The following is a 115,343-nucleotide window of genomic DNA, read 5'->3' as shown; positions in this document are numbered from 1 at the left end:
ATGCCGGCGTCGGCGCCGCGCACTTTGGCTTTCAGTTCCTTCGGCGGGCGGTCGTAGGGTGGCGGGCCGTCCGGGACGAAACTCATCGTCCGCGCCAGCACCTCGCCGGTCAGCATGTGGACGGTGCAGCGCGAGCCGTTCATTAACGCGTGCTTCTCGCGCTCCACCTGGTTGACCTCCTCCCGCGCCTGTTCCTGCTGCACTTGCGCCGCCTTGAGCGACAGCGATATCTTGGCGACCGCGCGCAGCGAGGGCCCCACCGCTGTCGCCATCTTGTGGAACAAGGGTTCCTGCTCCGTCGTCAATATCACTTCGCGCTTGCGCACCCGTGTCGCCAGGGTCAGGTAATTGCGCACCTCCTGCTGGCCGGTGATGGCGTCCATTTCGACCTTGCACTGCTCGGCGTCGCGCAGCGCCTGCGCGACCTTGGGCAGCAGCTCCGCGATCCTCTTGTCGAACTTCGCCATGTCCGGCACCAGCGTGTAGATCAGCATCTCGCTTTGCTTGCGCGGGCCGGCGTGGATGATCTCTATCTTGCGGGCGGCGATCGCGCAGCCCTCGGCCACCTTGATGATCACTTCGTCGGCCATGATCTCGCAGTTGCTTGCCTCGCCAATCACCACCCGCGTGCCGGAGATGATGCAGCTCTCGGCACGCGCCAGCGTCACCTCGCCATGTTTGGTCTGCAGCACCGCGCCGGACGCCACGCCCTTGACCCGGATCGCTCCCTCCGCGTTGCTGACGGTGCCGCCCATCAGATTGCGGCCCAGGACAATGTCGCCGCCGCGCGAACTGATATTGCCGAAGACATTGCCGTGGATAGTGATATTGCCGCCGTCGACCGAGCGCTGCTCCTGCACGTCGCCGAACTCCTCGTACTCGCCGGTCAGCTGCAGATTGCCGGTGGTGCGCGCGCTCACGCCTTCACGGCTGATGATCTTGGGGCCGATCGAGATGCGCTTGGTGCCCGGCTCCACGCTCAGGAAACCCTCGACCGCCGACACCAGGTACTCGCCGTCGCGCAGGTTCTCGATGACGGTGCCGGCGCCGGCCACGGAGGTCAGTTCGATGTCGCGCGGCTCCGGCGGCTCCAGCACGACGCCGGACAGTTCGAAGCCGCGCGCACCCGGTGTGCGCGGCACCTTGCGCAGCAGCTTGACGTTGGGTTTGACCTGCGGGAAGCGGTTCTGGAAAGTCTGCAGATCGAGCTTGCCGTCCGGCGTCTCGCGCGGCGCGTTGCTGCGATGGATATCGCGCGACACTTCCACGATGGTAGCGTCACGTCCCGGCACGGCGTTGAGCCGGCGCGCGACGATGATGCGCGCCAGGCGCCCGCTGATGATGACGTCGCGCACGGCCGGCGCATCGATACCGAAGCGTATGCCCTTGCCCCACATGTCGGCGACGAATTCGTCGAACTTCAGACGCGCCGGTTGCGGCGGCATGTCGGCAACCTCGAAGAACACCGGCTCGAAATAGTATTCCGCCTCGCCGCCGATGGTCTTGACGGTCTTGTACAGGGCCCGGCGCACGGCGTGAAACGGCTCGATGCTGTCGGCGAAGCGCAGGAGCGGTTTGCCCGCCATGGCGGCCGGCAGCTCGGGGCCGCAGTTGTACAGCATTCTGATGAAGACGGCGTAGTCGAGGCCTGCAAAGTAGGCGCCGCCGAGAAAAACCTGGCTGACCGCCGCGACACACGATGCCGCAGTGGCGTCGGCATCGAAATACACGCCGTCATCGCGCTTGACGATCGCCGCGGGCAAATCACCTTCCGCAGTTTGTTCCAGCGTCGTTGCGTCGTCTGACACGTTAGTCCCCACAAAGATGTACGTCGGAGCCGGCGCCCCTTCACTTTTTAATGTTATTTGTAGATTAGCATGAACGCACGGCATTGTGCGTGCACATTAGGGTATGCACAACGCGGTATCCGATGCGGTTGGCAGAGGCACTGTGCGCATGCGCGCGATGCGGCCACTAATCGGCCGGTGCGCGCGCACGCGGGTCGAGGTGCCAGTCGAGCGAGCCGGCGCTGTCGCAGAACAGCATCTCGCCGCCGCTCGGCGTGCCGCGCAGGCGCTGCTTGATCTCCTTGGGCGGCAGCAGCGTCAAGGACGCGCCGTCGGCCGCGAAAGGCATGGTGCGCACCGTGGTCTCGCCGCTGACCATATGCAGGCCGCAGCGCGCCACGCCGGCCGCAGCCACCTTCTGGTCGATCACGCGGGCCCGCCGGTCGCGCAACAGCGTTTGCTGCGTCTGGGCGGCCTGGACCTCCTTCTTCAACTGCTCGATGGCCTGGATCTCGGTCGCCACGGCGCCGGCGATCTTGCGCAGGAACTGGCCCTGCTCGGCCGTCAAGGTCAGCTCCTGCGTGCGCAGCTTGACCGCCAGCGCCAGGTAGCGGCGCACGTCGGGCAGCGCGGCGATGCGCGCGGCTTCCTGCTCGGCGTCCAGGATGGTCTGCGCGAAGTCGGCCAGGCGCGCATCGAGTTCGGCGATCTCCTCGTCGAAGCGCTTGACGTCGCGCACCAGCACATGGATGACCATCTCGGTGCGGCGACGCGGCCCGGCGCTTTCGATTTCGACATTGCGGCCGGCCACCGCGCAGCCCTCGGCCACCGAGATCGATACCTCGTCGGCGACGATCTCGCAATTGGACGCTTCGTCGATCTTGACGCTGCTGCCCGAGATGACGCAGTTCTCCGCGCGCGCGATCGTGATCGCGCCGCCGCTGGTGTGGATCACCGAATTCGATGCCACGCCGTCGATGCTGATCGAACCCAGTGCGTTCTGCACACTGCCGCTGACCAGGTTCTTGTCCAGCACCACGACGCCGCCGCGCGAATGGATATTGCCGTAGACGTTGCCGTGCACCGTGATGTCGCCACCGGTGACGTCGCGCTGCTCCTGCACGTCGCCGTATTCCTCATAAGCGCCGGCCAGTTCCAGGTTGCCGGTGGTGCGTCCGCTCACGCCTTCCAGGCTGACGATTTTGTCGGTGATGGAAATGCGGTTCGACTTCGAATCCACGCTCAGGAAACCCTCGCGCGTGGACACCAGGTATTCGCCGTCCTCCAGGGTCTGCGCCTCGGTGCCGTCGCCGGCATAAAAGCGCAAGGTCAGATCCTGCGGCGGCTCCGGCGCCGTCATGCGTCCGGACAGGTCGAAGCCCGGCTCGCCCGGCACCGACGGCACCTTTTTCAGCAGCCTGGCGTTGGCTTTGATTTGCGGGAAGCGGTTCTGAAAACTCTGCAGGTCGATGCGGCCGTCGGCGCGCGCCTTGGGGGCGTCGCTGCGGTGCAGATCGGACGACACTTCCATCACGGTCGCGTTCTGGCCGGGCTCCGGTTCCAGATCGGTGGCGAAGGTGATGCGGTCGGGCTTTGACGCCGCCATCGCCGACGCCACCGCCGCCACATCGATACCGAACTGTATGCCCTTGCCCCACATGTCGGCGACAAATTCATCCACGTCCAGGCGGGTCTGTCGTTCCGGGATCACGGTGCCGTCGGGCAGCACTTCCTCGTCCAGGAACAGCGGCTCAAAGTAGTATTCGGCGTAGCCGTGGCCCATCTTGGGATTTTTGTAGAGGGGCACGCGCAATGGGTCCATCAGGCGCACGTCGTCGCACAAGCGCACCGCCTGGGCCGCGCCCAGATCGGGGCCGACACCGTACAGCGCCTTGATCATCACCGGATAATTGAGACCGGCCAAATAGAAGCCGGAGCGGAACACCTGATTAACCGCGGCGATCAGCGCCGGTCGCGGCAGGCCAACGTCGATATAAATGCCGTCGGTTCTGCGGACCAAGCCGATAGGCAGGCCGGCGTCGGGAGCCGATGGCTCGTCAACGGGAAAGGGCGCTGCGGAAGCAACGTCTTGAACCACGATTTTCCTCCAGGCGTCACGCGGCCGAAGGGCATTGCGTGTAATTAATTAATATTACACCCAGACAAAGGAAAAGATAGCAATATTCGACGCTAACGCGATGGAAATGTGATGTTATTGTTACAGATCAATAATGATTTGATATTTAACCCGCCGAATTGCCGCTTAACGGCGCGGCGGATTGGCGTAAATATCCTGGCCCACTTCGTTGATCTGGCGACGCAGATCGCGGCGCTCATCCGGCGTCAGGCGGCCAACGCGGCGGTTCATCTCGGCGTTGCGGCTGGCTTCCTGCATCGCGCGGCGCTGTTCTTCGGCACGGGCCTCATAGCTGTTGCGCGGATCGACCTGGCGCTGCTGGTCGGCCTGGCGCGGATCGGCCTGGCGCTGATTCTGGACCTGCTGAGGCCGATTTTCCTCGCGGCGTGGTCCGTCGCCGGGATCGGCATAGGCCAACCCCGCCCCCATCAGACCGCAGCACAGCAATAAAGAACCCATGGAGGATCGAACGCAAAAAGATGCGCTTGCTGCCGCGTGTATTTTTTTGTGATCGATGAACATGATGTTCCTAAAAGGCTTAATCCGTGCTTGAAGTGTATGATGCTTTAACCGAGCGGGTAAGACCAATTGGGTAAAGTTTGTAACACTTTGTAATGGGTCGTCACAGACGTTTTCGCCAAACGGATATGACGTTACCATAGCGACATCAATAAGACAATTCTGACAGAGCAAATGACTAGCACAACGACTGAATCCGGCAACACCTCGGCCAACCAGCACGGCCACCAGGCCAAGATCATGGTGGTGGACGACGACGTTCGTCTGCGCGATTTGCTGCGGCGCTACTTGACCGAACAAGGTTTCAACGTCTTTACCGCCGAAAGCGCGACAGCCATGAACAAGCTGTGGCTGCGCGAGCGCTACGACCTGCTGGTGCTGGACCTGATGCTGCCCGGCGAAGACGGCCTGTCGATCTGCCGCCGCCTGCGCGGCGCCGGCGACCAGACGCCGATCATCATGCTGACCGCCAAGGGCGAGGACGTCGACCGCATCGTCGGCCTCGAAATGGGCGCCGACGATTACCTGCCCAAGCCCTTCAACCCGCGCGAACTGGTGGCGCGCATCGGCGCCGTGCTGCGCCGCCGCGGTCCGGACGAGATTCCCGGCGCGCCGTCGGAAACGCCGCAATCGTTCGAGTTCGGCCAGTTCGTTCTGGACCTGGGCACGCGCACGCTGAAGAAAAACGGCGAGACCGTGCCGCTGACCACCGGCGAGTTTTCGGTACTAAAAGTATTCGCCCGCCACGCGCGCCAGCCGCTGTCGCGCGAGAAGCTGATGGAACTGGCGCGCGGCCGCGAATACGAGGTGTTCGACCGCAGTCTGGACGTGCAGATCTCGCGCCTGCGTAAGCTGATCGAGCCCGATCCATCGAGCCCGCTGTACATCCAGACCGTCTGGGGCCTGGGCTATGTGTTCATCCCGGAGGGGCAGCCGCGCTAAGTCGCGACAACCGCGAAGATGCGCATGAAGTCTCTTTCGAAGTTCCGTTTCGCTTTTCGGCTGGCCAGCATGAAAAGCGGCCTTTTCTGGCGCACCTTCTTCCTGCTCGGCGCCTTGACGACGACCAGCATGACCGCGTGGGTCGGCATGATCAGCGTGGTGCAGCACGAGCCGCAGGTGCAGCAGATCTCCGCGCAGGTGATCTCGGTGGTCACCATCACCCACGCCGCCCTCACCCACTCCGCGCCTGAACTGCGGCGCGAGCTGCTGTTCGACCTGGTGTCCAACGAAGGTATCCGGGTGTTCCCGCTGGAGGAGGACGACAAGGTCGAGCCGCCGCCCAAGAACGCGCTGATGCCGGACATCCAAAAGCTGGTCAAGGCCAAACTGGGTGCGGACACGCGCTTTTCGGCCAAGGTGAATGGCGTCTCGGGCTTCTGGGTCAGCTTCCACATCGACGACGACCAATACTGGCTGATGCTCGAACGTGAACGCATACGCGGCCTGACCGGCATCCAGTGGCTGGGCTGGGCCAGCGTGGTGTCGGTGGTGTCGCTGCTGGGCGCGGCCTTCATTTCCAGCCTGATCAACCTGCCGCTGCGCCGCCTGACCAAGGCTACCCGCGCTTTCGCGCAGGGCAAGCGGCCGGACCCGCTGCCGGAAAGCGGCCCGGCCGAAATTATGGAGGCCAACCGCAGCTTCAACCAGATGGTCGACCAGCTGCAGCAGGTTGAATCCGACCGCGCCGTCATCCTGGCCGGTATTTCGCACGACCTGCGCACGCCGCTGGCGCGCATGCAGCTCGAGGTGGAGATGGCCAATCTGTCGAACGAGGCGCGGGAAGGCATCCAGTCCGACATCGGCCAGATGGACGCCATCATCGGCCAATTCCTCGATTACGCCAAACCGACCGAGGCGTCGAGCTTCACCAACGTCGATATCAGCGAACTGCTGGCCGACACCGCGCACGAAGCCGAGCGTTTGCAGGACGTGCGCGTGACCACCGACATCGCCGCCGACGCCCATGTGATGGGCAACAGCACGGACCTGAAACGGGTGTTCGACAACCTGGTCGAAAACGCCCGCCGCTACGGCAAAACACCGGACACCGATGTCACCGCGATCGATATCCGGTGCGCCGTCAAGGGCTCGGGCGCGTCCCGCCGCGTCGTCATCGAGGTGTCGGACCATGGCTGCGGTGTGCCGGACGACCAGATCGAACAACTGCTCAAACCCTTCACACGGCTCGACGCCGCGCGCGGCCAGGCCAATGGCGCCGGCTTGGGACTGGCCATCGTCGACCGCGTGCTGCTGCGCCACGGCGCCGAGCTCACGCTGAGCAACCGCGAAGGCGGCGGCCTGGAAATCCAGATCGCCATGAAGGCCGTCTGATGCCGGGCAGCCCGATAGGTCTACGATTTTTTGCCGGCGCGATGGTGCCGGCGCTGCTGCTAGCGCTGACCACCGGCGCCGGCGCGGCGCCAAAGCAGCGTGTCGAGCAACGCATCGAACAGCGCATCGAGCAGCGCGAGCCAAGCGCCGAGGAACGCGACTCGTTCGATGAATTTTTCCGCGCTCGCAATGCGGCGCAACCGCAGCGGCCCTGGGGTGCGGCGCCGTTGTTCGCGCCCGCGTTCGAGGTCGAGCGCCAGCGCGGCAAGCCATGGAACGTGATCGCCCGTGTCGATTCCGCGCCACGCCGGTCGGCGCCGGATCTGTGCCGGCAAATCCGCTCCAGCTTTATCTACGACGCGGCCAAGCCCAAGGGCGAGCGCTGGACCGACGCGGCCGAGGCGCCGCAATGGTACGTATGGCTGGCGCAACCCAACATCCCATGCCAGGCGGCCAGATATACGGTATTGATGGATCAGGCCGTGCCGCCGGCCGATGCGGTGGCATTGCTGAGGCAGCACCGCGAGCTGCTGATACGCGCCCGGCTACTGTTCGCAGGCAACTCCCAGTGCGCACGGCAACGCGCCCTCACCTTCCGGCTGGCCGCGCTGAAGCCGGCGGCCGCGACGGCGGGGGCGCCGCTGATGTTCGGCCTGGTGTTTGAAAGCGACCGCGACACGGTCGCCACGGTCGCCGTACGCAAGCACCGTGGCGAATACGTCGCCTGGAACGTCAGCTGCTCCGGTTGATCGGATGCTCGCGCGATTCGAGCAACTTGGTGAGCAGCAATTCGGTCGAACCGTAACCGTACAGCGAGTCGGCCTCCAGACCCGGCGTATCGTAGGGCACTGATTCTTCCCGTTCGGAACGACTCGGATCGTTGTCGGAATACGTCACGCGCCAGGCGCGCTTGAGGGCGTCGGCGCGGCGCAGGAATTGTGGCATTGGCCACTGCGCCGGATTCCAGTCCGGGGCTTCGCCAAGCACGCGCCAGTGACCACTGGCCAGCGCCATGTCACCCACGCGCAGCACCTTGACGGCGTCCTGCGGCTGCAGGGTAAGAAGCTCTTCGATCGCCGGCAACCTGTCGAGTTTGGGCCCAAACAGATAGGCCAGCATGATTTTGCTGCCGGGCGATAGCCGCGCGACCAGGCCCCAACCGTAGCCACCGTCGAGCAACGGCACCGCAAACCAGCTTCCTTCATGATACGACTGCCTCATTCCACTCCTTTCGCTAGCACGAACCAGCAAAGTGGCGCCGAAATGCACTGACGAACAGGACATACCGCCGCCTCCACATATGCTGTGACTGCTTCATTGGCGCCGTGCGGCGCAAATCAGCAGTCTATCGGCGCGGCGCAAAACGCGTCGCACGCCACCGCACGCGAGCGCACACTTACGCGCAGGCGTATCGACAGCTGTGATACACTTCCGGCTCGCTAGGGGTCCTGGACATATTGTTCCGGGTGAGAGATACCCTTCGTACCTGATCTGGATAATGCCAGCGAAGGAAAGCGCAAAGTAGTTCTCCCCTCCTTTGATGGCTCTCCTCGCGGCTTCCAGCCGAGAACAAGTAGAGAGCAGACATGTCCACACCAAAATTCGCAGTTTCCGTCATCGCCCTGGCGGTGTTCCATGCATTTTCCGGCGCCGCCGTTGCCGCCGACTCGACAGCCGGGGCAGCCGACGCCGCCGCCGAGCAGTCGATGCCGGAAGTCATCGTCAGCGCCACCAAGACGCGCGCCAACACCGCCTCGGTCGCAGGCTTCGGCAACGCCCCGCTGCTGGAAACGCCGGCCTCGGTCAGCGTGCTGACGGCACAACAGATGCTCGACCTGCAAATCCGCTCGACCACCGACGCCGCCAGGTTCGACGCCAGCCTGAGCGACTCGTACAACGCCGTCGGTTACGCCGAGCAATTCTCTATCCGTGGCTTCAAGCTCGACAACGCGTCCAGCTACCGCAAGGATGGCATGGCGATCCCCGGCGACACCCAGATCCCGCTGGAAAACAAGGAACGCCTGGAAGTGCTCAAGGGCCTGTCCGGCTTGGAGGCCGGGGTCTCGGCGCCGGGCGGCATCATCAATTACGTCACCAAGCGCCCGACCGATACGCCGCTGCGCACCGTCGTGCTGGAAGCGCGTGAGCGCGGCACCTTGTACGGCGCCGTCGATGTCGGGGGGCGTTTCGAGGATGATCGTTTCGGCTACCGCGTCAACGTCGCCGGCGAGCGCCTGCGCTCCTACATCAAGGGCGCGGACGGCAACCGCAAGTTCGTCTCCGCCGCCTTCGACTGGCGCATCTCGCCACAGGCGCTGCTGCAGATCGACGCCGACTACCAGCGCAAGTCCCAACTGACCGCGCCGGGCTTCCAGCTGCTGGACAACACCACCTTGCCGGTGGTTGATGCGGACACGATGCTCAACGATCAACCGTGGAGCCGTCCGGTGGAAACGACCACCAGCAACATCGGCGCGCGCTTCGAATACAAGTTCTCGTCCGACTGGAGCACCACGGTCAGCGCCAACCAGCACCACTTCAAGCGCGACGACTACACCGCCTTCCCGTACGGCTGCGGTCCGGACTTCTATCCTGGCTACTGCGGCAACGGCGACTACGACGTCTATAACTACATCAGCCTGGGCGAGAAGAAATCGCCGCTGACGGTGCAGGCGCTGGTACAAGGCCGCTTCGCCACCGGCGCGGTGGCGCATGCGTTCACGGGCGGCGCGTCGTTCCAGAAAAACAGCGAAAAATGGGGCGACTACCTGTACGACTACTCGGGCGTCAGCAATATCTATCACCCGGTCGTCGTGGCGCCGGCGCCGGGCAGTAGCGGCCCGGTATCGGAGCGCCGCCATGGCAACGAACGCTCGCTGTTCGCGCAGGACATCGTCAGTCTGAACGCGCAGCTCAAGCTGCACGCCGGCGCGCGCTACGTGCAGGTCAAACGTGTCCAATACGTTGGGTACAACGACGATGGCGTGCTGCTGCCGGATACGAACACCGACGCCGGATTCTGGCTGCCGAATGTGGCGCTGGTCTACAGCCTGCGTCCCAACGTCTCGCTCTATACATCCTACGCGCAGGGCCTGGAGCTTGGCGGCGTTGCGCCTATGCAGACCAGGAACGAGGGCCAGGCGCTGTCGCCGTCCAAGTCCAGGCAGGTGGAAGTCGGTATCAAAGCCGATATCCGTCCGGACCTGAGCGCCACCGTCGCGCTGTTCGAGATCCGCAAAGGACTGGAATATACCGATGCGGGGAATTTCTTCGTTCGCAATGGCGAAGCGAAGAACCGTGGCCTGGAAATGGCGCTGAACGGCCGCGCCACGCGCGATCTGACGGTGGGCGTGTCTGCCACGGCGCTGAACACCAGGCAAAGCGATACAGGCCTGGCTAGCCTGGACGGCAAGCGCGTGACCAACGTCGCCGCTTTCAAATCGTCGGTGTATGCGGACTATGCGGTGCCGCAAATCGAAGGTCTGGCGCTGAACGCGAACTGGCAGTACTCGGGCAAGAAGGCTTTCGATCCTGAGAACCAGGTGTTCGTGCCAAGCTACCATGTGCTGAATTTGGGAGCGTCGTATGCCACGCGCATCGCAGGCGTTTCGACGATCTTGCGCGCCAGCGTGAACAACGCGCTGGACAAGTTCTACTGGCGCGATGTGACGCAGGATCTGGGCGGGTATTTGATGCCGGGAGCGTCGCGCACGTTCCGCGTATCGGCGCAGTTCGACCTGTAACGCGTGATTGGCGGGGCGGTTCGGCGATGGCGGATTACAGGGCCGTCTCCAGCAACCGCTCCACCTGCGCCAACCGCTGTACAAGATCGCCGGACACCAGCACATACGGTATCGCGCGTGACGCCAGCTCCTCCATCAACAGACGGTTGATGGTCACACTGACTTCTTCGCACTCGCGCTGCAAGCCATCGGCAACCCACGGAATATCCGGCGCGGTCACCAACGTCAGCGCATAGTCGCGACTATGCCCATCGGCAAGCCGCGCCAGCTGGTCGTCAATACCGCCGAAATAATGACGGCTATAGACCGCCGTCATCAACGGCGCGGTGTCGCAGAACAGATACCCGCACGCGTCCCGCGCCGCAGCGTCCTCACGTTCACGCTGTGTGCTGGCGATGTGAAACTGGTCCTGCGCCACCGGCACCCGTCCCTGCACATCGACGAATTCACGCAGATACTCCGGCACCCAGACAGTCCGATAGCGCTGCGCCAGCGCGGCCGCCAAAGTGGTTTTGCCGGAGGAAGCCGTGCCCAGTATCGCCACGCGCCGTGGCAACGCCGCCGATGTCATTCCAGTACCAGCCTGCGGCCGCCGGTCTCGTCGCCTTTGCCGTCACCGCCGCTGCCGCTGCCGATGCCGGCCGACTGCTGCCAGGTGCGCAGGCCGACCACCGCCATGCCGACGAAGACCGCGTACAAAATCGCCGTCAGTATCAGGTGCTTATGCAGATAAAGTCCGACATACAGCACATCGACAACGATCCAGACATGCCAGTTCTCGACCTTCTTCCGCGACAGCAGCAATTGTCCGACCAGGCTGCCGGCCGTCAGGAAACCATCGGAACGCGGCACGTCGGTATCGGTGTACGTCTTGAGAAACCACGCCAGCAACACAAAGGCGGCCAGCCATGCCGCCACGGCGATCCAGCGGCCGCGCGCGTCGAGCGCGGTGACCGCGAGCTTTTCGTGGCGATCGTCACCGTGCAGCCACTGATACCAGCCGTAGAACGAGACGGTGATAAACACCAGTTGCAGTCCCATGTCGCCGTACAGCCGCGAGCCATAGAACACCAGGCCATAAGTGGCCGACGAAATGATCGCGAACAGCCAGGCCCAATGGCTCTGGCGGATGTTGAGCCACACCGTGGCCACCGACAGCATGAACGACACCAGTTCCAATGGGGTCGTGGCGAATCCCACCAGGTGCAGCGGCAAATTCAGGTACCCCAACAGAACCGATAATTCGTACATTATTTCTTCGCCGGATATTTGATGGTCATCTCTTTGAGCAGATTGTCGGCATGATCGACTTCGCTCATCACCCACAGCATATACCGGATATCCAAATGGATAGCGCGGGTGATGGCAGGGTCGAAGTACCAGTCCTTGGTGATCGATTCATAGGTCGAATCGAAATTCAGGCCAATCAGCTCGCCCCTGCGGTTCATCACCGCCGAGCCGGAGTTGCCGCCGGTGGTGTCGGCGCTGCTCAAAAAGTCCACCGGCACGGTGCCGAGGATGGCGTCCTTGAAGCGTCCATAGCGCTTGGCTTTGATGGCGTCGAGCTCCTTTTGCGGCGCGATGAACGGATCTTTGCCGGTATGCTTTTCAACGATGCCTTCAACGGTGGTGAACGGCCCCTTGCTGATGCCGTCGCGCGGCGAATACGGCGCCACGGTGCCATAGGTCACGCGCAAGGTGCCATTCGCATCCGGATACACCGGCTTGCCCTGCGATTTCTTCCACGCGATGACGGCTTCCATGTAGCGCGGGATCACGCGTTCCAGATTGCCGTCCAAGTCCTTGCGGCGTTCCTTGAGCGACTGCGCCGCGTCGTCCAGCTTTGACGCCAGTTGCATGAACGGGTCGTCCGACGCCTTGACGGCGGCGGCATCCTTGCCGATCCACGCCAGCCGCGTGGCGGTGTCGCCAAGGCCAGTCGTCGCATACAACGCCGGCACCGCCTCGGGCGCCGGCAGCATCGCGTCCAGGCCCGCCACGTGCATCGACTTCGGCAGCTTGGCGTAACGCCGCAGCGCCGCGACGAAACGCGCTTGATCCACCTCGGCCACATACGACTGCTCCAGGCGATTCAGCCGCGCCTTGATGAAGGCGGCGTCGCGTTGCTGGAATCCGGTTTCGCGTTCGGCGTCCGGCTTTGCGCTTTCCAACCCCAGGCGATACAGCGTATTGGCGCTTTTCAGCAGTTCGCCGGTGGTGGCGACGCTGTAGCCGAATTCCTCGTCGGCCAGCGCGATATCGGCCGCGATCACCGCGTCCAGCTCGGACAGCAGCGTTTTCGACACGTCTTTCTGCGCGGCGTACCAGGTACGGAATTCGGCATCCTGCGCGTCCTTGACAGCGGCGATGTCCTTGCGCGCGAAGCCGTCCATCAGGCCCTGCGATTTCTTCATCACGTTGTTCAGACTCTTGGCGACGCTGGCGTAGCGCACTTCCGCCGCCGGGTTGCCCTTGGTGGCGGCGGCGATGACATCCAGATCGGCATGGATCTCGGCGACACGCGCCGGGTAGCCGACGTCGCGCGCCGCGCGGATTTCCGACGGCAGCTTATAGCGGCTGGTGCGGCCCGGGTAACCGGCCAGCAGCACCGGATCGCCGTTCTTCAGCCCCTCGGCCGACAGCACCAGGAAGTCCTTCGATTGATATGGCACGTTGTCCGGCGACGGATCGGCCGGGCGGCCGTCCTTGCCCACGTAGGCGCGCAGGAAGGCGAAGTCGCCGGTATGGCGCGGCCACTCGTAGTTATCGACGTCGCCGCCGTAGTTGCCGATCATGTCGGGCGGCGCGTAGACCAGGCGCACGTCGCGTATCATCATCTGGCGAATGCGGTAGTATTCCAGCCCGCGATGGAAGGCCGGCACCGAGCAGCGGTAGCTCTTGTCGGTTTCGCATTCGGCGATCAACGCCTTGACGGCTTTCTCCACCGCCTCGTGGCGCTGCTTGCCGCTCATCGAAGAGGTCACGTCCTCGAGCACGCGCGCGGTGACGTTTTCCACCTTGTCTGTCACATAGACCAGCGAATTCGGGCCGCCCGGCAGCTCCTGCACGCGGGTCTTGGCAAGGAAGCCATCGACGATGTAATTGTGTTCGGGCGTGGCGTTGCGCTGGATGGCGCCATAGGCGCAGTGGTGGTTGGTGACCACCAGGCCGGCGTCGGAAACGAACGACGCCGAGCAGCCGGGCAGCGCGACAATGGCGCTCATCGGATGTTTGGAGAGGTCGGCCAGTTTTTCGGCCGGGATGGTGATGCCGATGCGTTGTAGTTCGGATTTCAGCTGTGGCAATTGGTATGGCTGCCACTGCCCTTCGTCGGCGTGAGCCACCGCCGCGCCGAGGATAGCGGCCGGCAGCACTAGATATTTTAACAAGATAAAAGCCCCTGATTGAGTTCCAGCGGCAGTATATTCCTTATGCGGAGGGCTGAAAACGCTTTTTGCGCATTCCGCCGCCGCTAAGCCGCGCCGTCTTCGCCCGCCAGGTCGAAGCCCAGCGTCAAGGTGCAGCCGCCGCCGGGCGCGTACTCGCTCACCTCGAAGCTGCCGCCCAGTGCCGCCACGCGCTGTGCCATGCCGATCAAACCGAAGGACTCGCTCTTGCCCCGTTGATGGGGCGCGATACCGATGCCGTTGTCGGCCACGCTGAAGACCAGGCGCCCGCCGCGCGCAGCGAGCACGATGTCGACATGGCTGGCGTGCGCATGGCGGCGCACATTGCTCAACGCCTCCTGCATCGCGCGGAAAAGCACGATCGCCAGATCGGAGGGGATCGTCGCAAAGGTCGTCTCATCGGGCAAGGTGAGTGCGCAGCTCATGCCGGTGCGTTTGCGGAATTCGACGGCTTGCCACTCCATGGCCGCCTGCAGGCCCAGATCCAGTACCGCCGGACGCAGTTCGTTCATGATGCCGCGGACGCTACGGATCGTCGTGTCGAGATTCTCCAACACACCATTCACGCGCCGGTGCAGGCGCGCGTGGCGCTGGCCCGTGCGGGCGCTCAGCATCGAGATATCGATACGCAGCGCCAGCATGTTCTGCCCCAGTTCGTCGTGGATGTCGCGGGCGATACGCTTGCGCTCATCCTCCTTGACCGTCTCCAGGTGCTCGGCCAGTTTCCGTAACTGGTCGCGGGATTCCTGCAGCGCCGCCTCCGTACGTTTGCGCTCGGCCACCTCCAGCATCAGCAGCCGGTTCGCTTCGGTCAGTTCGGCGGTGCGCGCCGCCACCCGCCGATCAAGCTCGCGCGACAATTTCAGCAGATCGGCTTCGGCGCGCTGGCGCGCCGTGATATCCGAGAACACGCCGATGAAGTAGCTGATGGCGCCCTCCTCGTCGCGGATCACGGTCAGGGACATGGCCGCAACGTAGGGCGTGCCGTCGCGCCGGCGATTGAACACTTCGCCCTGCCACCTGCCATAGGTGCACAGGCAGCGCATCGCCTCCGCGTGGTAACCCACCGGATGGGCGCCGGACCGGCCCAGGAAGCGCGGATCGCGGCCCAGCGCCTCCTCCACAGGATAGCCGGTCAGCGTGGTGAAGGCGGGATTGACCGAGACGATGCGTTTTTCAATGTCGCACACCATCACGCCCTCGCCCATGCTGTCGATCACCTGGAAGGCGCGTCGGCGCGCCGCCTCGCGGGCGTCGGCGGTACCGATGTCGGTCAGGATCATGCGGCATTTGCGGGCGGCGACATCGAGATTGGCCTCGATATGCACCTGGCGCTGGACGCCGCCGGGCTGCGCCGAGAACAACGGCACCTCGAGCACCGCCCTCTGTCCGCCCACCAGCAGCTCGGCCAGAAACCGGCGCAGGCCGGCCTGCGCTTGCGGCGCCACGTACTGCTCGAACGAGCGGCCATGCAGCTCCTCCCGGCGGCAGCCGAGCAAATCGCCTGCGGCGTGGTTGGCGCGGGTGATGCGCCCCTCGGGGTCCAGCGACACGTAGCCGGCCGGCGCCTGGTCGTACAGCACCGCGTAGTGCTCGCGCGCCCGCTCGGCCAGGTCGCGCTCCGTCTGCACCTCGGCCAGCGCGACGTTCTGCATATCGAGTTCGATCTGGCTCACCTGCAGTTCGTGCCAGCGCTTGAGCGTTTCGCTGTCGGCGTCGGCCGGCGGCGGACGGCCGGTCTTCGATAGCGCGGCGACGGCCTGCTCGGCCACGTAGCGCAACCGGTCGGGATCGAGTTCGGGCCGGTGGCGCTTGTTCATGCGGGCCCCGGCCCTTGCTGCATCGAGCGCAGCTGCGCCTCCAGCAGTTTCGATTCGGTGATGTTGATGAAGGTGACCACCACGCCATCGATCACGTTTTCCACCGTCCGATACGGCATGATGCGCACCGTGTACCAGCCGCCGCTGCGGGTGGGGATCTGCTTTTCGCAGAACACCAGCGTGCGCAGCACCTCCTGCGCGTCGGCCTCCAGCTCCGGGTACAGCAGGTCGTTGACGATGTCGCCCAGCGGCCGCTGGACGTCGCTCGGGATCAGCTTATAGATTTGCGTGGTCTGGTCGGTGAAGCGGCGGATGCGCAGCTTACTGTCCAGGAAAATGGTCGCCACGTCGGTGCTGTTAAGCAGATTTTTCATGTCGCCGTTGACCACCGACAGATCGTCCACCTTCGACTGGAGCTCGGCGTTGACGGTGTAGAGTTCCTCGTTCAGCGACTGCATCTCCTCCTTGGACGTGGTCAGCTCCTCGTTGGTCGATTGCAGCTCCTCGTTGGTCGACTGCAGTTCTTCGTTGGCCGACTTGAGCTCCTCGCGCGACGCCTGCATCTCGTCGCGCACCGCCTGGATCTCCAGGCGCGCCTGCGCCAGTTGCTGCTCGAGCTCCAGCACCTGCGGGTTGGCCGAGCGCGAACGGCGCTTTTCCGGCGGCAGCGGCACCGTGGTGAAGGTCAGCATCAAGGTGCCCGACAACGGGCCCGATTCCGGCATCGCTTCGGCCGTCAGGTCCAGCGCCTGCGACGGTTTTCCCGCCGCGTCGCGCTGTATCAGGCCGCGCACGGCGATCATGCCGTCGCTCTGCGCGGCGCGCTTGAGCAGGTCGGCCAGTTCATGGCGCAGGCCATCGCGCGCCATCGCGTGGATGTTCCAGTTGGCCTTGCCGGCGGCCGGCTCCAGGTAGGCGCCGGTGCGGCCGTGAATGTACAGGATGTCGCCATGGACGTTGAGCAGGACGGCGGCCGGCGTGTGCTTTTTAAGCAGCTGCTGCTCGACCTGGGTTTGGAGGTTTCCGTTCATGGATGGGTTGACAGGCTCGCTGGCAGAAGGGATCGACACGCTGTTGACACGCGTGGGGAAGTAGTTGGCCACGCGGTGGATGGACGCGTCCAGCCGCCGGTAAATGCGGCCAGCGCCGGTCATCGGCGCGAATAGTTCGTTGAAATGGCCGGGGGTGTCGGCGCTGCCGAGCATCAGCAGGCCGCCGGTCTTGAGCGCGTAGTGGAACAGCGGGATCAATTGTTCCTGCAGCTTTGCGGTGAAATAAATCAGCAGGTTGCGGCAGCAAAGGATATCGAGCTTGGTGAACGGCGGATCGGAAATGATGTTCTGGCGCGCGAAGATAATCATGTTGCGCACGTCCTTGCGGATACGATAGCCGCCATTTTCGGCCGGCATGAAGTAGCGCTGCCGCAGGTCGCTCGACACATCGGCCTCGATGGCGGCGTTAAAGATACCCTGGCGCGCGCGGTCGATGGCGTCTTCGTCAAGATCGGTGGCGAAGATCTGCAGCGTGTAGCGCGCTGCGGGCCGCAGCTGTTCGAGCACCTCGTTAAAGGCGATCGCCAGCGAATAGGCCTCCTGCCCGGTGGAGCAGGCGGGCACCCAGGCCTTGAAGGCTGCGCCCTCGGGATGCTCCGCCAGCAGTTGCGGCAGCGCGCTCGCCATCAGGTATTCCCACACCTTGGGATCCCGGAAGAAGTTCGTCACGCCGATCAGCAATTCCTTGAACAGCAATTCGACTTCGGCCGGATTCGCGCCCATGAAGCCGACGTAGGCGCCCAACGAGGCGCACTGGCACAGCTTCATGCGGCGTTCGATGCGGCGCATGACGGTGCTCAGTTTATAGTCCGAGAAATTGGCGCCGGTCTGCTTGAGCAGCAGCAGGAACAACTGCTGCAACGCCTCGCGGTGCGCCGTCGCCTGCAACGGCAACCCGCCATCGTGGCCGCCGCCCCACTCGGCGATATGCGCCGGCATGTCGGATGGCGGCGCGACGATGTCGACCACGTCGGCGCCGATGGCGCTGAGCGGCATCGGATCGAAACGCGCCGCACCGGGCGGCTGCGCCATGGTCAGCCCGCCGTTCTCGCGGATCGCAGCCAATCCCTGGGTGCCGTCCACGCCCATGCCGGAAAGGACGACACCGACCGCGCGCTCGCGGGCATGATGGGACAGCGCGCGGAAGAAACTATCGATCGGCAAGCGAAAGCCGCGCTGCCCGGACGGCGGCAGCACCGCGAACCGGCCATCTTCGAAGCCGAGGTCACGGTCCGGCGGAATCACGTAAACATGGTCCGCTTCCACCGGCATGCGGTCGGCCACCTCGACCACCTTCATTGGCGTGACGCGCTGCAGCAATTCCGGCAGCATGCCTTTGTGGAGCGGGTCCAGGTGCTGCACGACGACATAGGCCAAGCCGCTGGAGGACGGCACCGCGACAAGGAATTCGCAAATCGGATCCAGGCCGCCGGCCGAGGCGCCGATACCCACCACCGGCACCGGCGGTGCGGGCGAACGGGCCTGCGCGCTGTCGGCGGCGGCGATCGGGGAGGCTATGGCGTTGGAAAGCTGGCGTTTCGTCATCGGGGCATTAAACCAACCGTCGGGGCCCGCCGCCTGCTACACGACAAAACGATGCGGGCAGCAGGGAATGTGGCATTTGTCTCCATCTTGCCAGATGATTATACAAAGGTCGCGCCCAAAATCCAAGCGCGCGCGGCCCCGTATGCGCCCTTCCGCCCTGCTACTCGCCTGCTACTCGCCTGCTACTCGCCTGCTACTCGCTTGCAGTATGCCAGCCGCCGCCCAGCGACTGGATCAACGCGATCGCGGTGGTCTGGCGATCGGCCTGCGATTGCACCAGCGCGCGGCGCGCGTTCAGCGCTGTGGTCTGGGCGGTCACCACGTCGGTGTAGCCAACCTGGCCGGCGCGATAGCGATTGAGCATCTGCACCTCGACCTGGTCGGCCGCCTCGGAAGCGATCCTGCGCAGGTCCTGCTGCTGCGCCAGCGCCCTGGTGGCCGACAGCTGGTTCTCGACGTCGGCGAACGCGGTCAGTACGGTCTGGCGGTAACGGGCGATGGCGGCGTCGCGCGCGGCTTCGGCGCCGGCCACGCGCGCCCTGGTGGCGCCGGCGTCGAACAGCGTCTGCGCCGCCGACAGTCCCAGCGACCAAAGGCTGTTGGAGGCGTTGAACAGGCCAGATGCCGCGTTCGAGCCGACGCCATAGGAACCGGTCAGGCTAAGGCTCGGGAAGTACGCCGAGCGCGCGATGCCGATTTGCTCGTTGGAGGCGGCCACCGAGCGCTCCGCCGAAGCGATGTCCGGGCGGCGTTGCAGCAAGGTCGAAGGGACGCCCGTGGGCACGTCCGGTACAGTCACGTTCCATGGCGCCGGCGCCAGCGCGAAGTCGCTCGCGGCCTTACCCAGCAAAACGGCGATCGCGTGTTCGAGCGTGGCGCGTTGCTGCACCAGCGTGACCTGGTCGATGCGGGCGTTGGCCAACTGGGTCTGCGCCTGCAGAAGGTCCGACTTGGTGGTGACGCCGGCGTCGAAACGGTTTTGCGTGATCTGCAGCACCCGCTCATAACCTTCGGTGGTGGCGTCGAGCAGCGCTTTTTCAGCATCCGCCTGGCGCAGCAGGAAGTAGTTGGTGGCCAGCTCGCCCTGCGCCGACAAGCGGGCGGCCGCCAGGTCGGCGGCGCTGGCCTGCAAGCTGGCCTGGGCGCTGTTGGTGCCGGCGCGCAGCCTGCCCCAGATATCGGGCTCCCAGCTGGCGCCGATGTTGGCGCGGTACTGGCTGGCGTTCTGCGTGTTGCCGCCGCCACCGGAGCGGGCGGCGCTGCCGTTCAAATCGACCAAAGGGAACAGCGCGGCGCGCTGCTCGCCGACCAGCGCCCTCGCCTGCGCGTAATTGGCGGCGGCGATGGCGACGTTCTGGTTCGAGACCTCGATGGTCTCGGCCAGCTGGTTCAACAACGGGTCGTTGAACAGCTGCCACCACGGGCCGCGTTCGAGCATGTCGGCCGGCGCGGCGGCGGTCCATCCGGCGGCGGCTTTCTCGGCGTCGGTTGCGGTTTCCTTGAAGGCAGCAGGCGATGGCGTCTCGGGCAGCTTGTAGGCCGGGCCCACGGCGCAGCCGGCGGTGGCCAGCGCCGCCAACACGGCAAGCGCGATCGCCCGGTGGCGCGGCGTTCGGCGAAGGATGGTTGGTGCGTGTTTGCTCATGGTGTGCTCGGCGACGGATCGCTGTGGATTTTACTGAGTTGTTGTTCGGACGGACCGCGGCGGCGCAGCTTGTCCATCAGGATGTAGACCACCGGCGTGGTCAAAAGCGTCAGCAACTGGCTGGCGATGAGGCCACCGATAATGGCCACGCCGAGCGGCCGGCGCAGCTCCGAGCCCTCGCCGAAGCCGATCGCCAGCGGCAGCGCGCCCAGGGCGGCGGCCAGTGTCGTCATCAGGATGGGACGGAAGCGCAGCAGGCAGGCCTCGCGCACCGCTTCGAGCGGCGACAGCCCGCGCGAGCGCTCCGCCTCCAGCGCGAAGTCGATGATCAGGATGGCGTTCTTCTTGACGATGCCGATCAGCAGGAAGATGCCGATCAAGGCGATCGTCGAGAATTCCATCTTGAAGATCAGCAGCGCCAGCACCGCGCCCACACCGGCCGACGGCAAGGTGGTCAACACGGTCACCGGATGGACCAGGCTTTCGTACAGAATGCCAAGCACGATGTAGATCACCACGATGGCCGCCAGGATCAGCAGCGGCAGCGACTTGTTGCTCTCCTGCGCCGACTTGGCCGCGCCGGCGAAGCTGCCGCGCACATTGTTCGGCATGCCGATCTCCGCCTCCGCCTCCGCGATCTCCGCGGTGGCGTCGGACAGGCTGGCGCCGTCGGCCAGGTTGAAGGCGATGGTGGTCGCCAGTTCCCCGTCCTGGTGGTTGATCGACGTCGCCGTCGAGCTCTCGGCGAACTTCGCCAGGGCCGACAGCGGCACCATGGTGGTGGCCGAGGTGCTCAGCGCGGAACCGGACGACGCGTCCCGGACCGCCGGCGCCGCGACATTGGCGGCGGTCGCCGTGCTGGCCGTGCTGGCGGTGCTGGTGGCGCTTCCCGTGCCGGTGGCGGTCGTGCTGGCGGTCGTGCTCGTGGTGGTGGCAGCCGTCGGCGCGCCGCTCGGATTACTGGCGGTGGGCGCCGGCAGACCCTTTGACGGCACGTACACGTCCTTCAGCGATTCCGGACTGCGGCTGTAGTCGCGCGCCACTTCCATGATCACGTGGTACTGGTTCACCTCACCGTAGATGGTCGCCACCTGGCGCTGGCCGAAGCTGTTATACAAGGCGTTGTCGACATCCTTGGCCGACACGCCAAGCCGCGAGGCGCTGTCCTTGTCGATCGTGACAAAGGTTTCGACACCGTTTTCCGCCTGGTCGCTGTCGACATCGACCATCGACTTCTTGGCCTTCATCGCGTCCGCCAGTCTGGTGGCCCATTTCTTCAAATCGGCCTCGTTGTCGCTTTTCAGCGTGTACTGGTTGTTGGCGTTGGCCGAGCGCCCGCCCGAGCGCAAATCCTGCACGGGGCTGAGGAACAGGGTCACGCCGGTCACCTTCGCAAGCTTGGGCCGCAGGCGCGCGATCACGGCGTTGCCCGCCACGGTGCGTTCGTTGGCCGGCTTCAGGTTAATGAACATGAATCCACCGCCGGCGCGCCGTCCACCGGTAAATCCCACCACCGTGGCGACATCGGGATCGTCCTTGATGATGTTGACCAGCTGGCGCAGTTTGCCCTGCATGGCCTGGAACGAGATGCTCTGGTCGGCGCGGATGCCGCCGCTGACCTGTCCCGTATCCTGCTGCGGAAAGCCGCCCTTGGGAATGGCCGCGAAAAGATAGACATTCAGGCCGATCACAAAAACGAGGCTGAGCATCACCAGCCAGACGCTCGACAGCGCCCAGTCGAGGCTATGCTCGTAGCCCTTGAGTATCCTGTCGAAGCCCGCCTCGAAGAAGCGCGCCACGCGGCCAGGCGGTTTGCCATGCTGGTCCGGCTTGAGCAGCCAGGCGCACATCATCGGCGTCGTGGTCAGCGAAATCACCAGCGAAATCATCACCGCCGCCGACAAGGTGATGGCAAACTCCTTGAACAGCGCGCCGAACTGGCCGCCCATGAACAGCAGCGGAATGAACACCGCGATCAGCGAAAGGCTAATCGACAGCACCGTGAAGCCCACCTCGCGCGCGCCGAGAAGCGCCGCCGACAAGCGGTCCATGCCAGCCTCGATGTGGCGCTGGGTATTTTCCAGCACCACGATGGCGTCATCGACGACAAAGCCGGTGGCCACGGTCAGCGCCATCAGCGACAGGTTGTTAAGGCTGAAACCGAGCAGGTACATCACGCCGAAAGTCCCCAGCAACGACACCACCGTCGCCACCGCCGGCACGATGGTCGCGCGCAGGTTGCGCAGGAAGACGCTCACCACCAGCACCACCAGCAGGATCGAGATGATCAGCGTGACCTCGATCTCGTGCAGCGAGGAGCGGATCGAATTGGTGCTGTCGCTGGCGATGGCGATATTGACGTCGGGCGGCATTTGCGCCTGCAACGCCGGCAGCTGCGCGCGCACGCTGTCAACCGTTTCGATCACGTTGGCGCCCGCCTGCGGCCGGATCAGCACCACGATCGCCGGCTGGCCGTTGAACAGGCCCAGATTGTTCACGTCCTCGACGCCGTCGACCACTTCGGCCACGTCCTTGAGGCGGATCGCCGTCTCGTTGCGCCAGCCGACCACCAGGTCCTGGTAGTCCCTGGCGTTGCGCCCGCCGCTGGCGTTGGCCGACTCGGTGTAGATCTGCAGCCGGCGCCCCTGCCCCTGCAGCGAGCCGCGCGGACGGTTGGCGTTGGTGGCCTGGATCGCCGCGCGCACGTCCTCCATCGACAGGCCGTAGCGGTTGAGCGCATACGGATTGAGTTCGACCCGCACCGCCGGCAGCGAACCGCCGCCGAGCTCCACGTCGCCCACGCCGGTCACCTGCGACAGGCGTTGCAGCACGGTGTTGGACACGGCGTCGTAAATCTGCCCCGGCGTGCGCGTTTTGGACGTCAGCGCCAGAATCATCACCGGCGAGCCGGAAGTGTTGGCCTTGCGGTAGGTCGGATTGCTGCGCAACGTGGCGGGCAAATCGACGCGGCTGGCGTTGATGGCCGCCTGCACCTCGCGCGCCACCGCGTCGACATTGCGGTTCAAATCAAACTGCAAGGTGATGTTGGCGGAGCTGGTGCTGGAGCTGGACGTCATTTCATTGACGCCGGCGATCACGCCCAGATGGCGTTCGAGCGGCGTCGAGACGCTGCTGGCCATGGTCGACGGACTGGCGCCTGGAAGGTTGGCATTGACAGTGATGATCGGGAAATCGACCTGCGGCAGCGGCGCCACCGGCAGCACGAAGAACGCGCCGATGCCGGCCAGCGCGATGCCGACCGTCAGCAGGACGGTGGCGATCGGCCGCTTGACGAATGGCGACGACAGGTTCACAGCGCACCACCTTGCGCCGGCGCTGGTTTCGCTGCCGGTGGATTCGGCTTGCCGCCGCCGAAGCGACGCGCCAGGCTATCGAAGCCGAGGTAAATGACCGGCGTCGTGAACAGCGTCAGAAGCTGGCTGACGATCAGGCCACCGAAGATCGCCAGGCCCAGTGGGCGGCGCAATTCGGCGCCCTCGCCCCAGCCGAGCATTAGCGGCACGGCGGCGAACAGCGCTGCGAGGGTCGTCATCAGGATGGGACGGAAGCGCAGCAGCGCGGCCTGGTGGATCGCCTCGCGCGGCGACTTGCCGCCGTCACGTTCGGCGTCGATGGCGAAGTCGATCATCATGATCGCGTTTTTCTTGACGATACCGATCAGCAGAATAATGCCGATGATGCCGATCACGCCGAGGTCCTGGCCGCTGATCAGCAGCGCCAGCAAGGCGCCCACGCCGGCCGACGGTAATGTCGACAGGATCGTCAGCGGGTGCACATAGCTTTCGTACAGCACGCCCAGCACGATGTAGACGCAGACCACCGCCGCCAGGATCAGCCAGAGCTGGTTGGACAACGAGGCCTGGTAGGCGCCGGAAGCGCCGAGGAAGGTCAACGTCACCGACGGCGGGAACTTGATCTCGGCGGCGGCCTGCTTGATGCTGTCGACCGCCGTACCGAGGGAGACATTCGGAGCGGTATCGAAGCCCAGTGTGGTGGCCGGATACTGCGCCACGTGCGTCACCTGCAGCGGCGCCGGACGCTCGCTGATGGTGGCCAGCGCCGACAGCGGCGTGGCCTTGCCGGAACCGGTGCGCAGTTGCAGATTGCCGAGGTCCTGCGGGGTGGTGATGTCGTCGCTTTTCGCTTCCAGGATCACGCGGTACTGGTTGGTCTCGGTGAAAATGGTCGAGACGATGCGCTGGCCGAAGGCGCTGTACAGCGCATCGTCGATCGAGGCGGCGGTGACCGACAGGCGCGAGGCGGTATCGCGGTCGACAGTAATATATGCGGCGTTGGCGCTGGCGCCGACGTCGGAGACCACGTTGCGCAGTTCCTTCTTGGTGCGCATCTGCTCCGCGAGCTTGGTCGCCCACTCGTTGACGCTGGCGTTGTCCGCGCCTTCGATCGACACGCGGAACTGGGTCGGCCCGCTTTCGGCGTCGATGGTCAGATCCTGGGTCGGTTGCAGATACAAGGTCAGGCCGGGGATCGTCGCTACGCGGTTGCGCAGGCGGTCCATGGTCTCCTGCTGGCTGCCGGTGCGATCGCGCTTCAGGTTGATCAGCATGCTGCCGGTATGGAGCATGGTGTTGTTGGCGGCGTCGACGCCGACCACGGAACTGAGCGTGGCCACGTCCGGGTCCTCCAGCACCAGGCGCGCGGCCTGCTGCTGCAGCTCCGCCATCTTGGCATAGGAAACGGCCTTGCCGGTCTCCAGGCGCGCCTGCAACTGGCCCGTGTCCTGGGTCGGGAACAGCCCTTTCGGGATCACGACATACAGCAGCACCGTCAGCAGCAGCGTCGCCAGCGCCACCAACAGCGTCAGGCCGCTGTGTTTCAGCACCCAGATCAGCGCGCGGTCGTAATGGCCGATCACCCAGTCGAAGAAATGCTGGAAGCGAACGGCGAAGCGGCTCGGCTTTTCCTCGCCGTGGCCTTTGAGCCAGCGGGCCGACATCATCGGCACCAGCGTCAGCGACACCACTGCGGAGATCAAAATCGTGATCGCCAGCGCCATCGCAAACTCGCGGAACAGCCGGCCCACCACGTCGCCCATGAACAGCAGCGGGATCAGCACCGCGATCAGCGACACCGTCAGCGAAATGATGGTGAAGCCGATCTGCTTGGCGCCCTTGAGCGAAGCGGCCATCGGCGTCTCGCCCTCCTCGATGTAGCGGGCGATATTCTCGATCATGACGATCGCATCGTCGACCACGAAGCCGGTGGCGATGGTCAGCGCCATCAGCGACAGGTTGTTCAGGCTATACCCGAGCAGATACATGACGCCGCAGGTGCCGATCAGCGAGATCGGCACCGACAGGCTGGCGATCACGGTGGCGCGGATGCTGTGCAGGAAGGCGAAAATCACCAGCACCACCAGCAGCACCGCCAGCACCAGCTCCATGCCGACGTGCTTGACGGAGGCGCGGATGCCGGTGGTGCGGTCGCTCAGCACCTCCAGCTTCATGGCGCCGGGCAGGCCCGCCTCCAGCTCCGGTAAGCGCGCCTTGATGGCGTCGACGGTGGCGATGACGTTGGCGCCCGGCTGGCGCTGCACGTTGAGGATGATGGCCTGCTTGTTGCCGGACCACGCACCCAGTTGCACGTTCTCCGCGCTGTCGACCACCTGCGCCACGTCGGACAGGCGCACCGGGGAGCCGTTCTTGTACGCCAGGATCAGGTTCTGATAGTCGGAGGCCGCCACCAGCTGGTCGTTGGCGTTGATGGTGTAGGCGCGGGTCGGTCCGTCGAAACTGCCTTTGGCGCCATTGGCGTTGGCGGCGGTGATCGCCGTGCGCAGCGTATCGAGACCGAGGCCGTAGGACGCCAGCGCGTTGGTGTCGGCCTGGATCCGCACCGCAGGACGCTGGCCGCCGCTCAGCGTGACCAGGCCGACGCCGGAAACCTGGCTGATTTTCAGCGCCAGGCGCGTGTTGACGATATTCTGCACCTCGGTCAGCGGCATCGTGTCGGAGGTGATCGCCAGGGTCAGCACCGGCGCGTCGGCCGGATTGACCTTGGCGTAGATCGGCGGCGCCGGCAGGTCGGTCGGCAGCAGCGAGGAGCCGGCGTTGATGGCCGCCTGCACTTCCTGCTCGGCCACCTCCAGCGTCTGGCCAAGGCCGAACTGCAGCGTGATAATGGAGACGCCGGCCGCGCTGGTGGAGCTCATGCGCTGCAGGCCGGCCATCTGGCCGAACTGGCGCTCCAGCGGCGCCGTCACGGTCTGGCCCATCACTTCCGGACTGCCGCCCGGGTACAGCGTTTGCACTTGAATGGTCGGAAAATCGACCTGCGGCAGCGCCGACAGCGGCAGGAACTTGAAGCCGACCAGCCCGGCCAGCACGATCGCCAGCATCAGCAGCGAAGTCGCCACCGGCCGCTGGATAAATGGAGCGGATGGACTCATTATTGTGCGGCGCCCTGTTCTTTGCGGTGACGACGTTCGTGGGCCGGAGCCGACGCGCCTTCAGCGGCGGCGGCCGGCGTACCGGCGGCCGCGCCAGCGCCAGCACCTTGTCCGCGGCGACCAGCGCCCGGCAGGGTCACCTTGGCGCCTTCCTTGAGGCGGTCGGCGCCCTCGGTGATCACCTGCTCGCCCGCTTGCAGGCCGCTCGCGATCTGCACCTTGTCGACGGTCGCCTCGCCGCGCGTGATGGTGCGCATGGTGACGCTCTTGTCATCCTTGAGCACCCAGACGAAATCGCCCTTGGTGCCATGGCGCACAGCGTTCACCGGCACCATCACGGCATCCTTGATGGTGCGCAGTTCCAGGCGCACGTTGACGAACTGGCTGGGGAACAGCGTCGACTTGGCGTTGGCGAAGCGCGCCTTGGCCTTGACCGTGCCGGTCTGGGTGTCGACCTGGTTGTCCATCGCCGCGAACTTGCCGCTGTCGAGGGTATTGGTGCGGGTGCGGTCCAGCGCCAGCGCCGGCAAGTCGGCGCCGTCGTTCACACGCTGCATCACGCCCGGCACGCTGTCCTGCGGGATCGAGAATTCGACGTCGATCGGCGACAGCTGGGTAATCACGGCGATGCCGGTGGAATCGCCCGAGCCGACCAGGTTACCGATATCGACCACGCGCAGGCCCACCCGGCCCGTGATCGGCGCGATCACCTTGGTGTAGCCCAGATTGAGCTTGGCGGTGCCCTCGGCGGCGCGGTCGGTCATGACCGTGCCTTCGAGCTGCTTGACCAGCGCGGCCTGCGTATCGACGTCCTGGCGGGCGATCGAATCCTGCTTGAGCAACGTTTGATAGCGTTGCAGCGTCAATTTGGCGTTTTCCAGCTGCGCCTCGTCGCGCTGGCGCTGGCCGCTGGACTGCAGCAGCGCCATTTCAAACTGGCGCGGATCGATTTGCGCCAGTACCTGGCCGGCCTTGACCATCTGGCCTTCCTTGAACAGCACCTTTTGCAAAATGCCCGATACCTGCGGACGAACGGTGGTGGTGGCGGCGGCGGTCACGGTGCCCAGCGCGTCCAGGGTCACCGGAATGTCGGCTTTCTGCGCGGTCGCCACGCCAACCGTGGTCGCTGGGGCACCGCGCCGGGCGCCACCTCCGCCTCCGCCCCCTCCCGGACCGCCGGGACCTCCCGGGCCGCCCGCACCGGGCGCGCCGCCCGCCCCTGGCGCCGGCGCCGGCGGCTGATGGGTCAAATACCAGGCCAGGCCACCCAGCGCCGCCATCACGGCGACCGCAATCACCCCGCCGACGACTTTACTGCGGCGGCTGCGCTTCGGTGGGTTGACGTTCGATGTCGGCTTGGCTTGCGAATCCATTGTTATCCTTTTATATGCTTGCGTGTCCATGGCAAAAACACCATAGGGGTTGATGCGAGGACTCTAGCATATGCACCCTGCCCTGTCAGTCGCCCGCCGCCCCGGGTTACAAACTCGCTACAAAACAGGGAGTTTAGCCACGCGGCGTTCATCACGCTTTACATTTCTTTACGGATTTGACATTTCGGCGACATGCTCGCGCGGCAAACTGGCGCCTTTGAATCCCGGGCAAGGGGACGGCGCGCAACCTTGTGAAGCCGGGCGCCTGTCCGTAGAATGAACCGCATGAACACGACAAACGACCGCATACTGCTGGTGGAGGACGATCCCCGACTGGGCGAGATGCTTACCGAATACCTGAGCCAATCCGGCTTCCGCGTCACGCTGGCGCCCAATGGCCGCTCGGCCGTCAGCCACATCGGCGCCGGGCAGGTCGACGCCGTGGTGCTGGACCTGATGCTGCCCGATATGGATGGGCTGGAGGTCTGCCGCCAGGCGCGCGCGGTGTCGGACGTGCCGGTGCTGATGCTGACCGCGCGCGGCGACGCCATCGACCGTATCGTCGGCCTGGAAATGGGCGCCGACGATTATCTTCCCAAGCCGTTCGAACCGCGCGAACTGCTGGCGCGCCTGCGCGCGATTCTGCGCCGCCGCGTCGACCTGGGTCATCTCGACAGCGCGCCCCGGGGAACTCGCCCCGCGCCGCGCGGCGAGTTCCTGCGCTTCGGCCGGCTGGAGATCGACCCCGACTCGCATTCGGCCAGGATCGACGGCGTACCGTGCGAACTGACCGCCTACCAGTTCGACCTGCTGCTGGTGCTGGCCCGCCACGCAGGCCGCGTGCTTTCGCGCGACAGCCTGATGGAACTGCTCAAGGGCGAACCGATCGAGGCGTTCGACCGTTCCATCGACGTCCACATGTCGCGCATCCGCGCGGCGGTGGAAGACGATCCCAAAAAGCCGCGCCGCATCATTACCGTGCGCGGGGCCGGCTACCTGTTCGCCAAGGTGCAGGATTGATGAAGCGCCTGACCTTCGGCATCGGCATGCCGCGCCTGTATTTCCGCTTTTACGCGGCGATACTGATCATCCTTTTGCTGTTCTCGCTGGCCGTCAAGCAGGTGTGGAGCCGCAGCGGCGGGCCGCTGGAGCGCTCCAACGTCACGCTGTCGCGGGTGATGCAGAACGTGCTGGCGCCGCCGGACGCGCCGCGCGAGCAGCAACAGGCGGCGCTGGAGAACGTGGCCCGGGGTCTGAACGCGCACATGACGCTCTATACCCGCGACTGGAAGCCGCTGGCGGTGGTCGGCGACCAGATTCCCGCGCGCCACTGGCGCCAGCGCGGCATCACGGGCCCGCCGCCCGAATCGTTCGTGCGCCTGCCCGACGGCCGCAAGCTGCTGTCGAGCGAGCCACTCGGCTTCGCCCGGCCCAAGGGGATGCTCAACAATGCGCTGATGCTGCTGGCGGTGGGACTGGGCATCGCCGCCTTTCCGCTGGTGCGCGGGCTGACCAAGCGGCTCGAGCGCCTGCAGCATGGCGTGGACCTGCTGGGCGCGGGCGACCTGAAGGCGCGCGTACAGGTCGAGGGCAAGGACGAGGTGGCGCGGCTGGCGCTCAGCTTCAACCGCGCCGCCGACAAGATCGAGCAGCTGGTCGGCGCGCACAAGACGCTGCTGGCGAACGCCTCGCACGAACTGCGCACGCCGCTCGCGCGCATCCGCCTGGCGCTGGAGCTGATCAAGGACGGCGTCGACGCCAAACGCCGCGCCGGTCTGGAACAGGACATCGCCGAACTCAATGATCTGCTGGACGAAATCCTGCTGGCCAGCCGGCTGGGGGCCGTGGTGGACGACACCGCGCTGGAGGAAATCGACCTGCTGGCGTTGGCAGCGGAGGAATGTGCGCGCTACGACGAGGCGGTGCTGGACGGCGAATCGGCCGTGATGCAGGGCGACGCGCGTCTGCTGCGGCGGTTGCTGCGCAACCTGCTGGAGAATGCGCGCCGGCACGGCAGGCCGCCGGCGAACGTGAGCATCGCCAATGACGGCGACACGGCGAGGCTGACGGTGTGGGATAACGGATCCGGCGTGCCGGAGGCGGAATTCGAGCAGGTGTTCGAGCCGTTTTATCGCCGCCGCAATACACGGGACAATAGCGGCGCGGGATTGGGCTTGGCGTTGGTGCGGCAAATCGCGCGTCGCCATGGTGGCGAGGCGCGTTGCGTGTTGATGGACGATGGCCGCAGCGGTTTTGAGATCACGTTGCCGCTGGCGGCGGGTACCGCATAATCTGCGATCCGCCGACGACGTCAATAAGTTATGGCGACTCGCACAGGCAGTGCGTGATCGCGGTGAACGGCTTGCGCGACGCCGTCAGCTCCGTCAACCAGCTCAAATCCTTGGCGATGCCGTTTGCCGCGCTTGGCGGCAGGCCGGTGCTGGCCGTGACGCCCAGATTCACCTGCTGGGTGATAGCTTTGGCCACCGCCTGCGCGGCCGACCCGCCCAGCATATCGATCACGCGATCGAACTTGCTCGTCTCGCGCTCGATATACACCACGCGATAGTCGCCACCGAGGTTGGCGCGCTTGGCGGCCGACTTCAGCGCGTCGTTGTAGCTGCCCAGCGTATCGACCAAACCGCGCTCTTTTGCCTGGGCGCCGGTCCACACACGCCCCTGCGCCACGGCGTCGATTTTTTCCGGCGTGGTCTTGCGCGCAGTGGCCGCGCGGGTCGTGAACTCGGCGTAGATATGGTTGATGCTGCCCTGGATGACCTGGGCGAAGCGTGGATCGAGCGGACGCAATGGATTGCCCGCGTCGCCCAGCCAGGTCGTCGGCTGGCCGGCGGTATGGATGCCCAGCTTGTCGATCACCTTGTCGGCCGTCGGCAGGATGGCAAACACGCCGATCGAGCCGGTGATGGTGTTGGCGTCGGCGATCACCTCGTCGGACGCCATCGAAATCCAGTAACCGCCGGAAGCGGCCACGTTACCCATAGAGACCACCACCGGCTTGCCGGCGGCGCGCGTCAGTTCCAGCTCGCGGCGTATCAGTTCCGAGGCAAAGGCGCTGCCGCCGGGCGAATCGACGCGCAGCACGATGGCCTTGATGCCGTTGTCCTCGCGCGCCGCGCGTATCAGTTTGGAGGTTGAATCGCCGCCGATGGAGCCCGGACCAGCGCTGCCGTCGCTGATCTCGCCCTGCGCCACGATCACGCCGACGGCGTCGCCGGTCAGCTTGTGCGGCGCGCGCGCCAGGTATTCGTCGAAGCTGACCTGGCGGAAGCTTTTGCCTTCCAGGTCCAATGCGCCGCGCTTGATCATCATCTGGCGGATTTCATCGCGGGTTTTCAGGCCGTCGACCAGCTTGGCCGACTGCGACAGCCTGCCCATGTCGCCATTGACCGCTGCCACCTGGGCCGGCAGGTCGTTAATGGTCTTCATGATCTGGCCCTGCGGCAGCTTGCGCGCCTTTTCGACGTCGTTGGTGTACGACGTCCACAGCGCGTTGTTCAGATACGATTCCGCCTCGGTGGCCGCCTGCGAAGGGCCGTTGGCGACATACGGCTCGCCGAAGCTCTTGTAGGTACCCACGCGCAGCAGGTTGACCGTCACGCCCACTTTATCGAGGGCGTCGCGGTAGTAGTTGCGATAGCGGCCGAAGCCCTCCATCAGCACCATGCCCATCGGGTGCATATACACCTCGTTGGCGTGGGCGGCCAGCAGATATTGGCGCTGGTCGTAGCTGGAAGCCCACGCCACCACCGGTTTGCCGGACGCCTTGAAGCGCTCCAGGCCCGCCGCCACTTCGCGCAGCATGGCCTGGCCGCCGCCTTCCATTTCATCGGTCAGCAGCACGGCGGCGCCGATCGACGGGTCCTTGGCGGCCGTGTCGAGCACCGTCAGCACGTCGCGCAGCTGGATCATCTTCAGCGTTTCGCCACCACGCGCGCTGGTGACCAGCGCCTCGCGCGCACTGACGTTCGACTGTTCGACCAGCTGCCCCTTCAGGTCCAGCACCAGTGTGGTCTTGGGTCCCAGCGGTTTGAAGCCGCCGCCGAAGATGGCATAGGCCAGCACGATCAGCAACGCCAGGAACAGCAGATTCAGGATCGTGCGACGGCCGGCGTCGAGCGCCCGCCAGAAGAAAGCGAAGCCGCTGCGAATGTAGGAAAACGGTGATCGGGCCATTGATACTCCAAGTGATTGCGTAATTTACAAGATCATACTGCATGCGGCCTGCGCTGTCCGGGGACCGAAATAAGGAGCAAGCCTCCAAATACCAGCAAACCGTTCATGATAAGCAATTCCAAGCCCAAACGATAGTTACCAAATAGTAATTTTTGATTGACATCAACGATGTAGCAGAGCACCGGTCCGGCCAGCGCCACCAGCGGCACCCAGCGGTCGCGCACCGCGCGACTGGTCAGGATACCGAAGGCGAACAGGCCGAGCAATGGGCCATAGGTGTAGCCGGTCAGCTTCAGCACAAGCCCCACCATGCTGGCATTGTCTATCCATTTAAACATCAGCACCAGCAACAGGAACAGCGCGCAGAAGCCGAGGTGGACACGGTGACGCCATCGTACTTTGGCCGCCTCCGTCAGGTCGGTGCGGCGCTGCACGCCGAGAATGTCGATGCAAAAGGTTGACGTCAGCGCGGTCATCGCGCCGTCCGCGCTGGGAAACAGCGCAGAGACCAGGCCGATAAAGAAGATCAGCTGCAACGCCGCCGGCATGTGGCCCATGACCACCGCCGGGAAAATCTTGTCGCCGCTGGCTGCCAGTCCCACCGTCGGCGCGTACAGGTACAGCAGCCCGCCGAGGAACATGAACAGCACCAGCACGACCGACAGGATCACCGTCAGCATCAGCATGTTCTTCTGCGAGTCGCGCAAGGTCTTGACGGAGATATTCTTCTGCATGATCTCCTGGTCCATGCCGGTCATCGCCAGCACGATGAAGAAGCCGGCCAGCACCTGCTTCCAGAAATAGCTGGGACTGTCGACCGAGGTGGTGACCACGTTGGTCAGGCCCTGCGCCTGCATGCGTGCCAGGCTTTCGGGCAGGCTCAGGTTCATGTCGTGCAGCAGCCAGCCGACGCAGACCACCAGCCCCAGCACCATGCCGGTGGTTTGCAGCGTATCGGTCCAGACGATGGTTTTGACGCCGCCTTCGTAGGTGTACAGCAGGATCATGCCCAGGATCACCAGTGTGGTCAGCCAGAACGGCACGCCCATGTTGTCGAGGATGGTGATCTGCAGGATGTTGACGACCAGGTAGAGCCTGGCCGACGCGCTCAAGGTGCGCGACAGGATGAAAAACGCGGAGCCGCTCTGATACGAGCGCTGGCCGAGGCGGACGTCCAGGTAGTGATAGATCGAGGTCAGCTTGAGGCGGTAGTACAGCGGCAGCAGGATATAGGCGACGGCGATATAGCCGAGCACGTAGCCGAGTATCACCTGCAGATAGCCGAAACCGTCGCGCCCCACGGCGCCCGGCACGCTGACGAAGGTGACGCCGCTCAGCGTTGTGCCGACCATGCCGAACGCGACCAGCATCCAGTTGCTGCTTTTGTTACCGATGAAGAAGCTGTCGTTGGTGGCGTTGCGGGAAGTGCGCCAGGCAACCCCCAGCAGCACGGCGAAATAGGCGAAAACCAGGCAAAACAGCGTAACGGCAGACATGAGGGTTATCCAGCGGCAAGTATTGAAATCGCCGCCAATATACACCGCCGCCCTCGCCCGCGTGCGGGAGCTTACGCCGGCACGTGATTCACGCCGCTTCCCACGGCTGCGCCCGGGACACGACGGCGTCCGCCGCCAGCAGGGGCTGGAGCACGGTGTCGGCCACGTCGTGCTCGAGGATGAAGTCGCAGATGCCCTGAAGGTGCGCCACGCGAAACGGGGCGCTGGTGCCCAGCTTCTCGTTGGTCGCCAACACCGTGACGCGGGCGCTGGCGGCAACCAGTGCCCGCTTGAATTGGGCGTCGGCCGGATCGAAGGCGCTGACGCCGGTGGACGCCGCGATCGCGCAGGCGCCCAGGAAAAGCCGATCGATGTTCATGCCCGACACCGTGGCGATGGCGGCGGCGTCGACGCTGCCGCCCAGCGCCGGGGCGACCACGCCGCCGACCAGAACCAGGCGCAAATCGGTCCGCTTGAGCACGGCTGCGGCGATGTCGATGGAATTGGTGGCCACCGTCAAGTCGAGACCGTCTTTGAGAAACTCGACGATGAGCAGGTTGGTGCTGCCGCAATCGAGAAAAATCAGCTGCCCCGGCTCGACGGTGGCTGCCGCCGCGCGCGCCAGCGCCGCTTTTTCGCGCTGCGCGGTCCGCTTTCTGACCGCGATCGGCTGCGCGGCCGCCAAGGTGGGCATGGCGCCGCCGTAAATGCGCTGGCACAAGCCCTCGGCCGCCAGGGCTCTGAGGTCGCGCCGGACGGCGTCCTCGGACACCGCGAATTCGGCGGCCAGCAAGGCGGCGGAGACTGTTTGACCGTCGGCCAAACGCTGGGCGATGGCGGCGCGGCGTTCGAGAGGAAGAATAGGATTCATGCACCATGATAACACGCACAAACGTGCACAAACAATCGACAATCGCTGCGCGGCCGGAGGCGCCTCGATGGCTGTCAGGCATAAATCCTTTGCAAAGCTGTCAGAATAAGCGTATCTTCACCATCCACGTTCGTGCACGTTCATGCACGTTTATACATGAAGAGGTTTTAATGGAACAGACTCAGAAACAGAAAATGCTCGCGGGCGACTTCTACACGGCCGCCGATGACGAGATTCAGGCCGATCAGGCCGCCGCGCGCGACTGGATGGAACGCTACAATCGCAGCGTCGGCTTGACGCCCGGGGAGCACCGTCAACTGCTGGCAGAACGTCTTGGCGGTGTTGGCGAAGGCGTGGTCATCCGCCCTCCGTTCCATGTCGACTACGGCTACAACATCAAGGTCGGCAACGGCGTGTTTCTCAATTTTAATTGCGTGATTCTGGACGTGGTGCAAGTCGAGATCGGCGACATGACGCAGATCGGCCCGGGCGTGCAGATCCTCACCGCCGACCATCCGCGCGATCCCGCAGTGCGGGCACAAGGGCTGGAATTCGGACGGCCGATCCGCATCGGCCGCAATGTGTGGATCGGTGCGGGGGCGCTGATCATGCCTGGCGTAACCATCGGCGACGATGCGCTGATCGGCGCCGGCAGCGTCGTCACGCGCGACGTGGCGCCGGGCGACACGGTGATGGGCAATCCGGCGCGTCCCCGTTCCGCTTGAGCCCGGGGAGTATCACATCCTGTCGAGCAGCTGCTGCTCGGCGCGCTCGCTGAGCACCAGCACCAGCTTCAGCCGCGCGCGCGTCATGCCCACGAACAGCTTGCGCAGCACGCGCTCGTCGATCTCGGCGAAGTCGATTTCGGTGAAAATCACGGCCGGCGCCGACTGGCCCTTGAAGCGGTAGACCGACTCGGCCAGCAAGCCCCCTTCCCGGTACTCCGGGTTGCCGAACAGATCGTACGCGCCCGTGAACGACTTCAGCGTATGGGCGTCGCTCAGCTTGTCCAGGTTGAGGATAGCCGACTTTTCGCGTCCGCGAAACGAGGCGATGGCGATATCCTGACGCGCGAAACCTGCGCCCAGGCACAATGTCACGGCCTTGCGGGTTTGCGCCAGCATGGCTTCGGTATCGCCTTCCGGGTACATCAACTCCTCGATATCGGCGCCCTTGAACGGGCTGCCCGCCTCCACCGGCGAAGTGGTCGCGCCGATCGAGGCCAGCATGTCGACGATCTGGCGCGGGCTGCGGTAGTTGGTATTCGAATGCAGCGTGACCCAGCCCGGCAGCGGGACCATCGCGCGGCCGTACAGGTTCTGGTTCGGGTCCTCGAGCCAGATCGCGCGGCCGTCGTCCTTGAGCATGCGCAACAGGATGTCGCGCCAGGCCGGCGAAAAATCCTGGCCTTCGTCGACGATCACCACATCGTAGCGCCACTCGGCGGGCAGCGGCGAGGCGGTCATCCTGGCTTCGATCTCTTCCCACACGCCGGGGGCGCCGTACTCGGGCACCTGGTCCTGCGCGCGCATGAAGGCGTCGCTGAGCATGTGGAAACTGGCGACCTTGCCACCGGGCGGGACGAGGCGTTCGATATGGTCGGCCAGCGGCCGGTTGTAGCACACGTACAGCGGCGACAGCCCGGCATCGATGGCGGCGGCGTATTCGGCCAGCGCCAGCTGGGTCTTGCCGCTGCCGGCGGTGCCCACCACGTGCAGACGGAACGGCGCAAAGTCCAGCCGCCGCGCCCAGGTCGCCAGGCCGCCCGACAGCCGCGCCACCATCTGGGCGGCGTTGCCGATCATCGAACTGGGATCGGGGCGCAGGCTCAGCATATTGCCGAGGAAGCGCGTGACCTTGTCGAATTGATCGTCGGGCTTGGGATCGGTGATCGGCAGGATTTCGCGTATCACTTGCGCCAGCCGGTCCTTGCTGGTGGCGTCGATGATGTGGCGCGGATCGATGCCCGCCAACTGCGGATTGCGCACGATGTAGTCCGGGCAGTACAGCAGGTAGTCGATGGACAGCTCGCTGCCGAAGCGTTCGGTCAAACCCTTGATCGAACGCATGATATGGTTGGCCACCTTGCGCGGCTTGCCCTCGTAGCTGCGGACCAGGCCGTCGGCCGTCTCGTTGAGGAAGCCGGATTTCTGCTCGATCAGCAACATCCGCCCGTTGGGCGCGACGACAATGAAATCGATCTCGCCAAAGGCCGAGAAGCCGTTCTCGACGTTGGTCCAGTGGACGCCGTGATAAATGCGGTAGTGAGCGTTGGCGAGGGTCGATTCGAGATAGGTCAGCGTCTCGATCTCGCGGGCGGCGGTGCCGGTGACGGCCATCTCTTGCCAGCCGGTAGGATGAAGATGGGCCATGAAATAAGGGCGGATCTGCCGTCAATGAAAAAAAACATTGTAAAGCAGATCCGGTGTCTGGTCCGCCCTGGAGTGTCGGCAGGGAATTAGTGGCTGGCGACGCGGACGCGCCTGGCTTGGCCGGCCGCATCCTGGCGCGGATCGAGCCGGTCAAGGCGACCGCTGAGTGCCGTCAGTCCAAAGGCGCCCAACACCACCAGGGCGCCGATCCAGCCGGTGTGCACCAGGCCGGCACGCTCGACGATCACACCGCCGCCCCACGCGCCCGCCGCGATGCCCAGATTGAAGGCGGCAATGTTCAGGCCCGAGGCGACATCCACGGCCTGCGGTGTGAAATGCTCCGCCTGCTGGACAACGTACACCTGCAAACCGGCAACGTTACCGAACGCGAAGGCGCCCCATACCAACACCGTCGCCAGCATCAGCCATTTGAACGGTGCCGCGAACGTGACCACCAGCAGCACGACGGCCAGACCCAGGAAAATGAGCTTGAGCGCGGCGATGGGACCGCGCGCGTCGGCCAGCTTGCCGCCCCAGATATTGCCGACCGCGACCGAGACGCCGTAGACCAGCATCACCAGCCCGACCGCGCCGGCGCTGAAACCGGAGACCTCCTGCAGTATCGGCGCCAGATAGGTGAACGCGGTGAAGGTGCCGCCATAGCCGACTGCGGTCATCGCGTACACCAGCAGCAGACGCGGCTCGCCGAGCACCTTGACCTGTTGCAGCAGCGAGGCTGGCTTGCTGTGCTGGATGGTCGACGGTACGAACAGCAGGCTGCCGATGAAGGCCATCACACCCAGCGCCGAGACGGCAAGGAAGGTCTCGCGCCAGCCGAAATGCTGGCCGATGAAGGTGCCCAGCGGCACACCGGTGACCAGCGCCACGGTCAGGCCGGTGAACATGATGGCGATCGCGCTGGCCGCCTTTTCCTTGGGCACCAGCGAGGTGGCGATGGTCGAGCCGATCGAGAAGAACACGCCGTGCGCCAGGCCGGTCAGGATGCGGGCGATCACCAGCGATTCGTAGCCCGGCGCTTTCCAGGCCAATAGATTGCCGGCAGTGAACAACACCATCAACGATACCAGCAGCGTCTTGCGCGGCAGTTTGCCGGTGAGCGCGGTGAGCACGGGCGCGCCGACCGCGACGCCCAGCGCGTACAGACTGACCAGCAGGCCGGCCGACGGCAGGTTCACGCCCAGATCGGCGGCAATGGTCGGCAAAAGACCGACGATGACAAATTCGGTGGTGCCGATGGCGAACGCGCTGATGGTCAGCGCCAGCAAGGCAAGTGGCATGGCTTTACTCCTGATAAGTGAATGTCATGCATTATCCAGACTCCCGCTGCTGAGAAAAAGGCACAAAAAAGCAGAAGATATTTGCCTCTGGCGCAAATATGGGTCAGTTAGGCATCAGCTCGTGTCCGAATGTCAGACTTGACCCCGTGGGGTGATTTATCATGGCGGGCTGCCGACTTGCTTATCCGTTACGTTATGAATTCAGAAAAACTCGCGCTGTTGCTGACGCGCGAAATGCCTTACGGTAAATATAAGGGGCGCAAGATCGCCGACTTGCCCGGTCATTATCTCGGCTGGTTCGCGCGCGAGGGCTTTCCCTCCGGCGAATTGGGGGCGCTGATCGCGTTGATGTACGAGCTCGACCACAACGATTTGCGCGCCCTGCTCGATCCGCTGCGGCGGTGAAATCGGGTACTTCACAGTTCGCAATAGCTGACATCGGACAATCTGGATTCCGTGTATAAAGTCACTTATCGCTAACAGAGGAGATCACCATGGCGCACCACCCGTACCGCTGTACCTGCTTCATCATTTCGTCCAAAATGCTGCGCCTGCTGGCGGACGAGACGAGCGACGAACACGAACGCTGCCGGCTGCTGGACCAGGCCGAGCTGTCTGCACATTTGCGCGGCCAGCGCTCGGTCGCCATACCGACCACGGCACTCGGCATCACCGCCACCGGCGAAAAACGCCGCACCGTCTACGACGCCAACAACAAGAGCACGCTGCCCGGCAAGCTGGTGCGCGGCGAAGGTTCCAAGGCCGGCGACGACGTCGCGGTCAACCAGGCCTACGACGGCGCCGGCACCACCTACGATTTTCTGTTCGAGGTGTTGAAGCGCAATTCGATCGACGGCAAGGGCGTGCGGCTGGACTCGACCGTCCACTATCAGAAGAATTTCAACAACGCCTTCTGGAACGGCCAACAGATGGTCTACGGTGACGGCGACGGCAAACTGTTTCTCGGCTTTACCGGCGCCATCGACGTCATCGCCCACGAACTGACCCATGGCCTGACACAAAACGCCGTGCCCGGCGGCCTGGTCTACGAGGACCAGAGCGGCGCGCTCAACGAATCCATCTCCGACGTGTTCGGCAGCATGGTCAAGCAGTGGAAGCTCAAGCAGAGCAGCGCGCAGGCGGACTGGCTGATCGGCGCCGGCATCATGGCCCCCACCGTCGGCAAAGCGCTGCGCTCGATGGCCGATCCGGGCAACAAGGAACTTACCTGGTCAGGCGATGACCAACCCAGGACGATGGCCGGCTATATCGAGGACGGCGACGTCCACACCAACTCCGGCATTCCCAACCACGCCTTTTACGCGGCCTGCATCGCGCTCAAGGGCAATTCGTGGGACAAGGCCGGGCCGATCTGGTACAAGTCGCTGGCGTTGCTGACCTCCGACGCCACGTTTGCCGACATGGCCAAGGCGACGATGCAGTCGGCCGAGCTGCTGTATGGCGCCGATTCGAAGGAACAACATGCGGTGCAGGCCGCGTGGAAACTGGTCGGCGTGATTTGAAAGGAAGCACGATGCGGATGACATTGCGATGTACGGGCGGCTTTGCCGGACCGGCCGGGGCGCAAACGCGCACCATCGATCTGGCGCAGCTGCCGCATGAGCAGGCCGAGCAAATGCAGCAGCTGGTGATGGCTTGCGACTTTTTCGCCTTGCCGGAAAAGCTGGTCAAGAGCGAGCCGAAGTCCTGGGACTTCCAGTACGACCTGGAGGTCGATCAGGGCCAGCAGGCCCACACCGTGCGCTACCACCTGGACGCGGCGTCGGAACAGTTGCGGGCCTTGACCGAGAAGATCAACGACGAGGTCGATCCGGACTAGTCGATTTTCAATTCGGGATAGCCGGTCAGCGGATCGTGCTCGCGCGCGAAGCGGCGGTCCGGCAGCAAGGCCAGCAACAGCTCGGCCGTGGTGCGCACCACGCAGCCGGGGCCGACATGGCCGCCGACCACCTGCCCGTGCGGGTCGGACACCGACATGTGCAGGTGGGCGCCGTCCGGCGCGATCGAGCCGGCCAGGGTCAGGATTTCGAGGTCGCCGTGGAGCGCGGTCGCTTGCGGCTGTCCGGCGTAGCGTAGTTGCGCCACGCGCAGGCTGCCGATGCCTTGCAGTACGAACCCGGCCGTGTGACCGCTGGCCAGCAAGGCGCCGACCACTGCGGCGCGCACGTCGTCGCCGGGCTGCAACCGCAGCGGCAAGGTCAGCATCAAGCCACCATGGTCGCAAACTCGCCGCTTTTGATGAGCCGTTGCAGATCGGTGGCGCCGCCGATCAGTACGCCTTTGACGAAGATCATCGGGAAGGTCGGCCACCCGGTCCACATCTTCAACGCCGTGCGCGGGCGCCATTCGGAAAAGTAGTTGCCGTAGCTGAGGTATTTATAAGGGGTGCCGTTGGCGTCGAGGATTTGACGGGCTTTGCGCGGGAAGGGATTGAGTCCCATGCCAACCACCACGACAGTGTTGGCGGCGATGGCGGCCTGGACTTCGGCGACGAGGTCGCGGCGGTAGTCGCTGATACGCTCGCGGATGGCGGGATGAATGTGGGCTTCGTCCAGGATGTTACGGCTCATCGTGTTCCTCGTGATCATGAAAACCGCAAGCGTAGCCGCAACCGGCGCGAAGAGCCAGCCTTTTCGCAAGGGGCCGGTGGCGCGGCCATGCATGCGTTACCGACGCCGCATACATGGCCTCGACGTCCCGTCAGCCCTACAGCGCCAGCTTGGTGACCTTGGTGCCTTCCAGGTTCAGGTTGGCCATCAGCCCGGCGTTGGTCAACACCAGCGCCTGCACCGGGCCGGTCGCCGTGGCGGTGTCGATTTCGCCGTTGGCGCCGACCTTGAGCAGCGCCACCGAACCATCCACACCCGCCGTCCAGCCTTTGCCGGCGCGGAATTTATCCAGCGCTTCCCGGGTCATAAACAACAGCACCACCGCCTTCGACTGCGCGCCGGCCTGGAAGCCGACCGACACCGAGGTCAGACTGTAATAGTCGGCCGTCTGCCCGCCCGTGCGCAGCACGCCGCGACCATACTCGCCGCCCACGACCAGCCCCGCCGCCAGCACGCGCGGGAACACCAGTACGCCATTGGCCTTGCGCACCAGCTCGCGCGAACCCTTGACCTCCTTGTACAGCCGCTCCAGGGTGTCGTAGGAGCCGCGCTCGATTTCCGTCTTGACGGCGGCCGGATCGGACTTGGCGTCGGTGGTGGTGGTGGTGCATCCGCCCAGCGCCAGACCGGCGAAGGCGACGGCGGCCGTGGCGCGCATCAGAAAAGTACGTTTTTGCATAGAAGTCTCCTGTAGAAAATCGAGTGCGCCTGCTTGCCAAAATAGCAGTCCGATTTTGGCACCTTTATTAAAAACGTGCCAACTTCCCGTGTATCTGGTGCGCTACAGCGGTCTACACGCTTTTCTAGCCGCGTGTGCCGAAGGCCAATCGTTTGCCTTCGCGCAACATGGCAGCGAATTCCACCGCCGGCACCGGCTGGCTGAACAGGTAGCCCTGCAGCTGGTCGCAGCCCAGCTCGCGCAGGAAACTCATCTGCTCGACCGTCTCTACGCCCTCGGCGACGATTTCCTGGCGCAGTTGCTGCGCCATCGTCACGATCGCGCGCGCGATGGCGCAATCGTTTTCTTCATACGGCAAGCCGACCACGAACGAGCGGTCGATCTTCAAGGTGCTGATGGGGAATTTCTTCAGGTAGGCCAGGCTCGAATAACCGGTGCCGAAGTCGTCCAGCGCCAGCGACATGCCCATCGCCACCAGCTCGTTCATAATGGCGATGACGTTGTCGGTGCCGCGCACCAGCAGGCTCTCGGTGATTTCCAGATTGATCTGGTCCGGCTGCACGCCGTGGCGCTCCAGCACCGCGGCGATGCGCTGCGGCAGCTGGCTGTCGAACTGCCGCGCCGACAGGTTGACCGCCACCGGCGGCATGATCAGGTTGTCCTCGCGCCAGTCGCGGATCTGGCGGCAGGCCTGCTCCAGCACCCACGTGCCGAGGTCCAGTATCAGCCCGCTCTCCTCGGCCACCGGAATGAACACGCCCGGCGACACCAGCCCGCGCACCGGATGGCGCCAGCGCAGCAGCGCCTCGGCGCCGGCGATGCGTCCGCTGCGCAGACTGACCTTCGGCTGGTAGTACAGCAACAGCTCGTCGTTGACGAGCGCCTGGCGCAGCTCGCTCTCCAGCCGCAAATGCTCCTTGGCGCGCCGGTTCATCTCCTCGCTGTAGAACAGGAAACCGGCCTCGATATTTTGCGCCGCCTTGTTCATGGCGACGTCGGCGTAGCGGATCAAGGTCGGCACGTCGGTGGCGTCCTCGGTGTAGACGGTGATGCCGATATGGGCGCCCACCTGCAGGCTGTGGGCGGCCACCTGGATCGGCGAGGCCAGCGCGGCCAGCAGCTTTTGCGCGACGGTGGCGGCGTGTTCGCGTTTTTCGATGTGCAGCAGCGCCACAGCGAACTTGTGGCCGTCGAGCCGCGCCAGCACGTCCGCCTCGCGCAGCACGGCGCGGAACACGCGGCCGATCTCGCACAGCAGCTCGTTGCCGATGTCGCTACCGAGCGTGTCGCTGATGGCGCCGACGCGGGTGATCTCCACCACCAGCATGGCGCCGTGCTCCTGCGAACGGCGGTTCTCGGTCAGCGCCTGGCCGACCAGCTGCGTCAGCAGGCACAGATTGGGCAGGCCGGTCAGCGCATCGTAATTGGCCATGCGCTGCATGCGCGCCTGCGCGTCCTTGTGCTCGCTAATGTCGGAAAACAGCGAGAACGTGTGGCTGATCCTGCCGCGCCCGTCGCGCACCACGCTGATCGTCACCGATTGCGGGAACAGCTCGCCGTTCTTGCGTTTGCCGATGATCTCGCCGCGCCACGGACCGGCGCCCTGCATCGCCGCGCGCACTTTGGCGCGGAACTCGGCGTCGTGCACACCCGAGCGCAGCAGGTCCGGCGTCTTGCCGATCGACTCTTCCGGCGTATAGCCGGTGATGCGGGTGAAAGCGGAATTGATCGAGACGATGCGCTCGTTGCCGTCGGTGATCAGCACGCCCTGGTCGCTGTCTTCAATAATGCGCGCGTGCAGGTTGATCTTGTCGGCCGCCGTCAGCGCCTCGCCCACGCGCGCCAGCCGCACCAGCATGCCGACCGCTTCGCCGCTGTCGTCGTGGCGCAGAAAGATGTGCATCTTGACGCAGATGACCTCGCCGTTCTTCTTGCGGCGCCGCACCTCGGCGGTGGCGCCCGCCTCGCCGCCGGGTTCGGCGCCGTTCTCGAAACCCAGTTCGGCGATGTTGCCGTCGTCATCATCGGCGTACAGGAACAGCACGTGCTGGCCCAGCGCCTCGTCGGCCGCGTAGCCGAACATTTGCGACGCGCCGGGACTCCAGGCCGTCAGGTAGCCGGTCAGGTCCAGTTCGAGCACCGCGTGGTCATCGGCGTCGACCGACGGCGCCATGGCCGCGCGCGCTTCGGCCAGCGCGGCGTCGAGGCTGGCCAGCGTGAGCGCCAGCGCCTCGCCCTGCTCGCCGCGGGCCCGCTGACTTAGCGCCAGACAGCGCTCGATCGCGTCAAGCATGGGGTTTCCCCGCCTTGCCGGACGCCACCGTCTGCATCCACAGATACGCCTCGGCGGCGACCTGGTTGAAACCGTCCGTGTCCAGTTGCAGCGCGTGCAGCCGTTCGGCCAGCGCGGCGTGATCGTTGCGCTCGGCCGCCTCCACCACGCCGAGCAGGTCGCCCAGACCGCCCTCGTGCGCCAGCAACGCCTGCTGCACGGCCTCGCTCATCGTCAACGGCTTGAGCACCTCCTCCAACGACAGCCCGAACAGCACGCCCAGCAACGAGAACATGCCCACCATGAAGGCTTGCTCCTGCTGCGCCTTGCCCAGGCCCGCGTCCCGCGCCAGCAATTCCATCGCCCGCGCCCGCACTGCCACCCGCGCCAGCAGCATCGGCGAGCGCTGGTCGCTCTCGCGCGACGAGAACAACATCAGGTTGAGCCAGCGACGCAGTTGCGAGCGGCCCAGTATCAGGATCGCCTGCGAAAAACTGGTGACGCGGCGGCCCGTGCCCATGCCCAGGGAGTTGACCAGCCGCAGCAAATGATAGGACAAGGTCGGATCCTGGCGCAGCAACGCTTCGATCTCGTGGGTGTCGGCGTCGGCCGAGACCAGTTGCACCAGTCGCAACGCCAGCGCGCGCGAGGCGACCTGGCTGCCCACCGGCTTGGACGGCGGCGCCAGGAACCATTCGCCCTCGACCCAGGCGACGCCGGGCGGCAAGGTGTCCGCCAGCCTGGCGTCGGCACGGTGCAGCTTTTCGGCCGGCAGCGGCTTCCAGCCGGCCTGGTCGAGCAACAGGCCGAGCTCGTCGCTCAGGCCGGCGCGGTAGAAGCAGTTCATGCTGCCGCCCGCCACCTGGCTCAGCACGGCGACGATGGCGTCCGGCAGCACCGGCGGCTGGTCGGGCTGCTCAAGCACGCCGGCGTCGAACAGCAGCGCGCCGGGGTGACCGTTGCGGTCGGCGAGCGGGTGCAGGAAAACAGGCGGGATGGCAATCAGCGCGGTCATAAATGATTCAGTAACAACAGTCAGTTATGCTGCTATGGTACTCCGAAACAGTTGGCCTCGGTCAACATTGTGACTTCGGGGTGCCGCTTTCGGCCGCCGCTTTCCTGTTCTGCGTCAAACCGATTGCGAATGATGGGGCAAATGGCGCAACAGGCGCTCGAACAAACCCGGCTCGCGCATGCGGGCGATCCACCAATTCAGCGCGGCGCCGTGCTCGCCGCTGCGCCAGGCCAGGTAGAAGGTTTCGGCCGGTTTCGGCTCCTCGACCTGTTTTTCCACCAGCAGGCCGGCGTCGATGGCGGCGCGCGCGCAGGGCTCCGGCAGGAAGCCGAAACCGGTCCCGGCCAGCTGGAACTGCAGTTTGGTCTTCATGTCCGGCACCGTCAAGGTGTCCTGCCCCAGCAGCAGGCCGACCGTGCGCGGCGCCAGTTGGCGCGCCGAATCGGCGACGCTGACGGCCCGGTATTGCTGCAGATGGCTACGGTCGAGCCTGCCGGATATGGCCGCCAGCGGATGCGACGGCGCCACCGCAAAGACGAACTCGACCTTGCCAATCGGCTCGGAGACATAGCCGCCACCCGCCGGACCGTCGCCGGCCACGCCCACCAGCAGGTCGGCGCGGCGGTCCAGCAACGCCTCCCAGGCGCCGGACAGCGTTTCCTTCACCACCCGCAGCCGGGTTTGCTGCGCGACCTCGTAGAAGGCGTTGATGTCTTCCAGGAACATGCACGGCGAGAACATCGAATCCATGCCCACCGCCAGTTCGGTCTCCCAGCCGGACGCCACCCGCCGCACGCGGTGCTCCAGATCCTGCGCCGCCTTGAGCAGGTAACGCCCCTCCTTCAGCAGCTCGACACCGGCCGCCGTCAGCACCACGCGCGGGCCGTTGCGCTCGAACACCTGGACACCCAGGTCGTCCTCCAGTTTGCCGACGGTATAAGAGATGGTCGACGGCACGCGGTGCAACTCCTTGCCGGCGGCAGAGAACGATCCGCGCCGGTCGATGGCATCGACGATTTGCAGCGCTTCGAGGCTTAATCTGAGCATTCGATTTTTTCGATAGTAGAGGGGTAAATTTTCCGTTTTTTAATCCGGAAGCCGAGGTCTATACTGTGATTCATGGATGCGGCGATAGTGAAAGAAAGGCGAATCAGCCATCAAAATTATCGCACATCAGCTGAACACAACCTTGAAAACAATCGAAGAAACGGAGCTCATCATGTTGCAAATTCGTAAAAGTGAAGATCGCGGTCTGGCAAATCACGGCTGGTTGAACTCGCACCACAGTTTCTCGTTCGGCAGCTACCACGATCCGAAACACGTCGGTTTCGGCCCGCTGCTGGTGATCAACGAAGACCGCGTGGAAGCCGGCCAGGGCTTCGGCACCCACGGCCACCGCGACATGGAGATCATCTCCTACGTGCTGAGCGGCGCGCTGGAGCATAAAGACAGCATGGGTACGGGCTCGGTGCTGCACTACGGCGACGTCCAGCGCATGAGCGCCGGCACCGGCGTGCGTCACAGCGAGTTCAACGGTTCGCAGAAAGACCAGGTGCATTTCCTGCAGATCTGGATCCAGCCCAGCCAGGCCGGCATCCCTCCGAGCTACGAGGAAAAGCACTTCACGCCGGAGAGCAAGCAAGGCCAGCTGCGCCTGATCGCTTCGAACGACGGCCGCGAAGGCTCGGTGCTGGTGCATCAGGATGCTTCGATCTACGCGACCATCATGGCCGCCGGCGACAAGCTGAAACACGAGCTGGGCAACGGCCGCACCGCCTACGTCCACGTGATCCGGGGCGACGTGACCGTCAACGGCACCGCCCTCAAAGGCGGCGACGCGCTGAAGATCACCGAGGAAAACCTGGTCACGCTGGACCAGGCGACCGACGCCGAGGTGCTGGTGTTCGATCTGCCAAACTGAGCCGAGAGGCTGGCCTAAAATAAATTTTCGCCAGGTTTGGTATGATGAAGGGCGCGCCGGGTCTGTTCGAACAGCCCGGCGCGCCTTGTTTACTTATTACATCATCAATATTTGAAGAGCATAGCTATGTTGCAGAGCGCGGAAATACCGGCAAAAGACGAATTGGACTATATGACTTCGTGCGCCCTGCCGACGCCCTGGGCACAGTTCACCCTGCACGCGTTTGTCGAAAAAGCCACCGGCAAGGAACATCTGGCCATGGTGCTGGGCGATATCGGTGATGGCGAGCCGGTGCTGGCGCGCGTGCACTCCGAGTGCCTGACCGGCGACGTGCTGTTCTCGCAACGCTGTGATTGCGGCGCCCAGCTGGAAGGCGCGCTCAAGAAGATTGCCGCCGAAGGCCGTGGCGTGCTGCTGTACCTGCGCCAGGAAGGCCGCGGTATCGGCCTGATCAACAAAATCCGCGCCTATCGCCTGCAAGAGGCCGGCGCCGACACGGTCCAGGCCAACGAACAACTCGGCTTCAAACCGGATCAGCGCACCTATGGGCTGGTCAAGCCGATGCTGGCGCAATTCGACGTTAAAAGCTTGCGCCTGATGACCAATAATCCGCGTAAGATTGATGCCATGACCAAGCTTGGCATCGAGGTGGCCGAGCGCGTGCCGCTGCTCGTCAACCGCAATGCGTTCAATCAGCACTATCTGAACACCAAAGCCGCCAAGCTGGGCCACATGATGACGCCTCTGACACCCGCCGCCGTGGAAGATGGCGCGCTCTGAGGTTGACGATAGAATAAGTCTAAGGACTGCATGAAATTTACCGCGCTTGCCACATCCATCGCCTTGACCGGGGCCTGCGCTGGCGCGCTAGCGGCTCCCACCACCGCAGCCGCCGCCAGCGCGGCCACCGCAGCAGTGACCTCCACCGCAACCACGACCGCCCCTACGGCGCCGGCCAAAGGCAAAGTGCCGCCAGCCGTGCCGCCGCAGGTTTCGCCGACAGCGCCAACCTCGCCGACATCGACCGCTGCGCCTGATCCGGCCGATCCGTCCGCGACTGCCACTGCCGCCGCCGATACCGCACCGCTGCCGCCGCCATCGAGCGCGGCCCAGCATTTATATGCGTCGGCCAAGAACGACATCCTGCAAGTGCGCTCGCTGCTCAAGAGCGGCCGCACGCAGTCGTCGGTTGGTTCCGGCTTTTTGATCGGCACCAGCAACCTGGTTGTCACCAACTATCACGTGGTGTCGCAATTCGCACTCGATCCGGACACCTACGTCGGCGAATGGGTCGACACCAGCGGCCAGCGCGGCAATGTCGAACTGCTGGCGGTGGACGTGCTGCACGATTTGGCGGTGCTGCGCGTCAACCGCAACGGCACCGGCTTCTTCAAGATGCCGGACCAGCTGGCGCGCCTGACGCAGGGCCAGTATCTGTACTCGATGGGCAATCCGCTCGATCTGGGCTTCGCCATTTCCGAGGGCGCCTACAACGGCGTGATCGCGCGCAGCTTCTACGACCAGCTGATGTTCACCGGTCCGATCAATTCCGGCATGAGCGGCGGCCCCAGCGTGACGGTCGACGGCTCGGTGGCCGGCGTCAACGTCTCCAAGCGTCTGGATGGCGAGCTGGTCAGCTTCCTGGTGCCGGCCCGCTTCGCCCAGGACCTGCTGCGCAAGGTCGAGCAACAAGGCAAGGCGCCGGCGGACTTCACGTCGGTGGTGGCCGGCCAGCTGCTGAGCCATCAGCGCGCGATGGTCGATCAGCTCCTGTCCAGCCCGCTTAGCCTGAAACCGATGGGACCGTACCAGGTGCCGGTGCGCGAATCCGAGCAGATGCGCTGCTGGGGGCGCTCCAACGTCAAGGCCGACAAGCCGTTCACGGTCGATGACGCCAGTTGCGCGATGGAGTCGGCGATCTTCGTCAGCGGCTCGCTGCAAACGGGCCAGCTCAGCATCCGCCACCAGTTCCTGCGCAGCACCGGCCTCGACAAGCTGCGCTTCGCGCAACTGGCTAGCGCCTCGTTCAAGAACGAACATTTCGGCAGCAACAAGGACACCCGCCTGACGGGTCCCAACTGCACCGAAGACTTCGTCAAGAATAAAAACCTGCCGCTGCGCGCCGTGCTGTGCGTGCGGGCCTATCGCAAGTTCGCCGGCCTGTACGACTTCGCGCTGCTGACGGCCACCACCGACCAAGGCTTGATGAGCCTGCAAAGCCGCCTCGATGCGCGCGGCGTTTCGTATGACAACGGCATGCGCGTGTCGCGGGTGTTCCTCGAATCGCTATCGCTGGCGCCGACCAGCCCGTCGCAAGGCAAAGCCGGCAAGACCGCCAAGCCGGCAAGCGATGTTGCCGTCAAACAGAGCCCGCCACCAGTTAAGCCGGCCACGGGAGGCGCGCAATGATGGCACCCTACTTCGTGGAAATTCTCGCGCGCAACGGCGACGTGCTGCACAGGCACAAGGCCGAGACCTTGCCGATCCGGCTCGGACGCAGCTACGACAACGACGTCATTCTTGACGACGCCCACAGCGCCGCCGCGCACGCCATCGTCAGCCTCGACGCGAACGAGAAATTGGTGCTGCGCGACCTCGGCAGCAAAAACGGCACCTACGCGCGCGGCAAGCGCCAGACCGAAGTCGTGCTTGGCGGCGACACCGTCGTGCGCCTCGGCCACACCCGCTTGCGCATCCGCGCCGCCGATTTCCCGGTGCCGCCGGAAATCGCCGACACCACCATGCACAGCTGGGAAGGCGCGACGCCGGCCACCATCGGCCTGGTGCTGATCGCCGTGTTCAGTTGTCTGGAGACATGGCTGTCCGATGTCGAACCGTTCGCCTTGATCCGTTACCTGCTGGTGCTCGCGTCGAGCCTGGCGGCGGGTTTGCTGTGGAGCGGTGTGTGGGCGCTGGCCAACCGCCTGTTCGGCAGCCACGCGCGCATGGGCCGGCACCTGTTCATCCTGGGCAGCGGTCTTGCGGTGGTGGGCATCTGGCGGGCAGCCAGCAGCGTCATTGCGTATGCGTGGTCGGCCGAAGGATTCACGCGGTATGGCAACCTGGTCACGCTGGCGATCGTCTGCGGCATGCTGTTCTTCCACCTGAAAACCATCAAGCCCCATCTGACGAGACAGTTCGCCACCACCGCCACGGTCATGATGCTGGTCGGCGTAGGCTTGATGCTGATGACCAACCTGCAAGGAACAGGCCGTTTGTCGGACGAACTCTACATGTCGGTATTATTACCGCCGGAAGTCAAGCGCAGCGCCGACCGCAGCGTCGATCAGTTCATGGGCGACGCGGCCAGGCTCAAGGCCGATACGGATGCGGCGCGGGCGCGCGGCGTCAAGGATGGCGCCGACGAACCGGACGACGACGACAGCAGCAGCGAATAGCGATGTCAGCGTGTCGCGTGTGGTTCCGTGGTGAACTTGGTCATCACGGCCAGCCGCGCAACACCTGATCGACCACTCCCTGCAATTGTTCGCGCGTGGCGCCGGCTGCGGCCTGCACCGCCATGCCGTTGGACACTGTCATCACATAGCGCGCCATCTGCCCCGAGCAGCTGTCGGCGGGCAAATCTCCGTCCACCTTGGCGCGCTCGAATCGCTCGCGCAGTTTTTCCTCGCTTGCCGCCCGGCGCTCGATCAGCGAATTACGGATCGGCAGCGCATCGTCGCTGCATGCCAACGCGCCATTGATCACCAGACAGCCGTGCGGCTTGTCGGTCTCGGTCTGCGCATCGGCATTGCCGCGCAAAAAATGTTCGACCACGGCGCGCGCGGTCGATTCTTTGAGCGCCGCGTTAAACAGCGGATCGTGCGTCGCACCATAGCGGTCGAGCGCCATGCGGAACAGGTTTTCCTTGTTGCCGAACACGGCGTAAAGGCTAGGCCGGTTCATGCCCATCGCCTCGGTCAGTTCCGGCAGCGAGCTACCCTCGTAACCCTTCTCCCAGAACACCTTCATCGCTTTGTCCAGCGCGGTTTCAGCATCGAAAGTGCGCGGACGGCCCGTCTTGCGGACTGTGGAAGTATTCTCTTTCATACCAATCGGTTAAAAATTATATTGACAACGTGATCTCCAGCCTTCATTATGAACCGATCAGTAAAAAACTCAAGCATTTTTACTTCTAACCGGGACTATTCCATGCAATCCACTTCCACCGCGCAGGCTTTGCCGCCTGCTGGCGAGGCGTCGGCGTCCGCCGTCACCACCCTGGCCCTCGCCCCCACCCGCGCCGCCTGGCTGGCCGTGCTGTCCGTCGCCGTCGGCTCATTCGCGCTCGTCACCACGGAATTTCTACCCGTCGGCCTGCTGCCTTCGATCGCTGCCGAACTGAAGGTGACCGAAGGCCTGGCCGGCATGATGGTGACCATCCCCGGCCTGGTGGCCGCGTTTGCCGCCATCCTGGTCACCATTGGCGTAGGCAAGACCGACCGCCGCTATGTGATCTGGGCGCTGACGGCCACCCTGATCGTCTCCAATCTGATGGTGGCGCTGTCCGATTCGTTCATCGTGATCCTGATCGGGCGCGCCTTGCTGGGTATTGGCGTCGGCGGCTTCTGGGCCATCGGCGGCGCGCTCGGCAACCGGCTGGTGCCGCCCGAATATGCGACGCGGGCGACGTCGATCATCTTTGCCGGCATCTCGCTCGGCACCGTGGCCGGCGTGCCGGCGGGTGCGCTGATCGGTGAACTGGTCGGCTGGCGCGTGGCCTTCCATGCCGCCGGCGCCGTTGCCGTGCTGGTGCTGCTGTTGCAAATGTGGCTGCTGCCACGCCTGCCGACCACGCAGTCGCTGACGTTCGCGCAATTGCCGGCGCTGCTGCGCGTGAAAAAGGCGCGGTTGGGCATGCTGGCGACGTTGCTGATCTTCATCGGCCAGTTCGCCGCGTATACCTATGTGACGCCGTTCCTCAGCCAGGTCGTCGACCTGAACGCGACCACCATCAGCGCCCTGCTGCTGACGTATGGCGCCGCCGGTTTCGTCGGCAACCTGATCGGCGGCTGGACGGTGGCCCGAAGCGTGCGCATGTCGATGATCGTCACCGGTCTGGTCATGGGCTTGTCGGCGGCGGCGTTGCCGTTGATCGGCACGTCGCTGCTGGGCGCCACGGTCTTGATCGTGATCTGGGGCCTGGCCTTCGGAATGATGCCGATCTCGGTGCAAACGTGGATGTTCCGGGCCGCGCCCGATGCGATGGAAAGCGGCGGCGCGGTGTTCGTCGCCACCGCGCAGATCTCGCTGGCCAGCGGCGCGCTGGTCGGCGGCGTGGCGGTCGATCACCTGGGCATGTCGAGCGCGATGGTGGTTGGCGGAGTATTCGCGGTGGCAATGGCGGCGGTGATTGCCAAGTGGGGCGAGGACGACGGCAAGCCCACGGGCAAACTGCACGCCGTGCACTAACTAGATTCTGCCCCGTTTGAATTCGGCCAGGAAGGCTTTGGTCTCCCTGGCCGACAGCACCTTGATCTCATCACCATGCCACGCGAACAGATACGGCGTGCCGCCCTGGCGGTCGGTCAGCTTGGCGTCCAGCAAAAAGCACGTACCCAGCGGATACAAGGACGTGTCGCTCATCCGCCGCGAGCATTGCACCGCCAGCTCCGGCGAAAACGCCTGTCCGGGCACCGGATGGATCTCGACCGCACTGCCGCGCTGCACCGAGTGCACCGCCACCTGCCGGTAAGCATAAATATCGCGCGCCATGATCATCCTTGCTGAAAAACCGCCATGGTAGCAGATCGTTTTCCGAGAGCATGACAATCAGCACGCACCATTGATCTGATCGAAGGACCGATGAGAAAGCCGGGCGCAGGATGTCGCGAGACGTCCCCGCAGCCTGGCTTTTTTATTCAGTGCCGCTTGAAGGATGTCTTCAAGCTACTACACTGAACATGACTACCTACACTTGGGACGAGGCGAAACGCAGGAGCAACTTGCGCAAGCACGGGCTGGATTTTGCTGATGTGCCCGCTGTGCTGGAGGATGATTGCTACTCAACAGAAGATACGAGCGTCACATACAGCGAACGCCGATACAACGCCATTGGATCTTTCTATAACTGTGTGGTTTCGATTACGTACACGGAGCAAAACGATGAAATACGAATCATCTCTTTTAGACGGGCAAGTCGACGAGAAGTACGAGACTTCATCCGAAGAGCCCGCTAGCTGGATGGATGTGATGCCTCACAACTACGACGATATCGAAATCGACGAGGATTGTCCCGAATATGACCCGCGCTACTTCACCGAGCCAGTCCATCGGTTTAAGGGCCGGGTCATCCCGCCTCGCACTTCGCCCACCGATCCGTTTGATCCAGAGGTGCTGGCGTTCATGAAATCAAAGACCCCGCTGGTGCAGATGGAACCCGACATTCTTGGCGGAATGCCGGTATTTAAGAATACGCTTGTGCCAATCAAACGCATGTTTGACTATCTTCTGGCCGGCAAAACCATGGAAGAATTCCTGCGCGATTTTCCGGGAGTACCGCGAAAAACGGCAGCCGGCGTATTGGAAAATCAGCTCACGTTATATTACGAAGAGATCAGCAACGCGATCGATTCGGCGGCGATGCCTTCTTCGCGGCCCAAGTAACCAAGCTTCTCGTTGGTCTTGGCCTTGACGTTGACCTGGCCGATGTCCAGGCCGAGATCCTCCGCGATGTTGGCGCGCATAGCCTGGATGTGCGGCGCCATCTTCGGACGCTGGGCGATGATCGTGCAATCGACGTTGCCGATGCTGTAGCCGGTGGCCACCACGCGGCGCGCGGCCTCCTTCAGCAAGGTGCGCGAATCGGCGCCCTTGAACTGCACGTCCGTATCCGGAAAATGCTTGCCGATGTCGCCCAGCGCGGCCGCGCCCAGGATCGAATCGGTGATCGCGTGCAGCAGCACGTCGGCGTCCGAATGGCCCAGCAGGCCGACGTGGTGCGGGATGTCGACGCCGCCGATGATCAGCTTTCGGCCTTCCACCAGAGCGTGGCAGTCGTAGCCCTGGCCGATGCGGAACGGGAGTTTGGTCATGATGTGGTTTCCTTGGTTATTCGTCGGCGGCCAGGTACATCTCGGCGATGCGGATATCGGCCGGCAGCGTGACTTTCAAATTTCTTGGATGGCCTTCGACCAGGCGTGGCGACATGCCCAGCATCTCGACGGCGCTGGCGTCGTCGGTGATCGCGTTGGCGTCCGGGGCGCCGCCCAACGCCCGCAGCAGCAGCGCGTAGCTGAACATCTGCGGCGTTTGCGCCAGCCACAGGCCGTCGCGCGGCACGGTGGCGACATCGGCGCCCGCCTTGCGCTTGACCGTATCGACCACCGGCAACGCGAGCAAGCCACCGGCGGCGTAGTCGCCCACGCGCTCTATCAGCCTGGCGATCAGCGCAGGCGTCAGGCCGGGACGCGCGGCGTCGTGCACCATGACCAAGTCCGCGTCCGTGACGATGCCGTCCAGCGCGCGCAAGGCGTTAAGCACCGTGTCCATGCGGGTCGCGCCGCCGCAGCGCAGCACGGTGACGCCATCGAGGTCCGGCGGCAGCACGGCGTCGATCTGGCCGTCCGCCGCGCTGACAACCACATAGGTATGCGCCACCAGATCGCTGGCGCGGAAGGCGTCGACGGCATGGCGCAGCATCGGCTTGCCGCCGACGGTCAGGTATTGTTTGGGGCCATCCGCCGCCATGCGCGCGCCAACGCCGGCGGCGGGCAGCAACGCAAAATAGCGCGGTGAGTGAGTTTGTGCTGTCATCTTTTTTATCTTCTGCGTCTGCGCTGGACGATTTCACGGATTTCGCCGTTACAGGTATTCGCCAGCCGCGCGTATTCTGCGGGGGTGTCGATTTTAGCCTGCTCCACCTTACCTTTGTCGAATTCGGCCTGAATAAAGGGCATCCACTGGCTGTTGATCTCGTGCTGCAGCGCCGATTGCGCGGTGCCGGACGGCGCGTACAGAGGCTTGCCTTCGAAGCGGCGGTTCAGCGCATCACGCACCACTTTTTCGACCCGCGCCAGATTGTCCATATACGCTTTCAGGTGCCGCTGCTCGTGCTCGAGGATCGTGTTGTAGCCGCAGCTGCCGGGGACGAACTCGTTGCCGACGTAAATGAGCACCGGCGAGTAGTTCAACTTGATCTCAACGCGCGGCGCCACGCATTCATAGCCACTGACCTTGTCCTGCAGGATAGGCCCGCCCATCGTCGCGGCGTACTGCGCGCGGGTGACCGTCAGCCCGAGTGTCTCGCTGCGGCCGTCGATACTGCCGGTCTTCAAAGTCAGCGCGCGGTACGGCAGCTGGTTGTTGATTGTGAAGCCATTGCTCTTGGTCGACAGCACCGAGATGGTTTTGCTGATCGTGTCCTCGCAGCGGATCTGGAACGGTGTGCGTTCGGCGGCCGATGCTGTACCGGCCGTGCCGACGCCGCAGCATAACCAGATCAGCGCCGCCAGCCTCATGACGTCAGTCCAGCTTCCAGTCGCCCGCCCGCAGCTTGTCGAGCCAGAACGCGCCTATGATGGTTTTGACGTCGGTGACTTTACCTTCGCGTACCCATTGCAGCAGTTCGTCGATGGTGGCGGTGAACAGTTCGAGGAATTCCCCGTCGTCGAGCTTTTGCTCGCCCAGGGTCAGGCCGCGCGCCAGGTACAAGTCAAGATGCTCGTCCGAATAGGCGATGGCGTTGTGGATCTTGCTGACGAATTGCCAGTCGGTGGCGGTGTAGCCGGTTTCTTCTTCCAGCTCGCGTTTGGCGCTGGCCAGCGGATCTTCGCCCGGATCGATTTTCCCGGCCGGGAATTCGATGAAGACGTCGTGCAGCGGATAGCGGTACTGGCGCTCGAGCAGCACCTTGCCGTCGTCGAGCAGCGGCAGGATCACGACCGCGCCGGGATGCAGGATGTATTCGCGGCCGGTGCGCTTGCCGTCGGGGAGTTCAATGGTGTCGCGTTGGACTTTGAGGAAATGGCCGTCGTAGACCAATTCACCGTCGATGCGGGTTTCTGTCAGTGTCGACATGTCGGCTCCTTGAGTGAAGCCGCTAGTGTATCAGTCGTGACGCTTGCGCAGGTAGCGCGCGATGAATCCGGGGAAGCCGAAAACGAGGAACAGACAGCCGGAGATCGCGTAGAACTCCCAGGTCTGGGGGAAGCGGTTGCCGATGTGGCCTTCCAGGGCGAAGCCGATGGAACCAACGACAAGATACAGCGCCACCATCTCGGCCAGGCGCACGATCAGCGGCTTGCGCCGCCACGTGGCTGGAATCGCGGCGAATACCTTGTCGTTGAAAAAAGGCAGGTTGGCGGCCGCGATGGCTATCGCGATCACCAACCAGCTTGCGACGGATACATCCATCAGGTGGCGAGGGTCGCTTGCATGGCCTTCACGCACATCGCCAGCAGCGGGCCTGGCAGAATGCCCAGAACCACGATGGCCAGGCCGTTCAGGCTCAGGACAAACTTCATGTCGCCGTGGGCGACGATAGGCGCCGTATCGGTCGGCTCGTCGAACCACATCAGTTTAACGATGCGCAGGTAGTAGAACGCGCCGATCAGCGAGAACATCACCGCGACCACGGTCAGCCAGATCTGGCCCGTACCCAGCACGGCGCTCAGCACCGAGAACTTGGCGGCAAAGCCCATCATCGGCGGCACGCCGGCCAGCGAGAACATCAAGATCGTCATGACGACCGCGAACCAGCCACTGCGCTTGCTCAGGCCTTTGAAGTCGTTCAGCGTTTCGGCTTCGAAGCCGGAACGCGACAACAGCATCAGCAGGCCAAAGCTGCCGACGGTGGTCAGCACGTAGGTCAGGATGTAGTACATCGACGCGCTGTAAGCGGCGGCGATGCCGGTGCGGTCGGTGGTGCCGACCACGCCAGCCAGCAGGCCAAGCAGCACGAAGCCGATTTGCGCGATGGTCGAATAAGCCAGCATGCGCTTCAGGTTCGTCTGGGCGATAGCGGTCAGGTTACCGATCGCCAGCGACAGCACGGCCAGCACCATCAGCATCTGCTGCCAGTCGAACGCCATCGGCAGCAAACCTTCCACCAGCAGGCGGATGCAGATTGCGAAGGTGGCAATCTTCGGTGCGCCGCCCAGCAGCAGGGTCACTGCGGTTGGCGAACCTTCGTAGACGTCCGGTACCCACATGTGGAACGGCACGGCGCCCAGTTTGAACGCCAGGCCAGCCACCAGGAAGACGATACCGAACACCAGGATCGCCGGCTTGATGGTGCCCGCTGCAACGGCGGCGGCCACTTTGCTGATTTCCAGCGTGCCGGTTGCGCCGTACAGCATCGAGATGCCGTACAACAGGAAACCGGATGCCAGCGCGCCGAGGATGAAGTACTTCATCGCCGCTTCGGTGGCCTTGTGGTTGTCACGGCGCAGTGCGACCAGCGCGTACAGCGACAGCGACATCAGTTCGACGCCCAGGTAGATCGTCAGGAAATTCGAGCCCGAGATCATGACCATCTGCCCCAGCATGGCGAACAGCGCCAGGACGTAGAACTCGCCGCCCAGGTTACCGCTCATCATGCCGCGCTGCGTGACGTACTGGCGCGAATACACCAGGGTCAGGGCCACGGCCACATAGGTGGCCAGCTTGAGCAGATTGGCCATCGGATCGTTGACGTACATGCCGTTAAAGGTGTACGCGGTGGTGCCGGCGTTGAAGTCGGCGAAGGTGATGCCGGCCAAAATCGCCAGTATCGCCAGCGACAGCACGTAGGTGATCGACCGCTTGGACTCGGACAGGAACATGTCCACCAGCAGGAGTAGCGAGGCGCCAATGATCAACGTCACCTCGGCGTACGCCGGTGCGATGTTGAACGCCTCTTGTGGAATAGGTGTAGTCATTTATGCGTTTCCGTTTTTCTTAAGGCAGCTTGCTTTTTGCGACATGCGTCAGCAGGTCGGCGACCGAGGTTTGCATCGTATCGGTGAACGGCGCAGGGTACAGACCCATGACCAGCACAGCGATCGCCAGAACACCCAGCATGAAGAACTCGCGACCGTTGACGTCGACCAGCGCGGCCACATGGTGGTTGGTCACTTTACCGAAGATGACGCGCTTGGCCATCCACAGCGAGTACGCGGCGCCGAAGATCAGCGCGGTCGCGGCCAGCAAACCGATCCAGAAGTTGTACTGCACGGCGCCCAGGATCACCATGAACTCGCCGACAAAGCCGGAGGTCGCGGGCAGGCCGCAGTTAGCCATCGAGAAGAAGATGAACAGCGCGGCGAACTTCGGCATCTTGTTGACGACACCACCGTAGTCGGCGATCTGACGCGAGTGGGCCTGGTCATACAGCACGCCGATACACAGGAACATCGCGCCGGAGATGAAGCCGTGCGAGATCATTTGCACGATCGCGCCCTGCACGCCGATGGCGTTGAAGATGAAGAAGCCCAAGGTGACAAAGCCCATGTGCGCGATCGACGAGTAGGCGACCAGCTTTTTCATGTCCTTCTGCACCAGTGCTACCAGGCCGACGTAGATCACGGCGATCAGCGACAGCGTGATCACAAAGCCCGACAGGTAGTGCGATGCGTCCGGGGTGATCGGCAGCGAGAAGCGCAGGAAACCGTAGGCGCCCAGCTTCAACATGATCGCGGCCAGCACGGCGGAACCGCCGGTTGGCGCTTCGACGTGGACGTCCGGCAGCCAGGTGTGGACCGGGAACATCGGAACCTTGACGGCGAAGGCCATGAAGAAGGCGATGAAGATGAAGATCTGCTCTCGCATCGTCAACGGCGTCAGGTGCCAGGTCAGGATGTCGAAGGTGCCCGTTACGCGGTACAGGTAGATGATCGCGACCAACGTCAGCAAGGAGCCGAAGAAGGTGTAGAGGAAGAACTTGAACGATGCGTACACGCGGTTCTCGCCACCCCACACGCCGATGATGATGTACATCGGGATCAGGGTCGCTTCAAAGAAGAAGTAGAACAGCAAGCCGTCCATCGCGCAGAACACGCCGATCATCAGGCCGGACAGGATCAGGAAGGCGCCCATGTATTGCGCAACGCGCTTCTGGATCACCTGCCAGGCAGAGATCACGACGATCACGGTGATGAATGCCGTCAGCGGCACGAACCACAGCGACAGGCCGTCGATGCCCAGCGAGTAGTAGATGTTGAACGTCTCGATCCACGGCGACTTCTCGACGAACTGCATGCCGTGGGCGGCGTTGTTGAAGTTGGTGATCAACGGGATCGTCGCGGCGAAGCTGACGATCGCGCCGATCAGCGAACCGACGCGTACCAGCGCCGCGTTGGTGTCACGGCCGACGGCCAGGACGATCAGGCCGAAGACAATCGGAAGCCAGATCGCCAGGCTCAGGTACGGAGGTAAGGTAGATATAGTTGACTGCATCATGGTTATCGTTATCTCTTTGCGTATCAGCTAATTAAGCGTGCCAAAACGGCAGGAAGTAGACCAGGAACCCCAGAATGCCCAGGATCATGACGAAAGCGTAGTGGTAGATGTAACCCGTCTGCCCCAAACGCGTCAGCTTCGAGAACCAGTTCACAACTTTGGCGCTGCCGTTGACCAGCAGGCCGTCGATCAGGGTCTTGTCGCCGACGTTCCACAGGCCGTTACCCAGCAGGCGCGCGCCGCCGGCGAACACCACTTCGTTGAACTTGTCCATGTAGTACTTGTTGTCCAACAGGGTGTGGATCGCCTTGCCGTTGGCGTAGAACCATGCCGGTACGCGTGGATTGATCATGTAGCAGTAGTACGCGGTAGCGACGCCGGCGATCGCCAGCCACAGTGGCAGCGACGTCAGGGAGTGGATCGCCATGGCCAGCGGACCGTGGAACTCTTCGCCCAGGATTTCCATCGCCTTGTGGTTTTCACCGATGAAGATGACATCCTTGAAGAAGCCACCGTGCAGCATCGGCTCGATCGTGAAATAACCGATCAGCACCGACGGGATGGCCAGCATCACCAGCGGGAACCAGACCACGAATGGCGATTCATGCGGCTTCTGACCCGGCTCCAGGCCGTGGTGTGCGTGGTCGTCCTCTTCCTCTTCGTGGTGCGCGTCCGAATCGTGGCCGTGTGCGGCCGGATCGGCGCCATGGGCGGCTTTAGGCGCATGCGCATCGTGTGCGTGGTGCGCATCGTGGTGACCATGGGCGTGGGCCTGGCCGAAACGCTCCTTGCCGTGGAAGACCAGGAAGTACATACGGAACGAGTAGAACGCGGTCACGAACACACCTGCCAGCACGGCGAAGTTGGCGAAGCCCGAACCCCAGATCGTGGTCTCGTGCACCGCTTCGATGATCGAATCCTTCGAGTAGAAGCCGGAGAAGAACGGGGTACCGATCAGCGCCAGGGAACCGAGCAAGGACGTGATCCAGGTGATCGGCATGTACTTGCGCAGGCCACCCATGTTACGAATATCTTGATCGTGGTGCATGCCGATGATGACCGAGCCGGCGCCAAGGAACAGCAGCGCCTTGAAGAACGCGTGGGTCATCAGGTGGAACACGGCCACCGAGTACGCCGACGAGCCCAGTGCCACGGTCATGTAGCCCAACTGCGACAGGGTCGAGTAAGCGACCACGCGCTTGATGTCGTTCTGGATGATGCCCAGGAAGCCCATGAACAGCGCGGTGATCGAGCCGATGACCAGGATGAACGACAGCGCGGTGTCCGACAGTTCGAACAGCGGCGACATGCGCGACACCATGAAGATACCGGCGGTAACCATCGTCGCGGCGTGGATCAGTGCCGAAATCGGGGTTGGGCCTTCCATCGAGTCGGGCAGCCAGACGTGCAGCGGGAACTGCGCCGATTTACCCATCGCGCCGATGAACAGGCAGATACAGGCGACGGTCAGCAGCATCCAGTCGGTGCCCGGCAGCGTCAGGAGCGCCAGCGCTTCCTTCTTGGCGAAGACTTCCTGGTAGTTCATGGTGCCGGCGTAGGCCAGCAGCAGGCCGATACCGAGGATGAAGCCGAAGTCGCCCACGCGGTTGACCAGGAACGCCTTCATGTTGGCCACGATCGCCGTTGGGCGGGTGTACCAGAAGCCGATCAGCAGGTACGAGACCAGACCCACCGCTTCCCAGCCGAAGAACAGCTGCAGGAAGTTATTGGCCATGACCAGCATCAGCATCGAGAACGTGAACAGCGAGATGTAGGCGAAGAAGCGGTTATAGCCCTCGTCTTCCGCCATGTAGCCGATGGTGTAGATGTGCACCATCAGCGACACGAAGGTCACCACGCACATCATCATCGCCGACAGCGAATCGATCTGGAAGCCGACTTCGAACTTCACGCCCGCCACCGTCATCCAGTGGTAGATGGTGCCGTTGAAGGTTGCGCCGTTGAGCACATCGTTCAGCGTCATCACCGACAGCACGAGCGCGACGAACACGCCCAGGATGGTGGCCGTATGCGAAGTCTTGCGCCCTACGACATTGCCAAAAAATTTGGTTCCTAACAAACCCGCAATCGCAGCGCCGGCCAGCGGCGCCAGAGGTACGGCTAGTAGGAGGTTAGGGTTAAGAAGAGTACCCGCCATGATGAACCTTAATCGTTATTTTCGAGATTAGAACTAAAGCCGCGGGATTAACCCTTCAGCCTATCCAGGTCTTCCACATTGATGGTGTCCAGATTACGGAACATCACCACCAGAATCGCGAGGCCGATCGCCGATTCGGCGGCCGCCACGGTCAGGATGAAGAAAACGAAGATCTGCCCGGCCGCGTCGCCCAGGTAGTGGGAGAACGCGATGAAGTTCATGTTCACCGCCAGCAGCATCAATTCGATGGCCATCAGCAGAATAATGATGTTCTTGCGATTCAAGAAAATACCCACGATCGAGATCGCGAACAGTATCGCGCCAAGAACGAGGTAGTGAGCTAGCGACAAAGTCATGGTGTCTCCTTTACTTCCGCCGAACCGGCGACTGGTGCCACGTCGGCGCCGCGCGTGGTGACCGCGTCGATCTTGACGATCTTCAGACGGTCGTTGCGCTTGACGCGGACCGCATCGGCCGGGTCGAAATGTTTGGTGTCCTTACGCTTGCGCAGGGTCAGCGCCACTGCCGCGACAATCGCGACCAGCAGGATCGCCGCTGCGATTTCAAAGCCGTAGACATATTTGGTGAAGATCAGGATACCGAGTTCCTTGGTGCCGCCGATGTTGCCGGCGCTAACAGCCTGCTGGTCGAACGACAGGAAGGAGCGCCACAGCACGGCGGCCATTTCCAGCACGATGATGACGCCGACGAACGACGCGATCGGCAGGTAGCCCCAGAAGTTTTCCCGCATCTTGTCGGTGTCGATGTCGAGCATCATGACCACGAACAGGAACAGCACCATGACGGCGCCGACGTAGACCAGCACCAGCACGATGGCCAGGAACTCGGCTTCGAGCAGCATCCAGATGCCGGCGGCCGAGAAGAACGCCAGCACCAGGAACAGCGCTGCGTGCACCGGATTGCGGGCCGTGATAACGCGCGTCGCAGCCAATATCATGATGGCTGAGAAGGCGTAGAACAAAGCAGTTTTAAATTCCATAACTAACCCAAGAGACGTACAGTTTATTGATCAACACGCTGCGACCTGCCCTGCCCCCACAACCGGCCGGGAAACAAGACAGGTCGTCGATCAGCGGTAAGGAGCGTCCGCTGCGCGGGCTTCGGCGATCTGGTTTTCGTAGCGATCACCGACGGCCAGCAGCATCTCTTTGGTGTAGTACAAATCACCGCGCTTCTCGCCGTGGTACTCCAGCACGTGCGTCTCGACGATCGAATCGACCGGGCAGGACTCTTCGCAGAAACCGCAGAAGATGCACTTGGTCAGATCGATGTCGTAACGGGTGGTGCGGCGCGAACCGTCGTCACGCTGTTCCGACTCGATGGTGATGGCCATCGCCGGGCACACCGCTTCGCACAATTTGCAAGCGATGCAGCGTTCTTCGCCGTTCGGATAGCGGCGCAGCGCGTGCAGGCCGCGGAAGCGTGGCGACATAGGCGTCTTCTCTTCCGGGTACTGCACGGTGATTTTGCGCGAGAACATGTACTTGCCCGTCAGCGCCATCCCTTTGATCAATTCGGCCAGCATGAAGCTGCCGAAAAAGTCTTTTAATCGTTCCATTTTCTCTTATCCTTACTTCCAGATATTCCAGGATGTCTGCATCCAGCCGGCCACGAACACCAGGTACACCAGCGTCAGAGGAATGAACACCTTCCAGCCCAGACGCATGATCTGGTCATAGCGGTAGCGTGGGAAGGTACCGCGCACCCAGATGAAGACCGACACCAGGAAGAACGCCTTGGCGAACAGCCAGAAGAAACCACCGAAACCGCCCCAGAATTCGAGGAAGGCAAACGGCGCCGACCAGCCACCCAGGAACATGATCGAACCGATGGTCGCGATCAGGATCATGTTGGCGTATTCGGCCAGCATGAACATCGCGTAGGCCATGCCCGAGTACTCGACCATGTGACCGGCGACGATCTCCGACTCACCCTCGACCACGTCGAACGGATGGCGGTTCGCTTCGGCCAGGCCGGAGGTCAGGTAGACCACGAACAGCGGCAGCAACGGCAGCCAGTTCCACGACAGGATGTTCAGACCCTGGTCGGCCATCATGCCGCGCTGCTGCATGGCGACGATGTCGCCGAAGTTCAGCGAGCCGGAAACCATCAGGATCACGACGAACACGAAGCCCATCGGGATTTCGTAGGAAATCATCTGCGCCGAGGCGCGCATCGCGCCCATGAACGAGTACTTCGAGTTCGAGGCCCAACCGGCGATGATGATGCCGTAGACTTCCATCGAAGTGATCGCCATCAGCAGCAGCAAGGCGGCGTTGACGTTGGCCAGCACCGCTTGCGGACCGAATGGCACCACCGACCATGCGGCCAGCGCCGGCATGATGGTCATGATCGGACCGATGACGAACAGGCCAGGATTGGCCTTGGCCGGCATGATGATCTCTTTGAACAGCAGCTTGAGCGCATCGGCGATCGGCTGCAGCAGGCCCATGGGACCGACGCGGTTCGGGCCGACGCGGATTTGAATCCAGCCGATGAACTTACGTTCCCACAGCGTCAGATAGGCGACAAGGCCCATCAGCGGCAGCAGCACCACAACGATTTTGATCATCGTCCAGACGATCGGCCACACCGGCGCGATCGGGCTGGTGGCGCCCAGGTCATACAATGTAGTGACGAATTCAGGCAGAGCCATTATTTACCCTCTCCTGCTTTTTCAACGGTGATCGGACCGAACATGCCACCCAGTGCGGCGGTCGAAGCGTGGGCCGCGGCGACGCGCACGGCGTTCGCTGGCAGGCTTGCATCGACGGCTGCGACCAGAATCGCGCTGCCCGAACCTTGCGTGACCTTGACGCTGTCGCCGGCGGCGACGCCCAGCTGCTGCGCCAGCGCGGTCGACAGGTGCGCTTTTGGCGCAGCCGAATCGGCCATCTTCTGCAGCGACTCGGCGCGGCGCACCACGGCGTCGGCGAAGTAGATCGGCACGTCGGCGATACGTTCGGTACCGGTGGTCGCGATCGAACCGGCGAAGTTCGACGCCACGATGGTTTGCTTGCTGATGTTATTCAGCCTGGCCGAGAAGTCACCCGAGCCAACCACTTCGTCGCGGATCGCTTCCGAGGTGTCGTAGTCGAAGCCGCTCAGGCCGAGGATGTTACCCAGCACGCGCAGCACTTTCCACGCAGGGCGGGTTTCCAGCAGCGGCTTGACGGTGCCGTTGAAGCTTTGCGCACGGCCTTCGCAGTTGACGAAGGTGCCCGAGGTTTCGCTGAATGGCGACACCGGCAGCAGCACGTCGGCGTAGTCCAGGCCATGCTTGTAGGCGGACATGACGACGACCATCTCGGCTTTTTTCAGCGCGGCGACGGCGGCTTGCGGATTGTAGGCATCCAGTTCCGGCTCGACGTTCAGCAACACGTACGCTTGCTTGGCTTCGGTGAAGGCAGGAGCCGTGGCGCCGTTGGCGTTGACCAGGTAGGCGCCAACGGTGTTGGCGGCTTCGGTCAGGTAGCCCAGCTTGGCGCCGGTCTGCTCGGCGATCCATTGCGCGGCGGCGTGCAGCGCGGCGGCTTGCGGGTGCTGAACTGCCGCGTTACCCAGGAAGACGCCCTTGTTTTCGCCCGATACCAGCGAAGCTGCGATCGCGGTTGCGGCGTCCGACGCTTCAATGCCTTCGAAGCCGGCTGGCGCCGACACTTCCTTGGCCTTGGCGACAGCCACCACCACCTGCGACAGCGCGGACAACCACTCCGACGGCGCGGCGATGATCTTGTTCGCCACTTTCATCAGCAGGTCGTCGTCGGTCGCGTTCAGGATCGACAGCTTGGCGCCGTTCTTGACGGACGAGCGCAGGCGCGTCGCCAGCAACGGATGATCCTTGCGCAGGAAGGAGCCGATCACGAAGGCGCGGTTCAAGGCGCCGAATTCGGTGATGCTCATGCCCAGCCAAGGCGTCACGTCGCCCAGCGAGAAATCGCTGTGGCGCAGGCGCGTGTCAACGCTGTCCGAGCCCAGGGCGCGGGTCAGCTTTTGCAGCAGATGCAGTTCTTCCAAGGTCGAATGCGGGGTCGCCAGCGAGGCGATCGCCTTGTCACCGTGTTCGTGCTTGATGTTTTTCAGGCCGTGCGCCACGTATTCCAGCGCGGTCTGCCAGCTCACTTCTTTCCATTCGCCGCCCTGCTTCAGCATCGGCTGGGTCAAACGGTCGTCGGTGTTCAGGCCTTCGTAGGAGAAGCGGTCCTTGTCCGAGATCCAGCATTCGTTGACAGCGTCGTTCTCCAGTGGCAGCACGCGCATGACCTTGCCGTTCTTGACCTGGACGATCAGGTTCGAACCGAGGCCGTCGTGCATCGACACCGATTTGCGGCGCGACAGTTCCCAGCTACGGGCGCTGTAACGGAACGGCTTCGACGTCAGCGCGCCGACCGGGCACAGGTCGATCATATTGCCGGACATTTCCGAGTTGACGGTCTGGCCGACGAACGCGGTGATTTCCGAGTGTTCGCCGCGGCCGATCATGCCCAGCTCCATGACGCCGGCCACTTCCTGGCCAAAACGTACGCAGCGGGTGCACTGGATGCAGCGCGCCATCTCTTGCATCGAGACCAGCGGACCGGCATCCTTCGGCACGACCACGCGCTTGTCTTCCTCGTAGCGCGAATCGCCCTTGCCGTAACCGACAGCCAGATCCTGCAATTGGCATTCGCCGCCCTGATCGCAGATCGGGCAGTCGAGCGGGTGGTTAATGAGCAGGAATTCCATCACGGACTTCTGTGCCTGCACGGCCTTGTCCGACGCGGAGCGCACGATCATGCCGGCCGAAACCGGCGTAGCGCATGCTGGCAAAGGCTTAGGCGCCTTCTCCACTTCGACGAGACACATACGGCAGTTCGCAGCGATCGACAATTTCTTGTGATAGCAGAAGTGCGGAATGTAGGTTCCCAATTTGTTGGCGGCGTCCATCACCATGCTACCAGCAGGGACTTCGACTTTTTTGCCGTCTATTTCGATTTCAACCATGGTGATCGTTACCTGACGCAGCTTAGATGTAAGCGGGCACTAAGCAATGCTTGTGCTCGACGTGATATTCAAATTCTTCGCGGAATTGCTTGATGAACGCGCGCATCGGCATGGCCGCCGCGTCGCCCAGCGCGCAAATGGTGCGGCCCTGGATGTTGTCGCAGATCGAGTTCAGCACATCCAGATCCGACGCACGGCCCTGGCCGTTTTCGATGCGGTGGATCATGCGGTACATCCAACCCGTGCCTTCGCGGCAAGGGGTGCACTGGCCGCACGACTCTTCAAAGTAGAAGTACGCCAGGCGTTCCATCGCCTTGACCATGCAACGGGTCTCGTCCATGACGATGACCGCGCCCGAACCGAGCATCGAACCCGCCTTGGCGATCGAGTCGTAGTCCAGGTCGGTGTTCATCATCAGTTCGCCACGGATCACCGGCGCCGACGAGCCGCCAGGGATCACGGCCTTGATCTTCTTGCCGCCGCGCATGCCGCCTGCCAGTTCCAGCAGTTTGGCGAACGGCGTGCCCAGCGGGACTTCGTAGTTGCCCGGCAGTTCAACGTCGCCCGAGATCGAGAAGATCTTCGAACCGCCGTTGTTCGGACGACCCATGCCGAGGTACTTTTCCGGGCCCATGTTCAAGATGAACGGGACGGCGGCAAAGGTCTCGGTGTTGTTGATGGTCGTCGGCTTGCCGTACAGGCCGAACGAGGCCGGGAAAGGCGGCTTGAAGCGCGGCTGGCCCTTCTTGCCCTCCAGCGACTCCAGCAACGCGGTTTCTTCGCCGCAGATGTAGGCGCCATAACCGTGGTGCGCGTGCAGCTGGAAGCTGAACTCGCTGCCCATGATCTTGTCACCCAGGAAGCCGGCGGCGCGCGCCTCTTCCAGCGCGTCCTCGAACTGCGTGTAAACCTCGAAGATCTCGCCGTGGATGTAGTTGTAGCCGACCGTGATGCCCATGGCATACGCGCCGATGGCCATGCCCTCGATCAGTGCATGCGGGTTGTAACGCATGATGTCGCGGTCCTTGAACGTGCCTGGCTCGCCTTCATCCGAGTTACATACCAGATACTTCTGGCCCGGGAACTGACGCGGCATGAAGCTCCACTTCAGGCCGGTCGGGAAACCCGCGCCGCCACGGCCGCGCAACGACGACGCTTTCAGGTCGGCGATGATTTGTTCCGGGGTGATTTTCTCTTCGAGGATCTTGCGCAATGCGCTGTAGCCGCCGCGCTTGACGTAATCTTCCAGGTGCCAGTTCTTGCCGTCCAGGCCGGCCAGAATGACAGGGTCGATGTGACGATTGTGGAGTGACGTCATTTCGTAGTGTTCCCGCTTAGTTCCTCGACGAGACCGTCGATTTTGTCGTTCGACATGAAGCTGCACATGCGATGGTTATTCACCAGCATGACCGGTGCGTCGCCGCAGGCGCCCATGCACTCACCTTCCATCAAGGTGAACTTGCCGTCGGCGGTGGTGTCGCGGTAGTCGATGCCCAGCTTTTGCTTCAGGTGGTGCGCGGCGCGCTCCCCGCCCGACAGCGCGCATGGCAGGTTGGTGCACACGGTGATCTTGTGCGTACCGACCGGCTTCAGGTTGTACATATTGTAGAAAGTGGCGACTTCCTGCACGGCGATCGCCGGCATCTGGATGTAGTCGGCCAGTTCCCGCATGGTTTCCGGCGAGATCCAGCCCAGTTCAACCTGGGCGTGGGCCAGCGCGGCCATCACGGCCGACTGGCGCTGGTCGGCCGGGTACTTGGCCAATTCGCGATCGATTTTTTTTAAGCACTGCTCTGATAACAACATACTTTTACCTTTTAGCGGTCAATACTGCCGAACACGATGTCTTGCGTACCGATGATGGTCACGGCGTCGGCAATCATGTGTCCACGCGCCATTTCGTCCAGCGCCTGCAGGTGGGCGTAATCGGGTGCGCGCAGTTTCATACGGTATGGCTTGTTGGCGCCGTCCGACAACAGATAGATGCCGAACTCGCCCTTTGGATGCTCCACCGCGCTGTACGCTTCGCCCGGCGGCACGTGGAAGCCCTCGGTGAACAGCTTGAAGTGGTGAATCAGCGATTCCATGTTGGTCTTCATGTCGACGCGGCCCGGAGGCGCGACTTTATGATTGCTGGTGATGACCGGACCTGGATTATTGCGCAGCCATTCTACGCACTGTTTGATGATCTTGTTGGACTGGCGCAATTCCTCAACGCGGACCAGGTAACGGTCGTAGCAGTCGCCGTTGGTGCCGATTGGAATGTCGAAGTCCATCAGGTCGTACACTTCGTACGGCTGGTGCTTGCGCAGATCCCATTGGATGCCCGAACCGCGCAACATGGCGCCGGTAAAGCCCATCGCCAGTGCATCTTCCGGCGCGACCACGCCGATGCCGACCGTACGCTGTTTCCAGATACGGTTATCGGTCAACAACGTCTCGTATTCGTCCACGTACGTCGGGAAACGGCGCGTGAAGTCTTCGATGAAGTCCAGCAGCGAGCCCTGACGGTTCTCGTTCAGGTTGGCGATCGCCTTGTCCGAACGGATGATCGACGGCTTATGCTGCGGCATCGAATCCGGCAGGTCGCGGTACACGCCGCCCGGACGGTAGTAGGCCGCGTGCATGCGCGCCCCCGACACCGCTTCGTAGCAGTCGAACAGATCTTCACGGTCGCGGAACGCGTACAGGAACGGACCCATCGCGCCGACGTCCAGCGCGTGGGCGCCCAGCCACATCAGATGGTTCAGGATGCGGGTGATCTCGTCGAACATCACGCGTATATATTGGGCGCGCAGCGGAACTTCAAGACCCAGCAGCTTCTCGATGGCCATCACGTAGGCGTGCTCGTTGCACATCATCGAGACGTAGTCCAGACGGTCCATGTACGGCACCGACTGCAGGTAGGTCTTCTGCTCCGCCAGCTTCTCGGTGCCACGGTGCAGCAGGCCGATGTGCGGGTCGGCGCGTTGAATCACTTCGCCGTCCAGCTCCAGCACCAGGCGCAGCACGCCGTGCGCGGCCGGGTGTTGCGGACCGAAGTTCAGGGTGTAGTTCTTAATTTCAGCCATTTTTTACTTCCCGTAATTTTCTTCGCGGATCACGCGCGGCACGTTTTCACGCGGCTCGATGGTGACCGGCTGGTAGATCACGCGCTTCTGCTCGGGGTCGTAGCGCATTTCGACATAGCCCGACACCGGGAAGTCCTTGCGGAACGGATGGCCGATGAAGCCGTAGTCGGTCAGGATGCGGCGCAAGTCGTTGTGGCCTTCGAACAGAATGCCGAACATGTCGAATGCTTCGCGCTCGTACCAGTTGACGGCGCGCCACAGCGGCACCAGCGACGGCAGCAGCGGCATTTCGTCGTCGGCGGCAAACGCGCGCACGCGAACACGCCAGTTGTGCTGGATCGACAGCAAGTGCACGACGACGGCGAAACGCAGACCGTCCCAGGCGCCATCGCCATAGTTAAGGTAGTCGACGCCGGCCAGGTCGATCAGTTGCTCGAAACCGAGCGACTTGTCGTCGCGCAGCGTTTGCATCACGCCGTAGTAATCGGCCGCCTTGACGGTGATGGTCACCTCGCCCAGCGCGACGGCAATACTAACGCGATCGCCCAGGGCAGTGCCGAGGGCGGTTTGCAGTTGTTCTAATTGTGTAGTCATCTTCTGAAGCGGCCTCGTTTAGCGTGCGATCGTGTTGGTGCGCTTGATCTTGTTTTGCAGCTGCATGATGCCGTACAGCAGAGCCTCGGCCGTCGGCGGACAGCCCGGCACGTAGACATCCACCGGCACGATGCGGTCGCAACCGCGCACCACGGAGTACGAGTAGTGGTAGTAGCCGCCGCCGTTGGCGCACGAGCCCATCGAGATGACCCAGCGCGGTTCCGGCATCTGGTCGTAGACCTTGCGCAGCGCCGGCGCCATCTTGTTGCACAGCGTGCCGGCCACGATCATCACGTCGGACTGACGTGGCGATGGACGGAACACCACGCCGAAGCGGTCCATGTCGTAACGGGCAGCGCCCACGTGCATCATTTCAACCGCGCAGCATGCCAGACCGAACGTCATCGGGAACATCGAACCCGTGCGCGCCCAGTTGATCAGCTTGTCGGCCGAGGTGGTGATGAAACCTTCGTTTAATACGCCTTCAATAGCCATGGCTTATTCCCAATCAAGGGCACCTTTCTTCCAGATATACCAAAAACCGACAACGAACTCGGCGATGAAACTCATCATCACCAGGAATCCGTTCCAGCCCAGTTCGCGTACGGAGACGCCCCATGGGAAGAAGAATGCCGTTTCCAGATCGAACAAAATAAAGAGGATAGCGACGAGGTAGTAACGCACGTCGAATTTCATGCGCGCATCTTCGAACGCTTCGAAGCCGCATTCATACGGGGAGAGTTTTGCCGCGTCGGGCTTGTTAGGACCGAGCACATGGCCCAACACCTGGGGGAGGATACCTACGCCGAGACCGACGAGAATAAACAACAGAACGGGGAGATAATTTTCGAGGTTCACGATTGATAAGCTTAAATTGAACGATCGGTTAGGGACTGCGAGGACTTGCGATGTTCTGCGGTGCTCTCTTAACGTGCGCCCCAATCGTACAACTTAGACCAGGATCGAACGACACATCCTCGTAAAAAAGCCAGCTCAGGTACACACTACTCCCTTGCTGGCCTCTATATTTTTTGGTGCCGACGACGAGACTCGAACTCGTACAGCTTTCGCCACTACCCCCTCAAGATAGCGTGTCTACCAATTTCACCACGTCGGCATAAGGCCGCTATTCTACTGTGTTTTCCCGCCTTTGTTAATGCGTATTGCGGTAAAACAAAGCGAAATGCGATAAATCTTTACTTCTTTGCGCACCCGATTGATTTTCCGGCCAGGGCACCGGAGACACTTCTATAACTACTGTAACTTTTGCCAAAACAACGAGCAAATGTCGCGCGGCGGATGCTGCGCCGCGCCATGCCGAACGTCATTATATTACTTTGGGATAGATCCTGCAGGACCCGCCGGCGCCGGGACGGCCGGGGCAGGCGCGGCCGGCGTTGCCGGTGCGGTCGCCGGGGCGGTCGGGATCGCTGCCGCGCCGGTCGCCGGGGCCGGAGCTGGCGCCGCTGGCAAGGCTTTATCCATCACACCGCCGCTAACGGTGCTGTGACCCTGGGCCGAGATGTAGGCCAGCGCCAGGGTGGCGCTGAAGAAGATCGCGGCGGCAACGCCGGTCGACTTCGACATAAAGTTCGACGAACCGGTCGCGCCGAACAGGCTGCCCGAGGCGCCGGAGCCGAAAGCGGCGCCCATGTCGGCGCCTTTACCGTGCTGCAGCAAGACCAGGCCGATAATAGCGATGGCCGAAACGACTTGCACGATGACTACCAGGTTGAAGAAGCTGCTCATGTTATTCCATTCAAAGATTAAATAGTTTTGTATCGTTTTGTTTCACACCTGTTTATATATCGCTAACAGGCTTTTTTACCATCGCGTGATTGCCGCTGGATTTACTCATGCGGCAGTTACGCAACACATTGACAGTGTGTTTACACGGCGTGGATGATTCCGAGGAAATCCGTCGCCTTCAATGCAGCACCGCCAATCAGGCCGCCGTCGATATCGGGCTGCGCCATTAATTCTTTCGCATTTTCGGGCTTCATGCTGCCGCCGTACAGGATTTGCACCGAGGCGGCCGCTTCGGCGTTCTTCTGCTCCAGACGCGCGCGCAGGAAACGGTGCGCATCCTGCGCGATTTGCGGCGTGGCGGTCTTGCCGGTGCCGATCGCCCAGACCGGCTCGTACGCCAGCACGACCTTGGTCAGCTCGGCTGCCGGAATCACGTCCAGCGCCGCTTGCAACTGGCCGCAAATGACGGCCTCGGTGGTGCCGGCCTCGCGCTGTTCCAGCGTTTCGCCGAAGCAAATAACCGGCGTCAGGCCGGCCGCCAGCGCGGCCATCGCCTTCTGAGCGACCAGCTCACTACTTTCGTTGTGATAAGCGCGGCGCTCGGAATGGCCGCACAACACGTAGGTGGAGGCGAAATCGACCAGCATGCTTGCCGCCACTTCACCAGTATAGGCGCCGCTGGCGTGGACCGACAGGTCCTGGCCGCCCCAGGCGACCGGGGAGCCTTGCAGTTCGGCCTGGCATTGGGCCAGATAAGGGGCTGGCACGCAGACCGCGCAATCGGCGCGCGCGACGCCGTCAGCCTTCAGGCCGGCGACGACGCCGGACAACAATGCCGTGTTGGCGGCGCGGTTGCCGTTCATTTTCCAATTGCCGATGACGAGTTTGCGTCGCATAGTAGCCTAAAATTCAATAACCCGCTATTTTAACGCGAGCCCGGGGGCGGGTCAAACCACCCGACGGCCGGCCACCGGCTTTCATAGCAGAAATACCACGTCAAAGTGTTAGATTACCTGCAACATGATCTTGCCGACATGGCTGCTGCTCTCCATCAGCGCATGCGCGGCGGCGGCTTGCTCCAGCGGAAATACCGTATGGATCACCGGCTTGATTTTCCCGGCCGCCATGATCGGCCACACCTTTTTCAGCAAGTTCTTGGCGATCGCGCCCTTGAACTCGACCGACCGGGGACGCAGGGTCGAACCGGTGATCGTCAGGCGCCGGCGCAACACCTGGCCCAGATCGACGGTGGCCTTGCCGCCGCCCAAGGTCGCGATCAGCGCGATACGGCCGTCGTCGGCCAGCGCGGCGATCTCGCGCGGCACGTAATCGCCGCCGACCATGTCGAGGATCACGTCCACGCCACGGTCGTTGGTCAGCGATTTGACCACTTCAACGAAGTCTTCGGTTTTGTAGTTGATGCCGCGCTCGGCGCCGAGCTTGACGCAGGCGGCGGTCTTGTCGTCGCTGCCGGCGGTGGCGAACACGCGGTGTCCCATGGCCGACGCCAGCTGGATCGCCGCCACGCCGATGCCCGAGGTGCCGCCCTGCACCAGCAAGGTCTCGCCGGCGCTCAGCTGGGCGCGGTCGAACACATTGCTCCACACGGTGAAATAGTTCTCGGGAATCGAAGCCGCCTCGAGCATGCTCCAACCCTTGGGGATCGGCAAGCACTGGGCGACGGGCGCCACCACGTACTCCGCATAGCCGCCGCCCTGCACCAGCGCACAGACCTGGTCGCCGATGTCGAGGGTGGTGTAATCGAGGTCGCCGTCGACGATCTCGCCGGCCACTTCCAGGCCCGGCAGATCGGAAGCGCCGGGTGGCGGCGCGTAATTGCCCATGCGCTGGAACACGTCCGGACGGTTGACGCCGGCCGCATGAACCTTGATCAGCACCTCGCCGGCCTTCACGACAGGCATCGGGCGTTCGCACAGTTTCAGCACATCGGCCGGGCCGGGCTGGGTGATTTCAATCGCGCGCATGGGCATCTCCGGATAAAGCGGCGATTGTACGCGAGAAGGAAAACCGCTGTTTGCCTCGACGACTAACCGCCGCCGGTGCGCGATTTGGTCGGCAGCGGCGTGTTCGGCTTCCACGCCGCCGACAACGCCTGCCCTTCCTCGATCTGCTCCTGCGTCATGTGCTTGACCACGGCGGAGCGCTGCTCGGCGGCGTTGACCGAGCCCTTGGCCGCGGCCAGATTCCACAACATATAAGCGATGACGTTGTCCTGCGGCATGCCGGCCATCTGGTAACGGTACATCAGCCCCATGACCTGCTGCGCGTCCGGATGGCCCTGCTCGGCCGCCTTGCGGAACCAGCCGACCGCCTGCTTGTGATCCTGGATCACGGCGTTGCCGGTGTAGTACATGGCGCCGACCACATATTGCGCGTCGGCCTTGCCCTGCAGCGCCGCCTTGCGGTGCCAGCTCAGCGCCTGCTTGTAGTCCTGCTTGACGCCGCGTCCCATGTAATACATCAAGCCCAGCAGGTGTTGGGCGTCGGCGTTGCCGGCCTTGGCCAGCGGAGCGACTTCTTTCAAAGCCGCCGCGTAGTTTTTGTTGTTGTAGGCGGTTGCGCCTTCTGCGAATCCGGCCATCGCGCTCTGTTGCAGAGCAAGTGCGAGACCTATCGCTAGTATGAATTTTTTCATATCGCGTATAAGTGGTATGTTTATTTGGTTTTATTTCCAACTTACCTTGCCCAGGCCGTCAACGGTAACGTTGCGGTTCAAGGGCTTGCCATAGACAACGACCGAGCCGAGTCCGCTCAGGTTCAATGTCGCGTTGGCCTTGGCGTAGACGGTGGCGTTGCCCAGACCGCTGAGGTCGACGTTGACCGACTCCGCCTGGAACTGCTGCGCGTTGAGCCCGCCCAGCCCGCCCAACGTCGCTTTGAGCAGTTTGCTGCGTCCGCCCAGCGTGATGTAGCCGGCGCCGCGCAAGTCCAGCTCGACACTCTCGTTCTCGCTCAGCCACAGGTGCATCTTGCCGACGCCGCCCAGACCGGCCTTGAGGACCTTGTAGTCGATCACCGCCTTCATGCTGCCGGCGCCGTCCATCGTCAACTCCAGCTCGTCGCCGCTGAAGCCGCTGATGTCGGTGGTGCCGACGCCCTCGCTGATCAACTGGCGCAGACTGGGCAGTGTCAGCTCGGCGCGCGTGCTGGACCGACCGACCTTGACGCCCCGGCCGTTGTCGCTGTCCAGATATAAGGTGTCGCCGGTTTGCGCGGCGTTCAGCTTGTCCATGTCGCGCTTGTCGCCGGTGATGCGCAGCGACGGCGTATCGCCCTGCCGCACTTTGACGTCGATCACGCCGTCGAGCTTGACGCGCACGACGCGCGCGTCGATCGTCACCACGCGCGTTTCGCTGTCCTCGGCGGCGCTGGCGCGGGAGAACAGCGAACAGAACGCGGCAAAGAACAGGCCAAACTGGAAAAGCTTCGTCATCATTTCAATCCTCTGATATTTTTTCAACAAGCCGATGGTGGTCAATATAGCAACAATAGTGGCGGCCGCCAACCACCCAGTGATGGATGTGAGCACTATATAGGTGGCGCCCGCCGCGCCGGCGCGGATTGCGATGAACTGCACAAAACGCCGACAGGGCGACGAAAAGCGGGAATGGGAGCGCGTGCGGTGGCGACTGCGGGCGCGGATGCGGAATCGCTCAGGCGGGCAAACGGATGGTGGCGCTCAGCCCGCCTTCGGGATGATTCTCCAGTATGAGCTGGCCGCCGTGCGCCTCGATGATGCTGCGCGCGATGCCCAGCCCCAGGCCCATGCCGCCGTCGTTCTGTTCGCGGCCATGCTCCAGCCGCACATAGGGTTCGAACAGGCTGGCGAACGCCTCCTCCGGCACGCCCGGGCCGTGATCGCGCACCGTGATCGCGACCGCGTCCGGCTCGTCGCGCACGTCGATCTCGGCGCGGTCGCCGTAGAACAGCGCGTTGTCGAGCAGATTGCCGATGGCCCGCTTGAGCGCCAGCGGCTTGGCGCGCACCGCCACGCCGCTGTCGCGATAGCCCACTTCGTGCCCTGCCAGCCGCGCGCTGCGCACCAGGCGGCCCAGCAAGGCGTCGAGTTTGACCTCGGCCGGGTTTTCGTGGATGTCGCTATCTTTCACGCATTGCAGCGCGCCCTTGACCATCATGTCCAGTTCATCGAGATCCTCTTCGAACTCGTTGCGCAAGGCTTCGTCGTCGAGCAGCTCGGAGCGCAGCTTGAGGCGCGTGATCGGCGTGCGCAGATCGTGCGAGATCGAGATGAACAGGCGGTCGCGGTCCTCGATGTAACGCTGGATACGCTCGCGCATCGCACTGAAGGCGCGCGCGGTGTTGATAAATTCCCGGCTGCCCCCTTCCGGCAGCGGCAGCGGCGGCGCGCGGTCGTCCTGCCCTTTGCCGAAGGCGGCGGCGGCTTCCGACAGCGCCGCCAGCGGACGCGTGATCCAGCGCACCACCAAAAGACACAGCAGCAGCACGGCCGCCAGCGACAGCCCTTGCAGCGCCAGGCGGTCCCACGCCAGCGGATCGTTACTGCTCAAGAAGTACGGGTTGGGCATCAAGGCCGCCATGTACAGCCAGTTGCCAGGTTCGATCTCGGTCTGTATCACCAGGATGGGCGCGGGGTCCGGCTGCAGCAGCAGGATGTGCTGCACCCAGGCGTCCGGCAGGTCGCTGAGGTGGACGTCGTTATCCGACACCACCAGTTGATCGGGCCACGCGAACGCCAGGTGGAAGCCGGGCGAATGGGGCAGGTCGCTTTTGAGCGTCGCGCCGACGGTGTCGATGACGCTGCGCGCCAGCGGATGCTCGGCGATCTGCGTGACCGGGACGTAGGCGCGATTGAGGTTGACGAAAAAGCGCGTGCCGCCCATCTCGCGCAGCTGCTGGATCAGCAGCAGGCGGTAGTTGGCCGGCAGGCTGCGGAAAAACCGGATCGCGCCGGACGCGCTGTGCGCCACGTACTGCGAAGCCGACTGCGCCTCCACCTGGGCCTTGGCGCGCAACTGGGTTGCCCAGATGATGCTGGCGGTGAGCTGCGTCACCAGCAGCCCGGCCACCATCACCAGCGTCAGTCGTCCCAGCAGCGATTGCGGCAGCAGGCGGTGCGCCAAGCCAGGCAGCAGTCTACGCATGCGAGACGCTGACGTCGGCCGAGAACACGTAGCCGGCGCCGCGCACCGTCTTGATCAGGGCCGGCTGCTTGCCGTCGTCGTTGAGCCGCAGCCGCAATCGGCTGATCTGGACGTCGAGCGAGCGGTCCAGCGGACCGGCGTCGCGCCCGCGCGTCTCCTCGCACAACAGGCTGCGGTCGAGGATCACGCCCGGATGCTCGGCGAAGTATTTCAGCAGCTGGAAATCGAGGCCGGTCAGCGCCACCGGGTTACCGTCGCTGTCGACCACCTTGCGCTCCTTCAGATCCAGCGTGAAGCCGACAAAACGGTAGTAGCGCGCCGATGCCGGTTCCGCCGCGCTGCGCCGCAGGATGGCCTTGATGCGCGCCAGCAGCTCGCGCGGGCTGTATGGTTTGGCGATGTAGTCGTCGGCGCCCAGTTCCAGGCCGACGATGCGGTCCGTTTCGTCGGAGCTGGCGGTCAGCATGATGATGGCGACATTGGAGCGCTGGCGCACCTGCTTGCACAGCGCGAAGCCGTCGGTATCCGGCAGCATGACGTCGAGGATCACCAGCGACAGCTGGTCGGCGTGGGTGTGCAGCTCGGCCAGGAAGCTCTCGCCGTTGTGCGACAGGATCACCTCGTACTGGTTTTTCTCCAGGTAGGTCTTGAGCAGCACCCGGGTTTTTTGGTCATCATCTACGATCAGTATCTTGCGCAACGGGCGCTCCTTGGCTTCTGAGGTTAAACAGTCGGAATAGCGCGCCGAGACGCCGCTGCGCCTCCGCCGGCGTGGCCTTGTCGTCGAGGTAATAGCGGTGCACCTCGGCGATGATGGCGTCGCGCGTGGCTTCGTCGGCGGCCATGCGGTGCACCAGGCTGGGGGCCTGCACCGCCTCGCCCTGCGCGAACACGGACCAGGAGGCGCGCGCGCAGCTGTCCATGCGCGCCGGATCGGCGTCGCGCCGCACCGGCACCGCGCCTTTGAGGACATTGAATTCGGCTTGCACCGACGGCGACAACAGCACCCGCGCCATCTTCTCCTGCGACGGCATGTGCCGGTAGTCGCCGGCGAACATCGTCAGCGTATCGACGCTGTACAGGTGATACTTGGCCGTTCCCGGCGCGGCCGCGCAGCCGTAGTCCTCGTCCAGCGTCATGCCGCGCTCGGCCAGCTCCGGCTTGGCCCAGTCGCCCATGATCATCATGCCGGCGTCGCCGCGCGCGAACTGGCGCACCACCTCGGGCCACGTCCGCTCATCCATCTGGCGGGTGATCCAGCCCTTGACGACGCGCAGCCGCTCCAGCGCCTCGGCGGTGCGGCGGTCGGCGGCGGCGGCCGGGTTGCGCTTGACCAGCAATTCACGATAAAACTCAGGCCCGCTCTCGGCCAGCACCAGGTTCTCGAACAGCGCGGCCACCTGCCACGACTCGCTGCTCTGCGCCAGCGGCGCCACGCCGGCGGCCCTGAGCTTGTGGGCGGCCAGGACAAATTCGGCCCAGGTCCGGGGCGGCGCAAGCCGCAGCCGCGCGAATACCGCACGGTTGTAATACAGCGTGTTGACACGGTGGATGCCGAGCGGCGCCGCCACCACATGGTTACGGTGCTGGATCAGCTTTTGGATGGTAGGGAAAAGGAAGCCGTTCCAGTTGCCGGCGCTGGCGACGTTGTCGATTTCGAGCAGCAGCCCGAGTTCGGCCCATTCGGCGACGGAGACGCCGATGATCTGCGTGACCTCGGGGGCGTCACCGGCCAGAACGCGGCCCTTGAGCACCTTGCCGGCGCCAATACCGGCACCGCCGGGAATGGCGGCGTCCTTCCACGCCAGACCCTCGTCGGCCATGCGCGCCGCCAGCAGGTCGGCCGCTTTGCGTTCGCTGGGGGACGTCCACCAGTGCAGTACCTGGAGGGTGTTGGCGGGAGTTTGCGCCGATGCCGGCGGAGTCGGGGTCGGGGTTGGCGTCGGCAAGAATGCGCCGCAGTCGGCGGCGCACGCCACGGCGAATACGCCGAAGGTGAATGCGCGGATGGCCGCCGTCCGGCGCGCGGTCGAACGAAATCGTAACCGGCCTAACCGGGGCGGGGCTACTTTTTCCATCGACGCTATCACTCATCATCCTGAAAAAACGGTGCAATGATTATAGCGGAGATGATCGTCTGCGGGGACAGATCGTCATGCCGGCGGTTCAGCGGTTTTCCACGCGCGCCACCAGCCCCGCCCTGCCGTTGCGGTCGAAGGCGGCGACCTGGATGACGCCCTTCTCCGCGATCGGTCCCGTCACCGGTTTGCTGCTGGCGTCCGGAACGGCTCCGTCGACCGTGTAGCGCATCGCAATGCCCGGCAGGACGTGGTTGACGAGCACACGGCCACCTTCGATCAGCAAGCCCGGAGGCGCAATGCGGTAGTTCACGCCAGCTTTCTCCAGGTCGAGGCGAGGCAGCACGCGCTGGCTCAGCGTGTTGACAAAGCCCGACCAGGCCGCGCGGTGCAGCACGGCCGCTTTGTCCGCATCGTTTTCCGTGGCCCACGCGGGGTCCGGCGCCCACGAGCGCTCGGCCATCGCCAGCAATCGCGGCATGACCAGGTAGTCGATGCGGTCCGGAGTCAGCACCGTTTCGGTGAATAAAGTCGCTTCCAGCCCGCGGATGCGGCGCTTGCCGTAATCGGTCAAGGCGTCCTTGCCGGACATCGGCTTGTCGGCGTTCTTCAGATAATCCAGCGGAATGAAGTCGTATACGGTATCCAGCTCGACGTAGTCTCCCCAATTGACGCCCGGCTCCTCCGGATTGGCGTTGTAGGCCATATCCATGTACATCTTGGTCACCGGCGCCAGTACGATGTCGTAGCCGGCGTTGGCCAGGCGGTAGGCGAAGTCCTCGGCGCCCTCGGTGTTGTTCCAGACGTAGGCACTGAAGCCACGCTGGGTGAAGCGCGGATTCGGGATCAGTTTGTGCTGGCCGCGCAGCATGGTGGTGCGCGCGGCCATCTCCTCCCAACCAGAGGCGAACAGCCCTTGCTTGCGCAAGATGACATCGACGCGGTCGTAGAAGTAGTCCCACAAGTCGGCGACGGTCTCCAGCTTTTTCTGCCGCATCACGGCCAGGCTGGCGGGCGACTGCTCCCAAGCGCCGCGCGGCAGTTCGTCGCCGCCGACGTGGATGGTGCGCAGCTTGACGCCGGCCTCGCGGTGCAGCGCGGCGACCTGTCCAACCACATGCTCGATGAAGGTGAAGCTCGACTCGAGGCCGGGGTTGATGACGTGGTCGGTGTAGTGCTGCGGCGAACTGTAGACGGAACGGTCCCCGAAGTCGTTGAGCAGATACTTCGCGGCGTCCGGTTTTCCGGCGGCCTTCAGGCGATGATAGCGCGCCTCCATCGCCTGTACCGCCGCGCGGGCGTGGCCGGGCATTTCAATTTCAGGGATCACGTCGATGTGACGCACGGCGGCGTAGCGCAGGATCTCGATGTAGTCGGCACGGGTATAGTAGCCGGTGCCGGTGGCGTTGTCCGGATTGCCGCCGGAGCCGTAGGCCGGTTGCAAACGAACTCCCGGCTTGGCGCTGTGGCCGCGCACCGCGCCGATCGATGTCAGTTCCGGCAGGCCGGCGATCTCCAGGCGCCAACCCTCGTCGTCGGTCAGGTGAAAGTGGAAGGTATTGAGCTTGTAGCGCGCCATCAGGTCCAGCAGCTTGAACACAGTTTGTTTGGTGTGGAAGTTGCGGCTGACGTCCAGCTGGAAGCCACGATACGGGAACCGTGGCGCGTCGACGATGCTCACTTCGGGCAGCTCGATGCCGCCGGCGCCCGGCAACGGCATCAGGTCGCGCAGCGATTGCAGACCGTGCGCCACGCCGGCGGCGCTATTGCCGACAATGTTGATGCCGCTGTCGGCCTTGATGGTCAGGCTGTAGGCCTCCGGCGAAGACTGACCGACGACCGCGCCGACACCCAGGCGCAGCTCTGGCGCGCCGGTGACGCCGGATGACAACGCGGCCGGGAACAGCGACCGCGCGAAAGCGGCCTCCGTTTTCAGCGCGGCCGGCGCGACGAGCTTCGGCTGCCCGGTCACACGCAGCTTGCCCCTGCCCTGCTCCAACCGCAGCGGCGTGGGGAACAACGGTGGCAGCGACGCCACCGGGAGCAGGTCGGCTTTGGCGTTGCGGCGATAGGTGTCCTGCGGCGTGACGACCGCTTTAGCTCCGGTCGCGCCTTTGTCGAGTTGTTCGGGACGATCGACAGGCAGCAGTTCGTAGTCCGTGATGTTCTGGCCCACATCGGGCGCGCTGTCGTAGACGAGATACGGACCCGCCGGCGCCTTCGCCAGCTTGATCACCAGATTGGGGTGAATGTACGGCACCTTCAACGTCTGTCCCGGCGCCACTCCGGCAAACCCGGGAGCGGGACGGATGCGGTATAAGCCGCCAGCCACCTTCTCCACCGTCAGGTTGCCGGCCAGCGGGCCGGTGGCGACACCGTCCATGCAGTTGAAGTACAGCGCCCAGCCTTGGTCCGGAAGCGGATACTTGTCCAGATTCGTCAGGGTGAACCGCGCATGCGTGATACCGCCGGGGGCCGCAGCGGGAAATTCATTGCGTTCCAACTCCCAGCGCAGACGCAGCTTGGCGCCCGCTGCCGCAGCGGTTGGCGTCGCGTCCCGGCTCATGGCCGCCGTGCCGGGCTTGGCGACCTCCCCCGCCCGGGCCACCGTGCAGGGCGTCGCCATCAACAGCAATAACGATAACGGTAACGACAGCGATGACGACAATGAGGCCAGTCCGATACCGCCGGCGGTTTTCCGATTCAGCATTCCACTCCCCTGGGTGACCTTCGATGATTAAAACTTGGCTTTGACGCCGACACTATACCGGGCGCCGTTCTCGTACACGCCAACCGGCAGGCCGTCGGTGGTATTGGTGCGTATCAGTTCATTCCCGATATTCACCGCCGTCAGATACAGGCTGATTTTCGGCGTGATGTCCCAGCTGGCCGAAGCGTCCCATTGCCCGTACGCGCTGGTCACATCCTGGCCGCCCTCATTCAAGCCGCCGTAGGACTTGGAGCGGTAGTTGTACGACAGCCGCGCGCTATAGCCGTCCTTTTCGAAGAACCCGCTGACATTGGCCTGGTTGCGCGAGTTGCCCACCACGTTGAGTTTTTGACCGTTGGCGTTGGCGCCGGTCTTGGCGTCGGTGAAGGTGTAGTTGACGATGGCGCCAAAGCCGCTACCGAAAGCCTGCTGCCACTGCACTTCCAGTCCGTTGACGGTCTGCCCGCTATTGGCGTTGTATGGGCGCGTGACCGAGCGCGTGACGCCGCCGACGTTTTCCAGCGCGCTTTGCGAGTAAATGAAGGTATCGAGCTTTTTGGCGAACACCGTCGCCGACAGCAGCGAGGCGTCGGCGTAGTACCACTCGGCGCCGATCTCCGCCTGGTTGGCGTGGTAGGGCTTGAGGAAGGGATTGCCGGCGGTGGCGGCATTGGTGGTGCCGCTCACCTCAGTGCTGGCGCTCAAATCGCTGTAGGTGTTACGCGCCATCACGCGGGCGATGGCGCCGCGCACCAGCAAATCCTTCTTCACGGAGTAGACCGCGTTAAGGCTCGGCAGCACGTCGTTGTAGGTGCGTGAAACGCTGCCCAACACGTAATTGCCGTTGCCGTTCAGGTCTTGATAGGCTTCCGAGGTCTGATCGGTCTTGACCAGGCGCGCACCGAAGTCGCCGCGCCACTGCCCCACCGCAAAGTCGGCGCGGACATAGGTCGCATAGATCTTCTCTTTGATGCGGTAGTACTCGCCCTTCGCCTCCGCATACACCATGCCCTTGTCGAACATCGCGAAGCCCCTCGACGACGCCAGCCCGTCATCGACCCACGCGTACTGCGTGAGCGAGCCGGCGCTTGCGGCCTCCTGCGAGATCAGCGGCGATGGTCCGGTCGACAGGTCGGCCAACGTCAGCGTTTCCCAACCGGGATTGCCGGGACCATTGGTGCCGATGATGCGCCGGTTCTGCACCTTGGTGTCGCGCACCTTCACGCCGACCTTGATCGATTTGAAGAAGGCGCCATTCAGATCAATCGTCAGATCGCCCTGGGCGTAGTTTTCCTTGGTCTCCATGCGGCGTATCCAGTCGCGCGTGCTTTGCAAGGTCAGTTTGGTCGGATCGAGCGGGCTCATATCCAGGTACTTGATCTCGTACGTGTCCGGAGCCAGGTTGAACGTGGCGCGGGTGTTCCCGGTGAACCAGAAGTTTCGGTCATGGTCGCTGCCGCCGGAACCCTTGGTGGTGCCGGCCTGGCCGTGGAACTTCCAGCTGTCGGCATCGTAGGTGCCTTCCAGGTCCAGCACCTGCGATTTGACGTACGACTGGCGGAAAATCGGCTCGAACGAGACACCGTTGGTCGGGCCGACCGTGCCGCCCACCAGCGCCTTGGTGCCGTCCGAGGTGGTGATGAAGCGAGGATTGGCGACGGCGATGTTCCCTTGCGCGTCCACCAGGCCACCCGCTTGCCACAGGTAGTTCTGGTTGCTGTTGTCCATGCTCATATCGGAGTTCATGTAGTTCAGCGAGATGTCGGTGTTGGCGTTCGGGCGCGCCTGCAAGGTGATGTTGCCGGTGGTGCGCTCGCGGTCCTGCCGGAAGATCGGAGTGCCGCCGCCCCACGATGCATAGGCGCCCGGTGTGACGGCGCCGTTCTGGTCGACGATGTTGTACTTGGTCGTGTCGGTGAAGTTTTCCAGACCGTCGCGACGCATCGTGCGTTTTTGCTGACTCACCGCGACCAACGCGCCGAAGGTCTTCTGTTCGTTGGTCCAACTGAGCAGGCCGGAGAACTGCGGATCGGTTTTCTCGGGCAGTTCGCTGTAGGTCGCTTCCGCAGACACCTGTGCGACGAAAGGCTTCAATTGGAACGGCTTGCGCGTCTTGACGTTGACCAGGCCACCGATACTACCCTCGTCCAGGTCGGGAGAAGGGCTTTTATAGACATCGATGCTGCCCACCAGCTCCGAGGCCAGGATGTCGTAGTTGAAGCCACGGCTTTGCGAGTCGTTTTTCCACCAGTAGCCCGACGCCACGGCCTGGCCGTTCAACTGCGTCAGGTTCAGATTCTTGTCGGTGCCGCGCACGAAGATGTCGCGGCCCTCGCCCCAGGTGCGGTCGACCGAAATGCCGGGGACGCGCTGCAGCGAGTCGGCTACGTTTTTGTCCGGGAACTTACCCACCTCCTCCGCCGTCACCGTGTCGATCACGTTGCCCGAGTCGCGCTTCTCGGCCAGATTGCGCTTGAGGCGTTCACGGATGCCCTTCACTTCGACCACCGCCGGCTCTCCCGCCGGCGCGGGTTCGCTGGCCTGCGCAGCCGCTTCCGCCACGGCCGCATCGGCAGCATGCAGTTGCGGAGCGAGTGCGCCACCAAGCGCCAGCGCGATCAGCCTGGGGAGCAGTTTTTTGTTCAACAGCGGCTTGGTGGTCGTCATCGTCATTTGATTCTCCAGTTTTTTCTAAATCGTAAATGAACAAAGGGGAAAGGCAGGTGCAATTACGCTTACTTTTGCTGCGGCTTGTACCACTGCGCAAAGCCGTTCTGCAGCCTGGCGGCGGCGTCCCTGGGTGACAGTTTCCCATTCAAGACCTGGGCATTGACGCTCCATAGTTCGCTCTCCATGCTTGGCTGGCCGCGATTGAGCACCTGGGCGTTGAAGCGTATCGTCGAGGCGCAGCTTTTACGCCACTCCGCCATCTGCTCCGCCACCGGATCGCGCACCGCGATCAAATGGTTAGACAGCGAAAAGAATCCAGTAATACGGTTGGTGTAGATGTCCGCGAATTCCTGAGACCCCACCCACGCCAGAAATTTGAGCGCATCGTCCTTGTTGCGGGACTTTTTGTTGACGCCGATACCAATGTCCATATGGTCCGAAATGAAACACGGGTCACCCGCCTTGCGCACCGGCGGCGGAAAAGCGCCAAGTTCCAGACCGGGCGTTTGGCTGAAATAGGAGATGTCCCACGAGCCGGTCGGATAGACCGCCGCGCGGCCCAGCGCGAACATGTTCTGACTGTCGCCATAGGTCTGCGCGCTGGCGCCTTTGTCCAGGTAGGTTCCCATCCTGGACTCGAACTGAAATGCTTCGACGAAGGGCGCGTCGGTCAGCTTTGCCTTCCCTGAGATAAGCGCCTTGCGTCCCTCCTCGCCGCGCCAGAAGTTCGGACCGATATTCGTATAAACCGTTTGGCTCGATTCCCACTGTTCGGCGGTGCCCAACGCCAGCGGCGCCACACCGCCGCCGCGCCGCTTCACCGACTCCAGCACGGCGAAGAACTGTTCGACCGTTTTGGGCGGCTGCAAATCGAGCTTCTTGAAGATCTTTTTGTTGTACAGGAAGCCGTGGATCACCGAGGCGACCGGCATACAGAACGTGTCTTTGCCATCGTCGGTCTGCCAGGCGACCAGCGACGTCGGCGCAAAATTTTGCATCCCCGGTTTGCCGTCCAGTTTTTCGAGGTGACCTTTCTTGTACAGCGACAGCGATACGTCGAACGGACGGCAGGAGATCAAGTCCCCTGCCGTGCCGCCGGCCAGGCGCGCGGCCAGGCTGGCGTCGTATTCGGTGGGCGCGGTCGGTGCGAACTTGACGTCGATGCCTGGATGGTTCTTCTCGAACGCCGGCAGCAGGACTTTTTCCCACAGCGCCTTGTCGTCGGTCCGCCAGGTTTCGATCACCAGCGTGCCCGCCTGCGCGGCTTGGGCGGCGAGCAGGGAGATAAACAAAACGTTCGCTGCGACCCGGAGTGACGGCATCGACTGTCCTCGTATTTTTAGTGATTCCGTAGCAGTATTTGCAACTATAAAATTATTCTAGCATTGCGTTTTACGTTACAGACAAGGACTTTCAGACCACCCTCCAACAACCATAAGTCGTTGAATCGATTGACGTTTATTTTTCCCCGTGAAATCGCTCATTACAGTTCCTTACGTTGGATCGAGTGCCTTACACCGGGCGCCCCTACGGCTCCAAGCCGGCACTGCGTAATAAAACGCAATAAAAACTTACAAAACTTAACCAAAAGGCGCATGCGATTACACGCTGCCGTCCGACTGTTGTTGAGGTGCGACGACCGGCCCAATTGTAAATTCCGTGTTTAGTAAAGGTGATTAAACTGCACCGCGTTTCTGGGATTCGTTTGACCCGCGACTTTTCGAGATGCAATATTTAATTGTCATTATTGACAACCACAGTACCCATAATCAAAAGACGTCAAGGAGACGACATGCTGCATCCGACCAGAAGAACACTCATGAGCCTGGCTGTCGCCAGCGCTTGCGGGTTCATGACCATGACCGCACACGGCCAAGCCACAGATACCACCGCGACCAGCACCACGGCCGCACCCACCACCACCCCGGTCGCCGCGAATCCCGACCAGATCCAGGAAGTGCGCGTCACCGCCACCCGCTACTCAACCTCGCTGCTGCGTACCCCGCTCGCGGTCGCGGCGCTGAGCCAGGAACAATTGACCCGCAAGGGCGCGACCAGCCTCTCGGACTTGAGCGGCGAGATGCCCAACGTCGTGATCGAAAACACCGGCGAGGATTCCGCCGTGCAGATCACCATTCGCGGCATCACCTCCACCAACTTCACCGAGACCGGCGACCCCGCGGTCGGCTTCCACGTCGACGGCATGTACTCGCCACGTCCACAAGGCGCGCAGGCGCTGATGTTCGACCTGGAGCAGGTCGAGGTGCTGCGCGGCCCGCAAGGCACGCTGTTCGGCCGTAACTCGACCGGCGGCAGCGTCAACGTGATTCCGGCCAAACCCGATTGGACGGGCAACTACGGCAAGGCCGACATCGATATCGGCAACTACCGCAAGAAGCAGATCTCGGTGGTGCAGAACATCGTGGTCAACGACGCGCTGGCGCTGCGTGCGACGTTCATGAAGGTCAAGCGCGACGGCTACGCCAACCAGACGCGCGACCTGAGCGAAGCCAACGCCCCTGCCCTTGGCTGGGTCCCTAACGGCAAGCCGGATGTCGACCAGCGCTTCAACCGCGTGGTCGGCCCGAGCGACTACTACACCAACCAGGACGAATGGGCTGGCCGCCTGACCGGCCTTTTGAAGATCAACAAGGACATCACGGCCAAGGCGTCGTATGAGCAGTTTCAGGATTCCGGCGCCGGCGGCGCCACCTTCCGCGATTGCGATGCCACCGCAGGGACCCGCTACGCGTGCGGTCCAGGCCAGGGCAAGTGGGACATCAACGTCAACGTCCCGGGGCAAAACGACCTGAGTATCAAGACGCTGCGCACCGGGATCAACTGGAACATCAACGACCACACCAACTTCGACTACACCTTCCAGGTCGCCGACCAAAAACGCTCGCAAATCACCGACGACGACCTGGGCATGCAGCACGCGGCGCCGTTCCAGATCAATGGCGCATATCCGAATTCGGTCGACGGCAACTGGGGCACCTGGCCGCTGACCGATTCCTTCCACCGCACGCTCGACTCGCGTTACCTGTCGACCGTGCACGAAGCGCAGTTGAAGCAGCAGCTGGGCAACGTGCAATACGTCGGCGGCTTGTTCTGGATGCACGAGCGTAACCGGATCGACTATGAGCAGACCAACACTATTCAGAAGCCTTACGGCGACGTCGGCAGCGTGCTGTATAACCAGCCGAACCGCCAGGTAGACGCCAAGGCGGTCTTCGCCCAAGCCGACTGGAAGTTCATTCCGACATGGACCGGTACCCTCGGCGCGCGCTACAGCATCGACAGCAAAGAGGACAAAGGCGGCAAGGTGTATGGCGCCAACTGGATCGGCAACTCGGCCTACTACAACGGCCTGTACTCGCAGGGCACGCCCGGCACGCCGGGCTTCCACGTCCATGACGGCACCGATCTGACGCCGGCGATGGGCGGCAGCGTGGCGGCCTACAACCTGTATGGCGCGCCGACCTCGAACGACCACAAACAGGAATGGAAAAAAGTGACGTGGCGCGCGGGTCTGCAAAAGCAGCTCGACAACAACAAGATGGTGTATGCCTCCGTGTCGACCGGCTACAAGGCCGGCGGCTTTGCCGACAAGACGGACAGCTGCAATTACCGCCTGTGCGCAGACGGCAAACCTGGCGTCGAGACCTTCCTGCCGTACGAGCCGGAAACCGTGACGAACTATGAGCTGGGCTTCAAGGGCAAATTCCTGGACAACCGTTTGAGCCTGTCGGCCACCGCGTTCTTCATGAAGTACAAGGACATGCAGGTCACCGGCACCTACTTCATCAACCAGATCATTCCATCGAACGGGCTGCCTTGCCCTGCCGACCAGCCCAAGTGCGACGTGTACGAAGGCTGGCGCACCATCAACGTCGGCAAGGTCAATATCCCGGGCCTGGAACTGGAATGGGACTACAAGCCATGGCGCGGCGGCCGTATCGGTGGCGGTTTCGCCTTCATCAACTCCAGCATCCACGACTACAATTCGTACAGCGACGACTACCAGTGCGACGTGCGCCTGGAACTGGGCCTGCCGGCCTGCCCGACCGCTTACAATGGTCCGGACAAGACGCTGCTGGGCCGCCGCCTGGCCAACATCGACGGCAACCATCTGCCGAACACGCCGAAGTACCAGTTCAACATCAACTTCTCGCAGGAGTTCGGGTTTGAAAACGGCTACAAGGTGATCCCGTACGTGAAGGTGAACTGGCGCGACAAGGCTTACTTCGACATGCTCAATTCCGAGTTCCCGAGCATCGGTCGCTATCAGAAGGCCTATGCGATGGGCGATGCGTCGGTGCGGCTGGAAGCGCCCGACGACAAATGGCACGCGGAGCTGTATGTTCGTAACGTCTCGAACAGCCATGCGAAGTTGAGTGGTAATTCGGTGTTTGGTGGTTTCATGGAGGCGAACTTCGTACAGCCTCGCATGTTTGGCGTCCGGGTCGGCGCTAGCTACTAAGATGTTTGGCAGGATTAGGCGTTTCGTCTAATCCTGCCTTAGCTTACCAACCCATGATGGCGCGAACCTGGGGCAGCAAATCGTTGGCGATATTAACGGTTTGCTCCCTGGTCGGATGGCCGTCATCCGCATCGCCGGAATACGGTTTCGATGCGATGGCATGCACGCGCTTGTCCCCTACCCGCTTGACCGTCTCGGCGATATAGTCGATCAGCGCCACCCTCTTCTCGCCGGTCATCAAGCCGCCCTCGGTCAACACGACATGCGCCTGCGGATGATCCTTCAACAGCGTCCGCACGAAGCGCACATAGGTTCCCACGTACTGCTCGCGATCCGGAATCCCGGGATTGAAATCGTTGTTACCGATCGCACTGAGGATCACGTCGGGCCGATAATCGCGCTGGTCCCATGGAACCGGATTTTTCTGGTCAGGGATCGCCAACTGATAATAGTCGGGCAGATTCAATTCGTTGGTCTTGTTATCCCACGTGCGTATCAAGCCTCGGCCGCCGTAGCAGACTAGCTGCACCTGCGCGTGCAAATCGCGCGCCATCAGCATGCCGTACGACGAGCGTGCATTCCACCAGGACGGATCCTTCTTCGCCCCGGCGACACGGTCGATCGCCTCGCCGCAGGTGACGGAATCGCCCAGCATCAGCATTTTCCGCTGCGGCAGAATGGGCGCCGCATTCCATCGGCCGTCGGTGTCGAAGCGCAGCAGCGCGGCGGTGCCATGCCAGGTCTCGGAACGGTTGACGATTTCCACCGAGTGCTTGCCGGCGGAAGCGCCGTCGACCAGGGTCACCGTCTGCCTGCCGGACGCCAGCCGCACTTTGCGGGCGACGCCGTCGACGATCACGTCCAGGTAGCTGTTCCCGCCGCTGGCCTCCGCCTCGACGCTGAGGCGCTTGCCCTCGAAGTTGAGATAAAAACTAACACCCGGATAGCCGAACCGCACCACGCCGTCAGCGTTGGTAGCGGTTCGGCCCATCCGGGCGATGTGGGGATCGGCGGCCGTCATCGACGCCGCCGCGACCAGCGGGGCCTGGCCCCAAAGCGCGGCAAGCAATGCCGCGCAGCCGGTAATACGGCGTTGTGCGCCGTTCATTACTTCATCAACTTCTGTATGTCGGGCAGCATCGCGTCGGACCAGATCTGATAGCCCTTGGCCGTCGGATGCAGGAAGTCGGCCATCACCTCCGACGACATGTCGCCGTTCGACAGCAGGAAGCGCGCGCCATAGTCCTTGAAGATGATGGTCTCGCCATTACCCAGCGTCGCGATCTTGCGGTTCAGCTCAATGATCTGCTGCCGTTTCGGGCTCTGCGCCGATTGCTCGTAAGGCAGCACGGCATTGAGCAGTATTTTCGCATTCGGGTACAGCGCGCGCAGCTTGCGCACCACCGCCTGCACGCCGTCGAACACCTCGGCCGGACCGGCGCCGCAGTGGAAGAAGTTGTTCACGCCGATCGTCAGCACGACCAGCTTCGGATGCAGTTTGTCGGCATGGCCGTGGTCGAGCCGCCAGAGCACGTTACCGGTGTGGTCGCCCCCGATACCGAAGTTGGCAGCCTTCCATGCGCCGAAGGACTTGTCCCATATCTGCTGGTTCCAGCCTTCGGTGATGGAGTCGCCGACGAACAGCAGGTCGACGTTGCCGGCGTCGGCAACCGCGATGTCCTCGTTGAACATCTGGTTCCAGCGCTCGATCGACATCCACGGATATTCGATTTTGCGCGGCGCCGGCGTGGTGCTGCAGGCGGCCGGGTTCAGGGCCTCGTCGGCCTGGCTTGGGGCGCTGGCCAGTGCCAGCAACCCGGCGGCGACCATCGCGGAGATCAACGACTTCTTCATCTTGAATCCTTTCATTGGGCGCCTACCTGCAGCGATTGCGGCGCGACGTTCCAGCCGCGCAGGTCCAGTCGCACGGCGCCCTGGCTCTTGAACGTGACGGTCACGGTGCGGCTCTCGCCCGGCATCAGCGCTACATAATTATCCGAAAAATACACCGGCAGTATCCTTTCGCCGTCCGCATTGAACAGGGTCAGTTTGCCGCTCAGGGCAGGCACTTCGCCGCCGTTGCGCATTGTAACCTCCAACTGCCGTTCGCCCGGCACGGCCGCATTGGTCCAGCGCGTGGCCAGCTCCAGCGGCACCGTCGCCAGTTCGTTCAAGCCCTGTTGACCCTCCAGCGTGCTGCTCGGCCAGTAGGCGTTTTGCGACAGCAGTTGGCCATTGGCGTCCTTGAGCGCCAGTTTCAGCACGATCAGCTTGTGCTGTGCCAGCAAAGCGGAAATGCCGGCATCGATAGGCTCGGATGTACTGACCGGTGGGACCGTGACCGGCTTGTCGCCGCCGGCCACCAGCTTGCCCTTGACGTCATATGCCGCGTACGACAGCGTGGCGCCGTTCAGCGCTGCGGCCGGGTTGTTGATCACCATGAGCTGATAGTCGGGCAGGTTCATTTGCACGTGCACCGGCTCCGCCGCGCTCTTCACGCCGTAAAAGGCGCCGTGCGTGTCGTAATCGTGGCTGAGGATCTGCCACATCGTGCTCGGCCAGGCCGGCTGCGTCATCCACAGCATGCGTCCACTATTCTGGCGCCACAGGCCCGCATTCATGCCTTCGAAGATTGCGCGATGGCTCTCGTAGTTCAGCAACTGCGCCTTGCGTTCGAAGTCCGCCAGCGAATCGGGCGCGCCGTAGCCGTCCGCCATCGCCGCTTTGAAGGTCTTGACACTGCCGTTGCCGTCCGGGTGCCAGTCGTGGTAGGTGACGGTATCGCTCAGCGGCCACTGGTCGGTCGACGGCACCGCCGCCTTGATCGCCTCCAGCGTCGGGAACGACGGCGTGCCCACTTCAACCGAGAAGCCTTTGGCGTGTTCGGTGAAGTAGCTCGCCGGCGTCCGATAGTTATACGGACCGCTGTCCTGCAGATTGACGCGGTTCGAGCTGCCGCTATACCAGCGCGTGCCGTCCAGCTGATAAATCATCGCTTCCAACGCCTCGTTGAGCACCGGCTGCGGCACGCCCTCGTTACGGCCGAACCACATCACCACCGACGGATGGTTGCGATAGCGCTTGACGACATCGCGCGCATTTTCCATGAACAGATTGACGTCTTGCGGCTCCAGGTTGTAGTCCTGGGTCGAGGCCCAGAAATCGTTCAACACCATCAAGCCATATTCATCGGCCAGCTCGAAGAAACTCTCCTCGGTATTTTGCCCCACCCAGTTGCGGATGATGTTGACATTGGCGTCCCGGTGCAGGCGGAAGTAAGGCTCCAGCCGTTCACGGTCGACGCGTTTGCGCCAGTCTTCCGTGCCCCAGTTGCCGCCGCGCGCCGCGATGCGCACGCCATTGACCTTGATGACGAGGAAGGGGCTGAGCGTGGTCTCCTCCAGCGGACGAATGGCGGACGTGCCTTCCGCTTCCGGCCGCAGGCCCGTGGCCCAGTTTTTATCGGAGAGCTTTTTAATCGACTGGTGGCGCCCGTCGGTGATGCGCACGCCCAGTTCACGGCCCTTGGTGAAGTCGGCTTCGACGCGGCGCAGATGGCCGCTCTGGTCCACCAGCGACAGTTCGTACGTCACCGCCCGCACGCCGAAACGGGTGCTGGCCTGGTCGGACAGCTGCGTGCCCTGCACCGCCTCCAGTTTGAGATCGTGCAGATCCGGCGCGCCATAGCCGTTGGGCCACCACAGCTTGGGGTTTTTCAGCTTGAGCGCGGCGAAATCGGCCGGCGTGAAACGCACGCTATGCTCGCCCGGCGCCAGACTCACGGTCTTGCTGACCTGAACCGGCTTCATGTCGGCGCCCCGGCGCGAGATGGTCGCGCGCACGGTGACCCGCTGCGTCGATTTGGACAGGTTAGAGACCGGCACCTCGATGCTGACGTCGGCCGCGCTGTTGTCGGCCTTCGGCAGTGCGGTGATCACCTGGGCGTCGCCCAGCTTGAAGTCGCGCGTGGTGTGCAGCACCACTTCCTGCCACAAGCCGGTATTGCGGTCGCGTACCGAAGGAATCCAGTCCCAGCCCTCGGAAGCGATAAAGGTCGGCCCGTCCTGCGCCAGCGTGCCGCCGTTTTCACCGGCGCCCGCCGTGATCGACTCCTCCTGCGGCAAGCCCGGATGCGGCGGCGGCGAGACCTTCACGGCGATGACGTTCTCGCCCTTGAGCTTCAGGTACGGGCTGATGTCGAAGGTGCCGCGCACGAAGGCGCCCTTCATGCCACCCAGTTTGCGGCCATTGATCCAGACTTCCGCCTCGTAGTTGACACCCTTGAAGGTGACGAACAAGCGCTGCCCCTGTTTGAAGGAGGCAGGCGGCTGGAACAAGGTGCGATACCAGTAATCCTGTTTGTTCAGCGACTCCGGAATGGCCATGTTATTCAGGCCGAAGTCGGGATCCGGATAAACGCCGCGGTCGACCAGTGTGGTCAGCACCGTGCCGGGCGTGGTGGTTTGATACCACCCTGCGGTGTCGAAACCGGCCGACGAAATCTGCTGCGGCTTGGCGCTGACTTCCGGCGCCGCCTGCAGCTTCCACGATTTAATCGTCCACAGATTGACGTCCTTCTGCACCAGCGCCGGGCCGCCGTAGGCCGGCTTGGCTTTCGGCTCCTGGAACGGCGAACCGGATTTTGGCAAGGTCCATGGATCCTGCGGCGTCACTTGGCCGTACATCTGGCGAACCTGGATCGGCCACGATGGGCTGCCTGATTCAAAATTGATCAGCGCATCGTTCGGCTGCGCGGCCGCCATCGTGCGCACCGCGCCGTCGTCGAGCGCCGTATTGGTGACTGTGAAACCGGCGATGCGGCCGGCGTAGCCCGTCGCTGCCTTGCTGCGCGGGCCCAGCGAAATCCGCGCGCCGAAGTCGTCGACCGGCGCACCCTGCGCGGGGTCCTTGACCGGAACCGGCTTGACCGCCTCGGCTTTGAGGACCGCGTCTTGGCGAGCGACGACAGTGCCGTTGGCGTACAGGGTGATTTGCTTGCCGTCGTAGCTGACCGCCAGGTGCACCCAGGCGTCCGGCGCAAGCTTCATCGGCGACACCACTTCCACGCCGTAGCCGCAGAAACCAAAGGCGCCGTCGACACTGCACACGAACCAGCCGATTCCCGCCTGCGCGCCGGCCACGCCGGCGATCAAGGTGCGGCCGGGCGCCGGCTCGGATGGTTTGAACCAGCCGCTCAAACCGAAAGGCTGCACCCTTCCCGCCACTGCCGACGCAAAGATATCGGCTTGTTTGATTTTCTTCAGCAGACCATCGCTGGCAGCCGGAAATTCGGCGTTATAGGGTCCCCACTGGTCGCCGGCATGGGCGCCGGACCACATCATCGCGGCCAACGCCGCCACAGTCATCTTATGTTTCATTTCAGCTCCGGGCCTTCAAGCGCAAAACGATCGCGCCATGCGGCGGGAGTTTGCTGTCCAGTTTTTTGCTGGTGTCACCGGTCTTGCCGGTCCAGGCATCGGTCCAGTTGAACACCGTTTTGGTGGTATCGAGTACGCGTTTGTTCGCATCGTCGTTGATACGGGAAGTGGACCACTGATAAGTGACCGGCTTGACCTCGTCGCTACGGTTCAAGATCATCACGGCCCATTCGTCGTTGGCCAGCGGCTTGGCCCAATATTCCAACTGGCCTGACTGCATGAAGCGCCATGCCTGGATGCCAAGCTTGTCCTGGTTAATCGAGATCACCGCCTTGTTGGTCAGGATACGCTTGGTGGCCTCCGACATCTTGCGCACGTCGTTGCCCAGGATGAGCGGCGACGCCAGCATCGACCAAGCGGCGAAGTGCGTGCGATCCTCGTCCTCGGTAAAGCCACGACCCACTTCCAGCATGTCCATGTCGTTCCAGTGACCTGGACCGGCGTGCACGCGCAGGCCGGCCTGCTTGTCGAGGATCTGCAGCACGCCGAAGCGTGAATACGAGGCCTCGCTGAATTCGCAATCGAAGCACATGTGAATGTCGCCGGTGGTGCGCCACGAGTGGCCGACGTCCTTGGCCCAATCCCACGGCTTGGTGTCGCCCCATTCACAAATACTGAACAACATCGGCCGGCCGGCGGCGCGGATGGCGTCGCGCATGGTGGTGTAGGCGCCCACCGACGACAGGCCCTTGCTGTCGCACCAGTCGTACTTGATGTAGTCGATGCCCCAGGATGCATAGGTGCGCGCATCCTGATATTCGTAGCCACGGCTGCCCGGACGCCCGCCGCAGGTGGTGGCGCCAACGTCCGAATAGATGCCGATCTTGAGTCCCTTGCTGTGGACGTAATCCGCCAGCGCCTTCATGCCCGACGGGAAGCGCTCCTTGTCCGGATGGATAACGCCTGTCTCGTCGCGTTTGCCGTGCCAGCAGTCGTCGATGTTGACATACTGGTAGCCGGCGTCTTTCAAGCCGCTTTTGACCATCGCATCGGCGGTGTCTTTAATCAGCTGCTCGTTGATGTCGCAGGCGAAGGTGTTCCAGCTGTTCCAACCCATCTGCGGCGTGTCGGCCAGCCCGTCGAATTTCTGGGCGTGGGCGTTGAAACCGAAAGCGCAGGCGGATGCGGCCACCATGCTTAACACGGTACGTTTCATGTTTGGCCCCTTAGCGCTTGATGGTATTGAGTTTGTCGGCGTATTCCTTGATCAGCTTGAGCGAGCTGGTATCCGAATCAAACACCGAATAGAGGCCCTGCTCTTCCTGCGGCGGATCGCCGACGAAGTCGTTACCCGGCTTCCACCAGTAGTCCGCATTGGCCGCGCGCCCGGCGCCGCCCCACGCCCAGAAATTGAAGCCGGCGATAGGATCGCCCTTCTTGGCGCCGGCGTAGACGAAGTCAAACACTTCGCGGTAGAAGCGGTCGCGGATCTTGGTGGTGGCCTTGATGCTGAACGAGGCGCCATCGCGATCGAGGCCGAATTCCTCCAGCACGATGGGCTTGTCGAGCTTTTTGGCCAATTCCACGTGCGAGGCCAGATAATTGCGGCTCTTTTCGATGGCGCCGTCCCACGAACCGGTTGGGTCCTTGGAATCGAACCAGCCCCAGTTCTTCGGCCACAGGTGGTAAGTCAGGTAGTCGATATTCTTGGTGCGGTGCGAATCGAGGAACAGCTGCGCGTCCTGCGCGGAGCCGGCCAGGCCCTCGCTGCCGCTGCTGACCATGTGGTTCTTGTCCAGGCTATGGATGTAGCCTGCGGTTTCGTCGATCCACTTGATGTAGGCCTTTTTCTCTTCCGGCGTGGCGTTGCCGTTGCCCGGACGCGGTTCGTTGGCCAACTGCCAGGACATCAGGATCGGGTCTTCCGAGTACGGCTTGCCGGTGATGGTGTTGACGCGCTTGACGATCTTCTGGATCACGTTGCGGTACTCTTTTTGCGCGGCGGCGTTGACATAGAAGCGCGCGTTCTTCTTCATGTAGTCGTCGTAATCCTTGGTCACGTTCGGGTCCAGCGCCGGCGTGCCTTCGAACCAGTTCAGATACTGCGTCATACCGCCCGACCACTGCCAGAAGTTGTTCAGGTAAAGCACCACGGTCATATCGCGCTTGGCCGCTTCGGCCATCAGGAAGTCCAGGCCGACCAACAGGTTCTCGTCGTACTCGCCCGGCTTGGCGGTGGTCGCCGGGCTGACGGCGCTTTTCATCTCGGTCTTCTCGGAGACGGCCAGCACACGCAGGTTGTTGATGCCGATCGCGCGCATGCTATCGAGTTCCTTCAACAGGCGGGCGCGCTCGCCCACGCCCTTGGGCGCACCGAGGTAGCCGCCGTACCAGAAATTGGCGCCGACGATGTAATAGGCCTGGCCTTTGCGCGCGAAGTGGGTCTTCTTGGCGGTGACGAAATCGCCTTTGCTGACGGTGGCGCCATCGGCGGCGGAAACGATACCGCAAGCACTGATCATCAACGCGGTGGCGCAGAATTTGTAGAGTTGTTTCATGTCTCGTTCTTTCTTTTTATGGATGGTTACTTGGTTGGCTTGCCTGCGACGTTCAGGGTCTGCTTCGGTAGCTGCACGGTGATGCTGGCGGCTTTGCTATCGTTGGCATTGCCGGCGTCATGCGCCAGCAATACCTTGTAGCCGCCGCCGGCGACACGCCAGGTCTTCGATTTGCTGTCGTACATGGCCAGCAGGCGCGGATCGACCGTCACGCTGACGTCCTTGCTCTCGCCAGGCGCCAGTTCGACCTTGTCCCAGCCGGCCAGGCGCTTCGGCGCTTCCCACTTGGCGCCAACGGGGGCGACGTACACCTGCGGCACGTCCTTGCCCTTGACGGCGCCGGTGTTGGTGACCTTGAAGCTCAATTGCAGCTTGCCGTTCTTCTGGCTGGCGGCAAGGCCGGAGTACGAGAACTGCGTATACGACAAGCCGTGCCCGAACGGGAACAGCGGCTTCAGGCCCTTGGCATCGAACCATTTGTAGCCGACCGCCGCGCCTTCGTGATAGTTGACGGTGAAGCGCTCGCGGTCTTTCTTCGGATCGCCGTCGAGTTTAGGACGCGGCAGCTGGCTTTCGGAGACCGGGAAGGTGGTCGGCAGGTGACCCGACGGATTGACCTCGCCAAACAGCACACGGGCGATCGCCTCGCCGCCACCGCTGCCGGCATACCACGCCTGCACTACGGCCGCGCTTTGGTCGACCCACGGCATCAGCACCGGACCGGAGGTCTCCAGCACCACCACGGTTTTCGGGTTGGCCTTGGCGACGGCGGCGATCAGCGCATCCTGGTTGTCCGGCAGCGACAGCGAGACGGCGTCCAGCGACTCGCCAACCCACTGCTCCGCGAAGACGATGACGACATCGGCGTCCGCCGCTTCCTTTGCTGCGGCGGCGGCGTCCTTGCCGTCGTTGTAGACGACCTTGGCGCCGCCGGCGCGTGTCTTGATCGCCTTCAGCGGCGACGACGGGTGGTAGACCACCGGACCAGGCCAGATGGTCGGCTCGATGCCCGGAACCGGATTGCCGCCGATCGGATACACCAGCGACGAGCCGCCGCCGGCGAGAACGCCGACATCCGAATGCGCGCCGATGACGACGATTTTCTTCGCGCCGGCCTTGAGCGGCAGCACGCTGTTGGTGTTCTTCAGCAGGACGATGCCCTCTTCGGCGTCGGCCTGGCTCACCAGCTTGTGCGCCTCGTAGTCGATGGCGCCGCCCTCCTTGACCGGATTATCGACCACACCCTTGTCGAACATCGCCCACAGAACGCGGTAAGCCATGTTGTCCAGGCGCGCCTGCGGCACGTGGCCGTTTTCGACCGCCTCCTCCAGTGCGCCGCCGAAGTACGCCGACTTGTCGAACTCCCAGCCGGAATGCTGATCCAGGCCGGCGTTGGCCGCTTCCACGGTGCTGTGGACAGCGCCCCAGTCGGACATCACATAGCCCTTGAAGCCCCAGTCCTTCTTCAACACCTGGTTGAGCAGGTAGTCGTTCTCGCAGGCGTAGACGCCGTTCAGGCGATTGTAGGAGCACATGACCGAACCGGGATCGCCCTGCTCGAGCAGGAACTGGAACGCCAGCAGGTCGGACATGCGGTTGCTGGTGTCGTCGAGGCGCGCGTCGAGCACGAAGCGGCCGGTCTCCTGGTCGTTGACGGCGAAGTGCTTCATCGTCGCGATCACGTTGTTGGACTGGATGCCCTTGACCTGCTGCGCCACCATGGTGCCGGCTAACAGCGGATCTTCGCCGGCGTACTCGAAGTTACGGCCGTTGCGCGGTTCGCGCAGCAGATTGACACCGCCTGCCAGCATGACGTTGAAGCCTGAGGCGCGCGCCTCACGGCCGATCATGGCGCCGCCCTGGTAAGCCAGGTCGCGGTTCCAGGTGGCGGTGGTGGCCAGGCCCGAAGGCAGCGAGGTGCGCTCGCGCGGATTCTTGCTCAACTGCGTGGCCACACCCAGGCCGGCATCGGTCTCGAACAAGGCAGGCAGACCCAGACGCGGCACGCCTGGGATGTAGCCGGCCGAGAAAGGCAGCGCGGCCGGATGTTTTTTGGTTTTATTCGGGACGAAGTCGGCGCCGAAATAGCCCAGCACCCAGTTCAGTTTTTCCTGTTGTGTCATCGCCTCCAGCGCCAGCTTGGCGCGTTTGTCGGCGCTCAGCGATTTGTCCAGCCAGGGCTTGGACGCGGGTTCGGCCGGCCCTGCGGCGGCTTCGGCGGCGTATGACGGCAGCGCGGTCGCCACGGTGACGATGGTCGCGGCGGCAAGCGTTGCCGCCACCGCCAGCGCGATGGCCAGCGGACGCAGATTCAATTCGGAATTCATAGCTGTCTCTCTTTATTATGGCGGGACGATTTCAAAGGTCGAAAATCAAAAGTCGAAAATCAAAAGTAGAAAGTCAAAGGTCGGAGTACATGCCGGCATATTTCAGGCCGTAGTACAGGATAAAGGTATAGCAGGCGGCGGGCACGAAGAACGACAGCTGCAGGCCGATCGTGTCGGCCAGCAGGCCTTGTGCGAACGGCACCAGCGCACCGCCGACGATGGCCATGCACAGGATGCCCGAACCCTGGCTGGTCAGGGGACCGAGCTTGTAGAGCGCCATGCTGAAGATGGTCGGGAACATGATGGAGTTGAACAGGCCGACCGCGATGACTGCCCACATGGCGACCTGGCCGTGCGAGAAGATCGCCGTCAGCAGCAGCGCGATGGACGCGGCCGCATTGAAAGCCAGCGCCTTGCCCGGGCTGACATAGCGCATCACGCCGAAGCCGATGAAGCGACCGATCATGGCGCCGAGCCAGTAGAAGCTGACGTAGTTGGCGGCGGCGCCATGCGACATGCCGGCGATATTCGACTCGCCCAGGAAGTTGATCAGGAAGCTGCCGATGCTGACCTCTCCGCCCACGTACAGGAAGATGCCGATGGCGCCCAGCACCAGGTGGCGGTGCGAAGTGACTTTTTTGTCCAGCGTGTAGGCGCCGGCCTCTTCGGCATCGTCGATTTTCGGCAGGCGCACCAGCGCGAACAGGATGGCGATGGCCAGCAGCGTGGCGGCCAGCACCAGATAAGGTCCCTGCACGGTGGCCGCTTCCTCGGCCTTGGTCTTGACCAGGTTGGCGACGGCGGGCACGCCTTCGGACAGGATCAGGAACCCGCCCAGCGCCGGAGCGATCGCCGTGCCGAGCGAATTAAACGCCTGCGTCAGCGTCAGCCGGCTCGATGCGGTGGCCGGCGCGCCCAGCGCCGCGACGTAGGGATTGGCGGAGACCTGCAGGATGGTGATGCCGCCGGCGAGGACGAACAAGGCCAGGAGGAACAGCGCGTAGCCGCCCATCGAGGCCGGATAGAACATGGCGCAGCCGGTGGCGGCGACCACCAGTCCCGCAACCGCGCCGCGCTGGTAGCCCAGACGCTTGATCAGCATACCGGCGGGGAGCGAAACGATGAAGTAGGCGCCGAAGAAGCAGAACTGCACCAGCATCGCCTGCACATACGTCAGGGTATAGATCGATTTAAGGTGGGGAATCAGGACATCGTTCAGCGACGTTATCAACCCCCACATGAAAAACAGCAGCGTGATGATCATCATCGGGAAGGTGTTGCTGCCGCCGCCCTGTTGCGCAGGGTTGTGGGTGTTCAAAGTTGCGGGTGCAACGTGCGCCATCAGCTGTCTCCTCTTGGATGGTTTTTATATTAATGAAAAGATTCTGCATCGGCAACGCCCAAGGGTCAAACGGCACGCGAATTTGGGGTGCAGTTTAGCCGCCTTCACTAAACACGCGGCCCCAGACAATACGGCGTGTTGCGGTGCAGCGTAGCGCTAAAAGTAACGTGTTTAGTAAATTGCGCTAAACTTTTCCTGAAAGTCGATGTGTCGTTTGACCATGACTGGACGATTATGCAAGACTGTATTCACACCAGAAACCTGCCGTCGGCACCGCCGCGAGCCGGTTCATCGAAAGATTTGGAGACTGAGATGGGCGATTCCACAAATAGCGCTGCGACCACGGGAGTAACGATTCGGGATATCGCACGCGTGGCTGGCGTATCGGCGGGGACCATTTCGCGCGCGCTGAAAAACGAACCCGGACTGACCGAGGCGACACGCCAGATGGTGCTGGAAGCAGCGCGCGAACTCGGTTACGACTTTTGCAAACTGCGTCCGAAACGGCTGCGCCGCCTGACCTTCCTGCTGCACCGCCAGCACAACACCGCCTCGAGCAGCCCTTTCTACTCGCCGGTGCTGCACGGCGCCGAGGAGGCCTGCCGCAAGCAGGGTATCGTGCTGTCGTTCATGGCGGTCGGCCCGGCCGATGGCCTGATCGACCAGATACGTATGCATGCGCCGGACGGTATCGTCTGCGCCGGCTTTTTTGAGCCGGAGACGCTGAGCGCCCTGCGTTCGACCGGCAAGCAGCTGGTGCTGATCGATATGAAGCTGCGCGGTTACAGCTCGGTCAATCCGGACAATATGATGGGCGGCTACCTGGCAACCAAGCACCTGATCGACACCGGCCGCACGCGGGTTGGATTCATTTCCGGTCCGCTGTCGCATTACAGCATTCGCGAACGGGCGCGCGGCTATCGCCAGGCGCTGTTCGAAGAAGGCATCCTGGCCGACCCGCGAATGGAGGCGGGCCTGCCCGATGGCGTCGATCTGGAAACCGGCGCATGGGAGGCGATGGAGCAGTTGCTGGCCCTGCCCCATCCGCCGGACGCCGTATTTTGTTACAACGACAGCGCCGCGCTGGTGGCGATGCGCTGCTGCCTGGCCAAGGGATTGAAGGTCCCGCACGACATCGCGATCGTCGGCTTCGACGACATTTCGACCGCCGTGCTGGGACACCGGCCGCTGACGACACTGCGGATCGATAAGAAGGCGCTGGGCGCGCTGGGCGTGGAAATGCTTTTAAACGGTCCGCACAACGAACCGGTGGAGAAAATCGCGCCGGTGGAACTGGTGGTCAGGGCCAGCACGGTGTTCGACGGCTGGCGGGTGCAGAAGCCGCAGGTCAAAGGAGGCGGCGTGGCGGCAGCCTGAACGCCGGCGGATTGCACAAGAATTCCTAAACAATGTAGCGCAGCATTCGGATCTGGCGTTCGGCCTTGCCGCAACGCGGGACAGGTGTGCGCCCGATGAACCACGACCTTGACCAACCTCGGGATGCGATAAAAAGCGCCCGTTTATTAACCAACAACGCAACCAACCACGGACCCAAAGATGGTACCAGATTTTCACTCCCGCGCGACGCTGCTGAACCACATCCGCCATACCCGCCAATTCTACGATAGCCGTTGCGTGGACCCGAGCGGCGGCTTCTATCACTTCTACAAGGACGACGGCACGGTCTACGACAGCCGTACGCGCCATCTCGTCAGCAGCACGCGCTTCATCTTCACGCACGCGATGGCATGGCGCCAGTTCGGCGAAGCGGCCGACCAGCAGCGCCTGCGCCACGGCCTGGCGTTCCTGCGCAGCGCCCACCGCAACCCGGAAACCGGCGGCTACGCATGGCAGCTGGACTGGAACAAAGGCGAAGGCCGCGTCACCGACGGCACCAATCACTGTTACGGCCTGGCCTTCGTGCTGCTCGCCTACAGCCACGCGCTGATGGCCGGCGAGAACGACGCCCGCGCATGGATAGACGAGACCTTCGCGTTGATGGAAAGGCGCTTCTGGGACGCCAAACATGGTCTGTACGCCGACGAGGCAAGCGCCGACTGGTCGACGCTGGACGCCTATCGCGGCCAGAACGCCAACATGCACGCCTGCGAAGCGCTGATCGCCGCCTTCGAAGCGACCGGAGAACGCGCCTTCCTGCTGCGCGCCGAAACGCTGGCGCGCAACATCACGCAACGCCAGGCCGCGCTGGCCGGTAATCTGATTTGGGAGCACTATCACGCCGACTGGTCGGTCGACACCGAATACAACCGCCACGACAAGAGCAATATCTTCCGTCCGTGGGGCTACCAGCCGGGCCACCTGACCGAATGGGCCAAGCTGCTGCTGCTGCTGGAGCGCCACGGCGACCAGCTCGAAGGCGGCGAGGACTGGCTGCTGCCGCGCGCGGTGCAGTTGTTTAACGCGGCGATGGACAAGGCCTGGGACGCGCAACACGGCGGCATCTACTACGGCTTCGGCCCGGACGACAGCATCTGCGACGATCTCAAATACTTCTGGGTGCAGGCCGAGAGCCTGGCCACCGCCGCCCTGCTGGGCGCGCGCACCGGCGAGGCAAGCTACTGGACCTGGTACGACAAAATCTGGGCCTATAGCTGGGAGCATTTCGTCGATCACCAACACGGCGCCTGGTATCGCATCCTCGGTGCCGACAACAGCAAGCTAACCGACGAGAAAAGCCCGGCAGGCAAAGTGGATTACCACACCATGGGCGCCTGCTACGAAGTGCTGAACGTGTTGAAAGACTAAAGATGGCGAACTATCCGTTATTTGTCTCGGCGGGCGAAGCGCTGACCGACATGATCGTGCAGGATGGCGATCAGCCCAATCCGCAGCACTGGTACAGCCAGGTCGGCGGCTCGACCTGGAACGTGGCGCGCACGATGGCCAAGCTGGAGGTGCCGACCGCGTTCGCCGGCGCCATCAGCGTCGACGTCTTCGGCGACGCGCTGCACAGCGCCAGCGAAGCGGCCAATCTCGATATGCGCTTCCTGCAGCGCTACGCGAAATCGCCGCTGCTGGCCATCGTGCACCGCACCGACCCGCCGGCCTATTTCTTCGTCGGCGACGACAGCGCCGACCTGCACTTCGACGCCGCCCTGCTGCCCGAGGGCTGGCGCGCGCACTGCAAATGGGTGCACTTCGGCGGCATCAGCCTGGCGCGCCAGCCGCTGGCCGGCAAGCTGGTGGCGCTGGCAGAGCAGCTCAAGCAGGACGGCGTGCGTATCAGCTTCGATCCGAACTACCGTCTGCTGATGGACGAGCGCTATGACGCCACCTTGCGCCGCATGACGGCGCTGGCCGACGTCGTCAAGGTGTCGGAAGAGGATCTGGCGGGCCTGTTCCGCACCGACGACATCGGGACCGCGTTCGCCACGCTGCGCAGCTGGAATCCGGCGGCGACCTATCTGTATACCAAAGGTGGCGACGGCGCCTCGCTGCACATCGGCGGTGACGAATGGACGCTGCCGGCGCCTAGCATCACCGTGGTCGATTCCGTCGGCGCCGGCGACGCCAGCATCGCCGCGCTGGCCTACAGCATGATGCACCACACCGATCGCGCGCCGCTGGAGCATCTGCGCTTCGCGGTGGCGGCCGGCGCGGCGGCTTGTCTCGCGCCCGGCGCATCGCCACCGTCGCTGGCGGCGATCCGGGCCTTGCTGCCATCGGCTGGTGATGCGTAAAGCAAACACACCTTAATCGATAGCAAAATAATCATACTTCATCAGAAACCGGATTAAACATTATTCTTTGAGCTATATCAAAGGTGTTGCACTGGCGTGTACGCAACAATTGATACATGTCATGGCAAACATAAATGTTTTTCCGGTGCTACACTCGGAAAGTCTTTGTTCCAACTGAGAGGCTTTCCATGAACCAGATGTCCAGGCGACAGTTCCTTCGGGTAACTGGCGCGACCATCGCGGGTTCGAGCATCGCGCTCCTCGGCTTTGCGCCGGCAACGGCCCTGGCCGAAGTCCGGCAATACAAGCTGGCGCGCAGCACCGAAACCCGCAACACCTGCCCCTACTGCTCCGTAGGCTGCGGAATCCTGATGTACGGTCTGGGCGACGGCGCGAAAAACGCCACCGCCAAAATCATCCACATCGAGGGTGACGCCGACCACCCGGTCAACCGCGGCACGCTGTGTCCAAAGGGCGCAAGCCTGATCGACTTTATCCACTCCCCGAATCGCTTGATGGTGCCGGAATACCGCGCTCCGGGCGCCACGGAATGGAGCCCGATGTCCTGGGACGACGCGCTCACGCGCATCGCCAAATTGATGAAGGCCGACCGCGACGCCAACTTCATCGAGAAAAGCGCCGACGGCAAAACCGTCAACCGCTGGACCACCACCGGCATGCTGTGCGCGTCGGCCGGTTCCAACGAGGTAGGTTATTTAACCCATAAAACCATGCGCAGTCTGGGCATGCTGGCATTCGACAATCAAGCACGTGTATGACACGGTCCGACGGTGGCAGGTCTTGCCTCGACATTTGGACGTGGTGCGATGACGAATCACTGGGTAGACATCAAGAACGCGGATGTCATCCTGGTCATGGGCGGAAACGCCGCTGAAGCACACCCTTGCGGATTCAAATGGGTCACGGAAGCGAAGGCCCATCGTGGCGCCAAGCTGGTCGTGGTCGATCCGCGCTTTACCCGAACCGCTTCGGTAGCCGACTATTACGTCCCTACCCGCACCGGCTCGGACATCGTATTCCTGGGCGCGATCATTAACTATCTGCTCACGAACGACAAGATACAGCACGAATACGTCCGCAATTACACGGACATGCCGTTTATCGTCCGCGAGGACTTCGCCTTCAACGACGGCCTGTATTCCGGCTACGACGAGGCGACCGGCAAGTACGCGGACAAGAGCAGCTGGAACTACGAGATGGGCGACGACGGCTACGCCAAGATCGATCCGACGCTCGAGCATCCGCGCTGCGTGTACCAGCTGATGAAGAAGCACTACTCGCGCTACACCCCGGAGATGGTGGAGAAAGCCTGCGGCGTGCCGCCGGAGAAATTCCACAAGGTCGCCGAGATGCTGGCGTCGACCGCCGTGCCGGGACGCGCCGCGACCATCCTCTACGCGTTGGGCTGGACCCAGCACTCGACCGGCGCGCAAACCCTGCGCACCGGCGCGATGGTGCAGCTCCTGTTGGGGAATATCGGCATCGCCGGCGGCGGCATGAACGCGCTGCGCGGGCACTCCAACATCCAGGGTCTGACCGACCTGGGTCTGCTGACCAATATGCTGCCCGGTTACCTGACTCTGCCCGGCGAAGCGGAACAGGACTGGGAAGCCTACACGGCCAAGCGCGCGCTCAAGCCTTTGCGTCCGAACCAGCTTAGCTACTACAGCAACGCCAAGAAGTTCCTGGTCTCCTTCATGAAGGCCTGGTGGGGCGACGCCGCCACCGAGGAAAACAACTACGCGTTCGACTATCTGCCCAAGCTGGACAAGCCGTACGACATGATGCAAGCCTTCGAGCTTATGCATCAGGGGAAAATGAACGGCTACATCTGCCAGGGCTTCAACATCCTGGCGTCGGCGCCGGACAAGCAGAAGATCACCGAGTCGCTGTCGAAGCTCAAGTTCCTGGTGGTGATGGACCCGCTGGCCGTGGAGACGGCGGAATTCTGGCGTCCGTTCGGCGAGTTCCACCAGGTCGATCCGACCAAGATCATGACCGAGGTATTCCGCCTGCCGACCACCTGCTTCGCCGAGGAACGCGGCTCGCTGGTGAGCTCCTCGCGCGTGCTGCAATGGCACTGGCAAGGCGCCGAAGGCCCAGGCCAGACCAAGAGCGATCTGGAGATCATGTCCGGCATCTTCATGCGCATCAAGAAGATGTACCAGACCGACGGCGGCAAATTCCCCGACCCGATCCTCAACCTGACGTGGAACTACGCGCAACCCCTGAGCCCACAGCCAGAGGAAATCGCGATGGAGTTCAACGGCAAGGCGCTCAAGGAGCTCACCGATCCGAAGGACCCGACAAAAGTCATCCTGAAGAAGAACGAGCAGCTGGCCGGCTTCGCGCAACTACGCGACGACGGCAGCACCGCGTGCGGCTGCTGGATCTTCGCCGGCTGCTGGACCGCCGCCGGCAACCAGATGGGACGCCGCGACAACAGCGACCCGACCGGCATCGGCAATACGCTGAACTGGGCCTGGGCCTGGCCGGCCAACCGCCGCGTGCTGTATAACCGCGCCTCGTGCGACACCAAGGGCAAGCCGTTCGATCCGACCCGTAAGCTGATCGGCTGGAACGGCACCAACTGGGCCGGCGCGGACGTACCGGACTTCAAGGCCGACGAACCGCCGGAAAACGGCATGGGTCCTTTCATCATGCTGGCCGAGGGTGTGGCGCGCTTCTACGCGCGCGACGCCATGGCCGAGGGTCCGTTCCCGGAGCACTACGAGCCGTTTGAAACGCCGATCGGCCACAACCCGATGCACCCCAATAACCCGCGCGCCACCAGCAATCCGGCCGGCCGCATGTTCCCGGGCGACAGGGCGAAGCTGGGCAAGGCAAACGAGTATCCACACGTGGCGACCAGCTACCGTCTGACGGAGCACTTCCATTACTGGACCAAGCACGCGCGCCTGAACGCGATCATCCAACCGGAGCAATTCGTCGAAATCGGCGAAGACCTCGGCAAGGAGATCGGCGTGGTGCATGGCGACCGTGTCAAAGTCAGTTCCAAGCGCGGACACATCGTGGCGAAGGCCGTGGTGACCAAGCGTATCAAGGCATTGACCATCGACGGCAAGAAGACCCACCAGGTCGGACTGCCGATTCACTTCGGGTTCAAGGGAGTCACCAAACCGGGCTACCTGATTAACACCCTGACGCCGACGGTTGGAGACGGCAATTCACAGACACCGGAATTCAAGTCCTTCCTGGTGAAAGTGGAAAAAGCATGACGGCCCGAGGAGAATAAACATGGCTTTACAATCACTTGATATCAAACGAATGTCCGCCACCACGGTGCAGACGCCGGTGGCGCGCACGCCGGCCACCGGCGTCGTGGCCAAGCTGATCGACGTCTCGAAGTGCATCGGCTGCAAGGCATGCCAGACCGCCTGCATGGAGTGGAACGACCTGCGCGACGATGTCGGCGAAACCACCGGCGTGTACGACAATCCGCTCGACCTGACGCCGCAATCGTGGACCGTGATGCGGTTCTCGGAACACGAGAGCAATGACGGCAACCTCGAATGGCTGATCCGCAAGGATGGCTGCATGCACTGCGAGGACCCGGGCTGCCTGAAGGCCTGTCCGGCCCCGGGCGCCATCGTCCAGTACACCAACGGCATTGTGGATTTCCATCAGGAGAACTGCATCGGCTGCGGCTACTGCGTCGCCGGCTGCCCGTTCGACGTGCCCCGCATCTCCAAGAAGGACGACCGCGCCTACAAGTGCACGCTCTGCTCGGACCGCGTGGCCGTCGGCCAGGAACCGGCCTGCGTCAAGACCTGCCCCACCGGCGCGATCGTCTTCGGCACCAAGGAAGACATGAAGGTCCACGCGGCAGACCGCATCGAGGACCTGAAGTCGCGCGGCTACGCCAACGCCGGCCTGTATGATCCGGCCGGCGTCGGCGGCACGCACGTGATGTACGTGCTGCACCACGCCGACAAGGCGCCGTTGTACCATGGGCTGAAGCAGAATCCGAGCATCAGCCCGATGGTCGGCCTGTGGAAGGGTTTGACCAAACCGCTGGCACTGGCCGGCATCGCCGCGACGGCGCTGGCCGGATGGTTCCACTATTCGCGCGTCGGGCCGAATGAGGTGAGCAAGGACGAGGAAGCCGAGGCGCTGCATGAGGCCAACCGGATCAGGGAGAACAGAAATGAGCACACCTGAAAACAAACCCTTGCGCGACAAGGACGGCAATCCGCTGATAGAACGCTACACGCCGAATGACCGCAGCAACCACTGGGTCACCGCCATCTGCTTCATCGTGCTGACGGTGTCCGGCCTCGCCATGTTCCACCCGGCGACGGCGTGGATGGCGGTGTTCCTCGGCGGCGGTCAATGGACGCGCATCCTGCATCCGTTCTTCGGGCTACTGATGTTCGCCTCGTTCGCGCTGCTGGTGGTGCGCTTCTGGCATCACAACCGCTTTGAAAAAGGCGACACGCAGTGGCTCAAGCAGGCCGGCGACGTGGTCAGCAACCGCGAAGAAAAGCTCCCTCCGGTAGGCCGCTACAACGCCGGCCAGAAGGTGCTGTTCTATGTGCTGATCCTGTGCATGCTTGGCCTGCTGTTGTCGGGCATCGTGATCTGGCGCGCGTACTTCGCGTTCTACTTCCCGATCGACGTGGTGCGCTTTGCCGCCTTGCTGCATGCGTTCTGCGCTTTTGTGATCATTTGCTCAATAGTGGTTCACATCTACGCGGGCTTCTGGATCAAGGGTTCCATCGGTGCGATGGTGCGCGGCACGGTCACCTACGGGTGGGCGCGCAAGCACCATCCGCGCTGGTTCGAGGAAGTCGCGCGCAGCACCAACAAGCCGCGCGATTGATTTATCAATTTGGGATTAAAATAGTTCCCAAGCCGGCGGCCGAGGTCACACATATAGCAATCGTGACAACGCCGCCGGCAAACTGGGAGACATCTTTTGGTACAACGTCTGCTTGAACCGGGCGAGATCGAATCGCTCGATCACAATGCCATACCACGCTTGCTGTTACCGCAGGCACGCAGTCTGTTCACCGCGCGCGCCGCCCGCCTGCGCCAGTTGGCGAACAACGACATCACCGGAATTCCCGTCGGCGAATCGATGCAGGGCTATCTTCAATTGATGGCGGCCCTGGTCGACGCGCAGGCCGCCGTCGCCGCATCGCTGCCCGCCGAGACCTTCGCGCTGCCTGACGCGGCGGAAATCGCTCTGTCGCTTGAACACAATATGCCGCCGCTGCCGGTCAGCGGTGCGCGCCCTGCCTCATGGCGCACGGTATTCGCCGCCCTGCTCGATCATCTCGATCCGCTGATCACGGAACAGCCACAATTGGCCGGCGTGCTGGCGCAGTTGCGCGAACTCGACGCCGCGCAGCTGGAAGGCTGCGCCGACGCCGTGCTGGCGGAGGTGACCGAAGGCGTCGATCCGCTGCACGCGCCATTCGTCGCCGCCGCGCTGCAGGTGGTATGGGCGATGCGCGCCAGCCAGCTCGATTCCCCGGCGGTGCAACCGCTGGTGACCAACACCCTGTGTCCCGTGTGCGGCTCGCACCCGGTGGCCAGTGTGATTCGCATTGGCGGTCAGTCGCAAGGCTATCGCTACCTGCATTGCAGCGCCTGCGCCAGCGAATGGCATATGGTGCGGGTCAAGTGCACCTGCTGCGAGCACACCTCCAAGATCGCCTACCAAAGCCTGGAGACGAACGAGGACAAGGCCGAAGTGGTCGCCGCCGCCGACTCCGCGCCGATCAACAAGGCCAACGATCCAAGCAAAGTCGCGCGCGCCGAGACTTGCGAAGATTGCAAGACCTACCGCAAGATCTTCAACCAGGAGCACGACTTCAATGTCGAGCCGCTGGCCGACGATCTGGCCAGCCTGACGCTGGACCTGCTGGTCGGCGAAGCCGGCTACGCCCGCGCCAGCGGCAACCCGCTGTTGTGGTTCAACGCCGCATGAACGGTCCCGCCAACCCGGTGAGGCCGGCCGGTGCGATTCACCTGCCGGCCGTGCATCTGATTCTGTCGGATGCCGGCTGCGAGGCGCTGATTGCGGAATACGGCCGCGCGCAAACCACCGAGGCGGCGCGCGCGGTGTTGGCCGGGTTGCGTGGCCTGCTGGTGGCGGCGCGCGACGGCTCCAGCCACGGCGCGGTCGCCACCGACACCTCCATCCCTACCCTGCTGACCATGCTGGCGGCGCGCCTGCGCGAGTCCAACCGCTCGCAGCTGCGTCCCGTCTTCAACCTGACCGGCACCGTGCTGCACACCAACCTGGGACGCGCGCTGCTGCCCGACAGCGCGGTGCTAGCGGTGGCGGAGGCGCTGCGCTGGCCGATGAACCTGGAGTGGGACATCGACACCGGCAAGCGCGGAGACCGCGACAACCTGGTCGAGGAACAGCTGCTGGAACTGACCGGCGCCGAGGCGGCGACGGTCGTCAACAACAATGCCGCCGCCGTGCTGCTGATGCTGAACACCCTGGCCCAGGGCCGCGAAGTGATCGTCTCGCGCGGCGAGCTGGTTGAAATCGGCGGCGCGTTCCGCATTCCGGACATCATGACGCGTGCCGGCGCGGTACTGCGCGAAGTGGGCAGCACCAACCGCACGCACCTGAAGGATTATGACGAAGCGGCCGGTCCGCAGACCGCGCTGATGATGAAGGTCCATTGCAGTAACTACGCGATCACCGGCTTCACCAAAAGCGTCGAGCTGCCCGAACTGGCGCCGCTGGCGCGCAAGCACAACATCCCGACCGCCGTGGACCTGGGCAGCGGCACCCTGGTCGACCTGGAACAGTACGGACTTCCGCACGAGACCACGGTGCGCGAAACCATCGCCGGCGGCGCCGACCTGGTGACCTTCAGCGGCGACAAGCTGCTGGGCGGTCCGCAATGCGGCATCATCGTCGGCCGCGCGGACCTGATCGCGCAGATCAAAAAGAATCCGCTCAAGCGCGCGCTGCGCGTCGGCAAACTGACCCTGGCCGCGCTGGAACCGGTGCTGGCCCTGTACCGCGCGCCAGACCTGCTGCCCGAACGCCTGACCACCTTGAGGCTGCTGACGCGCCCCGCCGCCGCCATGCGCGAACAGGCGCAATCCATCCTGCCGTTGCTGCAGGACGCGCTGGGCGCCGGCTACATCGTGGGCGCCGAGCCGATGATGAGTCAGATCGGCAGCGGCGCCCTGCCCGTCGACCAATTGCATAGCCACGGGCTGGTGATACGCGCCGCCGCGACGGTCCGCACCGGTAACGCGTTGGGCGTGCTCGAACAGCGTCTGCGCGCGCTGCCGCTGCCGGTGATCGGTCGCGTCTCGCAGGACGCGCTATGGCTCGACCTGCGCTGCATGGACCACCACCAGCAGCAGCGTTTCACCGAACAACTGCCTCTGTTGAGGCAAACGCCCGCATGATCGTCGGCACGGCAGGTCATATCGACCATGGGAAAACCACGCTCACGCGCGCGCTGACGGGTGTCGACACCGATCGCCTGAAAGAAGAAAAAGCGCGCGGCATTTCGATCGAGCTGGGATACGCCTATACCCCGCTGGCCAATGGCGACATCCTCGGCGTCATCGACGTTCCCGGCCACGAAAAATTCATCCGCACCATGGCCGCCGGCGTCACCGGCATCGACGCCGCGCTGCTGGTGATCGCCGCCGACGACGGCATCATGCCGCAAACGCTGGAACACCTGGCGATTTTGCGGCTGCTCGGCGTGCGGCGCGGCGCCGTGGCGTTGACCAAGATCGACCGCGCCGACGCGCAGCAACTGGCGCGCGTCGAAGCAGACATCGACGCGCTGCTGGCGGACACCGATTTAGCCGGTGCGCTTGTCTTCCGCACCAACGCCACCCGGGAAGGCGACACCGGCGTGCAGGCCTTGCTGGCGCATCTGGCGACGATGGCAGCGGCGCTGCCGTCGGCCGATGAGCGCCGTCTGTTCCGCCTTGGCGTCGACCGCGTGTTCACCTTGTCCGGCCAGGGCACCATCGTCACCGGCACCGCGCTGGCGGGGAGCGTGCGGGTGGGCGACACGCTGCAGCTGGCGCCGGGCGAGCAGCAGATGCGGGTGCGCAGCATCCACGCGCAAAACCGGGCCGCCGACATCGGCCGCGCCGGCCAGCGTCTGGCGCTCAACCTGAGCGGCGTATCGAAGGACGAGATAGCGCGCGGCAGCTGGATCGTCGCCCCCGCGCTGGCGGCGTGCTCCGAACGCATCGACGTCGAGCTGACGTTGACGCCGGATAGCGGCGTCACCCTCAAACCATGGTCGCCGCTGCACGTGCATCTGGGCGCGGCGCACCATGTGGCCAACATCGTGCCGCTGGACGGCGAGACGCTGGCGCCGGGCGCCAGCGGCCGCGCGCAGCTGGTGCTCGACGCCCCGGTGCACGCGGTGCCGGGCGACCGCTTCGTGATCCGCAACGCCCAGGCCACCGCCACCATCGGCGGCGGCGTGGTGCTCGATCCCTTCGGGCCGGCGCGCAAGCGGCGCAGCGCGGCGCGACTGGACTGGCTGCGGGCGCTGGCCGACTTCGTCGCCCGTGATCAGGACGACGGCGCGGGCGCGGGCATCGGCGCCCTGCTGGCGCGCAGCCCGCTGGGGTTGCGCAAGTCGACCCTGGTGCGGCTGTCGCAGCTGCCGGCGCACGAGATCGTGGCGCCGCAGGGAACCGTCGGAGTGGCGCTGTCCGGCGGCGATGCGCTGCTGATCGCGTCGGACGAGGTGGCGGCGCTTGAGGCGCGCATCCTCGCCGGCCTCGCGCAATTTCATGCGCGCGCGCCGGACGAAGCGGGCCCGGAGCTGTGGCGCCTCCAGCGCATCGTCGCACCAGACATCGAGGACCGGTTGTGGAGCCGCCTGATCGAGACGCTGACCGGCGCCGGGCGAATCAGGCAACGCGGGCGCAGCCTGCACCTGCCCACCCACAGCGTGGAGTTGAGCGCGGCCGAACAGGCGCTGGCCCGACCGCTGCTGGCATCGTTGCAGGCCGGCCGCTTCGATCCGCCGTGGGTGCGCGATCTGGAGCGCCAGCACGGCTTGCCGGAGGCGGAAGTGCGCCGGCTGCTGCTTAAACTGTCAAAGACCGGCGAGATCAGCCAGCTGGTGCCGGATCTCTTTTATCATCCGGCACCGCTGGCCGAGCTGGCGGCACTGGTGGCGACTTTACCTGAAGTGCAAGCGTCGTCGTTCCGGGACGCCACCGGCCTGGGACGCAAGCGCGCGATTCAAATATTGGAGTTCTTCAATCGTGTCGGCTATACTCGGCGCGTCGGCAACATCCACCTGGTCCGGCCCAATGCGGCCTGGTCGTCCAGCGCAGAATAGGGCCAAATAGCGCCGACATCGTACCACGGAAGGCAATCTCATCCGGTGATGGGGCCGGGCTTCAAACCCGGTGGGGGGCGTCAGACGCTCTCCTGTAAGTTCGACTCCTACTGCCTTCCGCCACTCCTCCCGCCCCTCCCGCTATTACGTGCACGTAAAACTACGTACGAACGTCCATGACAAATTACGTGTAAAATTACGCCAAGGAAACAGGTGTTGTTTAAAGAAAAATATTCTGCCTGTCGTAAATCGGTCGCACTGAGCTGCGTTAATGTAAGGAATCACAATGATTTTTTCTAAAATGAAGGTCGGCAAACGCCTCGCGGTCGGCTTCGGCGCCGCCCTGGTGCTGCTGCTGACCATTTCGGTGGCCAGTGAACTGACCATACGCAGCATTGCTGCCGACACCACCAATCTGCTCGAGCAGCAACTCCAGACCGAGCGTCTCGTCACCGAGTGGAAAGGCAACATCGAGACCAACGTGCAACGCGCCCAGGCGGCCGCCAAGACCAGCGATCCGGAGACGCAAAAATTCTTCGAGGACGGCATTGCCCGCGCGTCCCAACGGGTGACCGGCGCGCAGGAACAAATCGGCAAGCTGCTGGTCGACCCGCGCGCAAAAGAGCTGTTTGCCAAAGCGCTGGAAAATCGCGCGATCTACCAGGGCCACCGCAAGGCGGCGTTCGACGCCAAGGCGCGCGGCGACATCGACCAGGCCAACACCATTATCGCGCAGCAGTTCATTCCAGCTGGCGACACCTACGTGGGCAGCATCGCTGCGCTCGCCGAGCGCCAGAAGAGCGCGATCGACGAGATCGGCAACAGCATCCAGAAGCGCAGCGACGGCGCCATTGTCACCATCCTGATCGTCTCGCTGACCTCGATCGCGGTGGCGCTTGCGCTCGGCTGGTTGATCACCCGTTCGCTGCTGAGCCAGCTCGGCGGCGAGCCCGACTATGCCGCCGCCATCACCGACCGCATCGCCGCAGGCGACCTGACGGTGGACGTCGCGCTGCGCGCCGGTGACCGCTCCAGCCTGCTGTTCAGCATCGCCACCATGCGCGACCGCTTGGCCGCCATCGTCGGCGAAGTGCGCAACACCACCGACGCCGTCGCCACCGCCTCCAACGAGATCGCCAGCGGCAATATGGACCTGTCGATCCGCACCGAGCAGCAGGCCGGCTCGCTCGAGGAGACGGCCTCGTCGATGGAAGAACTGACCTCGGCGGTCAAGCAAAACACCGACCACGCGCGCCAGGCCAACCAGCTGGCGGCAAGCGCGGCCTCGGTGGCCGTGCGCGGTGGCGGCGTCGTGGCCGAGGTGGTGACGACGATGGATTCGATCAGCGCATCGTCGCGCCGCATCGTCGACATCATCGGCGTGATCGACGGCATCGCTTTCCAGACCAATATTCTGGCGCTGAACGCGGCCGTGGAAGCGGCGCGCGCCGGCGAACAAGGCCGTGGCTTCGCGGTGGTGGCGTCGGAAGTGCGCAATCTGGCGCAGCGCTCGGCCAGCGCGGCCAAGGACATCAAGCAATTGATCGACGATTCGGTCGGCAAGATCGACGATGGCGCCAAGCTGGTCGGCCAGGCCGGCGACACGATGACCGAGATCGTCGCCAGCGTCCAGCGCGTCAGCGACATCATGGGACAGATCGCCACCGCCAGCGGCGAGCAGGAGGCCGGCATCGAACAGATCAACCAGGCGATCGTCGAGATGGATGGCGTGACGCAGCAAAATGCGGCGTTGGTCGAACAGGCTGCTGCGGCGGCGGACGCCTTGCAAGGCCAGTCCGGTCATCTGGCGCAGCTGGTCAGCATGTTCACGCTGGACGCCGCACCGGCGCGCGGACGTACGCTAGCGTTGCGCTGATGCCGTTTTAAACCGCGTTCTGCGCAATTCGCACATCGTACTCCGCCTGTAGATTCAACCAAAATCGGGCCGATACTTTGAAATGCGTGGCCAAGGAATTGGCGATCCGCTCCGTGCCAGGACTGGCGCTGGATAATAGAGCGTTGAGCTGGGTGATCGGCAGGTCCAGCTCAGCCGCCAGCGCTGCGGCCGTCAAACCAAGAGGACGCATAAACTCTGCGCTCAAAATTTC

92 protein-coding genes, 2 tRNA genes and 1 riboswitch (2 of these 95 cut by a window edge) are annotated in these 115,343 nt (G+C 63.4%); of the genes, 29 read left to right on the top strand and 65 right to left on the bottom strand.

Annotated features, from left to right (window positions below; genetic code table 11):
• The 3 genes from ACZ0BA_RS03010 to ACZ0BA_RS03000 form a co-directional block, all read right to left on the bottom strand.
• Positions 1 to 1,808, bottom strand: the 5' portion of a protein-coding gene (locus tag ACZ0BA_RS03010) for a flagellar assembly protein A (protein WP_463449875.1). The gene continues 61 nt to the left of window position 1, outside the view; the window shows 1,808 of its 1,869 coding nt (coding positions 1-1,808); the start codon lies at positions 1,806 to 1,808; its stop codon lies beyond the left edge, outside the window.
• Positions 1,809 to 1,974: 166 nt separating this feature from the next.
• The gene (locus ACZ0BA_RS03005) at positions 1,975 to 3,885 is read right to left on the bottom strand and encodes a flagellar assembly protein A (RefSeq protein WP_463449874.1); all 1,911 of its coding nucleotides are present in this window, start codon (positions 3,883 to 3,885) and stop codon (positions 1,975 to 1,977) included.
• 165 nt (positions 3,886 to 4,050) lie between these two features.
• Positions 4,051 to 4,383, bottom strand: a complete 333-nt coding sequence (locus ACZ0BA_RS03000; protein WP_463449873.1) for a hypothetical protein — start codon at positions 4,381 to 4,383, stop codon at positions 4,051 to 4,053.
• Between the two features lie 234 nt (positions 4,384 to 4,617).
• Here ACZ0BA_RS03000 and ompR point away from each other — a divergent pair, with 234 nt between their 5' ends.
• Genes ompR through ACZ0BA_RS02985 form a run of 3 tightly spaced genes read left to right on the top strand, consistent with a single transcriptional unit; the run spans position 4,618 to position 7,526 of the window.
• Entirely contained in the window at positions 4,618 to 5,385 is a 768-nt protein-coding gene (gene ompR / locus ACZ0BA_RS02995) for an osmolarity response regulator transcription factor OmpR (RefSeq protein WP_463449872.1), read from the top strand.
• A 24-nt stretch (positions 5,386 to 5,409) separates the two neighbouring features.
• Complete coding sequence (locus ACZ0BA_RS02990; RefSeq protein WP_463449871.1) at positions 5,410 to 6,777, top strand: sensor histidine kinase; 1,368 nt, start codon at positions 5,410 to 5,412, stop codon at positions 6,775 to 6,777.
• Complete coding sequence (locus ACZ0BA_RS02985; RefSeq protein ID WP_463449870.1) at positions 6,777 to 7,526, top strand: hypothetical protein; 750 nt, start codon at positions 6,777 to 6,779, stop codon at positions 7,524 to 7,526. Before ACZ0BA_RS02990 ends, ACZ0BA_RS02985 begins: the two co-directional genes overlap by 1 nt.
• Here ACZ0BA_RS02985 and ACZ0BA_RS02980 read toward each other — a convergent pair.
• Positions 7,510 to 7,998, bottom strand: coding sequence for an Imm26 family immunity protein (locus ACZ0BA_RS02980; protein ID WP_463449869.1), 489 nt, complete (start codon positions 7,996 to 7,998; stop codon positions 7,510 to 7,512). The genes ACZ0BA_RS02985 and ACZ0BA_RS02980 overlap by 17 nt on opposite strands.
• Before the next feature lie 210 nt (positions 7,999 to 8,208).
• A riboswitch (TPP riboswitch) is annotated at positions 8,209 to 8,307 on the top strand.
• A gap of 56 nt (positions 8,308 to 8,363) precedes the next feature.
• Between ACZ0BA_RS02980 and ACZ0BA_RS02975 the strand changes: the two genes are divergently transcribed.
• Positions 8,364 to 10,520 (top strand): TonB-dependent siderophore receptor, encoded by a 2,157-nt coding sequence (locus ACZ0BA_RS02975; RefSeq protein ID WP_463449868.1) that lies wholly within the window; start codon positions 8,364 to 8,366, stop codon positions 10,518 to 10,520.
• A 34-nt stretch (positions 10,521 to 10,554) separates the two neighbouring features.
• On the opposite strand, the gene ACZ0BA_RS02970 is transcribed toward ACZ0BA_RS02975, so the two are convergent.
• The 9 genes from ACZ0BA_RS02970 to ACZ0BA_RS02930 all read right to left on the bottom strand — a co-directional run bounded on the left by ACZ0BA_RS02970 (position 10,555) and on the right by ACZ0BA_RS02930 (position 27,792).
• The gene (locus ACZ0BA_RS02970) at positions 10,555 to 11,091 is read right to left on the bottom strand and encodes an AAA family ATPase (protein WP_463449867.1); all 537 of its coding nucleotides are present in this window, start codon (positions 11,089 to 11,091) and stop codon (positions 10,555 to 10,557) included.
• Entirely contained in the window at positions 11,088 to 11,771 is a 684-nt protein-coding gene (pnuC, locus tag ACZ0BA_RS02965) for a nicotinamide riboside transporter PnuC (protein WP_463449866.1), read from the bottom strand. The genes ACZ0BA_RS02970 and pnuC overlap by 4 nt, the downstream gene beginning before the upstream one ends.
• Complete coding sequence (locus ACZ0BA_RS02960; protein ID WP_463449865.1) at positions 11,771 to 13,909, bottom strand: S46 family peptidase; 2,139 nt, start codon at positions 13,907 to 13,909, stop codon at positions 11,771 to 11,773. The genes pnuC and ACZ0BA_RS02960 overlap by 1 nt, the downstream gene beginning before the upstream one ends.
• Before the next feature lie 83 nt (positions 13,910 to 13,992).
• Complete coding sequence (locus tag ACZ0BA_RS02955; protein ID WP_463449864.1) at positions 13,993 to 15,747, bottom strand: PAS domain-containing sensor histidine kinase; 1,755 nt, start codon at positions 15,745 to 15,747, stop codon at positions 13,993 to 13,995.
• The gene (locus ACZ0BA_RS02950) at positions 15,744 to 18,344 is read right to left on the bottom strand and encodes a chemotaxis protein CheB (RefSeq protein WP_463449863.1); all 2,601 of its coding nucleotides are present in this window, start codon (positions 18,342 to 18,344) and stop codon (positions 15,744 to 15,746) included. Before ACZ0BA_RS02950 ends, ACZ0BA_RS02955 begins: the two co-directional genes overlap by 4 nt.
• 193 nt (positions 18,345 to 18,537) lie before the next feature.
• Positions 18,538 to 19,989 carry an efflux transporter outer membrane subunit gene (locus tag ACZ0BA_RS02945; RefSeq protein ID WP_463449862.1) on the bottom strand — a complete coding sequence of 484 codons (1,452 nt, stop codon included), beginning with the start codon at positions 19,987 to 19,989 and terminating at the stop codon, positions 18,538 to 18,540.
• Positions 19,986 to 23,303 carry an efflux RND transporter permease subunit gene (locus tag ACZ0BA_RS02940; protein WP_463449861.1) on the bottom strand — a complete coding sequence of 1,106 codons (3,318 nt, stop codon included), beginning with the start codon at positions 23,301 to 23,303 and terminating at the stop codon, positions 19,986 to 19,988. Before ACZ0BA_RS02940 ends, ACZ0BA_RS02945 begins: the two co-directional genes overlap by 4 nt.
• Entirely contained in the window at positions 23,300 to 26,419 is a 3,120-nt protein-coding gene (locus ACZ0BA_RS02935) for an efflux RND transporter permease subunit (RefSeq protein ID WP_463449860.1), read from the bottom strand. Before ACZ0BA_RS02935 ends, ACZ0BA_RS02940 begins: the two co-directional genes overlap by 4 nt.
• Entirely contained in the window at positions 26,419 to 27,792 is a 1,374-nt protein-coding gene (locus ACZ0BA_RS02930; protein WP_463449859.1) for an MdtA/MuxA family multidrug efflux RND transporter periplasmic adaptor subunit, read from the bottom strand. Before ACZ0BA_RS02930 ends, ACZ0BA_RS02935 begins: the two co-directional genes overlap by 1 nt.
• Before the next feature lie 285 nt (positions 27,793 to 28,077).
• On the opposite strand from ACZ0BA_RS02930, the gene ACZ0BA_RS02925 reads away from it, so the two are divergent.
• Positions 28,078 to 28,812, top strand: coding sequence for a response regulator (locus ACZ0BA_RS02925; RefSeq protein WP_463449858.1), 735 nt, complete (start codon positions 28,078 to 28,080; stop codon positions 28,810 to 28,812).
• Positions 28,812 to 30,083, top strand: coding sequence for an ATP-binding protein (locus tag ACZ0BA_RS02920; RefSeq protein ID WP_463449857.1), 1,272 nt, complete (start codon positions 28,812 to 28,814; stop codon positions 30,081 to 30,083). The genes ACZ0BA_RS02925 and ACZ0BA_RS02920 overlap by 1 nt, the downstream gene beginning before the upstream one ends.
• A gap of 28 nt (positions 30,084 to 30,111) precedes the next feature.
• Here ACZ0BA_RS02920 and sppA read toward each other — a convergent pair whose 3' ends face one another.
• From sppA to ACZ0BA_RS02905, 3 genes are all read right to left on the bottom strand, one after another.
• Positions 30,112 to 31,986 (bottom strand): signal peptide peptidase SppA, encoded by a 1,875-nt coding sequence (gene sppA, locus ACZ0BA_RS02915; RefSeq protein ID WP_463449856.1) that lies wholly within the window; start codon positions 31,984 to 31,986, stop codon positions 30,112 to 30,114.
• A gap of 32 nt (positions 31,987 to 32,018) precedes the next feature.
• On the bottom strand, positions 32,019 to 33,482 hold the full coding sequence (locus tag ACZ0BA_RS02910) for a sodium:solute symporter (protein ID WP_463449855.1): 1,464 nt from the start codon (positions 33,480 to 33,482) through the stop codon (positions 32,019 to 32,021).
• 88 nt (positions 33,483 to 33,570) lie between these two features.
• Positions 33,571 to 34,353 (bottom strand): DeoR/GlpR family DNA-binding transcription regulator, encoded by a 783-nt coding sequence (locus tag ACZ0BA_RS02905; RefSeq protein WP_463449854.1) that lies wholly within the window; start codon positions 34,351 to 34,353, stop codon positions 33,571 to 33,573.
• Positions 34,354 to 34,523: 170 nt separating this feature from the next.
• On the opposite strand from ACZ0BA_RS02905, the gene ACZ0BA_RS02900 reads away from it, so the two are divergent.
• A complete protein-coding gene (locus ACZ0BA_RS02900) occupies positions 34,524 to 35,078 on the top strand; it encodes a sugar O-acetyltransferase (RefSeq protein WP_463449853.1) in 555 nt (184 codons plus the stop codon).
• Between the two features lie 12 nt (positions 35,079 to 35,090).
• Here ACZ0BA_RS02900 and ACZ0BA_RS02895 read toward each other — a convergent pair whose 3' ends face one another.
• Both ACZ0BA_RS02895 and ACZ0BA_RS02890 read right to left on the bottom strand, forming a co-directional pair.
• Entirely contained in the window at positions 35,091 to 36,725 is a 1,635-nt protein-coding gene (locus tag ACZ0BA_RS02895) for an ATP-binding domain-containing protein (RefSeq protein WP_463449852.1), read from the bottom strand.
• Positions 36,726 to 36,811: 86 nt separating this feature from the next.
• On the bottom strand, positions 36,812 to 38,023 hold the full coding sequence (locus tag ACZ0BA_RS02890; RefSeq protein WP_463449851.1) for an MFS transporter: 1,212 nt from the start codon (positions 38,021 to 38,023) through the stop codon (positions 36,812 to 36,814).
• Positions 38,024 to 38,218: 195 nt separating this feature from the next.
• On the opposite strand from ACZ0BA_RS02890, the gene ACZ0BA_RS02885 reads away from it, so the two are divergent.
• From ACZ0BA_RS02885 to ACZ0BA_RS02875, 3 genes are all read left to right on the top strand, one after another.
• Positions 38,219 to 38,428: a DUF3820 family protein gene (locus ACZ0BA_RS02885; protein ID WP_315214762.1), complete on the top strand. Its 210-nt coding sequence runs from the start codon at positions 38,219 to 38,221 to the stop codon at positions 38,426 to 38,428.
• Positions 38,429 to 38,517: 89 nt separating this feature from the next.
• A complete protein-coding gene (locus tag ACZ0BA_RS02880; protein ID WP_463449850.1) occupies positions 38,518 to 39,546 on the top strand; it encodes a M4 family metallopeptidase in 1,029 nt (342 codons plus the stop codon).
• Positions 39,547 to 39,563: 17 nt separating this feature from the next.
• Positions 39,564 to 39,863: a protealysin inhibitor emfourin gene (locus ACZ0BA_RS02875; RefSeq protein ID WP_463449849.1), complete on the top strand. Its 300-nt coding sequence runs from the start codon at positions 39,564 to 39,566 to the stop codon at positions 39,861 to 39,863.
• On the opposite strand, the gene ACZ0BA_RS02870 is transcribed toward ACZ0BA_RS02875, so the two are convergent.
• The 6 genes from ACZ0BA_RS02870 to ACZ0BA_RS02845 form a co-directional block, all read right to left on the bottom strand.
• Positions 39,860 to 40,249: a PPC domain-containing DNA-binding protein gene (locus ACZ0BA_RS02870; RefSeq protein ID WP_463449848.1), complete on the bottom strand. Its 390-nt coding sequence runs from the start codon at positions 40,247 to 40,249 to the stop codon at positions 39,860 to 39,862. The genes ACZ0BA_RS02875 and ACZ0BA_RS02870 overlap by 4 nt on opposite strands.
• Positions 40,249 to 40,614, bottom strand: coding sequence for a glutaredoxin (locus ACZ0BA_RS02865; RefSeq protein WP_463449847.1), 366 nt, complete (start codon positions 40,612 to 40,614; stop codon positions 40,249 to 40,251). The genes ACZ0BA_RS02870 and ACZ0BA_RS02865 overlap by 1 nt, the downstream gene beginning before the upstream one ends.
• Positions 40,615 to 40,750: 136 nt before the next feature.
• Positions 40,751 to 41,332, bottom strand: a complete 582-nt coding sequence (locus ACZ0BA_RS02860) for a BPSL1445 family SYLF domain-containing lipoprotein (protein WP_463449846.1) — start codon at positions 41,330 to 41,332, stop codon at positions 40,751 to 40,753.
• 124 nt (positions 41,333 to 41,456) lie between these two features.
• Complete coding sequence (locus ACZ0BA_RS02855; RefSeq protein ID WP_463449845.1) at positions 41,457 to 43,625, bottom strand: putative bifunctional diguanylate cyclase/phosphodiesterase; 2,169 nt, start codon at positions 43,623 to 43,625, stop codon at positions 41,457 to 41,459.
• The gene (locus tag ACZ0BA_RS02850) at positions 43,618 to 44,619 is read right to left on the bottom strand and encodes an EAL and HDOD domain-containing protein (RefSeq protein WP_463449844.1); all 1,002 of its coding nucleotides are present in this window, start codon (positions 44,617 to 44,619) and stop codon (positions 43,618 to 43,620) included. Before ACZ0BA_RS02850 ends, ACZ0BA_RS02855 begins: the two co-directional genes overlap by 8 nt.
• Before the next feature lie 114 nt (positions 44,620 to 44,733).
• Positions 44,734 to 45,666 (bottom strand): LysR family transcriptional regulator, encoded by a 933-nt coding sequence (locus ACZ0BA_RS02845; RefSeq protein WP_463449843.1) that lies wholly within the window; start codon positions 45,664 to 45,666, stop codon positions 44,734 to 44,736.
• Between the two features lie 172 nt (positions 45,667 to 45,838).
• Here ACZ0BA_RS02845 and ACZ0BA_RS02840 point away from each other — a divergent pair, with 172 nt between their 5' ends.
• From ACZ0BA_RS02840 to ACZ0BA_RS02825, 4 genes are all read left to right on the top strand, one after another.
• The gene (locus ACZ0BA_RS02840) at positions 45,839 to 46,540 is read left to right on the top strand and encodes a pirin family protein (protein WP_463449842.1); all 702 of its coding nucleotides are present in this window, start codon (positions 45,839 to 45,841) and stop codon (positions 46,538 to 46,540) included.
• Positions 46,541 to 46,666: 126 nt separating this feature from the next.
• Positions 46,667 to 47,320, top strand: a complete 654-nt coding sequence (gene ribA, locus ACZ0BA_RS02835; protein ID WP_463449841.1) for a GTP cyclohydrolase II — start codon at positions 46,667 to 46,669, stop codon at positions 47,318 to 47,320.
• 30 nt (positions 47,321 to 47,350) lie between these two features.
• Positions 47,351 to 48,949 (top strand): S1 family peptidase, encoded by a 1,599-nt coding sequence (locus ACZ0BA_RS02830; RefSeq protein WP_463449840.1) that lies wholly within the window; start codon positions 47,351 to 47,353, stop codon positions 48,947 to 48,949.
• A complete protein-coding gene (locus ACZ0BA_RS02825) occupies positions 48,946 to 49,938 on the top strand; it encodes an FHA domain-containing protein (RefSeq protein ID WP_463449839.1) in 993 nt (330 codons plus the stop codon). Before ACZ0BA_RS02830 ends, ACZ0BA_RS02825 begins: the two co-directional genes overlap by 4 nt.
• Positions 49,939 to 49,981: 43 nt before the next feature.
• Here ACZ0BA_RS02825 and ACZ0BA_RS02820 read toward each other — a convergent pair whose 3' ends face one another.
• Positions 49,982 to 50,590: a TetR/AcrR family transcriptional regulator gene (locus ACZ0BA_RS02820; protein WP_463449838.1), complete on the bottom strand. Its 609-nt coding sequence runs from the start codon at positions 50,588 to 50,590 to the stop codon at positions 49,982 to 49,984.
• Between the two features lie 102 nt (positions 50,591 to 50,692).
• On the opposite strand from ACZ0BA_RS02820, the gene ACZ0BA_RS02815 reads away from it, so the two are divergent.
• A complete protein-coding gene (locus ACZ0BA_RS02815; protein WP_463449837.1) occupies positions 50,693 to 51,952 on the top strand; it encodes an MFS transporter in 1,260 nt (419 codons plus the stop codon).
• On the opposite strand, the gene ACZ0BA_RS02810 is transcribed toward ACZ0BA_RS02815, so the two are convergent.
• Positions 51,953 to 52,255: a hypothetical protein gene (locus tag ACZ0BA_RS02810; protein ID WP_463449836.1), complete on the bottom strand. Its 303-nt coding sequence runs from the start codon at positions 52,253 to 52,255 to the stop codon at positions 51,953 to 51,955.
• 110 nt (positions 52,256 to 52,365) lie between these two features.
• Between ACZ0BA_RS02810 and ACZ0BA_RS02805 the strand changes: the two genes are divergently transcribed.
• Both ACZ0BA_RS02805 and ACZ0BA_RS02800 read left to right on the top strand, forming a co-directional pair.
• Positions 52,366 to 52,719: a BrnT family toxin gene (locus ACZ0BA_RS02805; protein WP_463449835.1), complete on the top strand. Its 354-nt coding sequence runs from the start codon at positions 52,366 to 52,368 to the stop codon at positions 52,717 to 52,719.
• A complete protein-coding gene (locus ACZ0BA_RS02800) occupies positions 52,646 to 53,146 on the top strand; it encodes a DUF433 domain-containing protein (RefSeq protein WP_463449834.1) in 501 nt (166 codons plus the stop codon). The genes ACZ0BA_RS02805 and ACZ0BA_RS02800 overlap by 74 nt, the downstream gene beginning before the upstream one ends.
• Here ACZ0BA_RS02800 and ispF read toward each other — a convergent pair.
• From ispF to ACZ0BA_RS02645, 31 genes are all read right to left on the bottom strand, one after another.
• Positions 53,086 to 53,574, bottom strand: a complete 489-nt coding sequence (gene ispF, locus ACZ0BA_RS02795) for a 2-C-methyl-D-erythritol 2,4-cyclodiphosphate synthase (protein ID WP_463449833.1) — start codon at positions 53,572 to 53,574, stop codon at positions 53,086 to 53,088. The genes ACZ0BA_RS02800 and ispF overlap by 61 nt on opposite strands.
• A gap of 16 nt (positions 53,575 to 53,590) precedes the next feature.
• Positions 53,591 to 54,295 carry a 2-C-methyl-D-erythritol 4-phosphate cytidylyltransferase gene (gene ispD / locus ACZ0BA_RS02790; RefSeq protein WP_463449832.1) on the bottom strand — a complete coding sequence of 235 codons (705 nt, stop codon included), beginning with the start codon at positions 54,293 to 54,295 and terminating at the stop codon, positions 53,591 to 53,593.
• Positions 54,296 to 54,300: 5 nt separating this feature from the next.
• The gene (locus ACZ0BA_RS02785; RefSeq protein WP_463449831.1) at positions 54,301 to 54,999 is read right to left on the bottom strand and encodes a hypothetical protein; all 699 of its coding nucleotides are present in this window, start codon (positions 54,997 to 54,999) and stop codon (positions 54,301 to 54,303) included.
• 4 nt (positions 55,000 to 55,003) lie between these two features.
• Positions 55,004 to 55,558 carry an NUDIX domain-containing protein gene (locus ACZ0BA_RS02780; protein ID WP_463449830.1) on the bottom strand — a complete coding sequence of 185 codons (555 nt, stop codon included), beginning with the start codon at positions 55,556 to 55,558 and terminating at the stop codon, positions 55,004 to 55,006.
• A 30-nt stretch (positions 55,559 to 55,588) separates the two neighbouring features.
• Complete coding sequence (locus ACZ0BA_RS02775; RefSeq protein ID WP_463449829.1) at positions 55,589 to 55,894, bottom strand: DUF2818 family protein; 306 nt, start codon at positions 55,892 to 55,894, stop codon at positions 55,589 to 55,591.
• Positions 55,894 to 57,399 carry an NADH-quinone oxidoreductase subunit NuoN gene (nuoN, locus tag ACZ0BA_RS02770; protein WP_463449828.1) on the bottom strand — a complete coding sequence of 502 codons (1,506 nt, stop codon included), beginning with the start codon at positions 57,397 to 57,399 and terminating at the stop codon, positions 55,894 to 55,896. Before nuoN ends, ACZ0BA_RS02775 begins: the two co-directional genes overlap by 1 nt.
• 19 nt (positions 57,400 to 57,418) lie before the next feature.
• Positions 57,419 to 58,918, bottom strand: a complete 1,500-nt coding sequence (locus tag ACZ0BA_RS02765) for an NADH-quinone oxidoreductase subunit M (protein WP_463449827.1) — start codon at positions 58,916 to 58,918, stop codon at positions 57,419 to 57,421.
• Between the two features lie 31 nt (positions 58,919 to 58,949).
• On the bottom strand, positions 58,950 to 61,076 hold the full coding sequence (gene nuoL, locus ACZ0BA_RS02760) for an NADH-quinone oxidoreductase subunit L (RefSeq protein WP_463449826.1): 2,127 nt from the start codon (positions 61,074 to 61,076) through the stop codon (positions 58,950 to 58,952).
• A gap of 47 nt (positions 61,077 to 61,123) precedes the next feature.
• Positions 61,124 to 61,432 carry an NADH-quinone oxidoreductase subunit NuoK gene (gene nuoK, locus ACZ0BA_RS02755; RefSeq protein ID WP_463449825.1) on the bottom strand — a complete coding sequence of 103 codons (309 nt, stop codon included), beginning with the start codon at positions 61,430 to 61,432 and terminating at the stop codon, positions 61,124 to 61,126.
• A complete protein-coding gene (locus ACZ0BA_RS02750; protein WP_463449824.1) occupies positions 61,429 to 62,076 on the bottom strand; it encodes an NADH-quinone oxidoreductase subunit J in 648 nt (215 codons plus the stop codon). Before ACZ0BA_RS02750 ends, nuoK begins: the two co-directional genes overlap by 4 nt.
• Positions 62,077 to 62,166: 90 nt before the next feature.
• On the bottom strand, positions 62,167 to 62,655 hold the full coding sequence (gene nuoI, locus ACZ0BA_RS02745) for an NADH-quinone oxidoreductase subunit NuoI (RefSeq protein ID WP_090314443.1): 489 nt from the start codon (positions 62,653 to 62,655) through the stop codon (positions 62,167 to 62,169).
• A gap of 12 nt (positions 62,656 to 62,667) precedes the next feature.
• On the bottom strand, positions 62,668 to 63,753 hold the full coding sequence (nuoH, locus tag ACZ0BA_RS02740; RefSeq protein ID WP_463449823.1) for an NADH-quinone oxidoreductase subunit NuoH: 1,086 nt from the start codon (positions 63,751 to 63,753) through the stop codon (positions 62,668 to 62,670).
• Complete coding sequence (gene nuoG, locus ACZ0BA_RS02735; RefSeq protein WP_463449822.1) at positions 63,753 to 66,080, bottom strand: NADH-quinone oxidoreductase subunit NuoG; 2,328 nt, start codon at positions 66,078 to 66,080, stop codon at positions 63,753 to 63,755. Before nuoG ends, nuoH begins: the two co-directional genes overlap by 1 nt.
• Before the next feature lie 22 nt (positions 66,081 to 66,102).
• A complete protein-coding gene (gene nuoF / locus ACZ0BA_RS02730; protein ID WP_463449821.1) occupies positions 66,103 to 67,398 on the bottom strand; it encodes an NADH-quinone oxidoreductase subunit NuoF in 1,296 nt (431 codons plus the stop codon).
• Positions 67,395 to 67,886: an NADH-quinone oxidoreductase subunit NuoE gene (gene nuoE / locus ACZ0BA_RS02725; protein ID WP_463449820.1), complete on the bottom strand. Its 492-nt coding sequence runs from the start codon at positions 67,884 to 67,886 to the stop codon at positions 67,395 to 67,397. The genes nuoF and nuoE overlap by 4 nt, the downstream gene beginning before the upstream one ends.
• Before the next feature lie 11 nt (positions 67,887 to 67,897).
• Positions 67,898 to 69,151: an NADH-quinone oxidoreductase subunit D gene (locus ACZ0BA_RS02720; RefSeq protein ID WP_315214675.1), complete on the bottom strand. Its 1,254-nt coding sequence runs from the start codon at positions 69,149 to 69,151 to the stop codon at positions 67,898 to 67,900.
• 3 nt (positions 69,152 to 69,154) lie between these two features.
• Entirely contained in the window at positions 69,155 to 69,745 is a 591-nt protein-coding gene (locus ACZ0BA_RS02715; RefSeq protein ID WP_463449819.1) for an NADH-quinone oxidoreductase subunit C, read from the bottom strand.
• An 18-nt stretch (positions 69,746 to 69,763) separates the two neighbouring features.
• On the bottom strand, positions 69,764 to 70,240 hold the full coding sequence (locus ACZ0BA_RS02710) for a NuoB/complex I 20 kDa subunit family protein (RefSeq protein WP_008450353.1): 477 nt from the start codon (positions 70,238 to 70,240) through the stop codon (positions 69,764 to 69,766).
• 3 nt (positions 70,241 to 70,243) lie between these two features.
• Complete coding sequence (locus ACZ0BA_RS02705) at positions 70,244 to 70,603, bottom strand: NADH-quinone oxidoreductase subunit A (protein WP_090314448.1); 360 nt, start codon at positions 70,601 to 70,603, stop codon at positions 70,244 to 70,246.
• 174 nt (positions 70,604 to 70,777) lie between these two features.
• Positions 70,778 to 70,862, bottom strand: a tRNA-Leu gene (locus ACZ0BA_RS02700).
• A 215-nt stretch (positions 70,863 to 71,077) separates the two neighbouring features.
• The gene (gene secG, locus ACZ0BA_RS02695) at positions 71,078 to 71,494 is read right to left on the bottom strand and encodes a preprotein translocase subunit SecG (RefSeq protein ID WP_463449818.1); all 417 of its coding nucleotides are present in this window, start codon (positions 71,492 to 71,494) and stop codon (positions 71,078 to 71,080) included.
• Between the two features lie 140 nt (positions 71,495 to 71,634).
• Positions 71,635 to 72,390 carry a triose-phosphate isomerase gene (gene tpiA, locus ACZ0BA_RS02690; RefSeq protein WP_463449817.1) on the bottom strand — a complete coding sequence of 252 codons (756 nt, stop codon included), beginning with the start codon at positions 72,388 to 72,390 and terminating at the stop codon, positions 71,635 to 71,637.
• A 108-nt stretch (positions 72,391 to 72,498) separates the two neighbouring features.
• Entirely contained in the window at positions 72,499 to 73,479 is a 981-nt protein-coding gene (locus tag ACZ0BA_RS02685; protein WP_463449816.1) for an NAD(P)H-quinone oxidoreductase, read from the bottom strand.
• A gap of 62 nt (positions 73,480 to 73,541) precedes the next feature.
• Entirely contained in the window at positions 73,542 to 74,150 is a 609-nt protein-coding gene (locus ACZ0BA_RS02680) for a tetratricopeptide repeat protein (RefSeq protein WP_463449815.1), read from the bottom strand.
• Between the two features lie 30 nt (positions 74,151 to 74,180).
• Positions 74,181 to 74,948, bottom strand: coding sequence for a GIN domain-containing protein (locus tag ACZ0BA_RS02675; protein WP_463449814.1), 768 nt, complete (start codon positions 74,946 to 74,948; stop codon positions 74,181 to 74,183).
• A gap of 220 nt (positions 74,949 to 75,168) precedes the next feature.
• Positions 75,169 to 76,638 carry an ATP-binding protein gene (locus tag ACZ0BA_RS02670; protein WP_463449813.1) on the bottom strand — a complete coding sequence of 490 codons (1,470 nt, stop codon included), beginning with the start codon at positions 76,636 to 76,638 and terminating at the stop codon, positions 75,169 to 75,171.
• Positions 76,631 to 77,338 carry a response regulator gene (locus ACZ0BA_RS02665; RefSeq protein WP_463449812.1) on the bottom strand — a complete coding sequence of 236 codons (708 nt, stop codon included), beginning with the start codon at positions 77,336 to 77,338 and terminating at the stop codon, positions 76,631 to 76,633. The genes ACZ0BA_RS02670 and ACZ0BA_RS02665 overlap by 8 nt, the downstream gene beginning before the upstream one ends.
• A complete protein-coding gene (locus tag ACZ0BA_RS02660) occupies positions 77,313 to 78,716 on the bottom strand; it encodes an ABC transporter substrate-binding protein (protein WP_463449811.1) in 1,404 nt (467 codons plus the stop codon). Before ACZ0BA_RS02660 ends, ACZ0BA_RS02665 begins: the two co-directional genes overlap by 26 nt.
• 88 nt (positions 78,717 to 78,804) lie before the next feature.
• Complete coding sequence (locus ACZ0BA_RS02655; RefSeq protein ID WP_463449810.1) at positions 78,805 to 81,426, bottom strand: family 20 glycosylhydrolase; 2,622 nt, start codon at positions 81,424 to 81,426, stop codon at positions 78,805 to 78,807.
• Between the two features lie 27 nt (positions 81,427 to 81,453).
• Complete coding sequence (locus ACZ0BA_RS02650; RefSeq protein ID WP_463449809.1) at positions 81,454 to 84,099, bottom strand: TonB-dependent receptor; 2,646 nt, start codon at positions 84,097 to 84,099, stop codon at positions 81,454 to 81,456.
• Positions 84,100 to 84,161: 62 nt separating this feature from the next.
• Complete coding sequence (locus ACZ0BA_RS02645; protein WP_463449808.1) at positions 84,162 to 85,418, bottom strand: ABC transporter substrate-binding protein; 1,257 nt, start codon at positions 85,416 to 85,418, stop codon at positions 84,162 to 84,164.
• A 497-nt stretch (positions 85,419 to 85,915) separates the two neighbouring features.
• On the opposite strand from ACZ0BA_RS02645, the gene ACZ0BA_RS02640 reads away from it, so the two are divergent.
• Positions 85,916 to 88,579 carry a TonB-dependent receptor gene (locus ACZ0BA_RS02640; protein WP_463449807.1) on the top strand — a complete coding sequence of 888 codons (2,664 nt, stop codon included), beginning with the start codon at positions 85,916 to 85,918 and terminating at the stop codon, positions 88,577 to 88,579.
• A 43-nt stretch (positions 88,580 to 88,622) separates the two neighbouring features.
• Here ACZ0BA_RS02640 and axe2C read toward each other — a convergent pair whose 3' ends face one another.
• The 7 genes from axe2C to ACZ0BA_RS02605 all read right to left on the bottom strand — a co-directional run bounded on the left by axe2C (position 88,623) and on the right by ACZ0BA_RS02605 (position 100,184).
• Positions 88,623 to 89,687 carry a bifunctional acetylxylan esterase/glucomannan deacetylase AxeC2 gene (gene axe2C / locus ACZ0BA_RS02635; protein ID WP_463449806.1) on the bottom strand — a complete coding sequence of 355 codons (1,065 nt, stop codon included), beginning with the start codon at positions 89,685 to 89,687 and terminating at the stop codon, positions 88,623 to 88,625.
• Entirely contained in the window at positions 89,687 to 90,433 is a 747-nt protein-coding gene (locus ACZ0BA_RS02630) for a GDSL-type esterase/lipase family protein (RefSeq protein WP_463449805.1), read from the bottom strand. The genes axe2C and ACZ0BA_RS02630 overlap by 1 nt, the downstream gene beginning before the upstream one ends.
• A gap of 11 nt (positions 90,434 to 90,444) precedes the next feature.
• The gene (locus ACZ0BA_RS02625) at positions 90,445 to 93,957 is read right to left on the bottom strand and encodes a glycosyl hydrolase 2 galactose-binding domain-containing protein (protein WP_463449804.1); all 3,513 of its coding nucleotides are present in this window, start codon (positions 93,955 to 93,957) and stop codon (positions 90,445 to 90,447) included.
• Position 93,958: 1 nt separating this feature from the next.
• Positions 93,959 to 95,173, bottom strand: a complete 1,215-nt coding sequence (locus tag ACZ0BA_RS02620; protein WP_463449803.1) for a glycoside hydrolase family 27 protein — start codon at positions 95,171 to 95,173, stop codon at positions 93,959 to 93,961.
• 10 nt (positions 95,174 to 95,183) lie between these two features.
• Entirely contained in the window at positions 95,184 to 96,515 is a 1,332-nt protein-coding gene (locus ACZ0BA_RS02615; RefSeq protein ID WP_463449802.1) for a glycoside hydrolase 5 family protein, read from the bottom strand.
• A gap of 26 nt (positions 96,516 to 96,541) precedes the next feature.
• Positions 96,542 to 98,842 (bottom strand): glycoside hydrolase family 3 C-terminal domain-containing protein, encoded by a 2,301-nt coding sequence (locus ACZ0BA_RS02610; protein WP_463449801.1) that lies wholly within the window; start codon positions 98,840 to 98,842, stop codon positions 96,542 to 96,544.
• A 73-nt stretch (positions 98,843 to 98,915) separates the two neighbouring features.
• Positions 98,916 to 100,184 (bottom strand): sugar MFS transporter, encoded by a 1,269-nt coding sequence (locus ACZ0BA_RS02605; protein WP_463449800.1) that lies wholly within the window; start codon positions 100,182 to 100,184, stop codon positions 98,916 to 98,918.
• Between the two features lie 312 nt (positions 100,185 to 100,496).
• On the opposite strand from ACZ0BA_RS02605, the gene ACZ0BA_RS02600 reads away from it, so the two are divergent.
• The 11 genes from ACZ0BA_RS02600 (at position 100,497) to ACZ0BA_RS02550 (ending at position 115,111) form a co-directional block, all read left to right on the top strand.
• Positions 100,497 to 101,561 (top strand): LacI family DNA-binding transcriptional regulator, encoded by a 1,065-nt coding sequence (locus ACZ0BA_RS02600; protein ID WP_463449799.1) that lies wholly within the window; start codon positions 100,497 to 100,499, stop codon positions 101,559 to 101,561.
• 180 nt (positions 101,562 to 101,741) lie between these two features.
• A complete protein-coding gene (locus ACZ0BA_RS02595; protein WP_463449798.1) occupies positions 101,742 to 102,950 on the top strand; it encodes an AGE family epimerase/isomerase in 1,209 nt (402 codons plus the stop codon).
• Between the two features lie 2 nt (positions 102,951 to 102,952).
• A complete protein-coding gene (locus ACZ0BA_RS02590) occupies positions 102,953 to 103,885 on the top strand; it encodes a carbohydrate kinase family protein (RefSeq protein WP_463449797.1) in 933 nt (310 codons plus the stop codon).
• A 188-nt stretch (positions 103,886 to 104,073) separates the two neighbouring features.
• Positions 104,074 to 107,145 (top strand): formate dehydrogenase-N subunit alpha, encoded by a 3,072-nt coding sequence (gene fdnG, locus ACZ0BA_RS02585; protein WP_463449796.1) that lies wholly within the window; start codon positions 104,074 to 104,076, stop codon positions 107,143 to 107,145.
• Between the two features lie 19 nt (positions 107,146 to 107,164).
• Entirely contained in the window at positions 107,165 to 108,088 is a 924-nt protein-coding gene (gene fdxH, locus ACZ0BA_RS02580; protein WP_463449795.1) for a formate dehydrogenase subunit beta, read from the top strand.
• The gene (locus ACZ0BA_RS02575; RefSeq protein WP_463449794.1) at positions 108,075 to 108,749 is read left to right on the top strand and encodes a formate dehydrogenase subunit gamma; all 675 of its coding nucleotides are present in this window, start codon (positions 108,075 to 108,077) and stop codon (positions 108,747 to 108,749) included. Before fdxH ends, ACZ0BA_RS02575 begins: the two co-directional genes overlap by 14 nt.
• 96 nt (positions 108,750 to 108,845) lie before the next feature.
• Positions 108,846 to 109,862 (top strand): formate dehydrogenase accessory protein FdhE, encoded by a 1,017-nt coding sequence (fdhE, locus tag ACZ0BA_RS02570; RefSeq protein ID WP_463449793.1) that lies wholly within the window; start codon positions 108,846 to 108,848, stop codon positions 109,860 to 109,862.
• On the top strand, positions 109,859 to 111,316 hold the full coding sequence (selA, locus tag ACZ0BA_RS02565) for an L-seryl-tRNA(Sec) selenium transferase (protein WP_463449792.1): 1,458 nt from the start codon (positions 109,859 to 109,861) through the stop codon (positions 111,314 to 111,316). The genes fdhE and selA overlap by 4 nt, the downstream gene beginning before the upstream one ends.
• Complete coding sequence (gene selB, locus ACZ0BA_RS02560) at positions 111,313 to 113,235, top strand: selenocysteine-specific translation elongation factor (RefSeq protein WP_463449791.1); 1,923 nt, start codon at positions 111,313 to 111,315, stop codon at positions 113,233 to 113,235. The genes selA and selB overlap by 4 nt, the downstream gene beginning before the upstream one ends.
• A 27-nt stretch (positions 113,236 to 113,262) precedes the next feature.
• A tRNA-Sec gene (locus tag ACZ0BA_RS02555) sits at positions 113,263 to 113,358 on the top strand.
• Between the two features lie 163 nt (positions 113,359 to 113,521).
• Positions 113,522 to 115,111, top strand: coding sequence for a methyl-accepting chemotaxis protein (locus ACZ0BA_RS02550; RefSeq protein WP_463449790.1), 1,590 nt, complete (start codon positions 113,522 to 113,524; stop codon positions 115,109 to 115,111).
• Positions 115,112 to 115,118: 7 nt separating this feature from the next.
• Here ACZ0BA_RS02550 and ACZ0BA_RS02545 read toward each other — a convergent pair whose 3' ends face one another.
• A protein-coding gene (locus tag ACZ0BA_RS02545) for a HigA family addiction module antitoxin (protein ID WP_463449789.1) crosses the window boundary here: on the bottom strand, positions 115,119 to 115,343 show its 3' portion. It continues 33 nt past the right edge of the window; the window shows 225 of its 258 coding nt (coding positions 34-258); the start codon falls outside the window, past its right edge; it ends in the stop codon at positions 115,119 to 115,121.

This window comes from Duganella sp. AC917, assembly GCF_979258245.1.
The sequence above is the reverse complement of the archived record's forward strand: the minus strand, read 5'-3'. Positions and strand labels throughout refer to the sequence as shown.

Bases quoted from the DNA above. Each gene is read 5' to 3' on its own strand.
- ACZ0BA_RS03000 (WP_463449873.1), bottom strand. From the start codon at position 4,383: ATGGGTTCTTTATTGCTGTGCTGCGGTCTGATGGGGGCGGGGTTGGCC.
- ompR (WP_463449872.1), top strand. From the start codon at position 4,618: ATGACTAGCACAACGACTGAATCCGGCAACACCTCGGCCAACCAGCAC.
- ACZ0BA_RS02990 (WP_463449871.1), top strand. From the start codon at position 5,410: ATGAAGTCTCTTTCGAAGTTCCGTTTCGCTTTTCGGCTGGCCAGCATG.
- ACZ0BA_RS02985 (WP_463449870.1), top strand. From the start codon at position 6,777: ATGCCGGGCAGCCCGATAGGTCTACGATTTTTTGCCGGCGCGATGGTG.
- ACZ0BA_RS02980 (WP_463449869.1), bottom strand. From the start codon at position 7,998: ATGAGGCAGTCGTATCATGAAGGAAGCTGGTTTGCGGTGCCGTTGCTC.
- ACZ0BA_RS02975 (WP_463449868.1), top strand. From the start codon at position 8,364: ATGTCCACACCAAAATTCGCAGTTTCCGTCATCGCCCTGGCGGTGTTC.
- ACZ0BA_RS02970 (WP_463449867.1), bottom strand. From the start codon at position 11,091: ATGACATCGGCGGCGTTGCCACGGCGCGTGGCGATACTGGGCACGGCT.
- pnuC (WP_463449866.1), bottom strand. From the start codon at position 11,771: ATGTACGAATTATCGGTTCTGTTGGGGTACCTGAATTTGCCGCTGCAC.
- ACZ0BA_RS02955 (WP_463449864.1), bottom strand. From the start codon at position 15,747: ATGAACAAGCGCCACCGGCCCGAACTCGATCCCGACCGGTTGCGCTAC.
- ACZ0BA_RS02950 (WP_463449863.1), bottom strand. From the start codon at position 18,344: ATGACGAAACGCCAGCTTTCCAACGCCATAGCCTCCCCGATCGCCGCC.
- ACZ0BA_RS02945 (WP_463449862.1), bottom strand. From the start codon at position 19,989: ATGAGCAAACACGCACCAACCATCCTTCGCCGAACGCCGCGCCACCGG.
- ACZ0BA_RS02935 (WP_463449860.1), bottom strand. From the start codon at position 26,419: ATGAGTCCATCCGCTCCATTTATCCAGCGGCCGGTGGCGACTTCGCTG.
- ACZ0BA_RS02930 (WP_463449859.1), bottom strand. From the start codon at position 27,792: ATGGATTCGCAAGCCAAGCCGACATCGAACGTCAACCCACCGAAGCGC.
- ACZ0BA_RS02925 (WP_463449858.1), top strand. From the start codon at position 28,078: ATGAACACGACAAACGACCGCATACTGCTGGTGGAGGACGATCCCCGA.
- ACZ0BA_RS02920 (WP_463449857.1), top strand. From the start codon at position 28,812: ATGAAGCGCCTGACCTTCGGCATCGGCATGCCGCGCCTGTATTTCCGC.
- sppA (WP_463449856.1), bottom strand. From the start codon at position 31,986: ATGGCCCGATCACCGTTTTCCTACATTCGCAGCGGCTTCGCTTTCTTC.
- ACZ0BA_RS02910 (WP_463449855.1), bottom strand. From the start codon at position 33,482: ATGTCTGCCGTTACGCTGTTTTGCCTGGTTTTCGCCTATTTCGCCGTG.
- ACZ0BA_RS02905 (WP_463449854.1), bottom strand. From the start codon at position 34,353: ATGAATCCTATTCTTCCTCTCGAACGCCGCGCCGCCATCGCCCAGCGT.
- ACZ0BA_RS02900 (WP_463449853.1), top strand. From the start codon at position 34,524: ATGGAACAGACTCAGAAACAGAAAATGCTCGCGGGCGACTTCTACACG.
- ACZ0BA_RS02895 (WP_463449852.1), bottom strand. From the start codon at position 36,725: ATGGCCCATCTTCATCCTACCGGCTGGCAAGAGATGGCCGTCACCGGC.
- ACZ0BA_RS02890 (WP_463449851.1), bottom strand. From the start codon at position 38,023: ATGCCACTTGCCTTGCTGGCGCTGACCATCAGCGCGTTCGCCATCGGC.
- ACZ0BA_RS02885 (WP_315214762.1), top strand. From the start codon at position 38,219: ATGAATTCAGAAAAACTCGCGCTGTTGCTGACGCGCGAAATGCCTTAC.
- ACZ0BA_RS02880 (WP_463449850.1), top strand. From the start codon at position 38,518: ATGGCGCACCACCCGTACCGCTGTACCTGCTTCATCATTTCGTCCAAA.
- ACZ0BA_RS02875 (WP_463449849.1), top strand. From the start codon at position 39,564: ATGACATTGCGATGTACGGGCGGCTTTGCCGGACCGGCCGGGGCGCAA.
- ACZ0BA_RS02870 (WP_463449848.1), bottom strand. From the start codon at position 40,249: ATGCTGACCTTGCCGCTGCGGTTGCAGCCCGGCGACGACGTGCGCGCC.
- ACZ0BA_RS02865 (WP_463449847.1), bottom strand. From the start codon at position 40,614: ATGAGCCGTAACATCCTGGACGAAGCCCACATTCATCCCGCCATCCGC.
- ACZ0BA_RS02860 (WP_463449846.1), bottom strand. From the start codon at position 41,332: ATGCAAAAACGTACTTTTCTGATGCGCGCCACGGCCGCCGTCGCCTTC.
- ACZ0BA_RS02855 (WP_463449845.1), bottom strand. From the start codon at position 43,625: ATGCTTGACGCGATCGAGCGCTGTCTGGCGCTAAGTCAGCGGGCCCGC.
- ACZ0BA_RS02850 (WP_463449844.1), bottom strand. From the start codon at position 44,619: ATGACCGCGCTGATTGCCATCCCGCCTGTTTTCCTGCACCCGCTCGCC.
- ACZ0BA_RS02845 (WP_463449843.1), bottom strand. From the start codon at position 45,666: ATGCTCAGATTAAGCCTCGAAGCGCTGCAAATCGTCGATGCCATCGAC.
- ACZ0BA_RS02840 (WP_463449842.1), top strand. From the start codon at position 45,839: ATGTTGCAAATTCGTAAAAGTGAAGATCGCGGTCTGGCAAATCACGGC.
- ribA (WP_463449841.1), top strand. From the start codon at position 46,667: ATGTTGCAGAGCGCGGAAATACCGGCAAAAGACGAATTGGACTATATG.
- ACZ0BA_RS02830 (WP_463449840.1), top strand. From the start codon at position 47,351: ATGAAATTTACCGCGCTTGCCACATCCATCGCCTTGACCGGGGCCTGC.
- ACZ0BA_RS02825 (WP_463449839.1), top strand. From the start codon at position 48,946: ATGATGGCACCCTACTTCGTGGAAATTCTCGCGCGCAACGGCGACGTG.
- ACZ0BA_RS02820 (WP_463449838.1), bottom strand. From the start codon at position 50,590: ATGAAAGAGAATACTTCCACAGTCCGCAAGACGGGCCGTCCGCGCACT.
- ACZ0BA_RS02815 (WP_463449837.1), top strand. From the start codon at position 50,693: ATGCAATCCACTTCCACCGCGCAGGCTTTGCCGCCTGCTGGCGAGGCG.
- ACZ0BA_RS02810 (WP_463449836.1), bottom strand. From the start codon at position 52,255: ATGGCGCGCGATATTTATGCTTACCGGCAGGTGGCGGTGCACTCGGTG.
- ACZ0BA_RS02805 (WP_463449835.1), top strand. From the start codon at position 52,366: ATGTCGCGAGACGTCCCCGCAGCCTGGCTTTTTTATTCAGTGCCGCTT.
- ACZ0BA_RS02800 (WP_463449834.1), top strand. From the start codon at position 52,646: ATGAAATACGAATCATCTCTTTTAGACGGGCAAGTCGACGAGAAGTAC.
- ispF (WP_463449833.1), bottom strand. From the start codon at position 53,574: ATGACCAAACTCCCGTTCCGCATCGGCCAGGGCTACGACTGCCACGCT.
- ispD (WP_463449832.1), bottom strand. From the start codon at position 54,295: ATGACAGCACAAACTCACTCACCGCGCTATTTTGCGTTGCTGCCCGCC.
- ACZ0BA_RS02785 (WP_463449831.1), bottom strand. From the start codon at position 54,999: ATGAGGCTGGCGGCGCTGATCTGGTTATGCTGCGGCGTCGGCACGGCC.
- ACZ0BA_RS02780 (WP_463449830.1), bottom strand. From the start codon at position 55,558: ATGTCGACACTGACAGAAACCCGCATCGACGGTGAATTGGTCTACGAC.
- ACZ0BA_RS02775 (WP_463449829.1), bottom strand. From the start codon at position 55,894: ATGGATGTATCCGTCGCAAGCTGGTTGGTGATCGCGATAGCCATCGCG.
- nuoN (WP_463449828.1), bottom strand. From the start codon at position 57,399: ATGACTACACCTATTCCACAAGAGGCGTTCAACATCGCACCGGCGTAC.
- ACZ0BA_RS02765 (WP_463449827.1), bottom strand. From the start codon at position 58,918: ATGATGCAGTCAACTATATCTACCTTACCTCCGTACCTGAGCCTGGCG.
- nuoL (WP_463449826.1), bottom strand. From the start codon at position 61,076: ATGGCGGGTACTCTTCTTAACCCTAACCTCCTACTAGCCGTACCTCTG.
- nuoK (WP_463449825.1), bottom strand. From the start codon at position 61,432: ATGACTTTGTCGCTAGCTCACTACCTCGTTCTTGGCGCGATACTGTTC.
- ACZ0BA_RS02750 (WP_463449824.1), bottom strand. From the start codon at position 62,076: ATGGAATTTAAAACTGCTTTGTTCTACGCCTTCTCAGCCATCATGATA.
- nuoI (WP_090314443.1), bottom strand. From the start codon at position 62,655: ATGGAACGATTAAAAGACTTTTTCGGCAGCTTCATGCTGGCCGAATTG.
- nuoH (WP_463449823.1), bottom strand. From the start codon at position 63,753: ATGGCTCTGCCTGAATTCGTCACTACATTGTATGACCTGGGCGCCACC.
- nuoG (WP_463449822.1), bottom strand. From the start codon at position 66,080: ATGGTTGAAATCGAAATAGACGGCAAAAAAGTCGAAGTCCCTGCTGGT.
- nuoF (WP_463449821.1), bottom strand. From the start codon at position 67,398: ATGACGTCACTCCACAATCGTCACATCGACCCTGTCATTCTGGCCGGC.
- nuoE (WP_463449820.1), bottom strand. From the start codon at position 67,886: ATGTTGTTATCAGAGCAGTGCTTAAAAAAAATCGATCGCGAATTGGCC.
- ACZ0BA_RS02720 (WP_315214675.1), bottom strand. From the start codon at position 69,151: ATGGCTGAAATTAAGAACTACACCCTGAACTTCGGTCCGCAACACCCG.
- ACZ0BA_RS02715 (WP_463449819.1), bottom strand. From the start codon at position 69,745: ATGACTACACAATTAGAACAACTGCAAACCGCCCTCGGCACTGCCCTG.
- ACZ0BA_RS02710 (WP_008450353.1), bottom strand. From the start codon at position 70,240: ATGGCTATTGAAGGCGTATTAAACGAAGGTTTCATCACCACCTCGGCC.
- secG (WP_463449818.1), bottom strand. From the start codon at position 71,494: ATGAGCAGCTTCTTCAACCTGGTAGTCATCGTGCAAGTCGTTTCGGCC.
- tpiA (WP_463449817.1), bottom strand. From the start codon at position 72,390: ATGCGACGCAAACTCGTCATCGGCAATTGGAAAATGAACGGCAACCGC.
- ACZ0BA_RS02685 (WP_463449816.1), bottom strand. From the start codon at position 73,479: ATGCGCGCGATTGAAATCACCCAGCCCGGCCCGGCCGATGTGCTGAAA.
- ACZ0BA_RS02680 (WP_463449815.1), bottom strand. From the start codon at position 74,150: ATGAAAAAATTCATACTAGCGATAGGTCTCGCACTTGCTCTGCAACAG.
- ACZ0BA_RS02675 (WP_463449814.1), bottom strand. From the start codon at position 74,948: ATGACGAAGCTTTTCCAGTTTGGCCTGTTCTTTGCCGCGTTCTGTTCG.
- ACZ0BA_RS02670 (WP_463449813.1), bottom strand. From the start codon at position 76,638: ATGCGTAGACTGCTGCCTGGCTTGGCGCACCGCCTGCTGCCGCAATCG.
- ACZ0BA_RS02660 (WP_463449811.1), bottom strand. From the start codon at position 78,716: ATGGAAAAAGTAGCCCCGCCCCGGTTAGGCCGGTTACGATTTCGTTCG.
- ACZ0BA_RS02655 (WP_463449810.1), bottom strand. From the start codon at position 81,426: ATGCTGAATCGGAAAACCGCCGGCGGTATCGGACTGGCCTCATTGTCG.
- ACZ0BA_RS02650 (WP_463449809.1), bottom strand. From the start codon at position 84,099: ATGACGATGACGACCACCAAGCCGCTGTTGAACAAAAAACTGCTCCCC.
- ACZ0BA_RS02645 (WP_463449808.1), bottom strand. From the start codon at position 85,418: ATGCCGTCACTCCGGGTCGCAGCGAACGTTTTGTTTATCTCCCTGCTC.
- ACZ0BA_RS02640 (WP_463449807.1), top strand. From the start codon at position 85,916: ATGAGCCTGGCTGTCGCCAGCGCTTGCGGGTTCATGACCATGACCGCA.
- axe2C (WP_463449806.1), bottom strand. From the start codon at position 89,687: ATGAACGGCGCACAACGCCGTATTACCGGCTGCGCGGCATTGCTTGCC.
- ACZ0BA_RS02630 (WP_463449805.1), bottom strand. From the start codon at position 90,433: ATGAAGAAGTCGTTGATCTCCGCGATGGTCGCCGCCGGGTTGCTGGCA.
- ACZ0BA_RS02625 (WP_463449804.1), bottom strand. From the start codon at position 93,957: ATGAAACATAAGATGACTGTGGCGGCGTTGGCCGCGATGATGTGGTCC.
- ACZ0BA_RS02620 (WP_463449803.1), bottom strand. From the start codon at position 95,173: ATGAAACGTACCGTGTTAAGCATGGTGGCCGCATCCGCCTGCGCTTTC.
- ACZ0BA_RS02615 (WP_463449802.1), bottom strand. From the start codon at position 96,515: ATGAAACAACTCTACAAATTCTGCGCCACCGCGTTGATGATCAGTGCT.
- ACZ0BA_RS02610 (WP_463449801.1), bottom strand. From the start codon at position 98,842: ATGAATTCCGAATTGAATCTGCGTCCGCTGGCCATCGCGCTGGCGGTG.
- ACZ0BA_RS02605 (WP_463449800.1), bottom strand. From the start codon at position 100,184: ATGGCGCACGTTGCACCCGCAACTTTGAACACCCACAACCCTGCGCAA.
- ACZ0BA_RS02600 (WP_463449799.1), top strand. From the start codon at position 100,497: ATGGGCGATTCCACAAATAGCGCTGCGACCACGGGAGTAACGATTCGG.
- ACZ0BA_RS02595 (WP_463449798.1), top strand. From the start codon at position 101,742: ATGGTACCAGATTTTCACTCCCGCGCGACGCTGCTGAACCACATCCGC.
- ACZ0BA_RS02590 (WP_463449797.1), top strand. From the start codon at position 102,953: ATGGCGAACTATCCGTTATTTGTCTCGGCGGGCGAAGCGCTGACCGAC.
- fdxH (WP_463449795.1), top strand. From the start codon at position 107,165: ATGGCTTTACAATCACTTGATATCAAACGAATGTCCGCCACCACGGTG.
- ACZ0BA_RS02575 (WP_463449794.1), top strand. From the start codon at position 108,075: ATGAGCACACCTGAAAACAAACCCTTGCGCGACAAGGACGGCAATCCG.
- selA (WP_463449792.1), top strand. From the start codon at position 109,859: ATGAACGGTCCCGCCAACCCGGTGAGGCCGGCCGGTGCGATTCACCTG.
- selB (WP_463449791.1), top strand. From the start codon at position 111,313: ATGATCGTCGGCACGGCAGGTCATATCGACCATGGGAAAACCACGCTC.
- ACZ0BA_RS02550 (WP_463449790.1), top strand. From the start codon at position 113,522: ATGATTTTTTCTAAAATGAAGGTCGGCAAACGCCTCGCGGTCGGCTTC.